This window comes from Cryobacterium sp. AP23 (assembly GCF_054075385.1).
In genome coordinates this window covers 2208611-2322057 of record NZ_CM133415.1, presented here as the reverse complement: position 1 = coordinate 2322057, position 113447 = coordinate 2208611, and the positions used below count along the sequence as shown (strand labels likewise).

Genomic DNA, 113447 nt, shown 5'->3' with positions numbered 1-113447 from the left:
GTATCCGACGCGCTGGCCTCCGAGATCATGGGCGGTGTCGAGAGCGCGGCGCGCTCGCGGGGCTACTCGGTCATGCTCGGACGCACCGGCCTCGGCTCCGAGCACGCCGCCGGCTACCTGCGCACCCTGCGCACCTATCGGGCAGCGGGCGTCATTCTCATCTCCGCGGCCATCACCGCCGACATGCGCCGCGCCCTCGGTTCCGGCATCCCCCTCGTCTCCGTCGCGATCCGCGACGGCCTGCGGTTTCCCAGCCTCGCCATCGACGACGAACGAGCGGCCTACGACGGCACCCGGTACCTGATCGGGCTGGGCCACCGGCACATCGGCCTCCTGGCCGGCGACCCCCAGTCGGTGCTGGTGAACACGGTTCGTGAGCGCGGCTACCTGCGCGCCATGGCCGAGGCCGGTTTGCCCGCGGTGCTCGAACAGGGCAACTCGCTTTACGACAGCGCCCCGCCCGCCCTCGGCCGCCTGCTTCGGCGGGACCCGCTCCTGACCGCGGTCTTCGCCCTGAGCGATGAAATGGCGGCGGCCGTGGTGAACGACCTGCAGCGTCTGGGCCGCCGCGTGCCCGAGGACGTGTCGGTGCTCGGCTTTGACAACACCCGCACCGCCAGGCACGTGCACCCGGCGCTGAGCACGATCGCGCAGCCGCTCGAGAAGATGGGCGAGCTTGCTGTCGAAAGACTGCTGGCGGGAACCGACCTCCGGCCACGCATCCTGCCCCACCGCTTGGTAGAACGCGGGTCGACCACCCAGGTGGCGCTCGGCTGAGCGCGGGCGGCCCTGCCGCCGCGCAGGCCAGACACCCGGCACACCCTGTCCTTCCTCCATGCCCATTTCCCCGGCGACACAGCCACCCCTGCAATGCACCCCCACTAGAAGGAGACATCATGAAGCAACGAAGCCATGATCGGCGCGGAGTCCTCAGCGCCGCACTGGTAACCGTCGGAGTCCTCGCGCTCACGTCTTGCGCCAGCGGAGCCGGCACCCCCGCAGCGTCGAGCGACGCGGCCGAGCTCACCGGCCGCGGCCCGATCACGTACGTCAGCAGCCCCGACGCCTCCGGCGCAGCCCAGCAGACCATCGACGCCTGGAACGCCGAGCATCCCGACGAACTCGTCGACTGGATCGAACTGCCGTTGGACGCCGACCAACAGCGCCAGCAGATGGTGCAGAACGCCCAGGTGAAGGGTGAGGCGTACACCGTGCTCAATCTCGACGTGGTGTGGACCTCGGAGTTCGCCGCCAACCGGTGGATCACAGCCCTGCCCGAAAACGCCCTGCCGCTCGACGCGGAGATCCCGGCCACGGTCGAGGCCGCGCGCTACCGCGACACCCTCTACGCGGCCCCGTACTACACGGATGCCGCGCTGTTGTACTCGCGCACCGACCTGATGCAGGCCGCCGGCGTCACGGAGCCGCCCGAGACCTGGGCCGAGATGCAGAAGGCCTGCGACGCAGTCCTGGCTCTGCCGGAGGCCGCCGAGATGTCCTGCTACGCCGGCCAGTTCGACAAGAACGAGGGCCTCACCGTCAACTTCAGCGAGGCGGTGAACTCCGCCGGCGGTTCCCTGTTCAACGCCGACGGCGAACCCACCGTCGACACCCCGGAGGCCCTGACCGCGCTGAATTTCCTCGTCGACGGTTTCGACAGCGGCATGATCCCCGAGGAGGCCATCACCTTCCAGGAGGAGCAGGGCCGGCAGTCCTTCCTCGACGGCAACCTCGTGTTCCTCCGCAACTGGCCCTACGTCTACGCCTCCTTCATCGCCACGGATGGTTCCAGCGCCGTGCAGGGCAAGTTCGGCACCAGCCCCATTCCCGGCGAGACGGGCCCCGGCGTCTCCACCCTCGGCGGCCGCAACATCGCGATCTCGAGCTACGCCGAGAACAAGGCCACGGCGCTGGACTTCATCGCCTTCTTCACCGGCCAGGAGCAGGAGGGTGAACGTCTCGCCGTGAGCTCACGGGCACCGGTGTTCTCGGAGTTCTTCGCCGATGACGCCGTCACCGCACGCCTGCCGTACCTGCCCGACCTCCTCACCTCCCTCGAGAAGGCCCAGCCGCGACCCAAGGTCGTGCAGTACGGCGCCACCACTGCAGCGATCCAGGACGCCATCTACCCGGCACTCACCGGCGACACGACCCCGAAGGCGGCCCTGGCCGACCTGCAGCAGGCCCTCGCCGACATCACCGCTGAGTAACCGGCATCCACCCGTTTCACCGGCGGTCGCCGGGCACGTCCTGGCGACCGCCCCCTTCCCACTGACCAGAAGGACCCCCATGTCGACATCCACGACACAGCGCCCCGGGCGGCGCACGACGCCCGCACGGAAAACCGGCCGCCTCGACCTGGGCGAGGGGCGCAGGGCCGCGCTGCTGCTCTCGCCGACCTTCCTCGTGCTCGCCCTGGTGGTGCTCTACCCGCTGCTCTCGGCCTTCCACCAGTCCCTGTTCGGCTCGCAGTCCGGGCTCGACGCCGACGGCTTCGTGGTCGAGGGCGACGTCTTCGTCGGCCTGGGTAACTACGTCCAGATCTTCGCCGGCGCCGACGCCGCGCGCTTCTACAACGCCCTCTGGAACACCACATTCTTCACCTTCACCACGGTCGCCCTCGAGGTCATCATCGGCATCGCCATGGCCGTGGCCATGAACCGGGCGTTCCGCGGCCGGGCCCTGCTGCGCGCCAGCATCCTGGTGCCGTGGGCGATCCCCACGGCGGTGTCCGGACTGCTCTGGCGCTGGATGTTCCAGGCCGACGGCATCGTGAACACCCTGACCAACCATCAGGTGCTCTGGACCGCGGAAGGGTTCGCCGCCCAGACTGCTGTCATTGTCGCCGAGGTCTGGAAGACCGCGCCGTTCATCGGCCTGCTCGTGCTGGCCGGCATGCAGATCATCCCCGAGGAGGTCTACGAGGCGGCCAAGCTCGACGGCGCGAACGCGTGGCGGCAGTTCGTCGCCATCACGCTGCCGCTCGTGCGGCCCGCGCTGCTCGTGGCCGTGCTGTTCCGGCTGCTCGACTCGCTGCGCATGTTCGACCTGCCCTTCGTGCTGATCGGCCCGCGAAAGAGCTCGGTGGAGACGCTGTCGATCCTGGCCTGGGACGAATCCAACCAGCTCCAGTACGGCACCGCATCCGCATTCTCGATCATCCTGCTGCTCTACGTTGCGGTGATCGCCTACGTCTTCATCACCATCCTCGGCGCCGACGTGGTGGGGGAGAAGAAGCCCAAGGGCGTGCGCGCTCGCCGGCGGGTCCAGGAACCGCCCACCGCAGACGCGACCCGATCCGAACCTACCCAGACGAAGGTGACCCGATGACGACAACGGCCACGCGCCCCCTCACCGGCCGGCCGGCCGTGACCCGGCCCGGCCCCCGTACCGCCCCCGGCCCAGGCTGGTTCCGCGGGATCGGCCCGCTCGGGCGCACCCTGGCGATCATTTTGATCGCGGTGTACTGCCTGGCCCCCTTCTACTGGATGGTCGTGTCGAGTTTTCGCCGCTCCACCGACATCTTCCAGAACACCCTGCTGCCCACGACGTGGTCCCTGGAGAGCTACCGGCAGGTCTTCGACGGGTCGACAATGTTCGGCCAAGCGATGCTCAACAGCCTCATCGTGGCGAGCACCACCACAGCGTTCGCCCTCGTACTCGGCATCTTCGCCGCCTACGCCATCGCCCGGCTCAACTTCCGGTTCAAGACCGTCGTGCTCGCCGTGATCATCGGCACGTCGATGTTCCCGGGCATCTCGGTGGTGGTCCCGCTCCTGCGGCTCTTCTCCGACATCGGCTGGATCAACACGTACCAGGCCATGATCGTGCCGAGCCTCTCGTTCGCCATCCCGCTGGCGGTCTGGAACCTCACCACCTTCATGAAGCAACTGCCCTACGAGCTGGAGCAGGCCGCCATGATCGACGGCTGCACCAAGTGGCAGGCGTTCCGGCTGGTGCTGCTGCCGCTGGCCGCTCCTGGCATCTTCACGACGGCCATCCTCACCTTCATCCACAGCTGGAACGAATTCATCATCGCCCTGTCGATGGTCAACGACCCCGCCATCCAGACCGCCACCGTGGCGATCTCCAAGTTCACCGGCGCCAGCGACTTCCAGGCTCCGTACGGAGCCCAGATGGCCGCGGGCGTGCTCGTGACCATCCCACTGGTGATCGTGGTGCTGGTCTTCCAGCGCCGGATCGTTGAAGGTCTCACCTCGGGGGCGAACAAGTGAGCGGCACCGACTGGTGGCAGACCGCCGTCATCTACGAGGTCTACCCGCGCTCGTTCGCGGATGCCGACGGCGATGGCGTCGGCGACCTCCGTGGGCTCCGCCAGCGCCTGGCCTACATCGCCTCCCTCGGGGTGCAGGGAATCTGGCTCACCCCGTTCCAAACCTCCCCTCAGGTCGACCAGGGGTACGACATCAGCGACTACTGCGACGTCGACCCCCTGTTCGGCACGCTGGCCGACTTCGACGCCCTGCTGGCGGATGCGCACGCCCTCGGCATCCGCCTGCTTGTCGACCTCGTGCCCAACCACACCAGCACCCGGAACGAGCTCTTCCAGGCCGCACTGCAGTCCGCGCCGGGCTCCGACGCCCGGGCGATGTTCCACTTCGCCGACAGCCCGCGTGCCGCGGGCGACACCCCGCCCAACAACTGGATCAGCGTCTTCGGCGGCAGCGTCTGGGACCGCGCGCACCCCGGCTCCGCCGAGGACACGCAGTGGTACCTGCACCTGTTCTCCTCCGCGCAACCGGACTGGAACTGGCAAAACCCGCGGGTCAGCGACTACTTCGACGGCGTGCTGAGGTTCTGGTTCGACCGCGGGGTGGACGGCATCCGGGTGGACGTGGCACACGGCCTGTTCAAGGCCGAGGGTCTGCCCGACGCGGTGACGGTGCCGACGGTGATCGACGGCCTGCGCTCCAACCCGCTGGCGATGGACCAGGAACCCGTCCACGACGTCTACCGTCGTTGGCGCGCCATCGCCGACGAGTACGACCCGCCCCGGCTGCTCGTGGGTGAGGTGAACCTCGAACCTGACCGCGCCGGTCGGTACACGCGCCCGGACGAGTTGCACCAGACTTTCGCCTTCGCGTTCGCGCGCCTCGGTTGGCAGCCGGCGGAGTGGGTGGCCGTGGGGCAGCAACTGGAGGCTGCGCGCCGCCGGTACGGCGCCGACCCCAGCTGGGCGTTGGAGAACCACGACCTGGTGCGCACCGTCACCCGGTTCGGCGGCGGGGAGCGCGGAGTCCGCCGCTCCCGAGCGGCGCTGCTGGCCCTGCTCGGCCTGCCCGGTGCGATGTACGTCTACCAGGGCCAGGAACTCGGTCTGCCCGAGGTGGACGTGCCGGTGGAGACCCGGGTAGACCCGATGTGGAGCCGGGGCGGGGTCAGCCGCGACGGTGCCCGCATCCCGCTGCCCTGGACGTCCCATGCGGCAGGTAGCCACGGTTTTTCGCCGGATGGGGCGTCACCGGCCTGGCTGCCGACCCCGGCCGGCTGGGGTGACTGGAGTATCGACACCCAACAGGGCGACGAGGAGTCAGCATATTCGGCGTTCATCCACGCCATCGGCATGCGCGGGTCACTGCTGGCGTCCGGGGCGTTCCGGCCCAGCGAATCGGCGGGCTGGCGTCTGGACGCGGACGGCCTCGTGCTCTGCGACCGTGAGGCCGGTGTCACCGTTGGGGTGGCGATGGGCGATGTGCCGGTGCGGCTCCCGGCCGGCCGGGTGCTGTGCAGCTCGGCGCCTCTGCTGCCGGACGGCAGGCTTCCCGCCGACGCGGCGGCATGGGTCCTGCGCGACGTCTGACGGGCCGCGCGGGTCAGGCGCCGTTTCGCGGGTGGCGCGCCGCCCGCGAAACGGCGCCCTGCCCGCGAATCGGAGCGTCAGCCGAATCCGCCGTCAGGGCACGATGTTGTGGTTATACGCGAGCACGTTCTCGGGGTCGTAGCGCCGCTTCGCCGCCCGCAACCGCTCCACCGTGGCCGGCGGGTACATCCGGGTGAGCACTTCCGGATCCGGGTGCGGACTGAAGTTGCCGTAGGCGCCCGTCACGTCCTCTTCCACGGCGGCCCAGCCCTCCTGGATGCGCTGTTCCGCCTCGTCCGGGGCATCCGGCGGCAGGAACGCCGCCGACACCACGAACGCCTCCGCGTCCCGATAGGCCACCGCCGTGGCATCCGCGGGCACCCGGTTGAACGCCCCGCGCAGGTACCGCACCATCAGCACGGCCGCACCGAAGGCGGCGTGTGCGGTGGTCAGCCGGGTGATCAGGCCGTCGTCCACATCGCGGGCGAAGCCGTTGTGGTCCACCATGCGCATCTCGGCGGGCAGCGGCGGGGGCTCCTCGAGCACATCCACATACGGTTTGGGCGCGACATCGTTTCCGGTCACCCCCGGCAGATCGAGCAGCGGTTTGATGGCGGCCATCGCCTCGTCGACGTCGTCGCCGCCGAAGCAGACCAGAACCTGCGTGGTCGCGGGCATCCCGGGCCCGAACGCGGGCATCGCGATCACGGTGGAGTTGAGTTCCTCCGGCGCGCTCCGCATCACGTCCCGCCAGCCGCGCAGGGTGTCGGCGAGCCGGGCCGGGTCCACGTCGATCTCGCCGGCGACCACCCCGGGCAGCGGATGCGCCTGGAAGGTGAACCTGGTCACCACCCCGAAGTTGCCCCCGCCACCGCGGAGCGCCCAGAACAGGTCCGGCTCCGCGGCCTCGCTGGCCGTGACGATCTCGCCGCTGGGCAGCACCACCTCGGCCTCGCGCAGGCTGTCGAAAGCCAGGCCGTGTTGCCGCACCATCCAGCCGATGCCGCCGCCCAGCGTGAGGCCGCCCACGCCCACGGAGTAGGTGTCGCCGCTGGAGAGCGCCAGCCCGTGCGGTTGCAACGCCCGGGCCACGTCGCCCCAGACCGCGCCTCCGCCCACCCGCACCAGGTCGTCGCCGAGCACCTCCACGTCGTGGATGGCGCGCAGGTCCAGCACCATCCCGCCGTCGTTGGTGCTGAACGGGGTGTGCCCGCCGCTCCGCACCGAGATCGGCAATCCCCGCGCCGTGGCGTAGCCGATCGCCGCCGCGACATCCGCCGCGTTGGTCGGCCTCGCCACCAGGGCTGGACTGCCGAGCACACCGTAGGCGGTGGCCGCCGTCACATAGTCTTCCGAGCCGGGCTCGAGAATGACGCCCGCAAATCCGTCGATCATCGTCGTTCCTCCCACGCCTGTAGCGCGCGGGGCGGCCGTCCCCCGAGTCGCATCCGCCGACCCGCACTGCCTGAATAACCGTCGTCGCCCAGCATGCCCCGCGAGCACCCGGCCCGCGACCCCGCCGGCCCCCGTGCCGTCAGCAACTGTTCCCCATGCGGACAAATGCACCCGGTGCGCCGGGTGCATTTGTCCGGTTCGGGAACAGTTACGGCGCCGCGGGCGGGCTCAGGGCACGATGTTGAGGTTGTGGGCCAGCACGTTCTCGGGGTCGTAGCGCCGCTTGGCCGCCTGCAGCCGGGCCGCGGTGGCCGGCGGGTACATCAGGCTGAGCACATCCGGGTACGTGCCCAGATTGAAATTGCCGTAGGTGCCGGTCAGGTCCTCGGCCACGACGGTCCAGTCGTCCAGGATGCGCCGCTCGGCCTCGTCGGGAGCATCCGGCGGCAGGAACGCCGCCCACGACACGAACGCCTCCGCGTCCCGGTGGGCGAACGCCGTCGCATCCGCCGGCACCCGGTTGAGCGCCCCGCGGACGTACCGCACCATGAGCACCGCCTCCCCGAATCCGGCCTGCACGCGGGTCACCCGATCGATCAGGGCGTCACTGAAATCGCGGGCGAAGCCGTTGCGATCCACGATCCGAATCGACCCCGGCGGCGCAGACGGTTCGTCGAAGACCTCCACGAAGAGTTTGAGTTCCACATCGTTGCCGGTCACGCCCGGCAGGTCGAGCAACGGTCGGATGGCCGCCATCGCCTCGTCGAGGTCGGCGCCGCCGTAGCACACCAGCACCTTGGTCTCGGCGAGCATCTCCGGCCCGAACTCGGGCGTCGCCAGCATCGTGGAGTTGAGCACCTCGGGCGAGTCACGCATCACGTCCCGCCAGGCACGCAACGTGCCGGCCAGGTCGGTGGGTGCAACGGTGATGGCGCCGGCGACGACACCGCGCAGCGGATGCGCCTGGAAGGTGAACCGGGTAACCACGCCGAAGTTCCCGCCCCCGCCGCGGAGCGCCCAGAACAGGTCCGGCTCGCTGGTCGCGCTGGCCGTCACGACGTCCCCGCCGGTCAGCACCACCTCGGCCTCGAGCAGGCTGTCGATCGCGAGCCCGTGTTGCCGCACCAACCAGCCGATACCGCCGCCCAGGGTGAGGCCGCCCACACCCACCGTGTAGGTGTCGCCGCTGGACAACGCCAGGTCGTACGGCTGCAGCTCCTGCGCCACAGCGCCCCAGACGGCGCCGCTGCCCAACCGAACCCGGTCGCCGTCCAGCACCTCGACGTCCCGGATGCGGGAGAGGTCGAGCACCATCCCGCCGTCGTTGGTGTTCAACGGGCTGTGCCCGCCGCTCCGCACCGACAGGGTCAGGCCCTGCGCCCGGGAGTAGGCGATCGCCGCCGCGACATCCGCCGTGCCGACCGGTCGGGCCACCAGCACGGGTGTGCCGACCTTGCCGTAGGCGGAGGCTGCCATCAGGTATTCTTCCGAACCGGGCACGAGAATGGTGCCCGCGAATCCGTCGATCATGGTTTCTCCCACGCCAGACATGCGTGGCGCCGATCGAGTCCGGCGAGTCCTCGATCGACCCGCATTGCCTGAGTTGCTCTCGACGACCAGCATGCCCCTCGGTCGCACCATCCGCGACCCCTGGCGGGCACCGAACGCGGGTCAGGCGGTGGGCGCCGTTGAGCGGAGCGCCCGCACCTGGGCGAGGACGGCCGCGTGGCCGGCGACCTTGACCCGCTCGACCTCGATGACCGGGCCGAGGGAGACGAGCAACGCCTCCAGCCCCCGCCAGAACGCGACGATCTGGCGGGCGACAATCGCGACGTCGTCGCCCCGCAGGCCCTCGTGCTCGAGGGTGATCGTGAGCTCGTCCATCAGGAACTGGTCAAAGCGCGCCCGGATGCCGTGCCATTCCGCACCGCTCTCGAACGCGGCAAGACCGAAGACGTGGAAGAAGAGCTTGGTGAAGGGCAGCGTCTCCTCCGAGCCGAGCTCGGCCCAGCCGCGGTCGAGCCGTTCGGCGAGCGGCCGGGAGGTGTCGACCAGCTCCACCCCCACCTGCGTCATGCCGGGGAACCGGGTGGCCGCGGCGCGGAGCGCAAGGCTGATGATCTCGGCCCGGGAGCCGAAGTAGTACAGCAGCATCCGGTTATTGGAGTCGGCCGCCCGCGCCAGTGCCCGCAGTGACACGTTGGCGACCCCGTTGGCGAGAATGTGGTCCGTGATGCGGGCCAGCAGCACATCACTTCGGGCCGACCCCTCACCCTCTGTGCCGCTCATCGTGCCCACTCCCGCTCTCGGCACCGACGGAACCCGGAGCACATTCCGACACCGTATCGGGTCGCGGGCACCGGTGTACGGCACGACGGCGAAGACACCGTCGCCGGACGTTTTCCGGGGGGTCTGAACGACATTATGAACCACATGGTTCATACCTGTCAAGCGGCGGTTTTTCCGCGTGATTCCGCGGCTGAATCGTGTAACTCAGACGTAACGCACGGGAAACCTCCGGCCGCAGAAGTGGCTGCTAGCGTCGGGTCACGGTCGGCGCACAACACCCCGAAAAGCGCCCGATCGAGCAGTGCCACCCACGCACTCCGCCAGGCGCCGATGCCGAATCCCGACGCCGGCAGCCGCCGACGTCTCGCCCTTCCCCGCCGAAAGTCGAGCAGCACGTGAGCACTCCCCAACCGTTCACCACGAGTGGCGCCCATTCCCGTTCCATCGACCTCACCGGGGTGGAGAAGACCTTCCCGATGTCGCGGGGACGCCAGGTCACCGCGCTGACCGACGTCGACCTGCACATCGAGAGCTCGGAGTTCGTCGCCCTGCTCGGTCCCTCCGGCTGCGGCAAGTCCACGGTGCTGCGCATCGTCGCCGGCCTCGACGACCCCACCGCGGGCACGGTCACGATCGGCGGCCAGGCGCCGCACGAGGTCTCCGCCCGGCACGACCTCGGCGTCGCCTTCCAGGACCACGCGTTGTTGCCGTGGCTCACGGTCGAGCAGAACATCGCGCTGCCGTTCCGCGCCACCGGGCGCACCCCCGACACCCAGCGGGTGCGTGACCTCATCGAGCTGGTCGGCCTCACCGGTTTCGCCGACGCGCGTCCCAAGCAGCTGTCCGGCGGGATGCGCCAGCGCGCCTCGATCGCCCGCTCGCTGGTGCTGGGCCCGTCGGTGCTGCTGCTCGACGAACCGTTCGGCGCGCTGGATGCCGTCACCCGCCGCCGGATGAACTCCGAGCTGGCCACGATCTGGGCGCGAACCCAGGTGACCACCCTGCTCGTCACCCACGATGTGGACGAGGCCGTGCTCCTGGCCGACCGGGTCATCGTCATGTCGGGCCGGCCCGGCACCATCCGCCATGTCGAACGGATCGATTTCCCGCGCCCCCGCCGGGCCGAGCTGATGCGCCAGGGCGAGTTCCACGAAGTGGTCGACCGGCTCACCGCCATGCTCGACGCCAGCGTGGAGGTCTGACGTGGCGCGCGGCCGGCTCGCGGTCCCCGTCTACGGCGTCGTCGGCGCAGCCCTGCTGCTACTCGTGCTGGAAATGGTGGGCCGCAGCGGCCTCGCCGGGCCGGCGTGGCCGCCGCTCGGCGACGTGGTCGCGTACCTTGTCGATCCGGCGCACCACCGGGTGCTCGGTGGGGCGCTCGGCGCCACGGTGAGCGCCGCGCTCACCGGCGGTGCGATCGGTGTGGTGGCCGGGGTCGTGTTCGCCGTCGCGGCGGTGCTGCTGCCCAAGACCGCGCCGGGCCTTGACCGGTTCGCCGCCCTCATCGACGCCATGCCCGCCATCGCGCTGGCCCCGTTCCTCTCGGTGATCCTCGGCCGCGACGCCACACCGGCGGTGATCCCGGCGCTGGCGGTCACCTTCATCGTCTACCTCTCCACCAGCACCGGGCTCGCCGCCACGTCGACGAGCCATCAGGACCTGTTCACCGTCGTCGGCGCCTCCCGGGTCAGCCGGCTCAGCCGGCTGCAACTGCCCGCCGCCCTGCCGAGCCTGTTCGACGGCCTGGCGCTCGCCGCCCCGGCGATGATCCTCGGCGCCACCATCGGCGAATGGTTCGGCGCCTCCCGTGGCCTCGGCGTGCTCCTGCTCAGCTCGATGCAGAACTTCCAGATCCCGCTGCTCTGGGCCGCCGCCACCCTCGCGGTGCTCTGCTCGCTGCTCGCATTCCTGCTCATGACGGCCGCGCAGCGCGTGGTCTCCCGGAGGTTCTCATGACCGCGCCCGCCCTCCTCGACCGCCCGGCCGCCCCGCCGGCCGCTCGGCCGCGCCGCACGATCGCATCCGTCGCCGGCACTGTCCTCTCCCGGTACTGGCCGGTGTTGATCATCCTCGCGGCCTGGCCGATCTGGCTGGCGGTGAACGGCTACACCCGCACCGTGGCGCCGGGCCCGTGGGACGTGCTCCTCGACCTGGTCGTCAACCCGCTTGTCTACCTCGGGCCGCTGCTCTGGACGCTGCTGTTCGCGGCCGTCGGACTGGCCGGCGGCATGCTCGTCGGCATCCTGCTGGGCATCGCGGTCTCCACCTCGCCGCTGGCGTTCGGCCTGGTGATGCCGTCGGCGCTGGTCATCCGGGTCGTCCCCATGACCGCGCTGATGCCCATCGTGGCCCGCGTGCTCGGCTACTCCGACACCACCATCCTGCTGATCGTGATGATGCTCGTCTTCTTCCCGGCGTTCTCGCTCACCGCGTCGGGGATGGCATCGGCGCCCGCGAGCGGCACCGACCTCTTCCGGGTGCTCGGTGCCGGCGGCGGGCAGTCGCTGCTGCGACTGCGGCTGCCCTACGCGGTGCCGAGCATCATGCTCGCCCTGCGGATCAGCGCCCCCAACGCCGTGCTCTCCGTGCTGCTGTCGGAGTACCTCCTGGCCGGCCGGGGGCTCGGCGACCTGATGCGCGAGGCGTCCAGCTTCCTGCTGATCGAACGCGAGTGGGGCGTGGCCATCCTCGCCACCGCGGTGGCCGTGGCCTGCTTCGGCGCCGCCAAGGCCGCCGAACGCCGCGTGGTGGACCGCATGACCTGACGCCCGCCGGCCCATCCCGCCGGCACCCGGCCGCCCCGCACCGATTCTCCAGACCGATCCCCGCCTACCCAGGCTCCTTCCCGCCTGCCTCCAACCATCCCGATCCCCCCTGTTGCACCCCGCACGACAACCTGAAAGGCACACCCCGTGACGAAAACCCTCAACCCCGGCTCCCTGCGTCGCCGAGCCGCCCCGACCCTGGCATCCGCCGCGATCCTGGCCCTGGCCCTCAGCAGCTGCAGCGCCGGTGGCGCCGGTGATGACAGCGCCGACCCGGATGCCACCACGCTCACCGTCGCACTCGGGTGGATCCCGAACGTGGAATACGGCGGATTCTGGCTCGCCGACGAGAAGGGCTATTTCGCCGACGAGGGACTCGACATCGAGTGGGTCGCCGGCGGCTCGGAGGCCCCGACGGTGGAATCGGCGGTGGCCGCCGGCACGGCCGACATCGGCATCGCCGCGAGCCTCCGCTCGGTGATGGAAGCATCCAACGACAACGACTTCTCCATCATCGGCTCGGTGTTCCAGGAAAACCCCGGCTGCATGCTCTCGCTCGCCGCCGACCCGATCGAGACCGCCGAAGACATCGTCGGCAAGAAGATCCTCGCCCAGGACGAGGCGACCATCGTCTCGATCCTCAATGTGAACGGGCTGCCGCTCGACTACGAGTTCGTGCCGACCTCGTTCGACCCGGGCCCCCTCGTCGCGGGCGACGGCGTGGGCTACACCGCGTACTACGTCAACCAGCCGGTGACCATGAACACCACCTACGGCCTCGAAGAGGGCAGCGACTTCATCTGCACGATGTACTCCGACCTCGGCCTGCCGCTCTACGCCTCCACGATCTTCGCCCAGGCGGCCGGTATCGACGCCGACCCCGACACCTACGAGGCCTTCCTCCGGGCGGCCGTGAAGGGCTGGACCGACTACCAGGACGACCCCGAGTCGGCCGCGACCCTCGCCGTGGACACCTACGGAGCCGACCTCGGCCTCGACATCGAGCAGCAGAGCATCCAGGCGGACCGCCAGACCTCGCTGTTGACTAGCGACATCACCGACGAGCACGGCCTGCTGTACATGGACGCCGACCTGCTCGGTGGCGCGATGTACGAGGCGCTGGCGGCATCCGGCATGGAGGACCTGCCCGCGGTCGACGACGTGCTTGACATGTCGCTGCTGGATGCGGCCGCAACCGACTGACCCACCGGGGCGGGGCGGCCATCCGGTCGCCCCGCCTCCCCGCCCGGTGCGAGCCGGGCACACCCAGACGACGCACGAGACGCATGACACGAAGGAGTCACCATGACCAAAAAACGCATTGTCCTCGGGGTATTCGAGGCCGGCAGCCCGCAGGTCGGCGGCACCATCAGTTGGTCGCACGAGCGCAGCCAGAACGGCGACTACCGCGACATCGACTACTGGATCGGCATGGCGAAGATGCTCGACGACGCCGACTTCGACTTCCTCTTCTTCGCCGGCGGATCGTTCGGCTACGCCTCCCGCAACGGCGAACTATCCGACGTGCTGGTGCGCGCCGGGATGAGCTTCGGCATCGACGGGGCCTACCTCATCCCCGCGCTGGCGGTGCACACCGAACGGCTCGGTTTCGTGGTCACCACCACGACGGGCGCCGACCACCCGCTGCACACCGTGCGCAAGTACTCCACCCTCGACCACGTCACCCGGGGGCGGATCGGCTGGAACATCGTCACCGGCGCCTCGCAGAACACCATGGCGGCGATGCTCGGGCACTCCGCGATGGTTCCCCACGACGAGCGCTACCGGGCCGCCGACGAGTACGTCGACGTGGCCTTCGCCTTCTGGGAGGGCGGCAACGACGACGACGTGATCGTGCAGGACCGTGCCACCGGCGTGTTCGCCGACCCGGCGAAGATCCACCCGGTCGCGCACGAGGGCACCTATTACCGTTCGCACGGTTACCACACGCTGCCGCCGTCGCCGCAGCGGAGCCCCCTGCTCTTCCAGGCCGGCACCTCACCGGCCGGTCGCGCCTGTGCCGCCCGCAATGCCGAGTGCGTGTTCGTGCAGGGCTCGACCGTGGAGAAGACGGCGGCCGACATCGCCGACATCCGGGCCAGGGCGGCCGAGCGCGGCCGCGACCCCGAGGGCATCAAGGTGCTCGCCGGGGTCACCATCGTGGTGGCGGAGACCTCCGCAGAGGCCGCGCAGCTGCGCCGCGAGTTCGACGACCTGCAGACCGACGAGCTGGCCGCCCACTACTACGCCGGCAACACCGGTGTCGACCTGCTGGAGTACGACCTGGACCGGCCGTTCGCCGACCAGTTCGTCGCCAACGGCCTCGCCGGCCAGATGGGCACCAGCAACATCGAACGCTTCCTGCGGCGCCCCGACGGCACGGCGCCCACGCCGCGCGAGATCCTCGACGACCTCAAGGGCAAGGGCACCCGCGGGTTCGCCATCACCGGCGACCCGATCGAGGTGGCCGACGCCATCGAGGCGCTGCTCGAGGCGACTGACCTGGACGGCATCATGCTCGAGGCGGTGTTCAACACCGCATCGATGGCCGACTTCATCCGGCTGGTGCAGCCGGAGCTGCGTCGCCGGGGCCGGCTCGACCCCGCGCCGGAGGGCGTGACCTTCCGTGAGCGGATGCTCGGCGCCGGCCCGTTCATCGACGACCGCCACCACGCGGCCGAGTTCCGCCGCGTCCCCGTCCCTGCCGCCGGCTGACCGTTCCCCGTGCGGACAATTGCACCCGGCACACCGGGTGCAGAAGTCCGCACGGGGAACAGTTGCGGCTACGAGGGGATGCCGGCGGCCGCGGCGATCGCGCGGGCGACGGGCAGCACGTCGCCGGGGAGGGCGCCCGCGGTCACCCGGATGAACGCCTCGGGCCGGTCGACCGCGAGGAACGGGCTCCCACCGGCCACCCGGATGCCCGAGGCCGCCAACCGCACGATGGCATCGCGCTCGTCGGCCACCGGAACCCAGGCGTTGATCCCGTCGGCGCGGGCCAGCGGCAGGCCGAACCCGGTCAGCGCATCCGCCAAGGCCTTCTGCCGGGCGAAGTAGACGTGCCGGGCCTCGAACACCAGCGCCATGCTGGCACTGTCGGTGAGCAGCTCGTGCAGGATGGTCTGCAGCATCCGGCTGGTCCAGCCGGGGCCGAGCATCCGCCGGGCCACGATGCGGTCCACCAGCGCGGCCGGCCCGCCGAGCGCGGCGATCCGCAGGTCGGGCCCGTGCGACTTCGAGTAGCTGCGCACGTGCAGCACCCGGTCCGGCAGCCAGCGGCCCAGTGACACGTCGGGCGCGGTGCTGATCGCGCCGGAGTGGTCGTCCTCGATCACCACCGTGTGCGCCGCGCGCTTGCTGGCGCCGAGCAGCCGGGCCAGCTCCTGGGCGCGATCGCTGGACATCGACCCCCCGGTGGGGTTGTGCGCGCGCGGCTGCAGGATGACCGCGGCCGGCGAGTGGGTCAGCGCAGCCTGGAACGCGGCCGGCTCGATCCCTTCCGCATCCACCGCGACCGGCAGCCGCTCGATGCCCATCTGCTCGAGCAGGTCGAAGAACGGCGGAAAACCGGGATCCTCGACGATGACCCGGTCGCCGAACCGGGCCACCTGCTCGAGGCTGCGGGAGATCGCGTCCAGGGCGCCGTCGACGACGGTGATCGACTCGGAGCGGTACGGCCAGGACTCGGCGAGCACGCTCAGCAGTTCCGGGATCACCGGAAGGGCCTGGTAGCTGGGCGTCATCGCGCGCTGGGAGACCCGGGAGAGTGCGGGCCCGAGCGCCGGCAACAGGGCCGGGTCCGGCGTGCCGCGGGACAGGTCGATGCGCAGGTCGCTGACGTGGCCGGCCAGCGATTGGGTGCGGGCGGGCAGCCAGTGGTTGGCCTGCTCCCGCACGAAGGTGCCGCTGCGCCCCCGCGACACGATCAGGCCCGCCGCCGAGAGCGCCTGCCAGGCGTGGCTCACCGTGGCCGGGCTCACGCCCAGCCCGCCGGCCAGTTCCCGCACGGTGGGCAGGCGCTCGCCGGGCGCCAGTCGGCCCGAGCTGATCAGCCGGCCGAGCGCAGCGGCGATCCCGGCAGGAGTACTGTGCTCAATCTCGTCGAAGTAAAGCTGCAATTACGGATCCTTCCGCACCGAATGCTTGCCAGCACCCCGTCTGGCCGACAGGATGATGATTTACGCACGCGTCATATGAAGAAACAGAACAGAAATGTTTACGTCGAATAATAACAAAACCGGACACCACAAAGTGGCTCGATCTCGACAGGCTCTCCCGTATGGCTCGCAGAGGTTTGCGACGTCTGTCACCTGCTGACGAGGTCCCACCGTGTACACCCAGCGGAGGCAAACAGTATGAGCGTTGACACACCCAACATCGTGCGAGCGGCGATCACCCAGACCACGTGGACGGGGGATATCGAATCGATGATCGCCAAGCACGAGCAGTTCGCGCGTGACGCGGCCGCCGACGGGGCGCAGATCATCTGCTTCCAGGAGCTCTTCTACGGCCCGTACTTCGGCATCACCGAGGACGCCAAGTACTACGACTACGCCGAACCGGCCGACGGCCCGATCGTGCAGCGCTTCGCCAAGCTGGCCAAGGAACTGAACCTGGTCATGGTGCTCCCCATCTACGAGGAGGAGCAGCCCGGCGTCTACTACAACACCGCGGTCGTGGTGGATGCCGACGGCACCATCCTCGGCAAGTACCGCAAGCACCACATCCCGCACCTCGACAAGTTCTGGGAGAAGTTCTACTTCCGCCCCGGCAACCTCGGCTACCCCGTCTTCAACACCGCCGTCGGACCGATCGGCGTGTACATCTGCTACGACCGGCACTTCCCGGAGGGCTGGCGCGAGCTCGGCCTCAACGGGGCGCAGATCGTCTTCAACCCCAACGCCACCAAGCCGGGGCTGTCGAACCGGCTCTGGGAGATCGAGCAGCCGGCCGCCGCCGCCGCGAACGGATACTTCGTGGCCGCGCCCAACCGGGTGGGCCGGGAAGACAACGAGTACGGCGAACTCGCCGTGTCGTTCTACGGCACCAGCCAGTTCGTCGACCCGCAGGGCAACTACGTGGGCGAGCTGGGCAGTAGCGAGAACGAGGAGGTCGTGATCCGCGACCTCGACCTCGGCATGATCCGCCAGGTGCGCAACAACTGGCAGTTTTACCGCGACCGCCGCCCCGAGTCCTATACCTCGATCCCGAAGCCTTAGGTCTCGACAAGCTCGACCAGCGCACCGTCCGCAACCCGCCTTCGAGACCCGACCACCCGCTGGTCGAGCCTGTCGAGACCCGGCGACCGAGCCTACGTTCAGAGGACGGCGCACGAGGTCTCGACAAGCTCGACCGGCGATACGCAACGAACAGGAGAACCCGATGAAGACCCTGATCAAGAACGGCACCGTGGTCAATTCCACGGGCACGGCCGCAGCGGATGTGCTGATCGACGGCGACACCATCGCCGCGGTGCTCGCCCCCGGTTCCACCCTGCTCGGCTTCGACATCGAGCGGAACGTCGACACGGTGATCGACGCCGCCGGCAAGTACGTCATCCCCGGCGGCATCGACGCGCACACCCATATGCAGATGCCGTTCGGCGGCACCGAGGCCAGCGACACCTTCGAGACCGGCACCCGGGCCGCGGCCTGGGGCGGCACCACCAGCATCGTCGACTTCGTGGTGCAGTACGCCGGCGAGAACGTGCTCGACCAGTACCACCTCTGGCACGAGAAAGCCCGCGGCGAGTGCGCCATCGACTACGGCTTCCACCAGATCCTCTCCGACGTGCAGGACTCCTCCCTCGTCGCGATGGACGAACTCGTCAACGAGGGCGTCTCCAGTTTCAAGCTGTTCATGGCCTACAAGGGCGTGTTCCTCTCCGACGACGGCCAGATCGTCAAGGCCATGCAGAAGGCGGCCGGCAACGGCAGCATGATCATGATGCACGCCGAGAACGGCAGCGTCATCGACCTGCTCGTGCAGCAGGCCGTCGCCGCCGGCAACACCACGCCCTACTATCACGGCCTCACCCGGCCGTGGCAGGCCGAGGAGGAGGCCACCCACCGCGCGATCATGCTCGCCAACCTCACCGGCGCCCCGCTCTACGTGGTGCACGTGAGCGCCAAGCAGGCCGTGGAGCAGATCGCCATCGCCCGCGACCGCGGCCAGAACGTGTTCGGCGAGACCTGCCCGCAGTACCTCTATCTCTCGCTGGAGGACCAGCTCGGCGCCGAGAGCGAGGAGTGGGGCAGCTTCGAGGGCGCCAAGTGGGTGTGCAGCACTCCGCTCCGCTCCAAGGCCGAGGGCCACCAGCACCACATGTGGCAGAGCCTGCGTACGAACGACATCCAGATGGTCTCCACCGACCACTGCCCGTTCTGCATGAAGGGCCAGAAGGATATGGGCCTGACCGACTTCTCCAAGATCCCCAACGGCATCGGCTCGGTCGAACACCGGATGGACCTGCTCTACCAGGGTGTGGTCGACAAGCAGATCTCCCTCGAACGCTGGGTGGAGGTCACCTCCACCACCCCGGCGCGCATGTTCGGGATGTACGGCAAGAAGGGCGTCATCCAGCCCGGCGCCGACGGCGACGTGGTGATCTACGACCCCAACGGGCACACCTCCATCGGCGTGGAAAAGACCCACCATATGAACATGGACTACTCCGCCTACGAGGGCTTCGAGATCGACGGTCACGTCGACACCGTGCTCTCCCGCGGCAAGGTCGTCATCGACAACAACCAGTACCTCGGCGCCAAGGGTGATGGCAAGTACATCAAACGCGGCCTCAGCCAGTACCTGATCTAGGCGGACACTATGGACTTCGGTGCAGTACTCCAGACCAATCCGCCGTCGGCGCGAACCGTGCAACTGGCCGTCCTGGCCGAGAACCACGGCTTCAGCCACGTGTGGACCTTCGACTCCCACCTGCTCTGGCAGGAACCGTATGTGATCTACAGCAAGATCCTTAGCCGAACCCGCAAGGTGATCGTCGGCCCCATGGTCACCAACCCGGCCACCAGGGACTGGACCGTCACGGCCTCCACCTACGCCACCCTCAACGAGATGTACGGCAACCGCACCATCTGCGGCATCGGCCGCGGCGACTCCGCGGTACGGGTCACCAACGGCCGGCCGAGCACGCTGAAGACCCTGCGCGAGTCGATCCACGTCATCCGCGAGCTCGCCAACTCCCGGCCGGTGGAGTACAACGGCGCCACCCTGCAGTTCCCCTGGAGCCAGGGCTCGACGCTTGATGTCTGGGTGGCCGCGTACGGCCCGCTCGCGCTCAAGCTCACCGGCGAGGTCGGCGACGGCTTCATCTTGCAGATGGCCGACCTCGACGTGGCCGAGTGGATGATCAAGACCGTGCGCATCGCCGCCAAGAACGTGGGCCGCGACCCCGACGCGATCAAATTCTGCGTCGCGGCGCCCATGCACATCGGCGACGACATCCAGCACATGCGCGACCAGAACCGCTGGTTCGGCGGCATGGTCGGCAACCACGTGGCCGACATCGTCGCCAAGTACGGCGAGGGCTCCGCCGTGCCCAAGGCCCTCACCGACTACATCAAGGGCCGGGAAGGCTACGACTACAACGAGCACGGCCGGGCGGGCAACACCCACGCCGACTTCGTGCCCGACGAGATCGTCGACCGGTTCTGCCTGCTCGGGCCCGCCGAGGCGCACATCGAGAAGCTCAAGGCGCTCAAGGAGCTCGGCGTCGACCAGTTCGCCGGCTACCTGCAGCACGACAATAAAGAGGAGACCCTCCGGGTCTACGGCGAGACCGTGATCCCCGCGCTCGCGAACCACATCACGGCCAAGGCATGACCCAGACCGGCACCGTTCGCCCCGGACCCGCGCGGTCCGGCGCTGCAGCGCGCGGCCGGTCCTGGCTGGGCCAGGGGACGCCGCGGCGCATCCTGGTGGGCGCGCTCGGCGTGCTGGCCCTCGCGCTCCTGTGGGAGCTTTACATCCTCATCGGCCCCGCCGACGGCGTGATCGTCGGCGGCGTCACCGTGCTGCCCCGCGCCAGTGAGATGGCGATGCCGCACCTCTGGGTGATGCTCGAACGGGCGCTGGAACCCGTCACCGGCAGCACCACTGCAGTGCCGATGTGGCAGGCGGTGCTCGAGGCGTCCCTGTTCACCCTGGGCATCTCCGCGGTCGGCTGGCTCGTCGGCGTCACGGTGGGCCTGGCCCTTGCGCTGCTGATGCAGCGGTTCAAACTGGCCGAATCGGCCATCCTGCCCTGGATCATCCTCAGTCAGACGGTGCCGCTGATCGCCCTGGCCCCGCTGGTGCGGCGCTGGGGCGCGCAACTCGAATTCGGCGCCTTCACCTGGGAGAACTGGATGTCGGTGGCGCTGATCGCGTCCTACCTGGCCTTCTTCCCGGTATCGATCGGCGCGCTCAAGGGCCTCGGCTCGCCCGACGCCAACCACATCGACCTCATGCGCTGCTACGCGGTGGGCTGGTGGAAGACCCTGTGGCGGCTGCGCCTGCCGGCCAGCGTCGGCTTCCTGCTGCCGGCGCTTCGCCTCGCGGCGGCCAGCGCCGTGATCGGCAGCGTCGTCGCCGAGGTGTCCATCGGACTCCGCGGCGGCATCGGCCGGCTGATCGTGGAGTACGCCGGCGCCGCCGGCAGCGACCCGGGCAAGCCCTGGGCCCCCATCTTCGGGTCGATCCTGGTGGGCCTCGTCGCCGCCGGGTTCGTCGGCCTGATCTCACTGTTCCTACGTCGATTCCGCAGGGGAGAGGTGGCCTCATGACCACGGCAGCAACACCCGTACAGCACGCCGTTTCGGTGAACACCGTCAGCCGGGTCTTCGCCGGCCGCAAGGGCGCATCCGTCACGGCACTGGATGCGGTGAGCCTCACCGTCGCCCCCGGCGAATTCGTCTCGCTGATCGGGCCCAGCGGCTGCGGCAAGAGCACCCTGCTGCGCCTGATCGCCGACCTCGACACCCCCACCAGCGGTGACATCGAGGTGTTCGGCAAGAGCGCGAAGCAGGCCCGGATCGACCAGGACTACGGCATCGCCTTCCAACAGGCCGGCCTGCTGCCCTGGCGCACGGTGGCCGGCAACATCGAACTGCCGCTCGAACTGCACGGCGCCGGCAAGGCCGCCCGCCGCGAGCGCGCCGCCGAACTGATCGAGCTCGTCGGCCTGACCGACTTCGCCGCGAACTACCCCGACCAGCTCTCCGGCGGCATGCAGCAGCGGGTAGCGATCGCCCGGTCGCTGGCCGAGAGCCCCAGCCTGCTGCTGATGGACGAACCGTTCGGCGCGCTGGACGAGATGACCCGCGAGCGGATGCAGAACGAGCTCGTGCGCATCTGCGCCGAGACCAGCGCCGCCGTGGTGTTCGTCACCCACTCCATCCCCGAGGCGGTGTTCCTCTCCAACCGGGTGGTGGTGATGTCGCCGCGGCCCGGCCGCATCCGCGATGTGCTCAGCGTGAACCTCGGCCGGATGATCGACCGCGGCGAGAACCTGCGCGAAGACGAGGAGTTCTTCCACTCCGTATCCCGGGTGCGGGAGCTCCTGCACGGCGCCACCCCCACCGGGGCCCGTGGGGTCGAGACGCGATGAGCACCGGCGCCGGCACGCCGGGGATCATATTCGGTCGGCGGAGAACCTCCGGCCTGGCCCGCGCCGTGCTGCCACCGGTGCTGCTGGGCATCGTCGCGATCCTGCTCTGGCAGGGCTTCGTCACCGTGCTGGCGATCAAGCCGTTCATCCTGCCCGGCCCGTTCGCGATCGGTGAGCAGTTCACCAGCAACCTGCAGAACGTCGTCGCCGGTTCCATCGTCACGGGCCGCAACGCCCTGATCGGGCTGGTGATCGGCGCGATCCTCGGCGTGCTGCTGGCCATCCTCTCCGCCCTGGTGCGCATCTTCGACGAGATGGCGGCCCCCATCGTCGCCGCGTTCGCCGTGGTGCCGATCGTGGCCCTGGCCCCCGTGCTCTACACGATGTTCGGAGCCAACGCCGAGACCGCGCGGCAGCTCGTGGCCGCGCTGGCCGTGTTCGTTCCCGTCTACTTCAACACCCTCAAGGGCCTGCGGATGGTGCGCCCGGTGCACCGCGACCTGATGCGCTCCTACGCCGCCTCGAGCTGGCAGGCCACCAGGACAGTGACCCTGCCCACCGCCGTGCCGTACGTGTTCACGGGCCTGCGCATAGCGTCATCCCTCGCCGTGATCTCCGCCCTCATCGCCGAGTACTTCGGCGGCCCGGTCGGCGGGCTCGGCAAGTCGATCACCTCGGCCGCCTCCAGCAGCAACTACGGCCTCGCCTGGGCCTACGTGCTCGGCTCCATCATTCTCGGACTCCTCTTCTACTGCGCAGCGCTCGGCCTCGAGAAGCTGGTCAGCCGCCGCGCCCCCACCACTTGAAACCACTCCCCGCAGCACCAACGCAGCACACAACCACAGCACCATCCCGCACCAGCACCCGCAGCAGTACCTAAAGGAGGAACCCATGAAACACAGCACTCGATGGCTGACGACGGCCGGCGCCGTTGTCGCGGCCAGCGCCCTCGTCCTCTCCGGATGCAGCGCATCCGATGACGCCGCCCCGTCCGAGGACACCGCCAGCGGCGACCTCACCCCGGTCACCCTGCAGTTGCAGTGGGTGGCGCAGGCCCAGTTCGCCGGGTACTACGCGGCCGTCGACCAGGGCTACTACGAAGACGAAGGCCTCGACGTGACCATCGCCGAGGGCGGCGCCGACATCGTGCCGCAGGACGTGCTCGCGTCCGGCGACGTCGACTACGCCATCTCCTGGGTGCCCAAGGTGCTCGGCTCGATCGAACAGGGCGCCAACATCACCGACGTGGCGCAGATCTTCGAACGCAGCGCCACCACCCAGATCTCGTTCAAGGACAAGAACATCACCACCCCCGCCGACCTGGCCGGCAAGAACGTGGGCAGCTGGGGATACGGCAACGAGTGGGAGCTCTTCGCCGGCATGCAGAAGGCCGGCGTGGAGGTGGGCGACATCAGCCTCGTGCAGCAGGCCTTCGACATGAACGCCTTCCTCGCCGGTGACATCGACGCGGCCCAGGCGATGACCTACAACGAGTACGCGCAGGTGCTCGAGACCATCAACCCCGACACCGGCGAGCTCTACCAGCCCGAGGACCTCAACGTCATCGACTGGAACGACGAGGGCACCGCGATGCTCCAGGACGCCATCTGGGCCAACACCGACAAGCTCGCCGACGACGAGGCCTACGCCGACCAGACCGTCGCGTTCATCAAGGCCTCCATCAAGGGCTGGATCTACGCCGCCCAGAACCCGGAAGACGCCGCGACCATCGTGGCCGACGCCGGATCCGCACTGCCCGCCGGCCACCAGCTCTGGATGACCAACGAGGTCAGCAAGCTGATCTTCCCGTCCACCAACGGTGTCGGTCTGATCGACGAGGACGCCTGGGCCAACACCGTCGACATCGCCATGAACACGGAAAACGAAACCGGTGGCACCATCATCACCACAGACCCGCCCGAAACGGCGTACTCCAACGAGTACGTGCAGAAGGCCCTGGATGAGCTCACCGCGGATGGAGTCGACGTCATGGGCGCCGACTGGACTCCCATCGACGTCACCCTGACGGAGGGCGGCGAGTAAGGACACCCCGGACCGGGCGGCGGCGCATCCCGCCGCCGCCCGGTCACCACCTCCCCGCCCGTGCGGGGCAGAACCGAAGGAACACGCATCGTGACCGACATCGACACCGGCACAACCACCGAGCTCGGCCTGAACGAGCTCACCGCCCAGCTCGACAGGGACCATGTCTTCCACTCCTGGTCGGCCCAGGGCACCCTCAAGCCCCTCGTGATCGCCGGCGGCCTCGGCTGCCGGGTGTGGGACCACGACGGCCGCACCTATCTCGACTTCTCCAGCCAGCTCGTCAACGTCAACATCGGCCACCAGCATCCGGCCGTGATCAAGGGCATCATCGAACAGGCCGAGCTGCTCACCACCATCGCGCCGGCCACCGCCAACCTCACCCGCGGCGAGGCCGCCAAACGCATCGTCGACCGGGCTCCCGACGGCTTCAACAAGGTCTTCTTCACCAACGGCGGTGCGGATGCCAACGAGAACGCCATCCGGATGGCCCGCCTGCACACCGGCCGCGACACCGTGCTCTCCACCTACCGCTCGTACCACGGCAACACCGGAGCGGCCATCGTCGCCACCGGCGACTGGCGCCGCATCCCCAACGAGTTCGCCCGCGGCCACGTGCACTTCTTCGGCCCCTACCTCTACCGCAGCGAGTTCTGGGCGACGACGCCCGAACAGGAAACCGAGCGGGCCCTGCGCCACCTCGAGCGGGTCATCCAGAGCGAGGGCGCCACCTCGATCGCGGCCGTGCTGCTCGAATCCATCCCCGGCACCGCCGGGGTGCTGATGCCGCCGCCCGGCTACCTCGCCGGCGTGCGCGAGCTCTGCGACCGCTACGGCATCATGCTGATCCTCGACGAGGTGATGGTGGGCTTCGGCCGCACCGGCCGCTGGTTCGCGTTCGAGGACAGCGGGGTCGTTCCCGACCTGATCACCTTCGCCAAGGGCGTCAACTCCGGTTACGTTCCCGTCGGCGGGGTCATCATCTCCGACGCCATCGCCGCCGACTTCGATACGACGGTGTTCCCCGGCGGGCTCACCTACAGCGGCCATCCACTGGCGATGGCGTCGATCGTGGCGGCGCTGGACGCGATGGAGGCCGAGGGCATCGTTCAGAACGCCGCCCGGATCGGGACCGAGGCGATCGGCCCCGGCCTGGACGCCCTCAAGGTGAAGCACCCGATCATCGGTGAGGTACGTGGCGAAGGCGTCTTCTGGGCGATCGAGCTCGTGGCCGACCGGGAGACCCGGGCGCCCGTGGCGCCGGCCGTGATGGCCCGGATCAAGACCGAGCTGCTGGCCCGCAACCTGCTGCCGTTCGTGCAGGACAACCGCATCCACGTGGTGCCGCCCTGCGTCGTCACCGACTCCGAGGTGGCCGAGGCCCTCGCCATCTACGACGAGGTCTTCGCCCTCGACCTCCTCTAGCCCCGTCCGCTGGTCGAGCTTGTCGAGACCCCGCGACCCGATCTCCAGAACTCGCCCCGTCCGCTGGTCGAGCTTGTCGAGACCCCGCGACCCGATCTCCAGAACTCGCCCCGTCCGCTGGTCGAGCTTGTCGAGACCCCGCGACCCGATCTCGAGAACGTAGACACGGTCGCCAGATCTCGACAAGCTCGATCAACGGCTCTCACCCCCAACAGAATCGACTGACATGACCGACCTTCCCGTCCTCACCCACTGGATCGACGGCGCTCCCGGAACCGGAAGCTCCGCCCGAACCGCCCCCGTCTACAACCCGGCCACCGGCGCAGTGCAGCGCCTGGTGTCCCTGGCCTCCGCCGCCGACGTCGACACCGTTGTCGCCTCGGCCCAGGCCGCCTACCCCGCCTGGCGCGACGCCTCCATCGCCAAACGCCAGGGCGTCATGTTCACCTTCCGCGAGCTGCTCAACGCCCGCAAGGGCGAGCTCGCCGACATCCTCACCAACGAACACGGCAAGGTCACCTCCGACGCCCTCGGCGAGATCGCCCGTGGCCTCGAGGTGGTCGAATTCGCGCTCGGCCTGCCGCACCTGTCCAAGGGCGAGTTCTCCGAGAACGTCTCCACCGGCGTCGACGTGTACACGCTGCGGCAGCCGCTCGGGGTGGTCGGCATCATCAGCCCGTTCAACTTCCCGGCGATGGTGCCGCTGTGGTTCTTCCCCATCGCGATCGCCGCCGGCAACACCGTCGTGCTGAAGCCCAGCGAGAAAGACCCCTCGGCCGCCAACTGGCTCGCCGCCCTGCTCACCGAGGCCGGCCTCCCCGACGGTGTGTTCAACGTCGTGCACGGCGACAAGGAGGCCGTCGACGCCCTGCTGGTCCACCCCGACGTGCAGGCCATCTCCTTCGTCGGCTCCACCCCGATCGCCCGGTACATCTACCAGACCGCCGCGGCGAACGGCAAGCGGGTGCAGGCCCTCGGCGGTGCGAAGAACCACATGCTGGTGTTGCCGGATGCCGACCTCGACCTGGCCGCGGACGCCGCGGTCAACGCCGGCTTCGGTTCGGCGGGGGAGCGGTGCATGGCCATCAGCGTGATCGTGGCCGTTGAGCCCGTCGCCGACGAGCTCGTGGCCAAGATCGCCGAACGGGTCAAGGGCCTCACCGTCGGTGACGGCATGCGCGGCTGCGACATGGGCCCGCTGATCACCGAGGCGCACCGCGACAAGGTCGCCGGGTACATCGACATCGCCCAGGCCGACGGCGCGGATGTCGTGATCGACGGCCGCGGCATCGAGGTGAACGGTGACGCATCCGGTTTCTGGCTCGGCCCGACCCTGTTCGACAAGGTCAGCCTGGACTCCGCCGTCTACCAGGACGAGATCTTCGGCCCGGTGCTCAGCGTGCTGCGGGTGGCCAGCTACACCGATGGCGTCGCCGTCATCAACGCCAGCCGGTACGGCAACGGCACCGCGATCTTCACCAATGACGGCGGGGCCGCCCGCCGCTTCCAGCACGAGGTGCAGGTGGGCATGGTCGGCATCAACGTGCCCATCCCGGTGCCGGTGGCGTACCACTCATTCGGCGGCTGGAAGGACTCCCTGTTCGGCGACGCCAAGGCCTATGGCCCGGCGGGAATCAACTTCTACACCCGGGAGAAGGCCGTCACCGCGCGCTGGCTCGACCCCAGCCACGGCGGCATCAACCTGGGCTTCCCGCAGAACACCTAGCCGGGTACCGACGGGCGTCGATGCGAGCAGGATCGAAGAAGCACGCGCCCCTGGGGCCTCCTACAGTGGGTGCCAGAGACGCAACCAGCGAAAGGAACGAATCATGAGCACATCCTTCAGCAAAGAGGAGAAGGCCGCCATGCGGGCGGCGGCGGCGGAGGCCAAGGCTGCGAAAGCCGGCGCCGACCTGGAGGCGGCATGCCTCGCTGCCATCGCCGAGATGAGCGGCACCGACCAGGAGTTGGCCGAAACTCTGCACCGGCTCGTCAAGGACAACACCGCTCTCGGTGCCAAGACCTGGTACGGCATGCCGGCCTACGCCAACGCCGACGGCAAGGTTGTGGTGTTCTTCCAGAGCGCTGCGAAGTTCAAGGTGCGGTACGCCACCATCGGTTTCCAGCCGGACGCGAACCTCGACGACGGTAATTTCTGGCCCACGTCGTTCGCGGTGAACACGCTCACCGACGCGGATCAGGCACAGCTGGTCGAGCTGCTGAAGAAAGCTGTCTCCTGACGGAAGACCGCAGCCGGCCCCGGTGACCGACCGAACGGCGGTCACCGGGGGAGCCGGCTAGTGCTGAACGCTGCGCCGGCCGCTGACGCGGATGTAGATCAGGAGCACGATGATCGCGCCGATGATGGATCCGATGATTCCGGCCGGCTGGAACAAACCATCCATCGGGTCGTGCTGGAAGATCAGGAAACCGAGGAATCCGCCGACGAAGGACCCGACGATGCCGAGCACGATGGTCATCGGGATGCTGATGTTCTGCCGACCGGGCACGACGAGGCGAGCGACGGCGCCGGCGATGATGCCGACGATGATGAGGCTGATGATGAGACCAAGCATTTTGGTCTCCTTCCTGTTGGGGCTGAGCATTCGAGGTGACCAGCGGTTGCTGGGCGATGAACAGCCAAACACCCTGACGGAGGCGGCGGTACACCCCTAGGGGTGTAACTGCTCGAGCGGTTGTGGCGGTAACGTCCTACTATGTCTCCGTCCCAGCCCGTGACCGTCGCCCTTGTCGATGACTACGACATCGTGCTGAAGGGCCTGGCGCACATGTTCGATCACTATCGGGATCGGGTGCTTGTCGCGGAGATCGATGCGAACATGGGTCTCTCCGACATGACCGACATCGTGCTGTACGACTCCTTCGCCCAGCCCGAATCCGACCTGTCTGAGCTCTCTGCTCTGGTTCGGAACCCCCGGGCCGGTCGCGTCGTCGTATACACCTGGAACTTCCAGCCGGCGCTCATCGATGATGCGCTGGAGCGGGGCGTCAGCGGCTACCTGTCAAAGACTTTGCCGGCGCGAGACCTGGTCGCGGCACTGGAAGCGGTGCACGCGGGCGACATCGTCGTGAGTGATCCACCGCAGCGGTCGGGGAGCGCTCCCGGGCTCGACTGGCCTGGGCGTCACGAGGGGATCACGGATCGCGAGTCCGAGATCCTCGCGCTGATCACGCAGGGCAAGAGCAACGCCGAAGTGGCGGCGCTCACCTACCTCAGTCCCAATACCGTGAAGTCGTACATCCGCAGCGTCTACGGCAAGATCGGCGTCGCCAGCCGAACCCAGGCGGTTCTCTGGGGCGTCGGCCACGGATTCACGCCCGACCACCACCGGATCGAAAGTTGGCTCGGCGGCCCCTGAACGGTAGTCACACCGCTGCGACCAGCTGAGCGAGCCCCGAACGGCCGATCGCTCGCGCTACAGCGGGCGCGGTCGGCCATACGGGGCGCGGTGACGACACCCGCACGCGCCCCTGATCAGCCCGCCTCAGCTCCGCCGTCGTGGGCGACGCGATTGGCGAGAACGTCGTCCATGTGCGTTTCGGCCCAGGATTTGAGGCCCCGGATCATCTGCTGCAGAGAGAGTCCAAGGTCGGTGAGCTCGTACGTGACCGTGACGGGCACCGTTGCCAGGGCCGTGCGGGTCACGAGGCCGTCACGCTCCAGGGCGCGCAGGGTCTGGGTGAGCATCTTCGGGCTGACGCCGGCCAGGGTGCGGGCCAGCTCCGAGTAACGCATCGACCCGGGCTCGCCGACGCAGTCGGGGCCGCTGCCCAGGGCGGTGAGCACCAGTGTCACCCACTTGTCGGAGATCCGGTCGAGCAGTTTCTGGCTGGGACAGACTGCCAGGTACGCGTTGTAGTTCGCCTTCCTTTCCGCTTTCGACTGGGCCGCCGTCATGGTCGCCATTGCTTGCTCCTCTTCCCTGCGGGTGACTAAGGCACTCGAAAGTGCCTACTTCCCAACGGGAAGCTACTTCCCCAGACTGGACCCCTGACGCCACTCGGCGCCACCCCCAAATCTGAGAGGCAACACCATGATGATGCACACTGCGACCCTTCCCGGCGGAACCTGGTCGCTCGGCGACCTCTCCGTCTCCCGTTTCGGTTATGGCGCAATGCAGCTCGCCGGCCCGTGGGTGGTGGGTCCGCCCGCCGATCGCGACGGGGCCCTCGTCGTGCTCCGCGAGGCCGTGGAGCTCGGAATCACCCACATCGACACGAGTGATGCCTACGGCCCGCGCTTCACCAACGAGCTGATCCGTGAAGCCCTGCACCCGTATCCGGAATCGCTGCACATCGTGACCAAGGTCGGAGCGACCCGTGACGCCCAGGGCGGCTGGCCCACGTCCCGGCAGCCAGACCAGCTGCGAGCGCAGGTCGAGGAGAACCTCGCAGTGCTCGGCCTGGACACACTCGATCTCGTCAACCTGCGACTCGGGAACACCGAGGGACCCGTGGCCGGCTCGATCGCCGAGTCGTTCCAAGCGCTTGTCGCGATGCAGGCAGAGGGTCTGATCCGGCACCTTGGCGTCAGCAACGCGACGGTGGATCAGGTCGTTGAGGCCATGGCGATCGCCCCGATCGTGTGCGTGCAGAATATGTACAACCTCGCCTTCCGCCAGGACGATGACCTGATCGACATGCTGCTGGGCAAGGATGTGGCCTACGTACCCTTCTTCCCACTGGGCGGCTTCAGCCCGCTGCAGTCCGAGGCGCTCGCGGCTGTTGCTTCCCGGTTGAACGCGACACCGATGGCGGTGGCCCTGGCCTGGCTGTTGCAGCGCTCGCCCAACATCCTGCTGATCCCCGGGACATCGTCGGTTGCGCACCTGCGCGAGAACCTGCTCGGCGCAGGACTCTCGCTCTCCGCCGACGACGTCGCCGAATTGGACACGATCGGCCGCTGACCCCCACGCCTCTCATCCGAACCGGGTGATGGCGGAGCCCGGCAATCACAGGCAACCTTCAGTACGCGTCTACTGAAGTCACCTGGAGGGCACCATGTCATCGCAAGCCGAGGTGCGGAGCGGGACCACCACGCTGTGGTCGTTGCTGCCCCTCGCGCTGGCGCAGTTCATCTGTTCCTTCGCCGGCTCGAACATGAACGTCATGCTCACTGACATGAGCCAGGACCTCAACACGTCGGTCCAGGGCATCCAGTTGTCGATCACGCTGTTCCTGCTCGTGATGGCGGCCCTGATGATCCCGTTCGGCAAGCTGACGGAGCAGCTGGGGCGGAAGACCTGCTTGGTCCTCGGTTTGGCCGTCTACGGTGTCGGGGCCGTCATCAGTGCCGCGTCGCCCGGCCTCGGCGTGCTTATCCTGGGCAACTCGATTTTGGAAGGGGCCGGCACCGCCCTGCTCATCCCGCCGGTCTACATCCTGGTCACCATGTACTGGACGGGCGTGGCCGAGCGGGCCCGCGCGTTCGGCCTGGTAAGCGCTGCCGGCGGCGTCGGTGCGGCAACGGGGCCCCTGATCGGCGGGTGGATCGCCGCGACCATCAGCTGGCGGGCGGCTTTCATCTTCCAGGCCCTCGTCATCGTGCTCATCCTGATCCTCGCCGTGCGGCTCAAGGACCCGCGCGCCCGGGAACCAGACAAGCCGTTCGACGTCATCGGGGCCCTGCTGTCGGCACTCGGGCTGATCGTGTTCGTGATCGGTATCCTCGCCACGGACAACAACCTGCCCGTGGCGCTCGCGCTGATGGCGGCGGGCATCGGTGTGATCGCGCTGTTCTTCTGGTGGGTGCGGCGGCTGGAGCGCAAGGGGCGTGATCCGCTGCTGTCGACCGCGCTGTTCAAGAACCGGGTCTCCAACCTGGGCCTGATCACCCAGAACTTCCAGTGGCTGCTGCTGATGGGCATTTCGATGCTCGTGGCGAGCTACCTCCAGGTCGTCCGCAATTACAACGCGATAGACACCGGGATCATTTTCAGCGCCGCCACCGCCGGCATCCTGGTGTCGTCTCTGTCCGCGGGCGCACTGGTGCGGCGATTCGCGCAAAGGTCGCTGATCGTGGTCGGCTTCCTGGTCACGGGCATCGGCCTGCTCCTCCTGCTGATCGTGGCGACAGTCCCGGGCGCATGGGCGTTCGCGCCAGGCCTTCTCACCATCGGGCTGGGGATCGGGCTGATGCTGACCCCAAGCGTCAACCTGGTGCAGTCGGCCTTCCCCGAAAAGCAGCAGGGGGAGATCAGCGGACTCTCCCGCAGTGTCTCGAATCTCGGATCGAGCTTCGGGACAGCCATCGTGAGCACCCTCCTCGTGCTGAACGCGGACGCGAATGCGGGCGGATACCTGGCGGCAACGGTGCCCCTGCTGGTCATCGCGGTCGTCGGAATCGTCATCGCGGTCCTCCTGCCGGGGCGCGCGAAGCCCACCACCACCCCGGCTGCTGCCACGACCCAACCATGATCATCACGCCTGCGGGAGCAGTCGTGGAGGAAGAGAGGATCGCACCATGACCGATTACCCCTCGATCGCCGACCACGGCCTGATCGGAGACTTGCAGACCACGGCGTTGGTGTCGACGGACGGCACGATCGACTGGTTCTGCAGCCCGCGGTTCGACTCGCCGAGCATCTTCGCCTCGCTGCTGGATCGCGCGAAGGGTGGGCATTTCAGCGCGCATCCGCAGGACGACGCGTTCGAGACGAAGCAGCTCTACTTCCCCGACACGGCGATCCTGATCACCCGCTTCCTCACTGAGAACGGAGTGGGCGAGGTGATCGACTTCATGCCGGTGACCTCCGACGTCCCCAGCGGCCACCATCGCCTCCTGCGGGCCATGCGCTGCGTGCGGGGAACGATCACGTTCGACGTCGAGATCGCCCCCCGGTTCGACTACGGCCGGCAACCCCACCAGATGACCGTCACCGACGACGGCGCCGCGTTCGTGGCGGGCGACACCACCCTGACGATCCACCTCATCCGTGACCAGGGCGAGGAGCGGCGCGGACGGGTACAGCCGTCGGACGAGGGCGACCTGCGGTTCACGCTGAGCCTGACTGAAGGGGAGATGCGCGGCGTCATCCTCGAAACGGGTGGGGATGCCTCTCCCCTGGCCATGCCCGTGGCCGAGGCCCAGCGACTGTTCGACGACACCTCCCGGTACTGGCAGAACTGGGTGGGTCAGTCGACCTATGTCGGGCGCTGGCGCGAGGAGCTGCAGCGGTCGGCCATCACCCTCAAACTGCTGACCTACGCCCCGACGGGTGGCCTCGTGGCCGCGCCGACCGCGGGTCTTCCGGAACAGATCGGCGGGGAACGCAACTGGGACTACCGCTTCACCTGGGTGCGGGATGCGTCCTTCTCCGTCAACACGCTGGTGCGGATGGGCTTCTCCACCGAGGCCGCCGCGTTCGGCCGGTGGCTTCGCGACCGGGTGGCCGAACCGCTGGGCAGCGACTCCGGCCCGCTGAACATCATGTACCGGATCGACGGCGACCCGAACCTGTCCGAGGAGATCCTCGCGGACTGGGAGGGATACCGCGGCTCGTATCCGGTGCGGGTCGGCAACGGTGCCGCCGAACAGCTCCAGCTCGACATCTACGGGGAGGCGATGGAGGCCGTCTACAACGCCGACCGCGCCGGAATCCAGATCGGCCAGGCCGGCTGGCTGGCCATCAGCCGGTTGCTCGACTGGCTTGCCGACCACTGGGACCAGCCGGAGGAGGGCATCTGGGAGACCCGCGGCGGGCGGAAGGACTTCACCTATGGGCGCCTGATGTGCTGGGTCGCGTTCGACCGCGCCATTCGGCTCGCCACCGCCTACGGCCGGCCGGCGCCGCTGACCCGGTGGATCGCGGAACGCGACGCGATCTACAACCAGATCATGGCGAAGGGGTGGAGCGAGGAGCGTCGCGCCTTCGTCCAGCAATACGGGGAGCCGGTGCTCGACGCCTCCTTGCTGAAGATGCCGCAGGTTGGCTTCATCGCGCCGCAGGATCCGATGTGGACGGACACCATGCGGGCGATCGAGGGGGAACTCGTGTCCGACAGCCTGGTCTACCGGTACGACCCGGAGGCGTCGCCCGACGGGCTGCGGGGGTCGGAGGGCACGTTCTCGCTCTGCAGCTTCCTGTACGTTGACGCGCTCGCGCGAGCCGACCGGCTCCCCGAGGCGCGGTTCACGTTCGAGAAGATGCTGACCTACGCCAACCATCTCGGGCTGTACGCGGAGGAGATCGCACCGACCGGCGAGCAGATCGGCAACTTCCCGCAAGCGTTCACCCACCTGGCGCTCATTGACGCGGCCATCACGTTGAACGAGCGCCTGGACGCTCGGGACGCCCGGGGCCGCCGACGTTGAGCGGCCGGACGCGGTGCCGGCGCACGTGCGAACGAATAACTCGGTAGCGTCACAGGGGTGACTCAGACCTTCGACGTGCCCGCGGATTGGCTTCCCGGCACCGCATCCCGGAAGCCGTTGGTGCTCGTCAACGCGTTTGCATTCGCGAAGTCTTCGACCCCGCCGCCGGATCAATGGTTGTATTTCGCCAAGCTCCGGCCGGTGCCGTGGCGGCTGGTGGCCACGTACGTCGTGATCACCGCGATCTGCCTGTGGGGATTGTTCGGCATGATCGGTGTGGCCGGGTCCGAAATCGGGTACGTCCTCTTCCCGCTCATCGTGCTGGGCGTCGGGGCACTGTTCTTCGGCTGGGCCGCCGTCATGTCCATCGTCTCGTACGGCACGCGCACAGGCTGGCCGCACCTGCATGGGGTGGGCATCGGAGCCTCCGGCATCGCCCTTCGCTTCACCGGTGGTGACGCCGACGTTTCGTGGGAGGCCGTGACGTCGATCGGGGCCGTGTTCACGAACGCGGCGAACCCCAGGAAGGCGCAGATCCCGGTTCTGCGGGTGATGTACGCCGAGACGCACGTCGACCTGAACGCCCAGATCCTGGGCGCCTCCCCGATCTTGATCCTGATTGCGCTCACCTACTTCTGGAAGCACCCCGAGAGCCGCAGCGAGCTCAGCACCAGCGCCGCCCAGAAACGCATGACCGGCTGGCTCGGTCAGGTCGCCCCTCACTAGGGGTGCGCGCGGCCGATGCCGCCCAGGTGCGGGCGTTCCACCACTGACCGGGCAACCGACATCCGCCGACAAGGACATGGTGAGTTTTCCAGGACGCACAGGCCGCAGGGGTCCTTGTAACCTCACTATTTCCTTGTTTGCGGCACGAGCATGGCCCCGGCACTATCGTGTGGGGTGTGAGCAGTCGCCGCAATCCCGGGTCGCAGTCGTCCCTGCGTGAGGCCAATCGCGCGCGCATCGTCGAGGCGATCACGCACCACGGCGCCCTGACCCAGGTGGAACTCGCCGGGGTCACGGGCCTGTCGCCGGCCACGGTGTCCAACATCGTCAAGGAGCAGGCCGCCGCCGGGGTGCTGCAGACCACGCCCACCTCTCGCAGCGGCCGCCGGGCGGTGCGGGTCACCCTCGCCCGCGAGATGGGGCTCGTGGTGGGCCTGCACGTGTCGAACCGGCAACTGCGGCTGGCACTGGCCGACGCCGGCCACCAGGTGCTGGCCGAGCGGATGCTGCCGCTGGCCCGCGACCACCGCGCCGACAGCGAACTCGACCGGGTGATGCTGCTCATCCAGGACATGGCCGAGTCCGTCGGCGCCGGCCTCGACGAAGTCCTCGCGGTGGGGGTGGGCCTGGCCGCGCCGGTGGACCCGCGCTCTGGCATCATCGCCACGCCGGGCCTGATGCGCGGCTGGGACGGGGTGCCGGTGGCCGAGGAACTCGCCGCGCGGCTGCACCGGCCGGTCTTCGTCGACAACGAGGCCAACCTCGGCGCGCTCGCCGAGTACCGCATGGGCGCCGCCCAGGGCATCAGCCAGGCGGCCTACCTGCGAGTGTCGCACGGGGTGGGCGCCGGGCTGATCGTGGACGGCCGGGTCTACCGGGGCGGCAGCGGCAAGGCCGGCGAGATCGGTCACCTCACCCTCGACGAACAGGGGCAGGTGTGCCGGTGCGGCAACCGAGGCTGCCTGGAGACCCTGGTGGGGTCGGCGGCGCTCGCCGCGAAGTTCCCCGGCAGCCACGCCGACGTCAAGCTGCGCGACATCCTGCTGCGCGCCGAGGCCGGGGAGGCCAGGGCGCTCCGGGTGATCGCCGACGCCGGCCGGCACCTGGGCATCGCCCTCGCCGGGCTGAGCAACCTGGTCGACCCGCACCGCATCGTGGTGGGCGGCGAGCTCGCCGAAGCCGGCGAGCTGCTGCTCAGCCCGCTCCGGCATGCCCTCGAGCGCTCCACCCTCGCCACGGCATCCGGGGTGCCCGACGTGGTCAAGGGCGAACTGGGCGAGCGGGCCGAGGTGCTCGGTGCGGTGCTCTTCGCCATCGACCGGGCCGAGATCGCCGGCGGCCGGCCGGATGTGGCCGCGCGCGCGCCGATGGCCGCCCCCGCCCCCGACATCCTGCCCGGAATCACCTCCTTCGCTCCTCAGGAAACCCTCGAAACCACAGCTGAACGGGGCGGCCTGGCCTCTTGAGTTCAAGCCTTGACGGCATTTGGGACCGGGGCCATGCTCATTACACCGCCAACGAGGGTGGTCACAGTAGGAGGCATACATCATGAGCAAACCCAGGAAGAGGTTCGCGCTCCTGGCAATTGCATTACTCGCGACAACGGGCACCCTTGCTGCCTGTTCCCCGTCCGGCTCCGACGCCGGCAGCACCGACGGAGGAGGCTCCGCAGACGCCATCAAGATCGGCCTGCTCCTCCCCGAATCCAAGACGGCCCGGTACGAGAAATTCGACCGCCCCCTGTTCGAAGACAAGCTGACCTCGCTCGGCGACTACGACATCATCTACGCCAACGCCGACCAGGATGCCGCCAAGCAGCAGCAGCAGGCCGAATCCGCGCTCACCGAGGGTGTTGAGGTGCTTGTGCTCGACCCCGTCGACGGGGCCGCAGCGGCCAGCATCGCCGAGGCCGCCGCCGCTCAGGATGTGCCGGTGATCTCCTACGACCGCTTGATCAAGAGCGACAAGGTGGACTACTACATCTCGTTCGACAACGAACAGGTCGGAGTCCTGCAGGGAACCGCACTCGTCGACAAGCTCAAGGCCGACAGCACGACCACGGGCCTGATCATGATCAACGGTTCGCCCACCGACGCCAACGCCGCCGACTTCAAGAAGGGTGCGCTCTCGGTGATCGAACCGAGCGGCATCCCGATTCTGGCCAGCTACGACACGCCTGACTGGAGCCCGGACAAGGCCCAGGAATGGGCGGCCGGCCAGGTCACCCAGTTCGGCGCCGACATCTCCGGCGTGTACGCGGCCAACGACGGCACCGCCGGTGGCGCCATCGCCGCCATGAAGGCGGCAGGCACCGACCCGTGGCCCCCGGTCACCGGGCAGGACGCGGAACTCGCGGCCATCCAGCGCATCGTCGCCGGTGACCAGTACATGACCGTCTACAAGGCCATCAAGCTGGAGGCTGAGAAGGCGGCGGAGGTCGCCGACCAGCTCGCCCAGGGCGAGACGCCGGAACCCGACACCACCTTCCAGGACGTCCCGTCGACCCTGCTCACCCCCGTGGTGGTCACCATCGACAACATCCAGGAAACCGTGATCGATGACGGCTTCTGGACGGTCGACGAGATCTGCACGGCCGACTACGCCGAGGCGTGCACCGCCGCCGGGCTGCAGTAGCCGCCACCGCCACAACAACTGAACAGCCACACAACGGCCGGCCGGGACACCGCTACCCACGATTGCGGGTCCCGGCCCGCTCTACCCAGCAGGAGGAATCACAATGACTGTGCTTTCCACCCCCGAGACCCGCACCGGCGAACTGGTGATGTCTCTTCGCGGGATCGACAAGAACTTCGGCGCCGTGCAGGCGCTCACCGACATCGACCTCGACATCTACAGCGGCGAAGTGGTTGCGCTGGTCGGCGACAACGGTGCCGGCAAGTCCACCCTGGTCAAGATCCTCGCCGGGGTGCACCCGCAGGACGGCGGCACGATCACGTCGGGCGACAAGCGGGTCGCGATCAACAACCCGGCCGACTCCAACAACCTCGGCATCGCCACCGTCTATCAGGACCTCGCGCTCTGCGACAACCTCGACGTGGTCGCCAACCTGTTCCTCGGCCACGAACTCGGCCGTGGCACCATCAACGAAGTCGAGATGGAGAAACGCTCCTGGAGCCTGCTCCGCCAGCTCTCCGCCCGCATCCCGTCGGTGCGCATCCCGGTCGCCTCGCTCTCCGGCGGGCAACGCCAGACCGTGGCGATCGCCCGCTCCCTGATCGGCGAGCCGCGCATCGTGATCCTCGACGAACCCACCGCCGCCCTCGGCGTCGCCCAGACCGCCGAGGTGTTGAACCTCATCGAGCGGCTGCGTGAGCGCGGTCTCGGCGTGGTGCTGATCAGCCACAACATGGCGGATGTGCAGGCCGTCGCCGACCGCATCGTGGTGCTGCGGCTCGGACGCAACAACGGTGAGTTCAAGGTGGCCGACGTCACCTACGAAGACATCATCGCGGCGATCACCGGGGCCAGCGACAACGCCGTCACCCGGCGCGCCCAGGCCCGGTCGGATGCGGCGGACGTCGCCGCTACCGCCGCCACCGGCACCAGCCCAACCGCATCCCCCGAGGAGGAACGGCCATGACGACCCCGACTTCGACCCCGCCGCAGCCCGCCGCCGAGGGTTCGCCGCCGCCCACCGAGACCGTGCGCCTCGCCGCCGTCGCCGCCGACCTGCAGGACGAACGGCTGATCCAGCCGCACGGCCTCGGCGGCACGGTGCGGGCGTTCGGCAAGCGGGTGCGCTCCGGCGACATCGGCTCCCTGCCCGTCGTGATCGGCCTGATCGTGATCTGGGTGGCGTTCTCCCTGCTCAACCCCAACTTCCTCTCCAGCACCAACCTCGTCAACCTCACCCTGCAGTGCGCGGCCGTCGGCACCATCTCGATCGGTATCGTGCTCGTGCTGCTGCTGGGCGAGATCGACCTGTCGGTCGGCTCGGTCAGCGGCCTGGCCGCCGCCATCCTCGCCGTCAGCTTCGTGAACCTGGGCTGGCCGCTGCCGGTGTCGCTGCTCGCGGCCCTGCTCGCCGGCGTGGCCGTGGGGCTGCTCTACGGCTTCCTCTATACCCGGTTCGGGGTTCCAAGCTTCGTGATCACCCTCGCCGGACTGCTCGGATTCCTCGGCCTGCAACTGTATGTGCTCGGCTCGACCGGGTCGATCAACATCCCGTTCGACTCCTGGATCGTGCAGTTCGCCCAGCAGTGGTTCCTACCCGACTGGCTGTCCTACCTGCTCGTGGTGCTCACGGTGCTCGCCTACGCGGCGCAGCTGTTCATCACCGCGAACCGTCGAAGTGCCGCCGGGCTGTCGGCCGTCTCGCCCACAGCGATCATCGTTCGCAGCGTCTTCCTGCTGCTGGTGCTGGGTGTGCCCGCCTGGTACCTCAACCTCACCCGCGGCGTCGGCGCCATGTTCCTCCTGTTCCTCATCCTCGTGGTGGTGATGAACTTCTTTCTCACCCGCACCCGGTGGGGCCGGTCGGTGTACGCGGTCGGCGGCAACGTCGAGGCGGCCCGGCGGTCGGGCATCAACGTCACCCGCATCTACGTCACCGTGTTCGTGCTCTGCTCCACCTTCGCGGCGCTCGGCGGCATCCTCGCCGCCGGCCGGCTGGCGGCGGCCAACCAGGGCTCGGGCGGTGGCGATACCAACCTCAACGCCATCGCCGCGGCGGTGATCGGCGGCGCCAGCCTCTTCGGCGGACGCGGCAGCGCCTTCTCCGCCCTGCTGGGCATCCTGGTGATCCAGTCGATCTCCAGCGGCCTCACCCTGCTCAACCTGGACTCGTCAATCCGGTACATGATCACCGGCGCGGTGCTGCTGCTGGCGGTCATCGTCGACTCCCTGTCGCGTCGCACCCGGGTATCGCACGGTAGAGCCTGACCGCCTCCCGCCCGGGGCCGGGCGGAGGCGGCCAGCGAGTTGCTGCACAGTTCCCCTTGGAGTGCCTCCAAGGGGACTTATGCCGGCGGTCGCGATCTCAGCATCCACCGACGTGCCGCAAAGCGCCCCCAAAGCGGCCGTGAAGGGGACTTTTGCCAGCAGTCGCGGTCACCTGCCACGGGCACTCGGTAGAGTCGGGCGTGCACGGGGGTCGTGCGGGCGCCGCACAGGCGCCGGATGTGGGGGAATCATGCGTCACTCGAAACCAGCCCTGGTCAGATCAGCCCTGGTCCGATCGGTGGCCTGCCTGCTCGGTGCGGCACTCGTGCTGACGGGGTGCACGGCGTCGCCGCCGGATGCCGGTGCCACCGAAAGCGCCGAGAGCGTGAACACAGCGGACTGGCCTGCTGTCGAGCTCAACACCGTCGGTCCGGTCGAGAAAATGATCGACGTGCCCGAGGGCGCAGCGTCATTCCGGGTGAGCTTCGCATGCGTGGGCGGCAATTTCAGCCTTACCGTCGGCGGGGCCATGCAGAATGACCGCCGCGGCGGCTGCCAGGGCACCCGTACCTACCTGCTCCCGGTGTCCAAGTCCACCCTGATGCAGCTGTACATCTTTGTGCCAGACGACTCGCACTTCGTCCTGACCGGCGAGTTCACCACCGACGTCTTCACCCCCGATCCGCAGATCACCGACCAGTGCGAGCAACTCTCCGACTTCACGTCCCGATACCTGAATGCCGAGCAGGGATTCAGTCGCGGCGACGTGACCGCCGCCGAGTGGCGCACCGAGATGGATGGGGCGGTGGAGGTGATCACCGAGTTGCAGAAGACGGCGACCGGCCTGATCGGCCTTGAGGTCCCCGCCCTCGTCGAGGGTATCTCCGCGCCCGTCGTCGTGCCCGGCTACTTCCTCGAGCAGCGAGAGGCGACCGCGATGGATGTCGCGGGCACCATCGTGTCCGACGTGTGCAGCGACAACGGCTCCGGCATGACGATCATGGCCAAGTACGGCGGCTGACCGGTGGGGTGCACAACTCCTGCAGAATTCCGTCGCGGCGGCTGACTTCCGCGGAATTCCGGCAGCTGCCCCACGTCGTTCGGACGTATTGCAGGAGTTATGCCATGGACGGGTGCGGAGGCCGGCTAACCGGCCATCTCGGCAGCCTCACGCAGGAGGCCAGCCGCTTCGGCGTCGCCGTGCGTGGCCAGGGCCACCACTGCGCCGATGACCACGACGGCGGGGGAGCGCACCCCGGCCGTGGTCGCGAGCGCGGCGATGGTGTCGAGCCGACCGAAGGTGGAGCGCTGGTCGTGCGCGAAGCCGCGCTCCACGATGGCGACGGGCATGTCGGCGCGCATGCCGAGCCGGCCGAGGCCGGCAATCATCTGCAGCATGGTGCCGATGCCCATCAGCACCACGATGGTCCCGTCCAGGCCGATGAGGTGGGTCAGTTCCAGGTCGGAGATCGGCGCATGGCCGGAGATCACCGTGAACGACCGGCTCACCTCGCGGTGGGTCACCGGGATGCCCGCGGCGCCGGGCACGGCGATCGCGCTCGTCACTCCCGAGATCACGGTCACCGGCACCCCGGCGGCCCGGCAGGCGATGACCTCTTCGCCGCCGCGGCCGAAGACGAACGGGTCGCCGCCCTTGAGGCGCACGACGGTGCGGCCGGCGAGGGCCGACGCCACCAGCATCCGCTCTGAGTCGCGCTGCGGGATCGCGTGGTGCCCCGGTGCCTTGCCCACGTCCACGAGCTCAGCGCCCGGGGCCCACTCGGCGAGCTTGTCGGTGGGCCCGAGCCGGTCGTAGTAGACGATATCGGCCTGGTTCAGGGCCGCGAGGGCGCCCACCGTGAGGAGTTTCTCCAGGCCGGGTCCGCCGCCGACGAGGGTGACCGAGCCGACCGGGGCCGTCGACGCGGCGGTCTCCCGGCTCAGCCAGGTGCGGTGCCGGTTGCACGCCGCGGCGATGACCGCGTCGGTGGCCGGGGAGGTCTGAACGACGGCAACCAGGTCGACCGCGGCGATGAGCGCGTCCCACGCACCGAGGGACCGGGGATACGCGGGGGTCAGCACCCCGGGCAGCGGATACAGGTCCGGCGCCATCGGGTCAGGACCGGTCACGTGATAGACGGTCGCCCCAGAGGCCCGGTAGCGCGCGAGAACGCGCCGGGCCGGCCGGGCGCCGCCCACGACGAGCACCCGTTTCCCCGCGTAGTCGAGGCCGAGGGACACGGGCTACTCCGCGCCCGTCGCCGAGGAGACCGGGATGTCGATGCCATCCCGGCGAACCGGGATGGTCAGCCCGGCCAGGCGCACCGGGCCGGCGGCGCTGGTGCCGTCGCGCTCTTCCGGGCGGGCCGGCCGCGGCTGGCCGCGTTCGATCACCTGGAGCAGCGACGGGTCGGGGGTGTCGGCGTTCACGAACGGCCGGAACCGGCGGAGGCGCTCAGGGTCGGCGAGGGTCGCCGCCCACTCGTCCTCGAAGACGTCCACGTGGCTGGCCATGGCCGCTTCGAGGTCGGCGGCGATGCCGAGCGAGTCGTTCACGACCACGTCGCGCACGTGGTCGATGCCGCCCTCGAGGTCTTCCTGCCAGCGGGCGGTGCGCTGCAGCCGGTCGGCGGTGCGGATGTAGTACATCAGGTAGCGGTCGATGTACTTCACCAGGGTGTCGGCGTCGAGGTCCTGGGCGAGCAGCACGGCGTGGGCCGGCTGGAAGCCGCCGTTGCCGCCGACGTAGAGGTTCCAGCCGAGTTCGGTGGCGATGACGCCGATGTCCTTCGACCGGGCCTCGGCGCACTCGCGGGCACAGCCGGAGACGCCGAGCTTGAACTTGTGCGGCGACCGCAGCCCGCGGTACCGGTTCTCCAACTCGATGGCCATGGCCGCGGAGTCCTGAACGCCGAACCGGCACCAGGCCGAGCCGACGCAGGACTTCGAGGTGCGCAGGCTCTTGCCATAGGCCTGGCCGGATTCGAAGCCGGCGTCCACGAGCACCCGCCAGATGGCGGGCAGCTGGTCGAGCCGGGCACCGAAGAGCGCGATCCGCTGGCCGCCGGTGATCTTGGTATAGAGGTTGAACTCCGCCGCGACCTGCCCGATCACGATGAGCTTCTCCGGGGTGATCTCCCCACCGGGGATACGCGGCACCACCGAGTAGCTGCCGTCCTTCTGCATGTTCGCCAGGGCCCGGTCGTTGGTGTCCTGCAGGCCGCCACGGCCGGCATCCAGGATGTAGCTGGAGGACAGTGACGCCAGGATCGACGCGATGGTCGGCTTGCAGACGTCGCAGCCGAGGCCGGTACCGAAGCGATCCATGATCTGGTCGAACGAGGTGAGCTGCAGGATGCGCACCGATTCGAACAGTTCGCTGCGGCTGATCGGGATGTGCTCGCACAGGGCGTGCGACACGGCGATGCCGGCCTTGGTGAGCTCGGTTTCGAGCACCTTCTTGAGCAGCGGCACGCAGGAACCGCACTGGGTGCCGGCCCGGGTGCAGGCCTTCAGCTCGCCGAGGTCGGTGACGGGGTCACCGTGGTCGCCGTGGATGGCGGCCCGGACGGTGCCGAACGAGACGTTGTTGCAGGAGCAGAGCTGGGCGTCGTCGGGCATGTCCGAGCTGGACGGCAGCTCGGCGCCGGAGGCGGACAGGTACGCGCCGGGCTCGGCGGGGAGTGAACGGCCGAGCAGCGGGCGGAGCGACAGGTACGGCGACGCGTCGCCGACGAAGATGCCGCCGAGGAGGGTCTTCGCGTCGCTGGAGACCACGACCTTTTGGTACAGGCCGCGGGCCGGGTCGGCGTAGACGACCTCGAGGGCGCTCTCGCTCGCGCCGAAGGCGTCACCGAAGCTGGCGACCTCCACGCCGGAGAGCTTGAGCTTGGTGGCGTCGTCGATGCCGGGGAACAGGGCCTGGCCGCCGTTCAGCCGGTCGGCGACGACCTCGGCCATGGCGTTGGCCGGGGCGACAAGTCCGATGCAGCGGCCGTCGACGCTGGCGACCTCGCCGATCGCCCAGATGCCGGGCACTGAGCTCGAACAGTCGTCGCCGATCACGATGCCGCCGCGCGGGCCGATCTCCAGGCCCGCGGCGCGGGCGAGTTCGTCGCGGGCACGGATGCCGATGGACCAGACGATGAGGTCGGCGTTCAGCTGGCGGCCGTCGTCGAGGGTCAGGCCGAGCACCTGGCCGGTCTCGGCGACGAGGATCTCGGTGGGGCGGTGGCCGAGTTCGAGGCGGATGCCCTGCTGGTCGATGAGGCGGCCGAGGGCCATGCCGGCGCCCTGGTCGAGCTGGGTGGGCATCAGCCAGGTGGCGCCGTCCACGATGGTGGTGTTCGCGCCGAGGCGCTGCACACCGCCGGCGGCTTCGAGGCCGAGCAGCCCGCCGCCGATCACGGTGACGTTCGCGGGCCGGCCGAACTTGGCCTTCAGCCGGGCCGTCTCGGCGACGAGGAAGTCGACGTCTTCGATGGTGCGGTACACGACACCCTTGTCGCCGCCGGGCACCGGCGGCACGAACGCCGAGGAGCCGGTGGCGAAGACCAGGTCGTCGTAGGACAGGACGTCACCGGTGTCCAGGGTGACCGTGCGGGTGGCGGGATCCACGGCGGTGACGCGGCTGCCGCCGCGGTAGTGCACGGTGTCCGACTGCCAGAACACCGGGTCGCCCAGGGTGAGGTCTTCCGGACCGGCCAGGCGGTGCGACAGGGAGACCCTGTCGTAGGGCAGGTGCACTTCCTCGCCGATGACGGTGATGTCCACCGGGCGGGCGGTGTCGCCGGCGGCCTCGGCGCGGGCGACCATGGCCTCGGCGAACCTGTGCGCGGCAGGCCCGCCCCCGATCACGATGACCCGGCGGGTGCCGTTCGTTTCGTTCGTTGTCGGCACGGAGGGGTTCAGTGTCATCGCGGCACCTTTCGAGAAGATCAAGCCGCGTAAATGCCGCCGGCGTAACCCGCCGTCGCGCTGCCACATGGCGTCTCTCAAGTACCTCACACCCGCGCGCGGCGAATGAGGGTCGAAGGTCCCACAGCCTCCTCCTCCCGCGTGGGTAATCTGAAGGGGCGCCGAACGCATTCACTGGCCCGGCGCCGGAATCGAGGACATCATGCTGGCCGCTGACGAGACAACCATCACACGACCCGTCGACGCCACAGCGGTGTGGGCGGATGTCTGCGAGCTTGCCCAGCTGGAACCGCTCTGGGCCGAAGCCGCCATCGTCGACGGCGAACAGCTCGCGATCGTCCTGATGCCCAGCGGCACCGTCTACGCGGTCTCCAACCGGGACCCGGCGACGGGATCCTTCGTGATGTGCCGCGGCATCGTCGGATCGCGCGGCGACCGCGACACGCTGGCCTCTCCGCTGCACAAGCAGGTGTACGATCTGGCCACCGGGGAATGCTTCAGCTCCGCCGACCTCACCCTGCCCACCTTCGAGACCCGGATCGAATCCGGCTCCGTGCAGGTGCGGCTCGCACCGGAGGCCACGCCCACCCACGCAGCGTGATGAGCGCCGCCCCGGCACGCCGCCAACCGCTGCTTCTCCTCGCCTCCCACGGCTCCCGCGACCCGGTTGCCCAGCGGGCCGTGCTCGCACTCGTCGACGCCGTGACCCGGGCGCTGGCCGGCATCAGCCCGACCACTCCCGTCGTGGCCGGTTTCGTCGACGTGCAGCAGCCGGATGTGCCGGCCTGCCTCGCCCCGGCCGAACCCGGCCGCGCCGCCGTGATCGTGCCGCTGCTGGTCTCGGCCGGGTATCACGTGCGCTTCGACCTTGCGAACGCCGTGGCGGATGCCCGGCCGCGACCGGTCACGGTCACCGCCGCGCTCGGCCCCGACACGCGGCTGACCGGGATCCTCGCCGACCGCCTGGCCGCGCTCGGCCTCGTCGGCACGGACCGGGTGATCCTCGCCGCTGCCGGGTCGAGCGACGCGAACGCCGTGGCCGACTGCCGCACCGCGGGCGAACAGCTCGCCGCCGTGCTGGGCGTGCCCGTCACCGTCGCCTTCATCGCCGCCGCGACCCCGAGCCTGACGGATGCCGTGTCCGCCGCCCGGGCCGAATCCCCGGCGGCACGCGTCGTCGTCGCCAGCTACCTCCTCGCGCCCGGCACCTTCGCCCGCTGGTCGCAGGACGCGGGCGCCGACATCCTCAGCCCGACCCTCCTGGTCGATGGTGACGAGCCTCCCGCCGCCCTCGTGGACGTGGTGCTGGACCGCTATCTGAGCGCCGTGCGGGACGACGCCGGGGCCTAGACCTCGAGGCCGTCGCGGATGATCGTCTGCCCGGCCGGCCAGTCGGCGAACGACGCGGTCACCGGCAGCACCAGCGCCGGCCCGGTGTACGTCTCCGGCCGCAGCTCGGTGTTGATCATGCGGGTGACCTGGCCCTCCGCCTGCCGCCAGCCGCCGGTGGAGTAGAACCCCACCACCGCCGGGGCGCAAGTGAGGAACCCGAAGGGCAGGTTCAGCAGCCGCAGCGACGCGGTGGCCTCCGCCAACAGCCGGCCGCCGAGCCCGCTGCCCTGGTAGTCCGGATCGACGCCGACCAGGCCGACATCGCCGACCAGCACCGACCCGCCGGACTCGACACGCAGCATCCGCCGGATGAAGCCGAGATGGGCCACCGGACGACCCTGGTGGGAGCCGATCACCCGCGCCTCCGGCCGGGCACCCATCCAACTGCGCGCACCCGTGAAGGTGACCGCGTCGCGCGGGTAGTACCGCGCGAACAGGGCGGCCAGGGCGGTGTGGTCCTGCTCCGACAGGTCGGCTTCCCAGCGCAGCGTCCACTCGATCTCAGGCATCCGGCCAGCCTAACGGCGGCCAGGGCGTGCATAGCAGCAGGTGGTGACGCTAGGGTGGCTGGTTGAAAGCTGGCGCGGCAACATTGGGTGAACTTCACTCGGCTCCAACACGCCAGACGAGCACCAACGATGAAGCTCCACCTCGCACAGGCCCTCCTCGACGTCGACGCTGACGTCGACGTCACCCGTGCCCTGGAGCTCCGCGTCGCCGACCGGCGGGTCGCGACGCTCAGTCCCGATCCGGCCCGTGAGCCGAGCCCCGGCCAGGACAACCCCGGCGCCACCGCGCCCGTGCGGTACCGGCTGCCGCCGGCCTTCGGCGCCACCCTGGCCGGCACCGGGGAACTGACGCTGCACTACTCGGACACCGGCGTCCTGATCGATCGCACCCCGGTGGCCGCCGACGTGGAACCGGATAAGGGGGAGCTGCGCTTCGTGGACGGCTACGGCAACCCGGTGGTGCTCAACAAGTGGGGACACCGTTCCATCACCTTCGCGGACGCCTCGCCGGCGATGGTCACGGGCCTCCTCCGGCACACCCGCCAGGTGATCGCGCAGATCACCGAGTTCGGCCTCAAGCCCTGGCTGATGGGCGGGACCCTGCTCGGCGCGGTGCGCACCGGCGAGCTGCTTCCGCACGACGACGACGCCGACCTCGGCTACGTCAGCGAGCACACCAACCCGGTGGATGCCGCGCTCGAGAGCTTCGCGCTGCAACGCTTCCTGGAGTCCATCGGCCACACGGTCATCCGGTACAGCGGCACCCAGCTGCAGATCCTGTTCGAGGCCGGCGACGGCGCCGGCTTCCACGTCGACATCTTCGGCGGGTTCTACCGTGACGACATGTTCATGCAACCGTTCCACGTGCGTGCAGCGCTGCCGCCCGCGATCTTCGCCGAACTGCGGCCGATCACGCTCGCCGGGTGGGAGTTCCCGGCACCGAACCCGCCGGAGCCCTGGCTCGAGGCGAACTACGGCCCGGGCTGGCGCGTGCCCGACACCGGACACCGGTTCATCACCCCGGCCTCCGCCGCGGACCGGTTCATCAACTGGTTCGGCAACCTCAACCAGCGCCTGGACTTCTGGGACGAGTACTACGCCGCGCAAGACGACCGGCCCGGCCGGCCATCCGCGCTCGCTACCGCGCTCCTCGCGGGCGCCCCGGACGACGCCACCATCTTCGAGCTCGGCCACGGCGGCGGCGAGGATCTCGCGCACCTGGCCGGACGCGGTCACCGGGTGGTCGGCATCGACTTCTCGCGTTCGGCCGCGGTCGCCGCGCGCGACCGGCTGGGCTCCGCCCATCCCGCCGTCGAACTCCTCCGCCTCGACCTCGGCGACCGCCGCCAGACGCTCGCGCTGGCCCGGCGGGAGGTGCACGCGGCGTCACCGGTGCGCATCCTGGCAGCGAACCTGCTGCACGTCCTCACCATCGAGGCCCGACCGGGCGTGCTCACCCTGGTGCGCCACCTCCTCGGCGCCGACGGCGAGTGGCACGTGAGCTTCCCCACCGAGCTGGCCGACCGGTTCAGCGTCGACGACCCCACCACCTGGCACCTCACCGTGGACCAGTTCCGCGACCTGGTCGCCACCGAACCCGACCTGCGGATCGCGTCGATCCAGGTTGACCCGTTTGCGGACCGGCACCCCGCCTCCGCCATCGTCGTAAGAACAGGATCCCCGCTGTGAATGTGAAGACCCTCGCCGCCACTCTCCTCCGGCGGCTGGCCCCGGAGACCATGCGCTCCCTGGAAGACCTGGCCACCCTCCGCAGGGAGGGCGAGACCCTGCCCGGCCTGGTAGCCAGGGCTGACCGGCTCGAGGCCCGCGTCGTCGAACTGGCCGAGGCGGTACACACCATGCAGTACGCGGTCAACGAACTGCGTCAGGATTCCCTGCGCATCGCCGAGCTGGCCGACCTCGTGGTGACCGGTGTCACTGAACCCGCAGCCCAAGCCGAAGCCCAAGCCCAGCCCCGCTAACCCGCAGCGGCCGCGTGCTCGGCCTGCACCTGGGTGGCCCGGGTGCGCAGGGCCTCCACCACGGTGCGCACCGCCAGGCGTTCGGCTCGGTCGGGGCGCATCAGCGCCACGATCTGCCGCTCGGAGTCCAGCCCGCGCAGGGGCTTCAGCACCATCCGGCCCGGCTGGTCGCCGCTGGAGGTATACCGGGGGACCAGGGCGATGCCCAGCCCGGCCATCACGAACGACTCGATCAGCCGCATGTCTGCGAAGTGCTGCGTCACCCGGGCGCGGCCGCCGGTCTGCAGCTCGATGTCATGCAGGATGCGTTCGAACGGGTAGCCGACCGGCACGCCGATCCAGGTTTCCCCGATCACGTCGCCGGCGCCCAGCGACGCCCGGCCGGCCAGCCGGTGGTCGGCGGGCAGCCCCACATCGAGCGGCTCCGTCATCAGCGGCACCGAGGTGAGGCCGCGCCCACCCCAGGTGTGCTGGCCGCGCATGCTGTGGGCGAGCACGATGTCGTACTCGGAGGTGAGCGCCGGAAAGTCGCTGAGCTCCGGGTCCATATCGGTGCAGTGCACCGCGAGGCCGGCGTGGTCGGCGAGATCCTGCAGCGCCCCCGGCAGCAACATCTGCCCGGCGGTGGGGAAGGTCACCAGGCTGACGTCGCCGGTGGCCCGGTTGCGGAAGGTGTCCCAGACCGCGGTGGCGCGCTCCAGGGCGACCGCGAGATCGGTGGCGCTGGCGGCCAGGGCGCGGCCGGCATCCGTGAGCACGAGCCCGCGGCCGCTGCGTTCGGTGAGCGGCAGGCCGGCCTCGCGCTCGAGTACTTTGAGCTGCTGCGAGACCGCCGACGGAGTGCGGTGGGTTGCGCGGGCGACGGCCGTCACGCTGCCGCGTTCGGCCAGTTCGCGGAGCAATTCGAGGCGCTGCACATCCATGAAGCCAGCCTACATAGTCCTTGCTAAACAATGTGATTGTGCTGAAAGGTTGTTGGTGGTCTGATGAAGAGGTCGGTTACCGGGCGCTCGCCCGACGTGACACGGCCATCCACTTCCTTCGAAAGGCACGACCGTGTTCGTTTTCATGCTCCTCATCTCCCTTGTCGCCGCTGGCTCCATCGCCGGCACCGTTATCGCCGTGGGCAAGGACGGCTACGGCCGCGTGCCCGAGCGCAAGTTCGTTCGCAGCTTCTAATCCGCCCCGTCCCGCCTGCCCGGCACCGGGCGCGGGACTCCCGGCGGGCAAGTGGCCTAAAGTGGGTTTGTGACGGATACACGCAAGCAGCTCATCGACCACATCTCGGCCGAGGCCGTCTTCCACGGTGACTTCACCCTCACCAGTGGGAAGAAGGCCACGTACTACGTGGACCTCCGCAAGGTCAGCCTCGACCACCGGGTCGCCCCGCTGATCGGCCAGGTCATGATCGACCTCATCAAGGACATCCCGGATGTCGTGGCCGTCGGCGGCATGACCATGGGCGCCGACCCCGTCGCCACCGCGATCCTGCACCAGGGCGCCGCTCGCGGCCTGGCCTACGACGCCTTCGTCGTACGCAAGGAGCCCAAGGATCACGGTCGCGGCCGTCAGGTGGAGGGCCCCGACCTCGCCGGCAAGCGGGTCATCGTGCTCGAAGACACCTCCACCACCGGTGGATCGCCGCTGGCGGCCATCGAGGCCCTGCTCAAGGTCGGCGCCATCATCGCCGGCGTCGCCGTGGTCGTGGACCGCAGCACGGGCGCGCGCGAGGTCATCGAGGCCGCCGGGTACCCGTACTACGCCGCCATCGGACTCGAGGACCTGGGACTGAGCTGATGCCCGACCAGCGCGACGGACACGACGAGGACGAACTCGGCATCGACTGGCTGGCCGCTCAGCTCGACGAGGCCGACGACGAGGCCGATGACGCCGCTGAGACAACCGATTCGGACGCGGCCACGCCCGCGGCTGACGCGGATGCCGAGCCTGAGCCGGACCCGACTGTCGCCCTGCCGGTCATCCCACCGGGTGCGCCCGCGGCGTCCGCCCGCGAATTGCGCTTCTCGAGCACGCCGCCGGCCGAGCCGGTCGATGCCGCTCCCGAGCCGGCACCGGCCGAGACGTTCCCCACTCGCGCCGAACGAGTCGAAGCCGAACGGGCCGAAGCCGACCGGATCGAGGCCGAGCGGGTCGACGCCGAACGCGTGATCGCCATCCGCGCGGCTGCCGAGCGTGCCGCCGCCGAGCGGGTCGCCGACGAGCGAGCCGCCGTGCAGCGAGCCGAATCCGGGCGGGCCGAGGTAGCGCGCGTCGAAGCCGAGCGCGTCGCCGCCGAACGGGCCGAAGCCGACCGCATCGCCGCAGAACAGGCCGCCGTCGAGCGGGCCGAAGCCGACCGCGTCGCTGCCCAGCACGCCGAAGCCCGGCGTGCTGCGGCCGAGCGCGTTGACGCCGAACGCGCCGCAACCGAGCAGGCCGAATCCGAGCGGGTTGCTGCGCCCACCGACGAGGCGCCGGAGCGCACCCCGTCAGCGGATGAACCCGAACCCAGCGGTTTCCGCTGGGGCCTGACGCCGACCACCGAGCCCGATCCGGTCGTCGAGGCGCGCCAGGCGAAGGACAAGGCGGCCCGAGCGTCCACCGTGTCCGCCGCTGCGGCTGCGACTGCGGCTGCGGCCACCGAGCCTGCGGCGCCCAAGCCCGCCGCAGAGCCAGACTCGTCGCCGGTCGCAGCGCCCACATCGTCCTCCGAGCCCACCCCGGCTCGGTCAGCAGAGCCCTCCGTTACGCCCGCGGCCGCCGGGGCAGCGGTGCCGCCGCCCGTCTCGGCCACGACGGTTCCACCCGAACCCACCGAGCCCCTCACCAAGGCGCCCTTCTCGGCCCGGCGTCCCCAGGCCGACCCGGATGCGGCCCCCTGGTGGACCACCCCGGCCCAGGCCAGGCTCGTGCGCACCGAAGACGAAGAATCCGCCGCCGTAGGCCGTGCCACCGCACCCAACCCCCTGGGCAGCACCCCGCGCCCGGCCGGTTCGGCGGGGTCGGCCACGGACGAACTCGGCGCCACCGCTCCGATGTCCGGTCCCCGGGGCCGGACCGCGTCCGTCTCCGCCCCGGCTGCTGCTGCCGCTGCTGCTGCCGTTCCCGTCTCGGCCGCCGCTCCCGCCGACACCCCTCCCGCCGACGCTACGTCCGCCGACGCTACGCCAGCTGACGCGTCGCCCGCGGACGCTTCGGCCTCCGCGACCCCGGTTTCCGCGGCTGCCACGGCGGCGGTGACACCCCTGGCCGGGGTCGGCGCCGTATCCGGGTCGAGCCCGTCCACGTCGCGTACGCCACCGCCCGAACCCGCCGGCTCCGATTCCGGCCGCGCCGGCTCCACCGCGGGCACAGCTGCCGGAGGCCCGCCCCGTCGCCCGAGCACGCGCACCCTGATCTGGGCCGGCGCGGCTGTGCTCGCCGTGCTCGTGATCATCGGGCTCTTCTTCCTCGGCCAGCGCCTGAACGCCCCGCCGGCGGCCGCGCCCGTCGCCACCGAGTCGGAGTCGGCGGCGGCAACGCCCACCGCCACGGCCGAGCCGACGCCACCGCCCACCGCGCCGCAGCCGGCCGGCGTGCACGCCTGGGACACCATGTTCGGCTCCGAATGCCTCGAGCCGTACGCCTCACCGTGGGACGAGGAGTTCACCGTCGTCGACTGTGCAGCCCCGCACACCGCCCAGCTGGTCTACCGCGGCATCCTCGAGGGCGAGAGCGGTTCACCGTTCCCCGGCGAGGAGGCCTTCGCCGAGCAGATCAACGTGCTGTGCAGCGCGCCCGGCGTGATCGACTTCGCCGCGGCCGGCGCCTACGACGACCTGCAACTGCAGGGCAGCTACCCGGTCACGGCCGAGCAGTGGGACGCCGGCGACCGGTACTTCTACTGCTTCGCCAGCCGCTCGTCCGGCGAACCGCTCACCACCAGCCTGGCCCCGGCCGCCTGACCGCGCCCGGGCACATCCGCCCCAGGTACACCGAAAGCCGGGCCCCAGGGCCCGGCTTTCGGTGCATAGGCTGCGGGTCAGATCTCGTCGGACTCGATCGGTTCTGCGGAGAGCAACTGGTGCACGCCGTCGAGGATCTCGTCGGGGCGGAACGGGTAACGGGCGATCTCGGCCTTGTCGCTGATCCCGGTGAGCACCAGCACGGTGTGCAGGCCCGCCTCGATGCCGGCGACGATGTCGGTGTCCATCCGATCACCGATCATGCCGGTGTTCTCCGAGTGCGCGCCGATGCGGTTCATCGCCGAGCGGAACATCATCGGGTTCGGCTTGCCCACCACGTACGGTTCCATCCCGGTGGCCTTGGTGATGAGGGCGGCGATCGCACCGGTAGCCGGCATGGGGCCCTCGGCGCTCGGGCCGGTGGCATCCGGGTTGGTCACGATGAACCGCGCGCCCTTGAGCAGCAGGCGGATGGCCTTGGTGATGGCCTCGAACGAGTAGTTGCGGGTCTCGCCCACCACCACGTAGTCGGGGTTGGTCTCGGTCATGATGAAGCCGGCCTCGTGTAGCGCCGTGGTCAGGCCGACCTCGCCGATCACGAACGCCGTGCCGCCGGGGCTCTGCTGCTTGAGGAAGTCGGCCGTCGCCAGCGCGGACGTCCAGATCCGCTCCTCCGGAACGTTCAGCCCCGAGGAACGCAACCGGGCGGACAGGTCGCGCGGCGTGAAGATGGAGTTGTTGGTCAGCACCAGGAAGGGTGTGCCCGCATCGGTCCACTGTTGCAGCAGTTCGGCGGCGCCGGGCAGCGCCTGGTTCTCGTGCACCAGCACGCCGTCCATGTCGGTGAGCCAGCATTCAATCTCGTCACGGGTTCTCATGCCCCCCACACTATCGAAGGGGGATTTACGGCCGACACTGGCCGGGCGCACTGATGTACCGGCAGTGGGCAGGGTCAGCTGGTGAGCCAGACCGACGCCGCGACTTCGGGCGTGAACGGATGCGGTGCGCCGGCGGGCAGTCGCACGGTGCCGGCGTCGATGACGGTGAGGCTGCTGCCCGGCCCGATCCCCGCCTCGGCGAGGCTGCGGAGGATGGCCGGGTCCCGGTCGCTCACCCGCAACACGGTTCCGGTGTGACCGGTGGCGGCATCCGCCAGCAGCACGGCCGGCACCCGGGCGGTGGAGCCGTCGGCGGCGGGGATGAGGTCGCCGTGCGGATCGCTGGTCGGGCGGCCCAGGTGCGTGTCGATGGCCTCGAGTAGCCGGTCGGAAATGGAGTGTTCGAGCACCTCGGCCTCGTCGTGCACTTCGTCCCAGGTGTACCCGAGCTCGCGGACCAGCCAAGTCTCGATCAAACGGTGCCGGCGCACCACCGCGGTGGCGCGCAGCCGTCCCGCGGCGGTGAGGGTGAGCGGGCCGTACGGCACGTGGGCGATGAACCCGCCCGCGGCGAGCTTCTTCACCATCTCGGTCACCGACGACGGGGCGATGCCCAGGCGGTCGGCGAGCACCTTGGGCGTGATCGGTTCCGGCTGCCACTCGGTGTGCGCATAGATCGTCTTGAGGTAGTCCTCGGCGGCGGGAGTGGTCGGTTTCATGGCGTCTTCAGGCTACCCGTCCGGATCACGGTGCGGAGAAAACGAGCACCAGGAGCACGGCGTTCAAGGTCACCAGCAGCACTGCGGCGATGCCGCCGGCGACGGTGGTGAACCAGCGGTTGGCGAACTCGCCGAGCAGGCCCTTCTGAGCGGTGAGCCAGACCAGCGGGATCAGGGCGAAGGGGATGCCGAACGACAGCACGACCTGGCTGAGCACGAGGGCTTGGGTGGGGTCGAAGCCCGTTCCCAGGATCAGCAGCGCCGGGATCAGCGTGACCAGGCGGCGCAGCAACAGCGGCACCCGCAGCTTGAGCAGCCCGTGCATGATCTCGGCGCCGGCGTACGCGCCGACCGAGGTGGAGGCCAGGCCGGAGGCGAGCAGGCCCACCGCGAACACCGTGGCGACCACCGGTCCCAGCGTCGACTGCAGGGCCGCATAGGCACCCTCGAGGGAGTCGGTGCCCGGCACGCCCTGCAGCGCGGAGGCCGCGAGCAAGAGGATGGCGAGGTTGACGGTGCCGGCGATGGCCATGGCGATCGTGACATCCCACTTGGTCGCCCAGAGCAGCCGCTTCGTCGCGGCGGGGCCCTCCTGCATCGGGAACCTGTCCCGGGTGAGCGCCGAGTGGGCGTAGATGGCGTGCGGCATGATCGTGGCACCGAGGATGGAGGCGGCCAGTAGCACGGAGTCGGTGCCCTGGAAACGCGGCACGAGGCCGTCGACGACGGAACCCGCATCCGGCGGTGCGAAGAAGACCCCGGCGGCGAAGCCCACCGTGATGATGAGCAGCAGCGCCACGATGACCCGCTCGAAGACCCGCGGGCCGCGTCGGGTCTGCACCGTGAGCACGAGCATCGAGATGACGCCGGTGATGACCCCGCCGGCCAGCAGCGGCAGCCCGAAAAGCAGGTTGAGGGCCACGGCGCCGCCGATGATTTCGGCGAGGTCGGTGGCCATGGCCACGAGTTCGGCCTGGATCCAGTACAGCCGGCGTGAGGTCGGGCGGCGTAACCGTACCCCGAGCACCTCCGGCAGGCTCGTGCCGGTGACGATGCCGAGCTTGGCCGAGAGGTACTGGATCAGCCAGGCCATCAGGTTGCCGGCCACGACCACCCATACCAACAGGTAGCCGTAGCGGGCGCCGGCGGTCATGTTGCTGGCCACGTTGCCCGGGTCGAGGTACGCCACCCCGGCCACCAGGGCGGGGCCGAGCAACCACAGCAGGCGGGTGGAGGCCACCCCGCCGAGCGCCGGCGGGGGAGTCGGCTCGGAGATGGTCGCGGCATCCGTCGGTTTGGATTGAGGCATGCCGAAATCCTACTGATTATTTAGGGATACCGAAACCCCGTTACCGAGCGTCGGCGGTTCAGCCGTCGACCTGGAGCACGAGGCCGCCGGGACTGTTCGCCTCGGCGAACAGGTCGTTGATCCGGTCCCTGTCCAGGACCGGCACGCGAGCGGTGCGGTAGCGGAACTGCAGCGAGATGCCCGGTGTCACCCAGATGGTGCTGCGGCTACCACCGGCATGGGCCGGGTCGCCCCAGCTGAGGTAGAAGGACTGCTGTAGCCGGAGCTTGGCCCCGATCACGGCCTGCAGGTGCGCGAGGGTGTCATCGTCCACGAGCACGGTCAGCGAGGAGTCATAGATGAACCGCCCCATCGCTACGTCCCCCCGGTCGTGTGATGGTGTGACTCTACCGAGCTTGGTGCTGCGGTATTAGCCCCAGTGTGGGGCGAACCTACTCGCGCACGTCCTCGGGCAGTTCCACCGCGACAACGGGGCCGTTGCCCCGGTTACGCAGGGTTTCGCGCCCGGCTTTGTAGAGCTCGGACAGGATCGGGATGCCGGAGAGCAGCACGATGCCGATGATGAAGTACTCGGAGTAGCGCGCGACGAAGTCGATCTGGCCGAGCAGGAAGCCCACCAGGGTGAGGCCGACGCCCCAGCCGAACGCGCCGATCAGGTTGAACATGACGAAGGTGCGGTAGCTCATCTTGCCGACACCGGCGGCCAGGGGCACGAACGCGCGGAACACGGGCAGGAACCGGGCGATGATCACGGCCTTGCCGCCGTGCTTCGCGAAGAACGCGTTGGTGCGTTCGACGTTCTTCGGGTTGAAGAACCGGTTCTGCTCCCTGGCGAACACTGCCGGTCCGGCCTTCCGGCCGATGCCGTAGGCCAGCTGGTCGCCGGCGAACGCGGCGACGAAGATGATCGCGCAGGTGACGAAGATGGGGAACGGAACGTCGCCGGTGGCCGTGAGCAGGCCCACCGTGAAGAGCAGCGAGTCGCCCGGCAGGAAGGACAGCACGATGAAGCCGGTCTCGACGAAGACCACGGCGGCGACGCCCAGCAGCACGAACGAGCCGAACCAGCCGATCAGCCACTCGGAGTCGAGGAAGTCGATTCCAAAGAGTGTGGGTTGCATGGCGGTTACCTTCCGGTCGGGGTCATGAATACGGTCTCGATCGGATGGTGCCGGCGGGATGGCAGCGCGAACTGCCCAGGCGCCGGCTGATGCGCACCCTGCGCACAAGGGTAGCGAACCGGATATGAACGGAAGCTGGGTGCGGGCCGGGATACGGTTGTTCAGTGCCAGAACCGCTGAACCCCACGCCAGAACTGTCCACCAACGGGGTCGGCCCGTGGGTGGGCGAGTGGCCGGACGAGCCGTACTACGACCGTGAGCTGCTCGAACGCGGCGACACCCGCAACGTGATCGACCGGTACCGGTACTGGAGCATGGCGGCGATCGTCGCCGACCTCGACGAGAAGCGCAACCCGTTCCACGTGGCCATCGAGAACTGGCAGCACGACATGAACATCGGGTCCATCGTGCGCAGTGCCAACGCCTTCGGCGCCGACACCGTGCACATCATCGGCCGGAAGCGCTGGAACAAGCGCGGCGCGATGGTGACCGACCGGTACCAGCACGTGCTGCACCATCCGGATGTGGCCACGTTCGTGGAGTGGGCCCGCACCGAGAACCTGCCCATCATCGCCATCGACAACCTGCCCGGCAGCGTGATCATGGAGACCTTCGCCTTCCCCGAACGGTGCGTGCTGCTCTTCGGCCAGGAGGGCCCAGGCCTCTCCCCGGAGGCCGTGTCCGCCGGCGATGCCCTCGTGGAGATCAGCCAGTTCGGCTCGACCCGATCGATGAACGCCTCCGCGGCGGCCGCGGTCACGATGCACGCCTGGATCCTGCAGCACCGATTCTGACCGCTTCGGCCCGGCGAGGTCTAGCGTGGAGTCATGACTGTGATCACCGACGATCTCCCTGCCAGACTCCTGCACGAAGCCCACGAGGGCTGGCGTGCCATCCTCGCCGGCAAGGGCGGTGACTACTACCAACGCACCATGACCGGGGATGCCCTGCTCATCCTGCCGGGCAAGGTCCTCGGACGTGACCAGGTGCGCGCCGCGTTCAAGGCCGCCGCGCCGCTCGACCGCTACGAGCTGCACGAACCGGCCGTCATCCGCCTCGGCGAGCATGCCGGTGTGCTGGTCTACCGGTCGCTGGCCTGGCACGGCGACACGGCCACCGAGCTGCAGATGTCCACCACCTACCTGTTCGACGAGAGCAACGGCGGCTGGTGCATCGCCGCACACCAGGAGTCCGCGGTCTAGCCGTGCGTGCCCGTCTCGGCCTCCCGCTCGCCGGTGAGCGCAGAGACGGGCACGGTGCAGGCGTCACCCTTCCAGGCTTCGAGGCCTTCCTTCACGGCGAAGGCCGCGATCACGAGGGCCGCGATCGAGTCCGCCCACGCCCAGCCCAGCAGCGAGTTGAGCAGCAGCCCGGCCAGCAGGGCCGCGGACAGGTAGCTGCAGAGCAGGGTCTGCTTCGAATCGGCGACGGCGGATGCCGACCCCAGTTCCCGGCCGGTGCGCCGCTCGGCCCAGCTGAGTACCGGCATGACAACCAGGCTGACCGCGGCCAGGATGATGCCGACCGGGCTGTGCTCGGCCGCGCGCACGCCGGACAGCGACAGCGCGGCATCCACACTCACGTACGCGGCCAGCGCGAAGAACGACACCGCGATCACCCGCAGCGCGACCCGCTCGCGGTCCTCGGGGTCCGGCGCCGCGAATTGCCACGCGATCGCCGCCGCCGACAGGACCTCAACGATGGAATCGAGGCCGAATCCCACCAGCGCGGCGGACGACGCGACGCTGCCCGCCGCCAGCGCGATGACCGCCTCGATCACGTTGTAGCCGATCGTTCCGGCGACGATCAGCCGGATGCGGCGCTGCAGCACCAGGCGACGGGCCGGCTCGAGCGTGGCGGTCGTCATCGCCGTCACGCTCCCGTGCCGCAGCAGAGCGGTACGTCGCAGCTCGGGTCGGTGCACGGCGCTCCGTCGTCGACCGCCAGCACCACCTCGACGAGGGATGCGAGCGCCCGGGCCAGATGCGGGTCGGCGATCTCGTAACGGGTCTGCCGGCCTTCCGGCACTGCGGCCACGAGGCCGCACCCACGCAGGCAGCTCAGGTGGTTTGACACGTTGGACCGGGTGAGGTCCAGTGAGCGCGCGAGCTGGGCGGGGTAGCCGGGTGCCTCGAGCAGGCTCAGCAGAATGCGGGACCGGTTCGGGTCGGCCATCGCGCGGCCGAGGCGGTTGACGACGTCGAGGGAGGAGGCAATAGTCAGCACTCACTGACCATACAGCCAAGGCTGACCATTCGACCAGTGCTGGATGGGACGGGCGGGGCTGGCCGGCACCCCGCTTATCCGGCCAGGAGCTGCGAAAGGGTGTTGACGGCGAACGCCATCACCACCACGCCGACCAGGAGGTCGGTCCACGTCGCGAGCGCCTCCTTGGCGTTCTTGTTCCGCTTGGGAACGTGCAAAATGCCCGCGATCAGAAGGAAGGTGCCTCCGGCGATACCCGCGGGAAGCGCCCACCCGGGAACGAGCGCGAGGAGGCCGGCGAGTCCCATGCCGATGTTGGCCATACCGAGTTCGCGTCCGAGTTGCTGTGCCTGAACGCTGGGAGCCGTCGCGCCGAGAATTGCCGCGGTCGGCCCCGCGCCGGAGGCCTGCGCGATGCCGGCGACAAGAAGTCGGGTGCCGACGCCCCAGAACACCCACCACATGCCGAACACCGGAACCGGGTCGCCGCCGAGCACGACCAGCTCAAGGCAGCCGGCGACGATGGGCAGCACGATTGTCTGGGCGATAACCACGGTGAAGTAGCCCACCTGCCCGCCTTCCATTCGGTCTGGCCCGACAGCAGCACAGTAGCGAGAGTCACGCTCTGCGGCGACGGTGGATCAACACTTGCACTTGGAGTTAAATAGTGCAAAACTGCACTCTATGTCCGAAAGTGCAACTATCACACGCGTTGAGCGACGGATGCGCAAGACGGCGTCCAGCCTCACCTCGGTGTCGCGCCGTCTCACCGCCGAGCGCGGCCTCGCCGGATTCACGATCGAAGAGGTCTGCGCCGAGGTGGACGTCTCCCGGCGCACCTTCTTCAACTACTTCGCCAGCAAGGAAGATGCCGTCATCGGGGAGAACTCCGACAACGAGTTCGAGGTCCTCGCCGACGCCTTCATGGCGGGAACCCCCGGCGACTGGTCCCGCGTGTTGCAGGACCTGATCGAATTCGCCATCACCCACATCGAATCCGGCGACATGGACCCCGCCGCGCACACCGATTTCATGGCGGCCCTTGAACGGGAGCCCCGCCTGATGACTCGGTTCATCGGCGTGACCAGGGACCGTGAACGCCAGATTCGCGGCCTCATCGCTCAACGCGAGGGTGTGAGCGATGACGACCCCCGCGCCGCGGCCGTCGTCAGCGTCCTGGCCACGCTCATGCAGTCATCCGTCCAGCGTTTCGTCGACCCGGCGAACACCCAAAACTTCTCCACAATTCTGCTGACCTCACTCGCGGCGTTCCGCACAGTGCTGGCCGTACCCACCTCCTGAAAGGCAACCCACCGTGACCATCACCACCGAGGCGCCGCTCCTCCTCACCAAACGGCGAATCTGGATCATCTTCGGCGCTCTGATCGCCGGCATGCTTCTGTCCAGCCTCGACCAGACCATCGTGTCGACCGCGATGCCCACCATCGTGGGCCAGCTCGGCGGCGTCGAGCACCAGGTCTGGCTCACCACCGCGTACCTGCTCGCGACCACGATCGTGATGCCCGTCTACGGCAAGTTCGGTGACGTCCTCGGCCGGCGCAACCTGTTCCTCATCGCGATCGCGCTGTTCACCATCGCCTCGGTCGGCTGTGCCTTTGCCGGCGACTTCACCCAGCTCATCGCCTGGCGCGCCGTGCAGGGCCTCGGTGGTGGTGGACTGATGATCCTCTCCCAGGCGATCATCGCCGACATCGTGCCCGCCTCGGAGCGCGGCAAGTACCTCGGCCCGCTCGGCGCCGTGTTCGGCCTCTCCGCCGTCGGCGGCCCCCTTCTCGGCGGCTACTTCGTCGACCACCTCACCTGGCAGTGGGCGTTCTACATCAACATCCCCGTCGGCATCATCGCCTTCGCCATCGCCTGGTTCACCCTCAAGCTGCCCAGCAAGAAGGCCACCCAGCCCATCGACATCCTCGGTGTGGTGCTCCTCTCGGCGTTCACGACCTGCCTGATCTTCTTCACCGACTTCGGCGGCGACAACGCCCACGGCTGGGACGCCATGGAAACCTGGCTCTTCGGCGCCGGGATGCTCCTCGCCGCGATCCTCTTCGTGATCGTCGAGGCCCGGGCGAAGGACCCGATCATCCCGCTGCAGCTTTTCAAGAACCCGACCTTCGTCAACGCGACCCTGATCGGGCTCACCCTGGGCCTGGGCATGTTCTCGGCGATCGGCTTCGTGCCCACCTTCCTGCAGATGTCCTCCGGCACCTCGGCCGCCGCATCCGGCCTGCTCATGCTGCCGATGATGGCCGGCCTGATCGGCACCTCGATCATCTCGGGTATCGCCATCACCAAGACCGGCAAGTACAAGATGTTCCCGATCCTCGGCACCATCCTCACCGCCCTGGCCATGGTCGCGATGACCACGCTCAGCGCCGAGACGCCGATCTGGCTCATCTGCGTGTTCCTGTTCGTCTTCGGCGCCGGCCTCGGCCTGATCATGCAGGTCGTCGTCCTGGTGGCCCAGAACTCGGTCAACCCGTCGATGATCGGCACCGCGACCAGCACGAACAACTACTTCCGCGAGGTCGGCGCATCACTGGGCGTCGCGGTGTTCGGCACCATCTTCACCACGCGGCTCACCGAGAACCTCACCGAGGTCTTCGCCGGCGCCGGCGCCAGCGCCTCTGAGGCTGCCAGCGCCACGGCAAGCATCGACCCGCAGACCCTGAACGCGCTGCCCGACGCCGTGCGCGACGGCATTGTCGTCGCCTACGCGGATGCGCTGGCGCCGGTGTTCTGGTTCCTGCTGCCGTTCATCGGCATCGCGTTCCTGCTCTCGCTGTTCCTCAAGCAGATCCCGCTCTCGGATGTGGCCGGCATGGTCGCCCGCGGCGAGGCCGTCGGCGGAGCGGAGGCCGAGGCCCTCGAAGCCGCGCACCACGGGCACCCCACCGCCCAGCCGGCGCCCGGTGACCCGGCGCACAACACGACGCCCGCGGAAGAACCCCTCCCGCGCTAGCGCCCCGTCCCCACATCCCGCGAGCCGTGAGAAAAGCACCCAAATTTCGCGATTTGGGGTGCTGTCCTCACGGCTCGCGGACGTGTCGGGTGGGTCTATGGTCCCGTTCGTTCGGCTCGAGGTGGCCGTAGCCTGAGTCCAGGCCGGTCTCGGGTTCCCGGGAAGATGTGCGGCTTCCGTTGTCTCGACCGCGAAGGCTCGTTCCATGCCGCTGCCCACTGCCGCCCTGCCCACCGTCGCCCCCACGATCGCCCCCGCCGACGTCGCCACCGATGTCGGCAGCGTCGTGACCACCGACGAGATCTTCGCCGCCCACGCGGGCGGCAAGTTGCGCATCGACCTGGCCCGGCCCATCGAGACCCGGCGTGACCTGGCGATCGTCTACACCCCCGGCGTGGCCGAGGTCAGCCGGGCCATCCACAACGATGCCGCCGTCGCCGCCACGCACACCTGGGCAAGTCGCCTGGTCGCCGTGGTCAGCGACGGCACCGCCGTCCTCGGCCTCGGCGACATCGGCCCGGCTGCAGCCCTGCCGGTGATGGAGGGCAAGTCGGCCCTGTTCCAGCGCTTCGGCGGGTTGAACTCCATCCCGCTGGTGCTCGACACCACGGATGTCGACGAGATCGTCGAGACCCTGGTGCGTCTGCAGCACAGCTTCGGCGCCGTCAACCTCGAAGACGTGTCGGCGCCGCGCTGCTTCGAGCTCGAGGCCAAGCTCATCGAGGCCCTCGACATGCCCGTCATGCACGACGACCAGCACGGCACCGCCGTGGTGGTGCTGGCCGCGATCACCAACGGCGCCAAGGTGCTCGGCCGCGAACTGGCAAGCCTCCGCGTGGTCGTCTCCGGCGCCGGAGCGGCGGGCATCGCGATCGCCGCGCTGCTGCTGGAGGTGGGCATCGCGGATGTCGTGCTGCTGGACTCCCGAGGCATCCTCAGCGGCCACCGGATCGACCTCACCGGGGTGAAGGCCGCGTTCGCCGCGACCAGCAACCCGCGCCAGGTCGACGGCGGCCCGGCCCAGGCGCTGGCGGGAGCGGATGTCTTCATCGGCGTCTCCTCCAGCACGGTGGACGAGGACCTGCTCGCCACGATGTCGGCCGACGCGATGATCTTCGCGCTGTCCAACCCCGACCCGGAGGTGGCCCCCGACGTGGCCGCCCAGTACGCCAGGATCGTCGCCACCGGGCGGAGCGACTACCCCAACCAGATCAACAACGTGCTCGCGTTCCCCGGCATCTTCCGCGGCGCGCTGGATGCCGGCGCCCGCCGCATCACCACCGCCATGAAGATCGCCGCGGCACTGGCCATCGCCGATCTCGTCGGCGACGACCTCGCGGCCGACCACATCATCCCGAGCCCCTTCGATGAACGCGTGGCCTCCGCCGTGGCCGCCGCGGTGATAGCCGCCGTATAGCCCGGTGCGGCCTGCCGAACGGGTCAGAACAGGGTGTGCTGAACCCGGTCGAGGGGGAGCAGGCCCGTGAGGGTGACCCGGAGGCCGGCCAGTCTGGGTACGGTCTCGTCGGCGAGCAGGTCGCCGGCGATGGCGAGCCAGGTGTCCCGTTCGGCGGTCGCCGCCACCAGGGTGCGCTTGTGCACGACGGCCTTGCCGCCGGCCTCAGGTCGCAGGGTGAGCGTGATGCCGGTGCCCGCCAGCCCGGCTCGCTCGGCACGGTGGCAGAGCCGCTCCACGCACGCCTGGGCCAGCTCGGTGGGCGACCGGTCGGGCCGCGCGTATCCAGCGGTGGACCCCTCGGCGGCCAGGGAGGAGCGTTGTTCGACGGTGCGCACGACCGCATCGTCGGTGCCTTCCCGAATCCGCCATAACCGCCGGGCCATCGCCGTTCCGCACACGTACTGCAACTCGTTGCGTGGCACCCCGTCGATGTGCGCGAGCTTCGTCACACCGAGCCGGGCGAGCCGTTGCAGCGTCGTCGCGCCGATTCCCCACACTTGGTCGATCGGCAGGTTGTCGCGCAGGTGCGCCTCTTCGCCGGCCTCGATCACGTAGAGACCGTCCGGCTTGGCCCGGCGGGAAGCGAGTTTGGCCATCAGCTTTGTCCTTCCCACGCCGACGCTGACGGTGATGCCGAGCTCCCGCGCCACCCAGCCGCGCAGCGCGTGCCCGGCCGCAATCGCGCCGGCCCAGTCGGATGCGCCGACGTCCAGGAACGCCTCCTCGACCGACCCGGGCTCGACAGCCCGGGCGGCCGAATGGAAGATGTCGAAGAGGGCGTCGCCCACCTCTTCCACCTCCGCACGCGGCAGGTCGATCAGGACGAGGTCCGGGCACTGCCGCAGCGCATCCTGCGCCAGTGTGCCGGAGCGCACGCCGAGCGCCCGCGCCGGATAGTTCGCGCTGGCGATGAATACGTGGGCCACGACGGCGACGGGCGTGTCAACGAGCTCGGGCCGGGACCGCAGTGCGACGGCCGCGAAAAACGCGTCAGCGTCGACGTGCAGCACGGGGCTTCCGTGCGGCATGGGGCGTGCATTCGGGCTCGGTTCAGACACATTGAAAATAGTACACGCGTTCGAATGTCTCAAATAAGGAAAGAGTGAGTTTTCAAGGATGCTTGTGGCAATTGCGTCCTCGAAAACTCACTATCTCCTTATAAACAGGCGGCCACGAGCGGCTACCCGATCAGGCTGGGCTTGAGGTCGCGCAGGGTGCGGAAGTGCGTCATCCGCACCACCCCGATCGCGGCCAGGGCGAGCGCCCCGGTCAGCCAGAGCAGCAGCACGCCGGCATCGTTGAGCGCGGTGGCCGGGTTGCCGCCGTACATCAGCTGGCGGATGCCGTCGACGGCGTAGCTCATCGGCACCACATGGTGCAGGAACGCCAGCGGCGCCGGTAGGGTCTGCCAGGGGAAGGTGCCGCCGGCGGTGACCAGCTGCAGCACCATCAGCACCAGGCCGACGAACTGGCCCACGCTGCCCAGCCACACGTTCAGCGCCAGGATGATCGCGGCGAACGTCATCGCGGCCAGGCCCATCATGGCGTAGGTGCCGACCGGGTTGTGCACCTCGAAGTGCAGCACGCCGGTGAGGATGCCGAACAGGGCGGCCATCTGCAACAGGCCCAGGATGCCCGGGGTGAGCCAGCCGGCCAGGGTGATCTTCAGCGGCGAGTGCAGCGCGGTGATGGCGCGGCGGGAGACCGGCTTGACGATCAGGAACAGGGCGTAGATGCCGATCCAGCCGGCCAGGCTGGCGAAGAACGGGGCGAGGCCCGCTCCGTAGGTGCCGGCGGAGGTGACGGCCGCGGTCTTGAGGTCGACCGGGTCGGCGATGGTGGAGCCCTGCAGGTCGATGGTGGCGGCATCCGTGTCGGGGATGCTGTCGACGCCGTCGGTCAGGCCGTCGCGGAGCGTGCCCGCGCCGTCCTGCAGGCCGACCAGGCCGTCGCTGAGCGACGACGCGCCCGTGGCGAGGGCCTCGGCGCCGGTCAGGGCGGAGGTCGCGCCCGTGCTCAGGGCGGCGGCCCCGTCGGCCGCGGAGGCGGCGCCCGTGCTCAGGGTGGCGGCGCCGGCGGCGGTCTGGCTGGCGCCGTCGGCCAGGGTGCCGGCCCCGGTGTTGGCGTCGTTGGCTCCCGCGGCGAGGGCGGATGCCCCGGTGGCGGTCTGGCTGGCGCCGTCGGCGACCTGGGCGGCCCCGGTCGCGGCGCTGCTCGCGCCCTCCGCGAGGGTCTGGGTGCCCTCGGCGGCCGTGGCCAGCGAATCGGCCAGGGTGGTGGCTCCGGCCGCGGTCTGGCCGGCGCCCTCGGCGAGGGTGGCGGCGCCGGTGGACGCGGTGGCAGCGCCATCGGCCGCGGCGGCGGCCCCGGCGGCGAGGCTTTCGGCGCCGGCGGCGGCCGAGCTGGCGCCGTCGGCGACCCCGGTCGCTCCCGTGGCCAGGGCGGCACTGCCCTCGGCGAGCACGCCGATGCCGCTCGAAGCGGTGGTGAACGCCGTGGTGGCGTTCTGCACGGCGGTGTCGAGCGGGTCGAGTGCGGCCACGGCGGCCGTGATCTCGTCGTCGGTCAGTCCGGCAGCGCTGAGCTGGTCGGTCAGGTTGGTCCTGGCGGTGTCCAGCGCGGCGGACGCCCCGGAGAGCACCGTGCCGGCGCCGTCGGCCGCGGTGGCCAGGCCGGCGTTGCCGTCCGCCACCTGCTGCGCGGCCGCGGCCACCTGGGCGGCTCCGGCCGAGAGGGTCGTGGTGCCGGCGGAGAGGTCGGCGGCCCCGGTGGAGACCTGCGCGGTTCCGTCGGCGAGCTGGGCGGTGCCGTCGGAGAGGGCCGTGGCTCCGGCGGAGACCTGCCCGGCGCCGGTGGCCAGGGCGGCTGCCCCGTCGGAGAGCTTGCTGGTGCCGTCCGCGACGGCGGTGGCTCCGTCGGCGACCTGGCTGGTTCCGTCGGCGACCTGCCCCGCCCCGGTGGCGAGGGTTCCGGTGCCGTCGGAGAGCGCGTCGGCCCCGGTGGCGAGCGAGCCGGTGCCCGCGGCGAGGGCGGCGGCGCCGTCGGAGACCTGGCTGGTGCCGTCGGCCAGCTGGCTGGCGCCGGTGGCGAGCTGCCCGGTGCCGTCCGCGAGGGTGCCGGCTCCGTCGGCGAGTTGCCCGCTGCCGTCGGCGAGCTGGTTCGCGCCGTCGGCGAGGCTGCTGCCGCCGTCCGCGGCGGTGGTGGCGCCATCCGTGAGCTGGCCGGCCCCGTCGGCGGCGTCGACCAGGCTCGAGCGGATGTCGGACAGGCCGATCAGCAGGGTGTCCGCGGCCTGCTCGTTCACCCGGGCGACGATGGCCTCACGGATGCTCTGCGCGGCCTGGCTGCCGATGGTGGAGGCGAGGTAGCTGTTGGTGTCGTTCGTGGTGAGGGTGATGGTGGCCTGGTGCGGGTCGTCCGACGAGGACGAGGCGATCGAGCTGGAAAAGTCGGTGGGGATCGTCACGCTGAAGTCATAGGTGGCGTCGGCGACGCCGGACGCGGCAGTGGCGGCCGTGACGGTGTGCCAGTCGAAGGTGCCGTCGTCGATGAGCTGCTCGGCGACATCCGCCCCGTAGTTGGTGGCCTCACCGTCGTACTCGGCGCCGGTGTCGGCCACGACGAGGGCCACGGGCACCCGGTCCAGCCCGGCGTACGGGTCCTGGTTGGCCCAGAGGTAGAGGCCGCCGTAGAGCACGGGCACAAGCATGAGCGCCACGAGGGCGACCCTGGACATGGTGGTGGCGGTCAGGCGCGCGAGCTCCGCGCGGATCATGGCGAAGATCTTCACAGGTCGGCTCCGGAGCGGTCGAGGTTGTTGATGGCGTGGGCGGATGCGTCGCCGGCGATGACGAGCACGGCGTAGCCGCGCACGGCGAGGTCGCCGGCGATCTGCCACCAGCCCAGCGGGTCGCCGCCGTGCCGGTCGGGGGAGGTGAGCACGATGCCGCGCACGTCGTCGCGCAGCACGGCCAGCTCGGTGAGCAGGCGGATGCGCGAATCGGGGGCGAGGTCGGCCATGTTGGCGCGGGACTGGTCGGTCAGGCCGAGCTCGTCAAGCACCACCGCGACGGCGCGGCGGTGGCCGAGCCGCCCGGCGAACATGAGTTCCTCCGAGACGACCTCCGCGACGGTGACGTCGGCCGCGGGTTCGGAGACGCCGAGGGCGTCGACGAGGGCGAGGTAGCGGCGGAGGCCGGCGTAGTCGGTGTGGCCGTCGAGCGTGACGGTGCCGGAATCCGGCCGCATCCGGCCGGACGCGATGAGGCCGAGCACGGTGGGGCGCCGTTCGGTCTCGGCCCGGGCCAGGGTGACGGCGCCGGACTCGAATTCGAGCGAGGTGAGGGGGAGGGCCGAATCCTTCGGGCCCTTGGTGACGTTGCTGAGCGTGATGCGCATGCGGCTGCCTTCGGTGAGGTGGGGCGGCTCCCGGGAGCCGGACGGTGCGTCCGGGCGGCGTGCTCCATTGCAGCGGGTGCCGAAGCACAACTATACTGACTAGTCAGTACAGAATCAAGGAGTCGGCATGACACGGGTGACCGGAACGAAGCGGCTGATTTTCGACGCCGCCCTGCAACTGGCCGGTGAGCGCGGCATCACCGGCACGACCATGGACGACGTGGCCGAACGGGCCGGGGTGGCCAAGGGCAGCCTGTATTACAACTTCGCCTCCAAGGACAAGCTGTTCGAGGGGCTGCTCCAGGAGGGCATGAGCGCCCTGACCGAGGCACTGCAGGAGGCCCGCCGGGGCAAGACGGGCACTGCGGCCCTCGAGGCGCTGGTCACCACCCTGCTCGGTCGGATCGCCTCGAACACCGCCCTGGCCAAGGTCATCGCCGGTGACATCTTCCGCACCGACCGGGCCTGGCGGGAGACCTCGTTCGCCTTCCGGCACGAAGCCCTCGCCGAGTTCGCCGCGGCCATCGACGAGGCCGTGCCGGAGGCATCCGCGAACGGCGCCACCGCCCTGATGGCCAGCAGCGTCTTCGGTGCAGCCCTCGTCGCCGGCCTGGAGTGGCTGCTCTTCGATCCCGACCGCCCCCAGCAGGAGGTGGTCGGCGCCATCCTGTTCACCTTTTCCGGCCGGCTGGCGCCTGCCAACCACTAGGCTCCGAGACATGAGCGCACTCGAACCGTCCGGACCGAACGACGCCGTCCTGCCCAGTGGATGGGCGCCCGCCGGCCAGGAGCCCGTGCTCGTGCAGTTCGGCGACATCAACATCTCCGAACACTGGCTGATCACCCCGGCCGGCACCGCGCCGCTCCGCGGCACCCAGATCTTCGTCACCGACATGACCCGGGAGGAACGCGTCATCCCGGCCTGGGCGATCGTGTTCGCCGTCATCGGCTTTTTCTTCTTCTTCCTCGGCCTGCTCTTCCTCCTGGTGAAGGAGACCCGCACCAGCGGGTTCATGCAGGTCTCCGTGACGAACGGCGCCTTCACCTACCAGTCCGCCGAGCTGACCCGCGGCGACCGCACCCACCAGCTCTACGAACTGCAGAACCGGGCCAACTACGCCCGCGGGGTCATCGCCAGGGCCTGACCCCCGCTAGCCGAGACCGGGGCCCCGAAAAAGTGCCCGGATGCGGGCTCAACTCACGGCTCGGACGGCTAGGCGGGAGTCTCGGAGACGGGTCGCGGTAGGATCGAGTGTGACCGGCGCCAATTTGCTTGACCAGCCCGAGACCCTCCTACCCGCGGAACCGGAGGTGACCGAGGCGCTCAACCGAACCGCGACGCAGGATATTGCCACCGTTGTGGCGGCGCATCCGACCTCGTCCCTTGCCTGGGCGACGCTCGCCGATGCCACCCACGCCCAGGGTCGTCTGCTGGAGGCCTACGCCTATGCCCGGGTGGGCTACCACCGCGGCCTGGACGCACTGCGCAAGGCCGGCTGGCGCGGGCAGGGCCCGATCCCGTGGTCGCACGAACCCAACCGGGGCGTGCTGCGCGCGCTCTTCGCCCTCCGCCGCGCCGCGGCCGAGATCGGCGAGACCGACGAGTACGAGCGCCTGACCGCGTTCCTCGACGGCGCCGACTCCACTGTCATCACCCGGCTGCGTTCGAGCCAGGCAGAGACCCAGATCTTCCCGGCGGTTCCGCCCGTCTCACCCGGCGTCGACCCGGCCCCGCCGACCGCCGCCTTCTTTATCCAAGGAGAAAACTAAGCCATGCCAGCCATCGTTCTGATCGGCGCCCAGTGGGGCGACGAAGGTAAGGGCAAGGCCACCGACCTCCTCGGCAGCCGCGTCGACTACGTCGTCAAGTTCAACGGCGGCAACAACGCCGGCCACACCGTGGTCGTCGGCAACGAGAAGTACGCGTTGCACCTGCTGCCCTCCGGCATCCTCACCCCCGGCGTCACCCCGGTGATCGCCAACGGCGTCGTCGTCGACATCGAGGTGCTCTTCGAGGAACTCGACGCGCTCACCTCACGCGGCGTCGACGTGTCCAAGCTCCGTGTCAGCGCCAACGCGCACGTGATCACCCAGTACCACCGCACCATGGACAAGGTCACGGAGCGGTTCCTGGGCAAGCGCCAGATCGGCACCACCGGTCGCGGCATCGGCCCGACCTACGCCGACAAGATCAACCGCGTCGGCATCCGCATCCAGGACCTGTTCGACGAGAACATCCTCCGCCAGAAGGTGGAAGGCGCGCTCGGCCAGAAGAACCACATGCTGGTCAAGGTCTACAACCGCCGCGCCATCACAGTCGACGAGATCGTCGACGACCTGCTCAGCTACGCCGAACGCCTGCGCCCGATGGTCGCCGACACCGCGCTGCTGCTGCATCAGGCGCTCACGGCCGGCAAGACCGTCCTGTTCGAGGGCGGCCAGGCCACGATGCTGGATGTCGACCACGGCACCTACCCGTTCGTCACGTCCTCGAACGCCACGTCCGGCGGCGCGGTGACCGGTTCCGGCATCGGCCCGAACCGGATCGACCGCATCATCGCCGTCGTCAAGGCGTACACCACCCGTGTCGGCGCCGGCCCGTTCCCCACCGAACTGTTCGACGACTCCGGCGAGTTCCTGCGCGCCAAGGGCTTCGAGTTCGGCACCACCACCGGCCGCCCGCGCCGCTGTGGCTGGTACGACGCCCCGATCGCCCGCTACACGGCCCGCATCAACGGTGTCACCGACTTCGTGCTGACCAAGCTCGACGTGCTCACGGGCCTGGACACCATCCCGGTCTGCGTCGCGTACGAGGTCGACGGGGTGCGCTTCGACGAGGTGCCCGTCTCGCAGTCCGACTTCCACCACGCCAAGCCCGTCTACGAGGAATTCCCCGGCTGGACCGAGGACATCACCCACGTGCGCACCTTCGAAGACCTGCCCAAGAACGCGCAGGACTACGTCCTCGCGCTCGAGGACATGAGCGGTGCCCGCATCTCCGCGATCGGGGTCGGCCCGGACCGTGAAGCGATCTTGACGCGTCACGACCTCATCGACTAACTTCGCAGCACTAAGAACCGTGAGCTGGGCCCCGAAAACGTCGAGTTTTCGGGGCCTACGTCACGGTTCGGCAGAGAGGACCGACCACGTGAGTGCGCACCTTCCCGACGCGAAGCTGATGACCGGGCGTTTCGTGAGCCTTGAGCGGCTCAGCCGTGCCCACCTGCCGGAGCTGCACCGGGCGATCGCGCATCCGGCAGTGTTCGCCGGCGGCTACGGCGGCGGCCCGCACGGGTTGCCGGCCGACCTCGACACCTTCATCGCCTTCGCCGAGAAGTACTACCAGTGGGATGCGCTGCCCTACGCCGTGCGGGTGGTCTCCGGCCCGCACGCCGGCGACCTGGTCGGCACCTCCACCCTGGGCGACATCGACCTGCCCAACGAGGCGCTGCACCTGGGCTGGACCGCGTACGCCCCGCAGGTGTGGGGCACCGCGGTGAACCCGGAGACCAAGCTGCTGATGCTCGGCGCTGCCTTCGACCACGGCTTCGGCCGGGTCAAGATCCAGTCCGACGTGCTCAACTCCCGCTCCCGTGCGGCGATCCTCGGCATCGGCGCGCAATTCGAGGGCATCAACCGTCGGGTGCAACGCCGGGCCGACGGCTCCTGGCGCGACACCGCGGTGTACTCGGTGCTCGCCGACGAGTGGCCCGTCGTGGAGGCCGGCCTGCACAAGCGCCTCGACGGCTACCTCGGCAAACCGCTCACCTACAGCGACCCGCGCACCGCGCGCACCCGGGTTACCCCCGGCTGATTCCGGTCATCCGTCCGCGATTTTCAGACATCGCGGTCGCGGTGGCCCCGGCCGCCCGCAGTGCCCGCCGCCGGTGGGCTAGGGTCGGCTGGTGAGTGAGATTTCCAGCCCCAGAAGCCCCCGAGTCGTCCTGCAATTCCTCGGGATGGGCGTGGTCTGGGGTGCCAGCTTCCTCTTCATGAAAATCGCCCTCGACGGCGTCAGCTTCGGCCAGGTCGCCTGGTCCCGCCTGGTGCTCGGCGGGCTCACCCTCGGCCTGATCGTGCTGGCCACCCGGCCGCGGGTGAACAACGGTCCGGTGCTGCCACGGGAGGGCATCGTCTGGGTGCACTTCCTGGTGATCGCGCTCACCGGATGCGCCATCCCGCACCTGCTGTTCGCCTGGGCGGAGCAGTACGTGTCGTCGAGCCTGGCCAGCATCTACAACGCCGTCACGCCGATCATGACGGCGCTGATGGTCACCGCCGTGTTCCGGGTCGAAAAGCTCGCCCGCGACCAGGTGATCGGCGTGCTGATCGGCATCATGGGCGTGGTCGTGATCATCGCGCCGTGGCAGTACTCCGAACTGACCGGTGACCTCTGGGGGCAGCTCGCCTGCCTGGGCGCGGCGCTCTGCTACGGCTTCACCTTCGGGTACACCCGCAAGTACCTCAGCGGCCGGCCCATCGCCGGCACCACGTTCGCGTTCCTCAACATCGGCCTGGCCGGCGTCGTGATGCTGGTGCTCACGCCGGTGCTGGCCTGGCAGCCGGTGGCCCTGAGCGTGCCGATCGTGCTCAGCCTGCTCACCCTCGGGGTGCTCGGGACCGGGTTCGCCTACATCTGGCACATCAACGTGCTGCGCGCCTGGGGGCCGACGACGACGTCGACGGTCACCTACGTCACCCCGGTGGTCGGTGTGGTGCTCGGGGTGCTCGTGCTCGCCGAGACCTTCTCCTGGCACGAGCCCGTCGGCGCACTGCTGGTGCTGCTGGGCATCCTGCTCACCCAGAAGCGCCTGCGCCTGCCCGTGGCGCTGCCCCGCACCGCCTGAGCACAACTCCTGCAATTTTCTGCCGAGCGGATGCCGTGCCCCGGAATTCCGGGGTCGGGCATCCGCGGTCGGGACGAATTGCAGGAGTTATGCCGGGGAACTGGCCCGAGGGCGCCGGCGCCGGCGCGGGTATCCGGGCGGGTGCAATATCGTAAAGGCATGGCTGTAAACGAGGAATTGCCCGCGGGTGCGGGGCAGGATGCGATCAACGAATTGCAGAGCATTCGGCAGAGCATCGACAACATCGATGCCGCGCTCATCCACCTGCTCGCCGAGCGGTTCAAGTTCACCCAGGGGGTGGGCCGGCTGAAGGCCGAGCACGGCCTGCCGCCGGCCGATCCGGCCCGCGAGTTCCTGCAGATCCAGCGCCTGCGCGGCCTGGCCGAGGAGGCCCGGCTCGACCCCGCGTTCGCCGAGAAGTTCCTCAACTTCATCATCGCCGAGGTCATCCACCACCACGAGAAGATCGCCGGCGACTCCTCCGGCGCTGCCCGGGCGGCCGGCCCGGCCCCGACGACCGGCACGGCCCCGACGACCGGCACGGCCCCGACGACCGACACGACCGGCGCGGCGGCCACCGACGCCGACCCGGCCCACCCCGACGCCTCCGCGTGAGCTGGAACCCGCGGGCCCTGCCCGACCAGTCCGGCCGCACCTTCCTCGTCACCGGCGCCAACGCGGGCCTGGGCTACCACACCAGCGAACAGCTGGCCCGAGCCGGCGGCCACGTGGTCCTGGCCTGCCGCAACCCGGCCAAGGCGGCCGCGGCAGTCGCGGCCATCCGCCGGCGCGTTCCCGGCGCCTCGGTGTCGACCCTCGACCTCGACGTGGCCGACCTCACGTCGGTGCGCACCGCCGCGGAACGTATGCTCGAACTCCCGCGGCTGGACGGCCTGATCCTCAACGCCGGCATCGTGCATCCGCCCGTGGACCGCGCGGTGAGCCTGGACGGCACCGAACTCGTGCTGGCCACGAACTTCACCGGTCACTTCCTGCTCACCAGCCTCGTGCTGCCGGTGCTGCAGCGCACCCCGGGCAGCCGGGTGGTGTCACTCGGCTCGATCATCTCCCGGCTGCTCGACTCCGCCCTCGACGACCTGCAGCTCGAGGTCAGCTACAACAACTGGAAGGCCTACGCGCAGTCCAAGATCGCGATGCAGGTGTTCGGCTTCGAACTCGACCGCCGGCTCCGCGAGGCGGGCCTGGGCGGCCCGGCCGGCGTGCAGAGCCTGGTGGCGCACCCCGGCTACTCGATCTCCGGGCTCACCCCCGGCATCCGCGGGGTCAACGAGGTCAGCCGGGCCAAGCGGTTCGTCGACACCCTGCAGGGCTTCGTCGGGGCGCAGGGCAAGGATGCCGGCGCCTGGAGCATCGTGCGTGCCGCAATCGACCCGGCCGCGGCCGGCGGCCAGTACTACGGCCCGCGCTTCCTCACCCGCGGAGCGCCCGCCCGGGAGCGTCCCACTCGCACCTCGCGTGACCGCGGCGTCGCCGCCCGCCTCTTCACCCGCACCGAGGCCCTCGTCGACGCCCCCTTCCCCCTCCCGGCCTGACCCGCAGCCCCGAACCCGGGCCGGGAGCATAACTCCTGCAGAATTCCGTCGTCGAGGCGCGCGGCCCCGTGATTGCGGCAGCCGATGCCCGCGGCCGGGGAAATAGCAGGAGTTGTGCCCATTGCCCGGGCAATGGTGCGGGGGCAGGATGCCAACGTGCGGGGTTCGCCGAACCGGTGTTCCGCCACGGGCGGATCAGAACGGACGGTTATGGGCCAGCGCATCGCGATCATCGGCGGCGGCATCGTGGGGATCGCCATTGCGCGTGCCCTGGCGCTGCGGGACCTGGGCGAGGTGACGGTGTTCGAGAAGGAGGACCGCCTCGCCGCGCACCAGACCGGGCGCAACTCCGGGGTGGTGCACGCCGGACTCTACTACCAACCCGGCACGCTCAAGGCGCAATTGTGTGCCGCGGGGCGGCTCAGCCTCCGCGACTACTGCGCCGAGAAGAACCTGCCCTACCGGGAGGTGGGCAAACTCGTCGTCGCGGTCGACGCCTCCGAGCTGCCTGCCCTGGCCGAGATCGAACGACGTGCCCTCGCCAACGGGGTGCCCGACCTGGCCCGCATCGACGGCCACGCCGGCATCCGCGCGATCGAACCGCACGTGGCGGGCATCGCCGCGGTGCACTCGCCGCACACCGCGGCCGTGGACTACACCGCGATCACCGAGGCGATGGCCGAGGATGTCCGCGGCAACGGCGGCGGCATCCGCACCGGCCAGGAGGTCGTGGCGCTGCAGATCGACCGGGGCACCGTGCGGGTGCGCACCTCCGCCGGCGAGCAGGTCTTCGACCGCGTGATCGCCTGCGCCGGGCTGCAATCCGACGTGGTGGCGCGCCTCGTCGGCGCCGACCCGTCGCCGAAGATCCTCCCCTTCCGGGGCGAGTACTGGGCGTTGGATCCCGCCCGCACCGACCTCGTGCGCGGCATGATTTACCCGGTGCCCGACCCGCGCTTCCCGTTCCTCGGCGTGCACTTCACCCGCGGCGTCTACGATGACGTGCACGTGGGCCCGAACGCGGTACCGGCGCTGGCCCGGGAGGGCTACACCTGGCTGACCCTGTCGCCCCGGGACACCTGGGACTCGCTGCGTTGGCCGGGTGCGGCCGCGTTGGCCAGGCACCACTGGCGGATGGGCATCGAGGAGGTCAGCGGGTCGCTGGTGAAGCCGCTCTACTTCCGCAAGGCCCGCCGGTTCATCCCGGAACTGCGGATGACGGACCTCACCAGCAAGTCCGCCGCCGGGGTGCGCGCCCAGGCCTGGGGCCGGGACGGCACCCTCCTGGACGACTTCGCGGTCGACCAGGTCGGGCCGGTCACGCTCCTGCGCAACGCCCCGTCCCCGGCGGCGACATCCTCGATGGCCATCGCCGAGCACGTGATCGAGCAGTACGTTCTCGCCCGAGCCTAGGACCCGAGCCAGCCGTGCAGCGCAGGGTAGAGCTCGTGCAGCTGCTCGGCCCGGTGGGTCGGGGCGGCGTCCACCGGCAGGTGCCCGCCGACCAGGGCCGTGCTCGCACCGCGGCGGTGGGCGGGTTCGAGGTCGTTCGCCCAGATGTCGCCGATGCTGAGCAGTCCGCCGGCGGGATCCGCGGAGCCGGGCAGCCGGTCGATGAGGTCGTCGAGCACCGCGCCGAACCCGGCCGGCTTGCCGACAGAGGTGTGCACGGCGTCGAAGGCGTCGGTGAGGCCCAGGGCGGCCAGTGCCTCCTCGATGCGGATGTCGGGGGCATTCGTCGCGAGCACCCGGTAGGCGGTGGTGCCGGCCTCGGCCAGGAACCCGGCCAGTCCGGCCGGTGCGATCACCGGTGCGGCGGACGTGGCGAGGTCGAGCCGGCTGGTCAGGTAGGCGCTGCTGCGCGCTCCCGCGGGCACGTCGTAGGATTCCGCGAGCATCCGCACCAGGTCGTAGCCGTCGATCGGGGCGGCGTCAGCAGTGGCGCCGGGCGCGTCCAGGCGGGTTTCGAAGCTGCCCAGGAAGGCGCTCGCCTGCCCTGCGGGCAGCGTGGCGGCGACGGCGCGCGCATAGGAGCGGACCGGTCCGTGCCCGAGGGCGACGGTCCCGTCGAAGTCGAACACCAGCACCCGTTCGCGAGAGAGCACGTTCACCATTCCTTGTTCCAGCGCCCCGGTGGCCGCGTGCTTCATCCTATGAAGGCGATATGTACAGCGTGTAACACGGCAACCCGGGCCGGTTTGGCAGGGGTGCCTACGATGGGCACATGATGTTCAACCAGATCGCCCGCGATGCCGCCGCCGGCCGTTTCGACGACTGGGGTCTGTCTACGGTGATCGACGAGAACACCCGGTCGCCGGTCATCACGCCGGCCCAGTTCGCCCAGCTGCACGCCGCGGCCGGCCTGAGCATGGCGGCCTGGCCGATCGGCAACGCCGGGCTGCTGCACGTCTACGGCTATTTGCTGTCGACGGTGGTCACGCCGTACGGGCTCAAGGGCGACCGGTGGCGGCACGGCGAGCTGGCGCAGATCCTCGGCCTCACACCGGACGCGTTCCTGCTTGACGCCGCTGAGGCCGCCGGCGACACGGTGCTGCAGCGGGTGACGGCTGCGACGCTGCCGCACCTGGCGCATCTGTCGGCCAGGCGCGGAGACGTGTTGGTCATCGACGACGAGGTTCCGGGCACCGACGGTTCCGCGGTGGGCGCCGCCGCGACCTGTTTTCGCACCATCGTGGTGAGCGCCCCCGGCCACTCCAGCGCGGCCCTGATTTACGGTGTCCGTGAGGGCGGGCGGATGCGCCTGGTCACGGCGTTCCCGCTGGCCAACCCGTCTCCGGCGTTCCTCGACGGCCTCGCCGCCGAGCCGCCGCGGATGCGCTACAACGCCGCCCTGGCCGCGCTCCCGCCGCGTTCCGCGCTCCGCCGCCGCCACTGACGTTCCGCCGCCGCCAGCGCCCCGTCTGGCGCGCCGAACACACGAATGCCCCTTCCCGCGCGGGAAAGGGGCATTTCGAGGTAACTGGCCAGGGTGGTTACGCGAACGCGTTCGGCAGCGTGCTGCGGTGACGCGACTGCAGCTCCGTGAGCGGCACGGTGAAGTAGTCCTGGATCTCCAGGACCGGAGCGGTCGCATCCGTCACGCCGATGCGCAGCACCGGGTAGTCGCGGCCTTCGCAGAGGCCGAGGAACTTGACGTCGTCCTCACGGGGCACCGACACCAGGACCCGGCCGGTCGACTCCGAGAACAGGGCGACGGATGCGTCGATGCCGTCACGCTCGAGAATGTCGCCGAGCCAGACCCGGGCGCCCACACCGAACCGGAGCACGGCCTCGGCGAGGGCCTGCGCCAGGCCACCCGTCGAGAGGTCGTGCGCGCTGTCGATGAGCGCCTCGATCGACGCGGCGTGCAGCAGGCCGGCGAGGTCGGCCTCACGGCCGAGGTCCACCACGGGCGGCACGCCGCCGAGGTGGTCGTGCACCACGGCGCTCCACGCGGAGCCGTCGAGCTCCTCGCGGGTGATGCCGAGCAGGTAGATGTTGTGTCCGTCGTCCTGCCAGCCGCTGGGCACCCGGCGGGCGACGTCGTCGATCACGCCGAGCACGGCCACGACCGGGGTCGGGTGGATCGGCTGGTCGCCGGTCTGGTTGTAGAAGGACACGTTGCCGCCGGTGACCGGGATCTCCAGCTCGAGACAGCCATCCGCCAGGCCCTCAACGGCCTGGGAGAACTGCCACATGACCTCGGGGTTCTCCGGCGAGCCGAAGTTGAGGCAGTCGCTGATGCCCACCGGCACGGCGCCGGTGACGGCCACGTTGCGGTACGCCTCGGCGAGGGCCAGCTGCGCGCCGCGATACGGGTCGAGCTGGCAGTAACGACCGTTCGCGTCGGTGGCGATGACGAAGCCGAGGCCGGACTCCTCATCGATGCGGACCATGCCGGCGTCGTCCGGGAAAGACAGGGCGGTGTTGCCCATCACGTAACGGTCGTACTGGTCGGTGATCCAGCTCGGGTCGGCCAGGTTCGGCGAGCCGAGCAGGGCGAGGAACTGCTCCTGCAGGGTCGCGGCATCCGTCAAGCGGGGCAGGGCGGAGGCGGTGTCGGCCTGCAGGGCGTCGATCCAGGTGGGGTAGGCCACCGGGCGGTCGTAGACCGGGCCGTCGACGGCGACGGTGCGCGGGTCGACGTTGACGATCTCTTCACCGTGGAAGTCGATGATCAGGCGGCCCGAGTCGGTGACCTCGCCGAGCACGCTGGTCTCCACGTCCCACTTCTCCACCACGGCGAGGAAGCCGGCGAGCTTCTCCGGCGTGACGACGGCCATCATGCGTTCCTGGCTCTCGCTCATCAGGATCTCTTCGGCGGTCAACGACGGGTCGCGCAGCAGCACCTTCTCCAGCTGGATGTACATGCCGCCGTCGCCGTTGGAGGCCAGCTCGCTGGTGGCGCAGGAGATGCCCGCGGCGCCCAGGTCCTGGATGCCCTCGACGAGCTTCTCGCGGTACAGCTCGAGGCAGCACTCGATGAGCACCTTCTCGGCGAAGGGGTCGCCCACCTGCACGGCGGGGCGCTTGGTCGGGCCGCCCTCGCTGAAGGTGTCCGAGGCCAGAATGGATGCGCCGCCGATGCCGTCGCCGCCGGTGCGTGCTCCGAAGAGCACCACCTTGTTGCCGGCGCCGGAGGCGTTGGCCAGGTGCAGGTCCTCGTGCCGCAGCACGCCAACGGAGAGCGCGTTGACCAGCGGGTTGCCCTGGTAGACGGAGTCGAACCAGGTCTCGCCGCCGATGTTGGGCAGGCCGAGGCAGTTGCCGTAGAAGCTGATGCCGGAGACCACGCCGTGCACGACCCGGGCGGTGTCGGGGTCGTTGATGTCGCCGAAGCGGAGGGCGTCCATCACGGCGACCGGGCGGGCGCCCATCGAGATGATGTCGCGCACGATGCCGCCGACGCCGGTCGCGGCACCCTGGAACGGCTCGATGTAGGAGGGGTGGTTGTGCGACTCGATCTTGAAGGTGACGGCCCAGCCCTCGCCCACGTCGAGCACGCCGGCGTTCTCGCCCATGCCCACCATCAGGTTCTTCTTCATGGCGGGGGAGACCTTGTCGCCAAACTGGCGCAGGTACTTCTTCGAGCTCTTGTAGGAGCAGTGCTCGCTCCACATCACGGAGTACATCGCGAGCTCACCCGAGGTGGGGCGGCGGCCCAGGATCTCGCGGATCGACGCGTACTCGCCATCCGTCAACCCAAGGGCGCCGTACGGCTGCTCCTTCTCGGGCGTCGCGAGGGCATTGGTCACGGTGTCAGCGACGCCGCGGGAGGAAGTGTTGGAAACAGCGGTCACGAGTGGCGTTCTCCCAGAGATAGCGGATGCTTGACCGGGCAAGTCTACCCGGCGCCCCCGCCCTCCGGCGGCGATCCCGCCGCCTCCACAAAGCCCCCGCCCACCATGACTGGCCCATTTTTGCTAGTCGCGGGGCCTGTTGCACTAGCAAAAGTGGGCCAGTCTCGGGCTGCTCTCCGGGTCAACCTTCATGACTGGCCCACTTTCGCTAGTCGACTGGCCTGTTGCACTAGCAAAAGTGGGCCAGTCAGGGGAGTTCGAGTCAGGGAGCCGGGGGCGGTGGGTCAGGCGCCGCCGCCGGGCGTGCCCATCACCAGCAGGGTTGTGAAGACGGCGGCCAGGCCCACCACGAGAACGGATGCCAGCAACGCCGGGCGAGCGAGGCCGAAGCGCAGCAGCCGGCTCACCAGGGTGTGGTCGCGGGGGTCGTCCGTGGCCTCACGGCGCCAGCCGCCGTCGAGCAGGTCGCGGCGCTCGAGCCAGCGGTCGAACGGGATCGTGGCGTAGGGCACCACGGCGGTGGCGACGGCGACGAGCATCAGCCGGGGCCGCCAGTGCTGGTTCACGCCCACGAGCACGGCGGCGATGCCATAGGCCAGGAACACCAGGCCGTGCACGAAACCGGCCACCCGCACGGCGCCGTCGCCGAACTCGCCGGGGGCGAACACGTACTTGAGCAGCATCCCCACGATCAGGAGGGTCCAGGTGACGGACTCGGCGATGGCAAGGGTGCGATAGAGCAGGCGGGGAGACACGGGGACAACTCCTGGACGTGGTCGGCGGGCAGGTCAGACTCCAGCCTGTCAGGTCCGGCCGGTCGGAGCATCCGTCGAAGGTTGGAACCCGCGGGCACAATCGCCGAGCTGCCCCTTAACGGACGAATTGCCCCGGCGCACCGGGGCAATTCGTCCGTACCAGGGCAACTCGGCGCAGGGAAAGCTACGCGTTGACCAGCGAGCGCTCGATCACCGAGGTGAAGAACGCCAGGCCGTCCACGCCGCTGCGCATCGCCAGGGCGGTGTCGGGGCCGAAGCCGGGCTCCACGGCGTGTTCGGGGTGCGGCATCAGGCCCACGACGTTGCCGCGGGCGTTGGTGACGCCGGCGATGTCGTTCAGCGACCCGTTGGGGTTCACGTCGAGGTAGCGGGCGATGACGCGGCCCTCGCCCTCGAGGCGGGCCAGGGTCTCGGTCGACGCGATGAAGCCGCCCTCACCGTTCTTCAGCGGGATGGTGATCTCCTGCTTGTCGGTGAAGCCGCCGGTCCAGTCCGTAGAGCTGTTCTCGATGCGCAGGCGCTGGTCGCGGCAGACGAACGCGCCGGCCTCGTTGCGGATGAGCCCGCCCTCGAGCAGGTGCGCCTCGGTGAGCATCTGGAACCCGTTGCAGATGCCGAGCACGGGCATCCCCTTGTTGGCGGCGTCGATGACCTCGGCCATGATCGGCGAGAGGCTGGCGATCGCGCCGGCGCGCAGGTAATCGCCGTAACTGAAGCCGCCGGGCAGAACGAGGGCGTCCACGCCGTGCAGGTCGTGCTCGCCGTGCCACAGGGCGACCGGCTCGGCGCCGGCCAGGCGGATGGCGCGCTGGGCGTCGCGGTCGTCGAGCGAGCCCGGGAAGGTGACGACGCCGATGCGCATCAGTGCGTTTCCCCGGCGGCGGCCTCGAGCACGAAGATGCCGGTGACATCCTCGATCACGGTGTTGCAGAGCACGGTGTCGGCGAGTTCCTGCACCTCGGCGAGCAGCGCGGCATCCGCGGCCCCGTCAAAGGTGAGTTCGAACCGCTTGCCGACGCGCACGCCGGTGAAGTCGGTCTTGCCCAGGCGGCGGAGGGCGCCGGCGACGGCCTTGCCCTGGGGATCGAGCAGTTCTGCCTTGGGCATAACTTCTACGACGATGGTTGGCATGGCTCACTCCGTAAGACGTCGGGGGCGGATGCGTCGATTCTACAGGCCCGCGACGGGCCCGAGCCCGGCCTGGCCGAGCAGGATGCCGCGGAGCACGTCGCGGATCGCCGCGACGCCGTCGTAGGTCTCCACGAAGCTGGTGCTCAACGGCGACAGTCCGATCCGCAGGCCCTCCGGCGCCCGGAAGTCGGGGATCACGTCGTGCTCCCACAGGATCCGGGTGACCTGCCGCATCGCGGGGTGGTTCACGGTGAGGTGGCCGCCGCGGTGGGTGTGCTCGCGCGGCGACGCGACCGTGACGCCGAGCGGCACCAGCCAGGCATCCACCAGTTCGAGGGCGTATTCGGTGAGCGCGACCGACTTGGCGCGGATCTGGTCGATGCCCACCTCGTCGATCATCTGGATGGTGTCCTGCATCGCGAGCATGCCCACGATCGCGGGCGTTCCGCTTAGGAACCGGCGGATGCCCGCGGCGGGCACGTACGCCGGCCCCATCGCGAACACATCCGCGGCGCCCATCCAGCCCTGGATCGGCTGTGTCAGGTCGGGCTGCAGTTCGGTGCGCACGTACCCGAACGCCGGGGCGCCCGGCCCGCCGTTGAGGTACTTGTAGCTGCAGCCCACGGCCAGGTCGACGTCGTCGAGGTCGAGGTTCACCGGCACCGAGCCGACCGAGTGGCAGAGGTCCCAGAGCACCAGGGCGCCGGCCTCGTGCACGGCGGCGGTGATCGCGGGCACATCGGCGAGGTAGCCGGAGCGGTAGGCGACGTGGCTGAGCACCACGAGCGCGGTCTGCGGGCCCACGGCGGCGCGCACCTGGTCAACGGTGACCCCGGCGGTGGTGCCGGAGTCGATCCAGCGCAGGGTGAGGCCGCGCTCGGCGGCGATGCCGGCGAGCACGTACCGGTCGGTGGGGAAATTGTCGGTGTCGAGCACGATCTCGCTCCGGGCCGGCAGTGAGTCCACCGCGGCGCGGGCGAGCTTGTAGAGCGTGACGGTGGTGGAGTCGCCGATGAACACCTGGCCGGGACCGGCGCCGAGGGCGGCCTTGCCCAGCGCGTCGCCGATGGTCAGCGGCAGCTGCATCCACTCGTCGTCCCAGCCGCGGATCAGCCGGTTGCCCCAGGCGGTGCCGAGGAACTCGGTGATGCGTTGCACGCTGGCGATGGTGGGGCGGCCGAGGGAGTTGCCGTCCAGGTACACGACCGACTGCGCCGGTTCACCGGCGGTGGCGCCGGCGGCGAGCGTGGCGTCGTCGAGGCCGACGAACCGGCGGCGGTAGTGCGCCAGGCCGTCGATCCGGTCCATCCGGCGGGCGAAAGCGAGGTGGGCGTCCAGGCCGGTGCCCTCTGGTGCCGCGGTATCGTGCTGGGTCATGATCGGAGGTCCTCGAGTTCGGTCCGGGTGAGCGAGCGGGCGGTCAGTGAGCGGGCGCCGAGCAGCCAGTCCGTGAAACCGGCCAGGTCGCGCGGGTCAATGGGGCGGTCGCCGGCTATAACGGTAACCCGGTCGGGCCCGGCCGGGCGGGTGTCCACGCGGGCGGATGTGCCGGGCCGGGTTGACCGGGCCGGGTCGGCGGGCGCGCCGGGCCCGGCGGGGAAGCCCGGAAAGTCGGCGGTGAGCGCGGCGAGCACGTCGTCGGGGGAGAGGCCGCAGGCCAGCAACGCCGCGATCTCACGCCGGTTGAGGCCGACCGGCAGCGGTCCGTTGCCAAGGTCGGTGCCGTAGAGCGCCCGGCCGCCGGCGCGATGGAAACGGGCCAGGTTGTCGCTCGCGAGAGGGAACGCGGCGGTCGGCGTGCCCCAGCCGTGGATGTCCAGGGTGCTGATCCAGGTCATCCGGCCGGCCATGGCGATGATCAGGTGATCCGGCAGGCGCTCGGTGAACGGGGTGTGGGCGAGCAGGTCGACCCCGGCGGTGAACGCGGCCGCGGCCTGGCCGGGCCCCTCGGTGTGGGCGGCGACGGGCAGCATCCGCTCGTGTGCGGCGGCCACGATGGCCGCGAGGGTGTCGGCGGAGAGTACCGGGCCGGCCGCGGAATTGAGGGTGACCTTGATCACCGACGCGCCGGCCGCGACCTGCCGCGCCACGGCCCCGGCCGCCTCCGCCGGCGACGGCACCGGGCAGCTGCTGCCCGCGGGCGCCCAGGCCTGCCGGCTGGGGTACCCGCCCGGTGCGCCGAGGAACTGGCCGGCGAAGCGCGCCTCGGGCAGCGCCGCCTCCGTCGCCGTCGGTACGGTCGCAGGGCCGGCCGCATCCGCTGCCGCCGCACCGGGCGTCCAGCCGCCGAGGTCGAGCACCCGGCCGATACCGCCGGCGGCGAGCCGGGCCGGGTCGATCAGCGCGAGGTGGACGTGCGCGTCCAGGAAACCGGGGTACACCGGCGTCATCGGCCCACCTCGGTGCGCACCGCGAACAGTTCGGGGAAGAAGGTGAGCTCGAGCGCCTTCTGCAGGAACCCGGCGCCGCTGGATCCGCCGGTTCCCGGCTTCATGCCGATGATGCGTTGCACGGTCTTCAGGTGCCGGAAGCGCCAGAGTTGGAAGTTGTCCTCGAGGTCGACGAGCTCCTCGCACGCCTCATACACGGTCCAGTTCTCGGTCTCGTTCTCATATATGCCACGGAAGGTATGCACCAGTTCGGGGTGCAGCACCCAGGCCTCGGTCACGTCACGGTCGAGCACCGCCTTGGGGATGTCGTGGCCCTGCCGGTGCAGGTAGCGCAGGAACTCGTCGTAGATGCTCGGCGCCTGGTACACCTCGGTCAGGAGCGCGAGGGCCTCGGCGTCGTTCGCGAAGACCTCGAGCATGCGCGGATGCTTGTTGCCGAGCACGAACTCCACCGCCCGGTACTGGTACGACTGGAACCCCGAGGAGCTGCCGAGGAAGTCCCGGAACTGGGCGTATTCGGTGGGGGTCAGGGTGGCGAGCACCGACCACTGCTCGGTGAGGGTGCGCTGGATGTGCTTGACCCTGGCGATGCCCTTGAGCGCCGGCGGCAGGCGGTCGTGCCGCAGGTGCTCGGCGGCCGCGCGCAGCTCGTGCAGCACGAGCTTGAGCCAGAGCTCGGTGGTCTGGTGCTGGATGATGAACAAGAGCTCGTCGTGGTGCTCCGGCGTGCTCACCGGTTTCTGCGCCGAGAGCAGCGTGTCCAGGTCGAGGTAGCCGCCGTAACTCATCCGTTCGCGAAAATCGGTGACGATCTCGGGCTCCAGGGCACGGGTGTTGTTCTCGACTGGCATGGGTTCCTCTCCTCAGGGGCGAGCGCCCCGCGCCTCGACCGGTTCCTGAATTGTGCGGGCTGGCCGGCCGGGGCGCAACACCGGTCGCCGTTCGGCGGGCGACACGCCAGGGGCCGGAGGGCCGCCCGCCCGGCCTGACCGGGCGAGGAGGGTTCCCTCCGCGTGCTCGGAGGTATGGGATCTAGAATCAACCCCATGACTACCTCTGCACGGCCTCCGCAGGACGCGTCCCAACCGCGCCGCCGTGATGCTCGGCAGAACCGTGAACGTCTCATCGACGAGGCCCGCAGCCTGATCGCCGAGCACGGCGTGGATGCGTCGCTCGAGGAGATCGCGCGCCGCGCCGACGTGGGCGTCGCCACCCTGTACCGCAACTTCCCCACCCGCGACGACCTCGTTCGGGCGCTCTACGACATCGCGCTGGCCGAGCTGTTCGCCGTGCGCGGCGAGATCGAGGCGGCGCCCAGCGCGTGGGCCGGCGTCGTGCTGTACACGGAGCGACTGGCCGAATGGCTCGTCGCCGACCCGTCGTTGCCGCCCATCCTCAAGCGGATGGCCACCATCGATCCCACGGCCCGTCCCTCCGTCGAGCTGGAGAGCTTCATCGCGTCGCTGGTCGCCCAGGCCAAGCGCGACGGCGACCTGCGCCCCGACGTCGACGCGTTGGACCTGGCCGTTCTCGTCACCATGGTCGGATCGCTCGGCACCCTCGGCGGCGGCTACACCGGCCAGTGGCGCCGACAGCTCTCGCTCGTGCTCGACGGCCTGCGGATGCCGGAGAAGCCCCGGCCCAAACTGCCCGGCCGTCCCCTGAACGTCAAGGAATTCCAGGCCACCGTGCACGGCCTCACCCGCCGTGCCAAGCGCGCCGCCCGCGGCTCCCGCGCCGCCGGCTGACCGCCAGCTCGCGAGTTGCCCTCGTGCGGACGAGTTGCCCTGCTCTAGCGGGGCAACTCGTCCGCAACGGGGCAACTCGGCGCCCGGGTGCGCCGGCTACGCCGTGCGCACCCGGATTTGGTTCGCCCAAGGGTCGTCGAAGCCGAGCACCTGGCCGTCGTGGCGGGTCTCTACGCCGTAGTGGGCCATCCGCTCACCGAGCTGGCCGAGGTCGTCGCTGGTGGGCAGCACGATCTCCACCTGGCCGAGGCCGAGCGCCAGGCGGCGCCGGCCCGAGCCCGCGCTGTTCCAGGTGTTCATCGCCATGTGGTGGTGGTAGCCGCCGGCCGACACGAACAGGGCCGAGTCGCCCACCGTCGCGGTGGACTCGAAGCCGAGCCGGTGCACGTAGAACTCGCGGGCACTGGCGACGTCGCCCACCGACAGGTGCACGTGCCCGACCACGGCGTTACCCGCCGACGGGTCGTTGAGGCCCTGCTCGGTGAGGTGCTCGCCGATGAAGGCGTTCGGGTCCACGTACAGGGTGGCCATCTCGATCTGGCCGTGCTTCCAGCTCCACTCCGAGCGGTCACGGTCCCAGTACAGCTCGATCCCGTTGCCCTCCGGGTCGGTGAAGTAGAACGCCTGGCTCACCAGGTGGTCGGCGCTGCCGGTGAACGTGCCCGGATGCTTGGACGCGACCGAGTACACCGCCGCGGCCAGTTGGGCCTGGGTGTCGAAGAGGATCGCCGTGTGGAACAGTCCGGCGGCACGCGGTTCGGCGGCGGCGAGTTCGGGGGCGTGCTGCAGGATCACGATCGGTGTGGTGCCGCGACCGAGCACCGCGACCGGGCCGTCGTGGCTGAGCAGGGTGAGGGTCACCGCGTCGCGGTAGTACGCGATCATGCCGTCGAGGTTGCCCACCCGCAGGGTCACCGCGCCCATCCCGGTGTCGGCGGCCAGCAATTCAGAAGGGGATCGAGTCACACCGTGTCCAACGGATGCGACACTCCGGCTATTCCGCGGCCCACGCCCCGATCAGGCCGATTGCCCGTGCGAATGCCGGGTCGTGCGGCCGGTTGAGGAAGGCGTGCACGGTGCCGGGCAGCACGTGATACTCCACCGGCACGGCGGCATCCGTCAGTTCGCGGGCGAACTGCCCGCCGGAGGCGCGCATGGAGTCGCTCTCGGCGTCCAGCATCAGCACCGGCGGGAAGTCGTGCAGCGGATGCCCGCCCGCGAACGCGAACGGTTCGTCCAGCGCGGCCGCGGTGCCGGCATAGTTCAGGTTGGTCAGGTTCAGCAGCGCCGGAAGGTGGGTGTACTTGCGGCGGCCGCGCAGGCGCCCGAGCACCTCGCGGGAGCGCGGGGGCAGGGCGGCGTGGAAGAAGCCGTAGGCGAGGAACACCCCGCGGAGCGCCGGCGCACCGTCGGCGGCCAGCCGCAGCACCGCCCCGGCCGCCAGGCAGGCGCCCGCACTGGCGCCGCCGAGGATCACCCCGTCCGGGTGCTCCGCCTGCACGTCCCGTAGCACCGCCACCACATCGTCGACCGGCACCGGGTAGCGGATGCTCGATGCGCGCGCGTGCCGCGGCCCGACGGTGGCGAGCCGGTAGTCCACCGTGACGACCGGGAAGCCGGCCGCGGCCAGGGCGCGGGCCACCTCGTGGGTTTCGGGCAGGTCGAGGTCGCCTTTGAAGAATCCGCCGCCGTGCACCCAGACGATCGGCGGCCGGGCCGTGGCCCCCGCCGGCGCGTACCGCCGCACCGGGACGGGGCCGTGCGGTCCGGTGACGGTGGCGTCGATCGAGTCTGCGGCGGCGTCCGGGGTCATCCCGCCAGACTAGGGGTCGTTCGCCGACATGCCCTCGAACGGACGAGTTGCCCCGGTGTAGCGGGGCAACTCGTCCGCAGCGGGGCAACTCGGCACCTGCTGACGCCGCTACGCGGCTGTCAGCAGGGTCAGCAGCTCGCGGTAGCGGGCCGCGGTCTGCTCCACGATCTCCGCGGGCAGCTCCGGCGGGGTGCCGGTCTGGTCCCAGTGGGCGCTCAGCCAGTCGCGCACGATCTGCTTGTCGAAGCTCGCCATCCGCTCGCTCGGGGTCGTTCCGGCGAGCCAGAGCGCGGCATCCCAGTACCGGCTGGAGTCGCTGGTGAGGACCTCGTCTCCTAGGGTGAGCACCCCGGTGGTGCGGTCTGCGCCGAACTCGAACTTGGTGTCGGCCAGGATTACCCCGGCGGTTTCCGCGATCACGGATGCCCGCCCGAAGATCTCCAGGGACGCATCCCGCAGCGCCGCGGCCACGTCGGCGCCGACGAGCTCCACGGTGCGCTCGAACGAGATGTTCTCGTCGTGCGAGCCCATCGGGGCCTTCCACGCCGGAGTGTAGATGGGTTCGGGCAGCCGGTCGCCGTTCTGGAGTCCCTCGGGCAGCGGGATGCCGCACACGGTCTGGCTGGCCACGTATTCGAGCCAGCCGGAGCCGGTGAGGTAGCCGCGCACGACGCACTCGATCGGGTACATGTCCAGGGTCTTGCAGAGCATCGCCCGGCCGGCGACGGCGTCGGGGATCAGGCTTTTCGTGTCTACCCCGTGGTCGGGCACGAGGTGGTTGGGCACACCGGTGAGCTGGTCGAACCACCACAGGCTCAGCGTGGTGAGCAGTTCGCCCTTGCCGGGGATGCCCGGTTCGAGCACGTGGTCGAACGCGCTCACCCGGTCGCTGGCCACGACGAGCACCCGGTCGGCGGTCGCCAGGTCGGCGGCTCCGGTCGGCACGTAGAGATCGCGCACCTTGCCGGAATAGACGTGCTGCCAGCCGTCGAGTTGCACGGCGGGCATCAGTTCGCGACCTTGGCGGCGATGTCGCCGCGGTGCTGGGAACCCGCCAGGCCGATCAGGTCGACGGCCTCGTACGCGCGGGCGCGCGCCTGGGTGAAGTCGGCGCCGACGGCGACGACGCTGAGCACCCGGCCGCCGGTGGCGACGAGTGCCGAGCCCTCCAGGGCCGTGGCGGCATGCGCGATGGTCACCCCGGTCACGGCGGCGGCCTCGGCCAGGCCGGTGATCGGGCGTCCGGTGACGGGGGTTTCCGGGTAGTTCTCGCTGGCGATCACCACGGTGACCGCGGCGTCGGCCGAGAACTCCGGGCGGGGCAGGCCGGCCAGCTCGCCGGTCGAAGCGGCCAGCAGCAGGCCGGAGAGGGGCGTCACCAGCCGCGGCAGCACCACCTGGGTCTCCGGGTCGCCGAAACGGGCGTTGAATTCGATCACGCGGATGCCGGCATCCGTGAGAATGAGCCCGCAGTAGAGCAGCCCGATGAACGGGGTGTCCTCGTCGGCGAGCTGACGCACGGTGGGCAGGGCGATGGTTTCGATGACCTCGTCTACGAACGCGGCCTCGCTGCCGAAGCCGGCGTCGAGCCAAGGCAGCGGCGAGTAGGCGCCCATGCCGCCGGTGTTGGGGCCTTCGTCGTTGTCGGCGAGGCGCTTGTAGTCCTGGGCGGGGGAGAGCGGCAGCACGCTGTGGCCGTCGCTGAGCAGGAAGAGGGAGACCTCCTGGCCGTCGAGGAATTCCTCGATCAGGACGGCGCCGTGCTGCAGCCAACGCACCGCGTGCGCGAGGGCGTCGTCACGGTCGGTGGTGACGAGCACGCCCTTGCCGGCGGCGAGGCCGTCGGCCTTGACCACGTAGGGGGCGCCGTATTCGTCCAGGGCGCCCTGCGCCTCGGCGAGGTTGCCGGCGCGCACGGCCCGGCCCGTGGGAACGCCCGCCTCGTCCATGATGCGCTTGGCGAAAGTCTTGCTGCCCTCGAGGGCGGCGGCGGCCTGTCCGGGGCCGAACACCGGGATGCCGCGGCTGCGCAGGGCGTCGGCGACGCCGGCCACCAGGGGAGCCTCGGGGCCCACCACGACGAGGTCGATGTTGTGCTCCTGGGCGAAGTTGGTGACCACGTCGGAATCGGTGGGGTCGAGCTCCACCACCGGCACATCCGCGGCGATGCCGGCGTTGCCGGGCGCCGCGATCACGTAGGGTCGCGGCTCCTCACGCAGGAGGGCAGTGACGATGGCGTGCTCGCGGGCGCCGGAACCGAGGACCAGTATTCTCACCGGAACAGGCTACCCGGCGAACGCGGTCGGGCGCACCTGCACGCCCCTTGGCGTCACAGAAGCGCCCGCGGGACGGCAGACTGGAGGCATGGCGCGCGCGAGAATCGATGACGGACTGGGCAGGACCGCGGTGAAGGCGTACCTCGCCGACGAGGCGGGCGCGAGCCGGGACACCCGGGCGCTCGCCGTGCGGTACACCCTGCAGGTGCTGGCCGAGAAGGCCGAGGGCAACACCGTCGAGGTGCGCGTGCCGCCGTTCGGCGCCACCCAGTGCATCGCCGGCCCCCGGCACACCCGCGGCACCCCGCCCAACGTCGTCGAAACGGATGTCGCCACCTGGCTCAGCCTCGCCACCGGCACCCTGGCCTGGGCCGACGGCATCGCTTCCGGCCGCATCCACGCCTCCGGCCAGCGCGCCGACCTCGCCGCCGAACTCCCCCTGTTCCCCTAGCCCCCACCCCGAGCCGCACCCGTTCCCGCAACTGTTCCCCGTGCGGACAAATGCACCCGGCACACCGGGTGCAATTGTCCGGAGCGGGAACAGTTGCGGCGGCCGTGGCGGCGGCGGGTCAGGCCAGGACGGCGGCGACCTCGGCCAGGCCGGGCATCGAGCTCGTGGCACCGGGCCGGGTCACCGAGATCGAGGAGGCCACGGTCGCCCAGCGCACGGCATCGATCATCCGCTCTTCGGTGATGTCGGAGCCGCTCAGGTGCTCCGGAAGGGCGAAGGAGGCCAGCCGGGCCACCAGGGCGCCCACGAAGGTGTCGCCGGCGGCGGTGGTGTCCACGGCGGTCACCGGCCGGGCGGGCGCCAGGCCCAGCACCGCACCGTCGAACGCGACAACGCAACCCTCGGAGCCGAGCGTCACGATCGCCCAGGTGTGACCGGCGCTGAGCAGCTCGGCGGCGTGCACCGGGTCGGCCTCGCCGGTGAGCTCAGCGGCCTCGATCTGGTTGGGCACCACGAGGTCCACCGAGGCCAGGAAGCCGTCGGGCAGCGGCACCACCGGGGCCGGGGTGAGCACCGTGAAGACGCCGTTCGCCCGGGCGACGGCGATGCCGGCAGCCAGGGCCGGCACCGGCAGCTCGCACTGCATCACCAGGAACGACGCCTGCGCGATCGTGGTTTCCTGCGCCGGGGTGAGCCGGGTCACGGCAGCGTTCGCGCCGGACACCACGACGATCGAGTTCTCGCCGGAGTCCACGACCGAGATGTGCGCGGTGCCCGTCGGCGCCGCCACGTCGGCCAGGCCCGTCGCCCCGATCCCCTCGGTGCCCAGGAGGCCCCGGAGGTCGCGGCCGTAGGTGTCGTCGCCGACCGCCCCGAGGAAGTCGACCGCGCCGCCCTGCCGGGCCGCTGCGACGGCCTGGTTGAGCCCCTTGCCGCCGGGAACCATGCTGAAGTCGGTGCCGAACATCGTTTCGCCCGGCTTCGGCAGCCGGGGCTGACGCACCACGAGGTCCATGTTGGCGCTGCCGAGGACGGCGATCCGGTTGCCGGTGAAATCGTTCATCGGGCCAGTCTGGCGGATGCCGCGGCCGAGCGCCCCGTGAATCGGCCGGCATCGCGAAACACCGGATTCGCCGTGCGACAATAGAGGGGTGAGCTCCGCAGATCAGAACGGTGACGCCGAGACGCGCCCGTCCGGCAGTGCTCCGGTGTCGGCACAGCCGCCCGGCGCCCTGGCCCCGGTTCCCGAGGAGCCCACCGAAACGGTGATCTCCGAAGACACCCTCGTCGTGCGCCGCTCGCCCAAGTACATCAACTTCATGATCGTCGGCGCCGTCATCGGCGCCGTGCTGGCGCTGGTGCTCACGCTGGTGTTCCCGCAGAACACGGAGTTCGACCCGGCCCAGGTGTTCGGGTTCCTGCTGCTCGGCGGCGTGACGGTCGGTGTCGCGGTCAGCTGCGTCATCGCCATCGTGCTCGATCGAGTCGTCGGGCGCTCCACGACCACCGTCGTCGTCGATAGACTTGATGCGAACATCACACGCGCCTTCGAGGCTCCGGATCCTGGATCCGACCCCCAACCTTCCAACGAGAACTTTTAGTAAAGGGGCTGCGGCTTGCCCGGTGGCGACGGACGACTGAATCACGATCTTCTTCCTGGCGAGAAGGGTCCGCAGGATGCCTGCGGAGTCTTCGGAGTCTGGGCGCCGGGCGAAGAGGTAGCGAAACTCAGCTACTTCGGGCTCTACGCCCTGCAGCACCGCGGCCAGGAATCGGCGGGCATCGCCACGAGCGACGGCTCGAAGATCCTCATCTACAAGGACATGGGCCTGGTCTCCCAGGTCTTCAACGAGGCCTCTCTGAGCACTCTGCTCGGCCACCTCGCGGTGGGGCACACCCGCTACTCCACGACCGGGTCGTCGAGCTGGCAGAACGCGCAGCCCACCCTCGGCCGCACCTCCGGCGGCACCGTCGCGCTCGGCCACAACGGCAACCTCACCAACACCGCCGAGCTGCTCGAACTGGTGCGTGAGCGTTACCCCAAGGTCGACGGCGAACTGGCCCGCGGCAACACCACCGACACGGCCGTGATCACCGCCCTGCTCACCGGCGACCTCGACCACACCCTCGAAGCCACCGCGATGGAGGTGCTTCCGCGCCTGCGCGGCGCCTTCTGCCTGGTCTTCATGGACGAGACCACCCTGTACGCCGCCCGCGACCCGCAGGGCGTGCGCCCGCTGGTGCTCGGCCGGCTCGAGCGCGGCTGGGTCGTCGCCTCCGAAACCGCCGCCCTCGACATCGTCGGCGCCAGCTTCGTCCGCGAGGTCGAGCCCGGCGAACTGATCGCCATCGACGAGAACGGCCTGCGCACCCAGCGGTTCGCCGAGGTCAAGCGCGCCGGATGCGTGTTCGAGTACGTCTACCTCGCCCGGCCGGACACGACCATCAACGGCCGTGGCGTGCACGAGGCCCGCGTCGAGATGGGCCGGCAGCTCGCCGCCGAGTACCCCGTCGAAGCGGACCTCGTCATCCCCACCCCTGAGTCCGGCACCCCCGCGGCGATCGGCTACGCGCAGGCGTCCGGCATCCCGTTCGGCCAGGGCCTGGTGAAGAACACCTACGTGGGCCGCACCTTCATCCAGCCCTCCGAGACCATCCGCCAGCGCGGTATCAAGCTCAAGCTGAACCCGCTCAAAGAGGTCATCAAGGGCAAGCGGCTGATCGTCGTGGACGACTCGATCGTGCGCGGCAACACCCAGCGCGCCCTGGTCAGCATGCTCCGGGAGGCCGGCGCCGCCGAGGTGCACGTGCGCATCTCCAGCCCGCCCATCACCTGGCCGTGCTTCTACGGCATCGACTTCGCCTCCCGCGCGGAACTGATCGCCACCGGCCTCGGCGTCGACGAGGTGCGCCAGGCCATCGGCGCCGACTCGCTCGGCTACCTCTCGGAAGACGGCATGATCGCCTCCACCGAGCAGCCGCGCGAGAGCCTCTGCACCGCCTGCTTCACCGGCGTCTACCCGATCAAGCTGCCCGAGACCCAGCACCTGGGCAAGAACCTCCTCGAGCGCGACTTCTCCACCTCCGACGGCTGCGACCCCGGTCCCGACGCGGAGTTCGAAAGCGTGCTCACCCCTGAACCGACGCGCTCGACCACTCTCGCGCAGCACGGTCAGGTCCCGTTCGGCGATCCCGGAAGACCAGAATGAGCAACGCAACGTACGCCGCCGCCGGAGTCGACACCAACGCGGGCGACCTCGCCGTGTCGCTGATGAAGACCGCGGTCTCCGCCACCCACGGCCCCGAGGTGCTCGGCGGATTCGGCGGTTTCGCCGGCCTCTACGACGTCTCCTTCCTCACCAGCTTCACCCGCCCGCTGCTGGCCACCTCCACGGATGGCGTGGGCACCAAGGTCGCCATCGCCCAGGCGCTCGACAAGCACGACACCATCGGGCAGGACCTGGTGGGCATGGTCGTCGACGACATCATCGTCGTCGGCGCGCGCCCGCTGTTCATGACCGACTACATCGCCTGCGGCAAGGTCGTCCCTGAGCGGATCGCCTCGATCGTCGAGGGCATCGCGAAGGCCTGCGCCGCCACCGGCACCGCCCTCGTCGGCGGGGAGACCGCCGAGCACCCCGGCCTGCTGGGCCCGGACGACTACGACGTGGCCGGCGCGGCCACCGGCGTGGTCGAGGCCGACCAGGTCCTCGGCGCCGAGCGGGTGCAGTCCGGCGACGTCGTCATCGCGATGGCCTCCTCCGGCCTGCACTCCAACGGCTTCTCGCTGGTGCGGCACATTCTGGCCCAGAAGGGCATCGGCTACACCGACACCTCCGCCGAACTCGGCGGTGTCATCGGCGAGGCCCTGCTGGAGCCCACCCGCCTGTACACCGGCCCGCTGCTCAGCGTGCTGTCCGACCCTGAGCTGGCCGGCGTGGTGCACTCGCTCAGCCACGTCACCGGCGGCGGCATCGCCGCCAACCTCGCCCGCGTGCTGCCCGTCGGCAGCTGGGTCGAGGTGGACCGCTCCACCTGGTCGCCCGCACCGGTCTTCCGGGTGCTCGGCGACATGGCCGGCACCACGCTGGAAAGCGCGGAAGGCACCTGGAACCTCGGCGTGGGCATGTTCGCCGTCGTCGCGGCCAACGCCGCATCATCCGTCATCGCCCGCCTCAAGTCCGAGGGCGTCCCATCCTGGGTCGCCGGCCGGGTCTCGATGGCCGCGCACGACCTCACCGGTTTCGAGCAGGGCGCCAAGGGCGTCAACGGCGGGGCCGTGCGCCTCGTCGGCGCCTACGCGTCCTGACCAACCGAGCCCGAACGTCAGACTGGCCCATTTTCGCTAGTTGCGGGAGTCCCGCAACTAGCGAAAATGGGCCAGTCATGTTTTCGGCCACGAACGGTCAGCGGATCCGGGCGGACCCGCGCGCTGGGAGTTGGCCGAGGGGGTGCTGATCGGCGCGCCGGGCACGCTGAAGCACCCCGAAGGGCAGCCAGTCAGGAAGAGTCAGCTACGCGCGCTTCTTCTCGTCCTCGGTGTCGTAGTGGTCGACATAATCGTCCGGCTCGTCAGCCGCAACCTTGCTCGCCTCGTACTCCGGCCACTTGGCCAGGTCCTCGTCGAGTTGCGGGTCGGTCGCCGGATGCCCGGTGAGCTCGCGTTCGAGCGCGTTGTAGTTGGTGTCCGGGCTGAAATACTTCAGCTCGCGGGCAACCTTGGTGTGCTTTGCTTTTTGACGGCCGCGCCCCATGCGTGACCCCCTAACGATGCCAGGCCGGGTGAGCCATGAGTCACCCGGGAGTTGCCGAACGGAATAGTGAAATCTAACCGCTAGTTTAGCATGGTGGGCCTGACGCCCCGATGACGCGGTTCACGGCCTGGACCGGGGGATGAGGTCGCGTGCTGAACACCGTGACCGTGCCGGTGGTCATCATCGGCTCCGGGCAGGCCGGATTGAGCGTGGCGTACCACTTGCGCCGCTCCGGGCTGGTCTCCGGCCGGGACTTCGTGATCGTCGATCGGGGCGCGGATGCCGGCGGCGCGTGGCAGCACCGCTGGGAATCCCTGCGCCTGGGCGAGGCCCACCGGGTGAATGACCTGCCCGGGCTCACCGACCTGGGCCTGAGTTTCGAGACCGCGGACCGGAGCCGGCCCGCCCGCGACGTCGTCTCCGAGTACTACCGACGCTTCGAACAGCACTTCGACCTCAACGTGATCCGCCCGGTCACCGTCGACTCGGTGTTCAACCGGCACGCGGACCTCGTCGTGCGCACCCGGTCCGCCGTGCACGGCGACCAGGAGACCGTCGCCCGGCTGCTGGTCAATGCCACCGGCACCTGGGGAGCGCCGTTCGTGCCGCACTACCCCGGCGCCCAGGACTTCGCCGGGCGCCAGCTGCACACCAGCGGGTACCGGGATGCCGCCGAGTTCGCCGGCCAGCGGGTGGTCGTGGTCGGCGGCGGCACCTCCGCCATCGGCTTCATGCTCGAGCTGGAGGGGGTGGCGGCTCAGCTCACCTGGGTCGCCCGCCGGCCGATCGAGTGGGTGCACACCGAGCACCTCGACCCGGAGGGGGCCCTGGCCGCGGTGGCCAGGCAGGACGAGGCCGCCCGCAACGGCCGGGTGCTGCCGAGCATCGTCAGCGGCACGGGTGTTCCGGTGAGCCGGCGCATCCAGGCCGGCATCGACCGCGGCCTGTTGGAGGCGCGGGAGATGTTCACCGGCCTGGAGGCGAACGGCGTGCGGTGGGCCGACGGGTCGACCACCGCGGCCGACACGATCATCTGGGCCACCGGTTTCCGGCCCGAGATCCGCCACCTCGCGCCGCTCAAGCTGCGGGACAAGGCGGGCGGGCTCGTCGTGGGCGCCGGGGCGTCCTGGACCGACCCGCGCATCTTCCTGGCCGGGTACGGCCCGCAGGCGAGCACCATCGGTGCCCGCCGGGCCGGCCGGGTGATCGCCCGGCAGGTGATGGCCCTGCTCTGACGTGGCGCTACTTGCGCTTCCGCCGGTTGGGGTTGACCGGGCGGGCGCGCGGCCTCGGCGGCGGGCTGGCCGGGCTCGACTTGGGGCCGGCATCCGCTGCGGGCACCGTGACGCTGGTGGTGTCCACCGTCACCGGCGCGAGGGGCTTGCGCGGGATCGGGTGCGACCGTACGGGCTCGCCGCGGCGCTCCTGGCCGGGGATCGGCCGGGACCGCCGCCCGTAGATGAGCTCGGAGGAATCCAACAGCCACGGCACGAGGGCGATGGTGACGCCGTGCACGAGCATCAGCTTCTGGCGCAGGCGCCGGGCCTTGTGGTTGTGCAGCAACGACTCCCACCAGTGCCCGACGATGTAGATCGGCGTGTACACGGTGACGACCTCAGACCCGTAGATCTCGCGGCGGTCCTTGATGTAGCAGATCAGCGGCCAGCTGATGTCGCGGTACGGCGAGGCCACGATGTTCAGCGGCACCTGGATGTTCTGCTTGGCCCAGTCGATGATGAGGTTCTCGGTCTCCTCCTCGTCGATCGACACGTGCACGGCCTCGAGGCTCACGTGCCGGGCGGCGATGGCGTAGTCGAGCGCCTTGAGCACCGGCTTCTGCATCTTGCCCACGAGCACGATGGCGTGGTCGCCCTGCGAGCCGAAGGTCGTGATCGGGTCGACCTCGACCTCCTTGGCCACGTCGCGGTAGTACCGGTTCACGCCGAGCATCAGCATGAACAGGATCGGCATCATCAGGAAGACCAGCCAGGCGCCGTGGGTGAACTTCGTGATCGTCACCACGATCAGCACCACCCCGGTGAGCAGGGCGCCGAAACCGTTGATCGACAGGCTCCGGATGATCGACCCGCGGTTGGGCGGATCGGTCTTCAGCAGGGTGAGCCAGTGCTTCACCATGCCGGTCTGCCCGATCGTGAACGACACGAACACACCGATGATGTAGAGCTGGATCAGCACGGTCAGGTTCGCTTGGTAGACCACGATGATCAGGATGGCGGCCAGCGCGAGCAGCACCACACCGTTCGAGTAGATCAGGCGGTCGCCGCGGGTGCTCAACGACTTCGGGGCGTAGGAGTCGCGGGCCAGCACGCTGCCGAGCAGCGGGAAGCCGTTGAACGCGGTGTTGGCGGCCAGCAACAGCACCATCGCGGTGGCGCCCTGGAGGATGAAGAACATCAGCGAGTTGTTGCCGAAGGTGGCCGCGGCGATCTGGGCGATCAGGCTGCGCTGGGGCTGGGTTTCACACTCCGCCCAGCCGATCAGGTCACAGGGATTCTCGGCGTAGTGCACCTTCGAGAACAGGGCCAGTGCGACCAGTCCCACGAACAGTACGATCGCGATGGCGCCCATGAGGGTCAGGGTGATCTGGGCGTTTTTGATCTTGGGGCGTTTGAAGGCGGGCACGCCGTTGGCGATGGCCTCCACGCCGGTCAGGGCGCTGCAGCCGCTGGCGAAGGAGCGCAGCAGCAGCAGGATGAACGCGGTCTGGGCGAGGTTGTGGGCTTGCACCTCGAACCCGGCCGATTCGGCCACGGGTGCGTCGCCGAGGAGCACGCGGCCGAGGCCGACGACGATCATCAGCAGCACGCTGCCGATGAAGAGGTAGGTGGGCAGGGCGAACGCCTTGCTCGACTCGGCCACACCGCGCAGGTTCACGGCGGCCAGGGCGATCACGAACACGACCGCCATCTCCACCCGCAGCGGCGCCAGGCCGGGCAGGGCGGAGATGATGTTGTCCACCCCGCTGGATACCGAGACCACCACGGTCATCACGTAGTCGACGAGCAGGGCGGATGCGACGACGAGGCCGGCCTTCTCGCCCAGATTCTTCGACGCGACCTCGTAGTCGCCACCACCGTTGGGGTACGCCTTGATGAGCTGGCGGTAGGAGGCCACCACCACCACGAGGAGCAACACGACGACGGCTGCTACCCAGGGCGCGAAGCTCAGGAAGGCGAGCCCGCCGAGGGTCAGGATCATGAGCAGCTCCTGCGGGGCGTAGGCCACGCTGGAGAGTGGGTCGCTGGCGAAAATCGGGAGCGCAAGGTGCTTTGGAAGCAGCTGCCCGTCCAGGTGTTCGCTGGCAAGCGGTTCGCCGATTATCCACCGTTTTGGTGATCGACCTTCAGGTGCTGGGGGGTTCCCCTCTGATGTCACGAGGGATGACACTACTCCGATGGCTTCCACTGTCAAGTTGTCGGGGGATTCCCAGTCTTTCTGGGAATACTCTCAGCCGCGGGGTTGCCGGCTGCCTCGGGCGTTCGTGCTGATGACCGGGTGTTTCGGCGCTCTGGGGGAGCCGCGCAGCACGAAGCCGCCCCCGAAGAGGCGGCTCGTTCCCAGCTTCGCCGGGACTAGTGCGTCAGCGACGCGAGGATGCTGGCGCGCACCGCATCCAGTTGGCGGCGCAACTCCGGCACGGTCTCGTCGGGCAGCTGCGCGCGGTAGGCCTGCTTGCGCAGGTCGGCCCGCAGCTGCTGCCGGAACTCGTTGAGAACCATGTCCGCCTCCCGGAGCGACCGGTTGGAGTCGCCGGCGGGCTTGGGTTCCTGGTGCGACTTGCCCATGTCGGGCACCGCCTGCCTGGCGGCGGAAGCGAGGTCGGCCCGCAGGCTCTTCATCGCCGCGGTGACCCCGGTGCGCACCTCGTCCGCCAGGCGGCGCACCGAGTCGGTGACCTCGGACTCGATGTCCCGCAGGTCATCAGCCCGAGCGGCCAGTTCGGCGCGGCCGGCGTCGGTGATCTCGTAGACCGTCTTGCGTTCACCGGCGGTCTTGGTGACCAGGCCTTCTTCTTCGAGCTTGGCCAGGCGGGGGTAGATCGTGCCGGCGCTGGGGCTGTAGGTACCGCCGAAGCGCTCGCTGAGTGCCTGGATCAGCTCGTAGCCGTGCCGGGGCCGCTCCGCGAGGAGGCTGAGCAGGTAGAGGCGCAGGCTGCCGTGGGAGAAGATCGGAGTCATGAGTCGGCCTCGCCGCCCGGGTAGCCGTCGGCGGTGTGGGCGCCGGCGCTGGTTGCATCGCTCACGGTGTCGGGCGCCCGGCGCACCACCGAGATGTTGCCGGAGACCGACTTCGCCCGCAGGTCGAGCCAGGCGCCGCTGAGTTCACCGGTGGTGCCCTCGTAACCCTTGCCGAGCGTTCCTCGGATCGTCTGGTGGTCCAGCTGCAGCGTGCCGGAGACGGTGTTCAGCCGGTACCGGGTGGCCACATCGGAGCCCAACCGAACGGTCAGCGCGCCGCTGACCAGGTTCGTCGAGATCTCGTCCGGGGTGCCGTCGATGTCCAGGAAGACCGCGCTCGTCACGCCGTCGGCGTTGAACTTCCCGATCGCCCCGCTCGCGGTGAGCTCGCCGGACACCGTGTGCGCCGAGATGTTGCCGGTGTGGTTGCGCACCGAGATCTCACCGTTCACGGCGTTGAGATCGAGGTCGCCGATGATGTCGTCGATCACGAGGTCGCCCGAGACGGTGCTGAGCTTGGCGTCGCTGCGGAGGCCCGTGACCAGGGCATCCGCGGTGATCACGCCGAACTTCAGCAGCACGTCCCGCGGAACCGTCACGCTGACCTCCGCCTTCGCGGAGCCGCGGAAGGACGCGAACACGTCGATGAAATTGTCCCAGCGCAACTGGGGGTGGTCGATCTCGAGCGCGTCGTCCACGATCGAGACCTTCAGGTCGAGGCCGGAGACGCTGTGCACCTCGATGCGGGCGCCCGGCTCGTCGCTGCCGATGATGTCGACTTTTCCGCCGATCAGGCTCACCTTGAGTGAGCGCACCAGCTCAACGTCGATGATTTTGGACTGGCCTGGGGCGACCAGCCATTTTTCCTGCGTCATAGTTTTCTCCTTCGCGATATATCGCGTCACGTGAAATTCAAGCTATATCGCGTTTGGGCAGGGCGCAAGGCCCTCACGGCAAACCCGAAGGAACCCCTGACGCCCCAATGAACCTCTTAATAGAGGAAGATCGCCAGCCAGCCCCGGTTGTGCGCGTGCACCAGCACCAGGAAGACCACGAGGTCGAAGAGCAGGTGCACGCAGACGACGTAGGTGAGGGACTTGGTGATCGAAAAGGTGTAGCCCTGCAGCAGTGCGAACGGGACCGTCAGCAGCGGCCCCCAGCTGCGATAGCCCAGCTCCCAGAGGAACGAGACAAAGATCACCATCTGCAGCAGGTTCGCCGTCCAAAAAGAGAAATGCCTCCGGAGCAGGGCAAAGACCGTGCAGATGAAGAACAGCTCATCCCAGATTCCCACGAACCCCACGCCGACGAAGAGCCGGCCGAGCTCGTCCGGGGCGCTGATGGCCGGCCAGTTGAGGTACGCCCCCGAGCGGATGAAGTAGCTCGGCAGGATGAGGTAGCCCAGCAGCAGCACCCCCACCAGGTACCAGCGCTCCAGGGGCGTCCAGCGCTGCCCGGTCTTGATCGGGAACCAGACCTGCCGGTCGCCGAAGAGCCGCCGCGACAGCAGGTAGGGCACGGCGACGGCCGCGCTCAGCACCGCCCCCATCAGGGCCATATTGGGGTAGCTGATGTTCGCCTCGACCGAGATGGTGCTGATGATCACGAGGCCGACCGCGATCAGGAGCAGGTCCCGGAACAGGGCGCGGTCCACCAGCACGGCTACGACGAGCGCGGCCGCGAGCGCGGCATATCCTGGCACCGGCAGGCGGAGTGCGAACAGGAGCACGGCCGAGGCCGATACCAGCACCGCCGCCACCGGGCGCAGGATCGACCGGGAGCGCCGCGCGGGCGTCGCCCTGGCAGCCTCGCCGGCCTCTGGTCCCATTGGCCAATTCTGGCCGAAATCGACGCCGGGGTACACCCTCCCGGCACCCGGCTCGACGGGATGGGGACTGCCGGGCCCGGGCATCCGGCGCTAGGTTCGGGTGATGGCGATCCGCAAAGCGCATCCTCCCGCCCCGGCCGGCCCACGCCTCGACCCCGCCGGTGACGGCCACCTCGACCCCGTGGCGCTGGCCGCCCGCCTGGTCACCATCGATTCCGTCAACCCCGACCTCTCGCCCGGCGGCGCCGGCGAGGCGGAGATCGCCGCCTGGTGTGCCGAATGGCTGGTCGGCCGAGGGTTCGAGGTGCACCGCCTCGAGGAGCGCGCCGGCCGGCCGTCCGTCGTCGGCATCAAGCGCGGCGTCGGCGGCGGACGTTCGCTGATGCTCAACGCCCACCTCGACACCGTCGGCATCGACGGCTACCAGGGCGACCCGTTCTCGGGCGAGCGGCACTCCGGCCGCCTGCACGGGCGCGGCGCCTTCGACACCAAGGCCGGCCTGGCCGCGGTGCTCGTCGCCGCGCACCGGGCGACGCTCAGCCCCTTGGCCGGTGACCTGCTGGTGACCCTCGTCGCCGACGAGGAGTTCGGCAGCCTCGGCACCGAGGAGGTGCTGCGGCGTTTCACCGCGGACGCCGCGATCGTCGTCGAGCCCAGCGAGCTCAGCCTCACCGTGGCCCACCGGGGTTTCGCCTGGTTCGAACTCACCCTGCACGGCCGCGCCGCGCACGGTTCGATGCCCCAGCTCGGCGTCGACGCCATCCGGCACGCCGGCCTGGTGTTGCAGGCCGTCGAGGACCTCCGCACCGGGCTCGAGCAGCGGCCGGCGCATCCGCTGCTCGGCCGGGGCTCGGTGCGGGTGTCCCGCATCAACGGCGGCACGGATGCGGCCACCGTCGCGCCGAGCTGCACCCTCACCATCGAGCGGCGCACCCTGCCCGGCGAGACCCCGGCCGCGGTCGAAGAGGAGCTGCGCCGGATGCTCGATGAGCTGAGCCGGGACACGGACCGTTTCGACTACGAGCTCAGCCCGCTCGTCGCCCGCGGCGCCTTCGAGGCGGACCCGGCCTGGCCCGTCGTGCGGCTGCTCGCCGAGCAGGCCGAGCGGGTGCTCGGCCGCCCGGTCGAGCGGCGGGGCGAGCCGTTCTGGACCGACGCCGGGCTCGTGCTCGAGGCCGGCGTCCCGTGCCTGCTGTTCGGCGTCGACGGCGGTGGCGCGCACGCCGCGGCGGAGTGGGCCACGGAGGAATCGATCCACCAGGTGACCGACATCCTCGAGGACACCATCGTCGCCGTCTGCGGCTGATCCCGATCGGGCTCGACTGACCGTGCCCATGCATTGACCTTGACCTTGACGCTGCGTCAAGAATTACGCTGAATCCATGGACCACTCCATCCAGGACATCGCCCGGCTCGCCGGAACGACGAGCCGCACCCTCCGCCACTACGGCGCGGAAGGGTTGCTGCCGCCGAGCCGGATCGCGCCGAACGGCTACCGCTACTACGACGACCGGGCCCTCGTGCGGCTGCAGCGCATCCTGCTGCTGCGCGAACTCGGCCTCGGCATCCCCGCCATCCGCCTGGTGCTCGACCGCGAGGTCGACGAAGCCGTGGCCCTCCGCGCCCACCTGGGCTGGCTGGAACAGGAACAACAGCGACTCAACCGGCAGATCGCGTCGGTGCAGACCACCATCACCACGTTAGAAGGGACGGGCCCACTCATGGCCGAGAAGATGTTCGACGGCTTCGACCACACGCACTATAAAGAGGAGGTCGAGCAGCGCTGGGGCGCCGACGCCTACCAACGCGGCGACAGCTGGTGGCGCGGCAAGACCGCAACCGAGCAGGCCGAGTGGCAGGCGGCCTCCCGCGCGCTCCAGGCCGACTGGGCGGATGCCGGGACCCGCCAGGTCGACCCGGCCGGCGAGGAAGCGCAGCAGCTGGCCCGCCGCCACGTCGACTGGCTTGACGGGGTGCCCGGCATTCCCCGCGACGACGGCCATCCGGCCGCGGACTACGTGCGCGGCCTCGGCGAGATGTACGTGGCCGACGACAGATTCGCGGTCAACTACGGCGGCAAGGCCGGCGCCGCCTTCGTGCGCGACACCCTGGCGGTCTACGCCGCCAACCACCTCTGATGAACCGGCGACAGCGGGCTGCCGGTCAGGTCACGCGGCTGAGCTGACCACAGCGCGGCTCTCGGGCGTCCGCCGGGCGAACAACGGCAACGTCCACTGGCAGAGCGGACCCACCAGCAGGGCGAAGAGCACGGTGCCCACGCCCACGTTGCCGCCGAGCAGCCAGCCGATGGCCAGGACCGAACCCTCGATCCCGGTGCGCACCGCCCAGATCGGCCAGCCGGTGCGGCCGTGCAGGCCGGTCATCAGGCCGTCGCGCGGGCCGGGGCCAAGGTCCGCGCCGATGTAGATGCCGGAGGCGACCGCCAGCAGCACCAGCCCCGCCGCGAACAACAGCACCCGCACCCAGAGGTCCAGGTCGGCGGGAATCAGCCAGAGGCCCACATCCGCCGACGGTCCCACCAGCAGTGCATTCGCGACGGTGCCGACGCCCAGCTTCTGCCGCAGCGGAATCCAGAGCAGCAGCACGATGCCGCTGATGATCGTGGTGACGAGCCCGAAGCCCAGGTGGGCGTGGCTGTCGATGCCCTGCGTCAGAACGTCCCACGGCGCCACGCCGATGCCACCGCGCACGATCAAAGCGATGCCGATTCCATAGAGGAAGAGGCCAATAAGAAGTTGGACGAGGCGGCGGGTCATAATCACCAATCCAATTGCATCGAAGGGGTGTTCTCAAGTAGCCAATCTGCCTAAAGTGGCTTTATGTCGTCGAATCAGTTGACCGCCCGGGCCCTCGAGACGCTGCTGGGCGAGTGGCGCACCACCGGCCCGGCCTACCGGGCGCTGGCGGACCGCATCCGCCTGCTCACCCTCGACGGCCGCATCCCCGGCGACAGCAGGCTGCCCGCCGAACGCGACCTCGGCGCCCGGCTGGGGCTTAGCCGCACCACGGTCACGGCCGCGTACCGCGAGCTGAGGGCCGCCGGTTTCCTGCTCAGCGTTCAGGGCTCCGGCAGCCTGACCCGGCTGCCCGGTGCACCCGCCGGTGCGGATGCGGCGGGCGCCGCCGCCGTGCTCGACCTCGGCCAGGCGGTCCTGCCGGCCTGGCCGGGCCTCGCGGAGCTGGCCGTGCAGGCCGCGGCCGACCTGCCCCGGCACCTCGGCAGTTCGGGCTTCGACCCGCTCGGCCTACCCGAGCTGCGCCGGGCGATCGCCGACCGGTACCGGGCCAGGGGGCTGCCCACCGAGCCCGAGCAGATCATGGTCACCGTCGGCGCCCAGCACGCCATCGCCCTGCTCGCCCGGGTGCTCGTCAATCGCGGTGACCGGGTGCTCATCGAGACGCCCACCTACCCGCACGCCTACGAGGCGTTGCGTGCCGCCGGCGGTCGGCTGATGCCCGTGTCGGTGACCGCGGCGCTGCCCGGCGCCGAGGCCGGTTGGGACGAATCCGCCCTGCTGCAGACGCTGGAACGCAGCAATCCGGTGTTCGGCTACCTGATGCCCGATTTCCAGAACCCCACCGGGCAGACCATGCCGGTCGCCCAGCGTGAGCGGGTGCTCGCCGCCGCCGCCCGCCAGGGCACCGTCCTGATCAGCGACGAGACCATCGGTGAACTCGACATCGACCGGGAGGGCGACTTCACGCCGTTCGCGGCCTCGGCCGATCCGTCCCGTCCCGACCTGGCCGTCACCGTCGGCTCGGTGGGCAAAACGGTCTGGGGCGGCCTCCGGGTCGGCTGGATCCGGGCCGACCCCGGACTGATCCGCAAGCTCGCCGCCGCCCGTCTCGCCAACGACCTGGGCACGCCGGTGCTGGAGCAGCTCATCGTCACCCGGCTGCTGGCCGTGCTGCCCGAGATCCTCGAATCCCGCCGCGACCTGTTGCGGGCCGGCCGGGACCGGCTCGAGGCCGGCCTGGCCGAGCGATTCCCCGACTGGCGGGTGCCGCGGGTCGACGGCGGCATCACGCTCTGGGTCAACCTCGGCCGCCCGGTCAGCTCCCAACTGTCCCTGGCCGCCCGCGCCCAGGGGCTGTTGTTGCCGGCCGGGCCGCGGTTCGGCATCGACGGTGCCTTCGAGAGATTCCTGCGCATCCCGTTCTGTTACGGCCCCGACGAAATGCCCCGCGCCCTGGATGCCCTCGGCCTGGCCTGGGAGTCGCTGCTGCGGCATCCGCTGCCCGACACCGGCTACCTCGCCGACGTCGTGTAACCGTAACGAGACCGTCACCTCCACGCCGCATCCCCGAACAGCCTGCAGAGCGTGCAATGAGATACTGATCGGGTGTATTTCCTCTCGGTCCTGAGCATGAAGAACCGGGCGCTCATCGCGCTCATCACCATCGTCGCGGCCATTTTCGGCAGCCTGGCGTTGACCAGTCTCAAGCAGGAGCTGATCCCGTCCCTGCAGCTGCCGACGCTGCTGATCTCCACCAGCTACCCCGGTGCGTCTCCGGAGGTTGTCAACGACGACGTCTCCACCCCGATCGAGACCGCGATCCAGGGCATCGAGGGGTTGGAGACCACCTCGACGACGAGCAGCACGAACTCGTCACTGGTCAACGCCACGTTCACCTACGGCACCGACCTGGTCAAGGCCGAGTCCAAGGTCAGCCAGGCCGTCAACCGCATCAAGACCACGCTGCCGGCCGACCTCGACCCGCAGGTGATCAGCGGCAGCATCGATGACTTCCCGGTGCTCTCCCTGGCCGTCTCCGGCGGCGACGCCGACACCGTCGCCGACCAGCTCACCCGCAGTGTGCTCGGCGACATCCGCGACATCGAGGGAGTGCGCGACGCCGCCCTCGTCGGCGACATCGGCCAGCGCGTCACCATCACGCCGGATGCCACGGAGCTCGCCGCCCGCGGGCTCAGCACGGCCGCCATCCGGGACGCCCTGCAGCAGAACGGATCGCTGATCCCCGGCGGTGCGCTCACCGAGAACGACCAGACCCTGTCCGTGCAGGCCGGCACCAAGCTCGGCTCCGCCGAGGACATCGCGGGCCTGCCGCTGATCGCTGCCCCGGCCGCCGCCGCGGCGCCCGCCGCGCCCGCGACGATCGGCGACGTCGCCGAGGTCGCCGTCGTGGACAACCCCGTCACCAGCATCTCCCGGGTCGACGGCGAGCCCGCCCTCACCATCTCCGTCACCAAGGTTCCGGCCGCCAACACCGTCGATGTGTCCACCGCCGTGCGGGCGATCCTCCCTCAGCTCGAGGATGCCGTGCCCGGAACGACCATGACCGTGGTCTTCGACCAGGCCCCGTTCATCCAGGAGTCCATCGACGCGCTCACCCAGGAGGGCATCCTCGGCCTCGTCTTCGCGGTCCTCGTGATCCTGGTCTTCCTGCTCTCGGTGCGCGCGACCCTCGTCACCGCCATCTCCATCCCCACTTCGGTGCTGATCACGTTCATCGGCCTGCAGTCGGTGGGCTACTCGCTCAACATCCTCACCCTCGGTGCGCTCACCATCGCCATCGGCCGGGTCGTCGACGACTCGATCGTGGTGATCGAGAACATCAAACGGCACCTGGTCTGGGGCGCCGACCGGGCCGAGACCATCGTGCGCGCGGTGCGCGAGGTGGCCGGAGCCATCACGGCCTCCACCATCACCACCGTCACGGTGTTCCTGCCGATCTCCTTCGTGGGCGGCTCCACCGGTGAGCTGTTCCGCCCGTTCGCGCTCACCGTCACCATCGCGCTGCTGGCGTCGCTGCTCGTCTCGCTCACCATCGTCCCCGTGCTGGCCTACTGGTTCCTGCGGGCACCGAAGCCGGCCGCACTGGCGACCCCGGCCACCGGCGGCACGATCGTGCTCGAGGAGTCTCCGGAGACCGCGCCGGCGACGCCCGTGACGTCGACCGCCGCGCCCTCGACCGCCGCGCCCACGACTGCCGCGCCCACGACTGCCTTGGCCACCACGATCGTGGCGCCGACCCGCAACCGGCACGCCGCACCGGATGCCGACGGCTTCGACGAACGCGATGCCCGCGAGCAGCCCAGCCGGCTGCAGAAGGGCTACCTGCCCATCATCCGCTGGACGCTCAAGCACTACGTCGCCACCCTGCTGCTGGCCGCCCTGGTCCTGGTCGGCACGGTCGCGCTGCTGCCGTTCATGAAGGTCAACTTCCTCGGCTCCACCGGGCAGTCCACCTTCCAGGTCAGCCAGGAACTTCCGGTGGGTGCCAGCCTCGCCGCCCAGGACGCCGCATCCACCGCGGTCGAAGACACGATCCGCGGCGTGGACGGCGTCAGCATCGTGCAGGTCTCCATCGGCGGCGGCAGCGCCTTCGCCGCATTCGCCGGCGGCGGCTCGTCCTCGAGCACCGTCACCTATTCGGTCACCACCGACGACTCCGCCGACGCCGATGCCGTTCAGGCCGAGGTGCGCGACCAGCTCGACGGCGTCGACGACGCCGGCGAGATCACGGTCTCCTCCGGTGGCGGCGGCTTCGGTGGCTCGTCCGACATCGAGATCGACATCACGGCGGCCTCCGGCGACGACCTGCAGGCCGCGTCCGACGACATCCTCGCCGCCGTCGGCGACCTCGATGCGGTCACCCAGGTCAGCAGCAACCTGGCCGCCTCGCGACCGTACGTTGCCGTCACCATCGACCGCACCAAGGCGGCCGCGGCCGGACTGAGCGAACTCGCCCTCGGCACCCTGGTCTCGCAGGCGATGCAGCCCAGCAGCATCGGCTCGATCACCATCGATGAGGCCTCGCTCTCCGTCTACCTGCAGTCGGGTTCGTCTCCGGAGACCACCGCCGAGCTCGCCGACCTGCAGATCCCCACCGTCACCGGACCGGTGGCGCTGGACACCCTGGCCGTGGTCGCGCAGGTCGACGGGCCCTCCACCCTCACCACCACCAAGGGGTTGCGCACGGCCACCGTCTCGGCGACACCCAACAGCGACGACCTCGGCACCGCGACCGCTCAGGTGTCCACTGCGCTGGCCGACACCGACCTGCCCACCGGAGCCACCGCGTCCCTCGGCGGCGTGTCGGCCGACCAGACGGATGCGTTCCAGCAGCTCGGCATCGCGATGCTCGTGGCCATCCTGATCGTCTACATCGTCATGGTGGCCACGTTCCGGTCATTGTTGCAGCCGTTGTTGCTGCTGGTTTCGGTGCCGTTCGCGGCCACCGGCGCCATCGCGTTGCAGGTGATCACCGGGATTCCGCTCGGGGTGGCCTCGCTCATCGGTGTGTTGATGCTCATCGGCATCGTCGTGACCAACGCCATCGTGCTCGTCGACCTGGTCAACCAATACCGGCGCCGGGGGCAGACCGTCTACGACGCGCTGGTGCACGGGGCGTCGCGCCGGCTGCGCCCGATCCTCATGACGGCGTTGGCGACGATCTTTGCGCTGCTGCCCATGGCGGTCGGTCTCACCGGCCACGGCGGGTTCATCTCCCAGCCGCTGGCCCTGGTGGTCATCGGCGGCCTGGTCTCCTCGACGGTGCTCACCCTGGTGGTGCTGCCGGTGCTGTACCTGGTGGTCGAGGGCGGTCGGGAGCGTCGCCGGATTCGCCGCAGCACCCGCTGAGTCACCCGGCGCCGAGCTCGATGCCGTGCTGGGCGAAGAACGACTGCGGGTTCACCGCGGTGCCGTCGATCCGCACCTCGATGTGCAGGTGACAGCCGGTTGACGCTCCAGTGCTTCCCACCCCGGCGATGACCTGGCCGGCCGTGACGGCGTCGCCCGCGTTCACCAGGGTGGCCCCGTCGCGGATGTGGGCGTAGCCGGTGTTGACGCCGTCGCCGTGCCCGATCAGGATCCAGTTGCCGTAGGTGCCCAACTGCCCGGTCTGGATCACCACACCGGAACTGGCGGCATAGATGGGGGAACCGCAGGCGGCGCCGACATCGGTGCCGGAGTGGAACGCCTGGACGCCGGCGATGGGCCGGTCGGGGCGCGGCCCGAACCCGTCGTTGACGATGCCGACCGCGGGGGTGGCCCAGCCCTGGTTACTCAGCCGTGCGCCGAGGAGCCCGGCGAGCTGGCTGGCGGCCTCCTCGGTGCGGGCAGCGGATGACTCGGCCGATTCGGCCAGGGCCAGGCTGGCGTTCTCGCTCGCGACGGCGAGGGCCTCGGTGGCCTCGCTGAGCGTTATCTCGGCGTCGGCGAGCGCATCCTGCTTCTCGGTCACGGGGAAGACCGCCGCGGCGTCCTGGGCCGCGGCGAGGTCGGCCTGCAGCGCGGCCGCGCGGTCGGTGTCCTCGGCGACCTGCTCGCGGATCTCGCTGATGTTGCCGGTGAGCGAGGAGAGCCGGTCCACGGTTCCGAGCCGCGCGAGCAGGTCGGCTTCGCCCTGGGTGCCGAGGAGTGCGTCGAAGGTCGAAGTGTCGGAGCCCTGCTGCACCATCGCCCGAACGAGAGCCGCCAGGGCCTGGGTGGACGCGTCGGCCGTGAGGGTGGCCTTCTCGGCCAGTGCGCCCACCTCGTCGAGCCGGGTCACCGCGGCGTCGTGGTCGGCCAGTGTTGCGGCCAGGTCGAGCCGGGCGTCGTCGTAGGTGCTCTGGGCGTCGTCGTGTTCCGCCTCAGCATCGGCGAGGGCGGCCGCTGCCTCGACGGCGGCCCGCGCCGGCCCGTCGTCTTCGGGCACGTCGGGCACGTCTGGAACGAACGGGTCGACCGGAACGATGGGCTCGCCCGGCTGCCCGAACGGTGAGGTCGGGTCCGGCGTCGGGGGAACGGCACCCTCATCCAGCTCGTCACCGGGACCCGTCGTCTCGGTCGGTGTGGGTGTCGGTGTGGGTGTCGGTGTCTCGGTCGGGGTCGGGGTCGGCTTGTCCGTCGGCGTGGGCGTCTCCGACGGTTCTCCGGTCGGTGTCGGCTTCTGGGTCGGTGTGGGTGTGCCGGTGGGTTCGTCCGTCGGCGTGGGCGTGGTGGGTGTTGTTGTTGGCGTCGGCGTCGGCGTTGGCGTGGGTATCGGTGTGCCGTGAGTCTCGGCGGGCTTTTCGGCGGGCTTTTCGGTGGGCTTCTCGGTGGGCGGAGCAGACGGTGCCGGCGTCGGGGTTCCCTCCGGCGCTCGTGGCTCTGGTGACGATGCGGCCGGTTCTGGAGCGGCAGGGTCCGGAGTGGGCGGAGCTGTCGGTGCCGGCTTCGGCTCCTGCGCTGTCGGTGTTGTGGTCGCCGTCGCCGTCGCCGTCGGTGTCGGTGTCGGTGTCGGTGTCGGTGTCGGTGTGGGCGTCGGCGTCGGCGTATCCGAGGGGGTGGGTGTGCTCACGCTTGTGAGCGGGGCCCCGTGGGCGTAAACGGGTGCGGCCGCGGTGAGTACGACCGAGGCGAAAACGATAAGGCTTCCGATGGCGATCGGCCGAAGCCGGCGTGCGCGCTCAGCTCTGTGCGGGGTGCGGCCCTTCGACGTCGAAATCATGCCGTTTCGCACTCCGGTTCGGTGGGTGAGATGGCCGGTAACCGGCAGGTGGCGCCAGTATCGCACCGGCCGCCGCGGTCCGCTACGACATGTTCTGCCCCCCAGTCGGGGCCCCCACGTCCGGGGTCAGGTGCCGAGGTGGAGGTGCAGGAAGTCCGCGACCTGCGCGCGCATCGCAGCGTCGAGGATTCCGATCGAGTGCAGGCTGCCCGGCACGGTCACGAGCTGGTTGGTGATCCCCAACCGGTCCAGGTCCGCGGCGAAGTTCGTCGACTGGCTGAGCGGGATGAATTCCTCGGCCGAAGTGCCGATGAACACGGGCGGGTCGGTGCTGTCCAGCGAGGAGACGGCGGAGGCCTTCTCGGCCGCCGGGCACTCCAGGAGGGAGGAGCAGTCGAGGTAGTCCAGTGCGATCTGCTCGAGGCCGGAGGACCCACCCGACACGACCAGTCCCTCGTAGCTGAGGTCGACCGGGCCGGAGAGCTCGGCGACGGCCGCGACCCGGCTGCCCTCGGTGAGGGAGCCGCGCCCGCGGGTGCCGAGCAGGGTCGCGAGGTTGCCGCCCGCCGAGCCGCCGAACGCACCGATGCGGTCGGGGTCGATGCCGTAGCTGCCGGCGTTGGCGCGCATCCACTCGACGGCGCGGCCGACGTCGTCGATCGCCGCCGGGAAGCTCACCAGCGGAACCAAGCGGTAGTTCACCGAGTAGGCGACGAACCCCTCGGAGGCCAGCCATTCGCAGACATTGCGCCAGTCGCTGTTGGCCTTGTCGCCGCGGGCCCAGCTGCCGCCGTGCACGGAGAGCACGGCGGGATAGAGGGCCGGTGCCTCGGTTGGTTCGACGTCGGCGCCGCCCCCGGCGATGGCCTCCGATGCCAGAACGTCGCTCGAGTCCGTACCGGCCGCGGCGGTTGCGCTCGCCTGCGCGGTGGGAGTCGCCGTGGCGCCATCCGCCACGGCTGCGGCCTCGGTCGCCGGCGTCACGGCGTCGGCCGGCGAACACACGTCCAGCGTCAGCTGGGTGCCGTCCGGCTCGGTGGCATAGACGACATCCTCGCCGACGACCACGTCACCGGGCGCCTCGAAGGTGCGGATGCCGACGACGGCCGTGGTGTCGACCTCGCTCGCGGTGCCGCCGGCCTGGGCGGGCGCCACGGGGCGCAGGTTCCAGTGGAACCCGGACAGCAGGGCCGTGATCGTCAGGGCCATCCCGAGGACATAGCTGACAAAGAGAAGGCGGAAACGTCGGGAGCCTAGTCCGATGGTGCGGCGACCGGTGCTCACGGGTGCTCCTGAATGCGCTGGGTGCGGGTACACCCGAGAATAGATCGCCCGGCCCTGGCCTGCTAATCGGCGGGCGTCACGGCGCCGGCCGGGCGCGTCGCACTGAATTCCGCGGATGCACGCCAGACGCTGCGGAGCGCGATGTCAGGATGTGACGGGCGCGTCGCGCTGGATACCGGGCCGGAGGGCGGCCAGCAATCGGGTGAGGTCGAGCGTGGCGGCGCTGGCCGCGACGATGGCCTCAGCACCCAACTCCCGGTGGTCGTGGATGGCCTGGGTCACGGCGGCGACGGCGGCCTCCGCCTTCTCCAGCGAGGCGATGCTCGTCTCACCGGTGTCCCACTCGTGCACCACCGCTCCCGTCGCCCGGGCGGCGGTTGCCAGCGGCGGCCGGAGAGCTGCGGGGAGCTCGACCGGCACCGGAGTGCCCCAGGCCGCCCCGGCCAGGACGTCGGTGAAGTCGCGTACATAGAAGGTCGCGTTCTCCAGGGCCGCCAGGTCGTCGTAGTCGCTGCTGAGATCGTGCGGCCGGATGCGCGCACGCGGGTTGATCCTCCGGCTCTCGTCCGCTTCGGCCAGCGCGCGCCGCACCGCCGTGCTCGTCCCAGCCAGCGTCGCGCCCTGCTTGGACCACTCGCCCTCCTCCGGCGGCCAGCGCGCGTCGAGCGCATCCGCCACCGTGCCGAGGTGCTCCCCGAGCGCGGTCCGCAGCCGGGACAGCTCCTTCACCGCGGCGGTCACCCGCAGGGGCGGCGCCACCAGCAGATTCACCGCCAGCCCCACGACGATGCCCAGGCTCATCTGCGAGACATACCCGATGGAGTAGCCGTCGGCGTTCGGGCCGCCCACGATCAGCACGAACAATCCGGCGATCGGCACGTAGTCCCGCCCGGCGCCGAGCTGGCGGATGCCGCCGAAGAGTATCCCGACGCCCACGACGAGGGAGACGGTGAGCACGCTGGGCTCGCTGAAGATGATCACCGCGGCGGCCAGGCCGATGCCGATCACCAGCCCGGCCAGGGTCTGCGCGGCGTTCTTGATCGACCCCATCAGGGTGGGGAAGCTCGCCACGATCACCCCGAGCGGCGCGTAATAGGGGTAGTCCTCGGCCACACCGGGCATAAGCGGTGCCAGCTTCCAGGCGATCGCCACGGCGACGGCCGTCTTGGCCGCCTGAAGGAGCCGGGGATGCGCGACCGCGGCTTTCACCAGGTCGCCGGTCGCACGGGGGGAGAGATCGGGTGTGCGCATCGACTGATTCTGCACGAACCTCGGCCCGCCGCCTAAACCGGATCGGCCCATCACACCCTGCTGGACGGACGGTTTCGGGGGCATCGGAATAGAATCGCGGCATCATCCGAACCCGGCGGCAGCAGTGCGGCTGGGCCCGCGAAGGAGGCACCGTGAAGATCGCAGTGGCCGGGGGCACCGGCACCGTCGGACGACACGTTGCCGACCTGGTCAGGCATTACGGCCACGAGCTCGTCGTCATCGGCCGGTCGGCCGGGATCGACCTCCTCACCGGGAAGGGGCTGTCCGCGGCGCTCGACGGCGTCGACTCCGTCATCGACGTGGTCAACACCCCCACCCTCTCCGCACAGGCGTCGAAAAAATTCTTCGGCACCACCACATCCACCCTTCTCGGTGCCGAGGCGGATGCCGGGGTCCGGCACCACGTGACCCTGTCTATCGTGAACGCGGCCACCATCGCGGCGGGGTATTACGCCGGCAAGGCCCTGCAGGAAGAACGGGTGAAAAGGGGCGCGGTGCCCTGGACCATCCTGCGGGCCACCCAGTTCCATGAGTTCGCGGCCCAAACCCTCGGCCGTGCTCCCCGGGGGATCGTCGCGCTGGTGCCCGTGATGAGAACCCAGCCGGTCGCCGCCCGAGAGGTGGCGGAGCGACTCGTCCAACTCGGTACCGGTTCCCCCGCCGGCAACGTGCCCGACCTCGCCGGACCGAACGAGGAACTCCTCATCGACATGGTGCGCGCCTACGCCAGGGCGACGCGTGCTCGTACCGGTGTCATCCAGATCCGGGTCCCCGGCCCGATGGGAGCGGCGATGCGCGAAGGCGCCCTGCTGCCCGGGCGTGACGCCGAACGCGCCAGGCTGTCGTTCCGGGACTGGCTCGATAGGGACGTGCGGGGACGAAGCCATCCGTGACTTTTGGGCCTCGATCAGGTAACGTAGACAAGTCGGCTCTTGACACCGCGTGTTTTATTGTGTGCGCGGATGGGTTTGTAAGTCAGGATGGGCCGGTTTCCCAGTAATCCGCTGGTGAAAAATCACTGTATGTGAACGGCCCCGGCCATAGACTGCCCGGGTTCTCAGGCTGCGTCGCTGTGCGACGTTTTACTGCCATGTACTCAACACAACCCAGAAATACTTCTATGCCTTCTAGCAAGAAGCCGGCCGTCGGCCGCGCAGCCAAGAACTACGACCCGAGCTACTCCAAGGGCGGCCCCAAGGGCGCACCGAAGGGTGGCAGCAAGAGCCCCGGACACCGCGGATA

General features: G+C 69.8%; 109 protein-coding genes (2 of these 109 running past the window's edge). 66 read left to right on the top strand and 43 right to left on the bottom strand.

All coding sequences use genetic code 11. The features are described from left to right. From ACU5E9_RS10970 to ACU5E9_RS10950, 5 genes are all read left to right on the top strand, one after another. Positions 1-777: the 3' portion of a LacI family DNA-binding transcriptional regulator gene (locus ACU5E9_RS10970; protein WP_456809947.1), read on the top strand. The gene continues 204 nt to the left of window position 1, outside the view; the window shows 777 of its 981 coding nt (coding positions 205-981); its start codon lies off the left edge, out of view; it ends in the stop codon at positions 775-777. Between the two features lie 119 nt (positions 778-896). Then, positions 897-2210 (top strand): ABC transporter substrate-binding protein, encoded by a 1314-nt coding sequence (locus ACU5E9_RS10965; protein WP_456809946.1) that lies wholly within the window; start codon positions 897-899, stop codon positions 2208-2210. Positions 2211-2289: 79 nt separating this feature from the next. Further along, complete coding sequence (locus ACU5E9_RS10960) at positions 2290-3330, top strand: carbohydrate ABC transporter permease (RefSeq protein WP_456809945.1); 1041 nt, start codon at positions 2290-2292, stop codon at positions 3328-3330. Continuing rightward, the gene (locus ACU5E9_RS10955) at positions 3327-4235 is read left to right on the top strand and encodes a carbohydrate ABC transporter permease (RefSeq protein ID WP_456809944.1); all 909 of its coding nucleotides are present in this window, start codon (positions 3327-3329) and stop codon (positions 4233-4235) included. The genes ACU5E9_RS10960 and ACU5E9_RS10955 overlap by 4 nt, the downstream gene beginning before the upstream one ends. Further along, positions 4232-5821, top strand: a complete 1590-nt coding sequence (locus ACU5E9_RS10950) for an alpha-amylase family glycosyl hydrolase (RefSeq protein ID WP_456809943.1) — start codon at positions 4232-4234, stop codon at positions 5819-5821. The genes ACU5E9_RS10955 and ACU5E9_RS10950 overlap by 4 nt, the downstream gene beginning before the upstream one ends. A 93-nt stretch (positions 5822-5914) precedes the next feature. Here ACU5E9_RS10950 and ACU5E9_RS10945 read toward each other — a convergent pair whose 3' ends face one another. The 3 genes from ACU5E9_RS10945 to ACU5E9_RS10935 form a co-directional block, all read right to left on the bottom strand. Beyond that, a complete protein-coding gene (locus ACU5E9_RS10945; RefSeq protein WP_456809942.1) occupies positions 5915-7216 on the bottom strand; it encodes an FAD-binding oxidoreductase in 1302 nt (433 codons plus the stop codon). A gap of 228 nt (positions 7217-7444) precedes the next feature. Beyond that, positions 7445-8746, bottom strand: coding sequence for an FAD-binding oxidoreductase (locus ACU5E9_RS10940; RefSeq protein WP_456809941.1), 1302 nt, complete (start codon positions 8744-8746; stop codon positions 7445-7447). 141 nt (positions 8747-8887) lie between these two features. Beyond that, complete coding sequence (locus ACU5E9_RS10935; RefSeq protein WP_456809940.1) at positions 8888-9505, bottom strand: TetR/AcrR family transcriptional regulator; 618 nt, start codon at positions 9503-9505, stop codon at positions 8888-8890. A 395-nt stretch (positions 9506-9900) separates the two neighbouring features. Between ACU5E9_RS10935 and ACU5E9_RS10930 the strand changes: the two genes are divergently transcribed. From ACU5E9_RS10930 to ACU5E9_RS10910, 5 genes are all read left to right on the top strand, one after another. Beyond that, complete coding sequence (locus tag ACU5E9_RS10930; RefSeq protein ID WP_456809939.1) at positions 9901-10707, top strand: ABC transporter ATP-binding protein; 807 nt, start codon at positions 9901-9903, stop codon at positions 10705-10707. A 1-nt stretch (position 10708) separates the two neighbouring features. Continuing rightward, positions 10709-11461 (top strand): ABC transporter permease, encoded by a 753-nt coding sequence (locus ACU5E9_RS10925; protein WP_456809938.1) that lies wholly within the window; start codon positions 10709-10711, stop codon positions 11459-11461. Continuing rightward, the gene (locus ACU5E9_RS10920; RefSeq protein WP_456809937.1) at positions 11458-12270 is read left to right on the top strand and encodes an ABC transporter permease; all 813 of its coding nucleotides are present in this window, start codon (positions 11458-11460) and stop codon (positions 12268-12270) included. Before ACU5E9_RS10925 ends, ACU5E9_RS10920 begins: the two co-directional genes overlap by 4 nt. 147 nt (positions 12271-12417) lie before the next feature. After that, positions 12418-13473 carry an ABC transporter substrate-binding protein gene (locus ACU5E9_RS10915; RefSeq protein ID WP_456809936.1) on the top strand — a complete coding sequence of 352 codons (1056 nt, stop codon included), beginning with the start codon at positions 12418-12420 and terminating at the stop codon, positions 13471-13473. A 102-nt stretch (positions 13474-13575) separates the two neighbouring features. Continuing rightward, positions 13576-14985 (top strand): NtaA/DmoA family FMN-dependent monooxygenase, encoded by a 1410-nt coding sequence (locus ACU5E9_RS10910; RefSeq protein ID WP_456809935.1) that lies wholly within the window; start codon positions 13576-13578, stop codon positions 14983-14985. A 68-nt stretch (positions 14986-15053) separates the two neighbouring features. On the opposite strand, the gene ACU5E9_RS10905 is transcribed toward ACU5E9_RS10910, so the two are convergent. Next, entirely contained in the window at positions 15054-16388 is a 1335-nt protein-coding gene (locus ACU5E9_RS10905) for an aminotransferase-like domain-containing protein (protein ID WP_456809934.1), read from the bottom strand. Positions 16389-16625: 237 nt separating this feature from the next. Here ACU5E9_RS10905 and ACU5E9_RS10900 point away from each other — a divergent pair, with 237 nt between their 5' ends. The 10 genes from ACU5E9_RS10900 to ACU5E9_RS10855 all read left to right on the top strand — a co-directional run bounded on the left by ACU5E9_RS10900 (position 16626) and on the right by ACU5E9_RS10855 (position 27585). Further along, the gene (locus tag ACU5E9_RS10900) at positions 16626-17489 is read left to right on the top strand and encodes a nitrilase-related carbon-nitrogen hydrolase (RefSeq protein WP_456809933.1); all 864 of its coding nucleotides are present in this window, start codon (positions 16626-16628) and stop codon (positions 17487-17489) included. Between the two features lie 163 nt (positions 17490-17652). Then, complete coding sequence (gene hydA / locus ACU5E9_RS10895; protein ID WP_456809932.1) at positions 17653-19086, top strand: dihydropyrimidinase; 1434 nt, start codon at positions 17653-17655, stop codon at positions 19084-19086. A gap of 9 nt (positions 19087-19095) precedes the next feature. Beyond that, the gene (locus ACU5E9_RS10890; protein WP_456809931.1) at positions 19096-20112 is read left to right on the top strand and encodes a TIGR03842 family LLM class F420-dependent oxidoreductase; all 1017 of its coding nucleotides are present in this window, start codon (positions 19096-19098) and stop codon (positions 20110-20112) included. Next, a complete protein-coding gene (locus ACU5E9_RS10885) occupies positions 20109-21053 on the top strand; it encodes an ABC transporter permease (RefSeq protein WP_456809930.1) in 945 nt (314 codons plus the stop codon). Before ACU5E9_RS10890 ends, ACU5E9_RS10885 begins: the two co-directional genes overlap by 4 nt. Further along, a complete protein-coding gene (locus ACU5E9_RS10880; RefSeq protein WP_456809929.1) occupies positions 21050-21877 on the top strand; it encodes an ABC transporter ATP-binding protein in 828 nt (275 codons plus the stop codon). The genes ACU5E9_RS10885 and ACU5E9_RS10880 overlap by 4 nt, the downstream gene beginning before the upstream one ends. Further along, a complete protein-coding gene (locus ACU5E9_RS10875) occupies positions 21874-22683 on the top strand; it encodes an ABC transporter permease (protein WP_456809928.1) in 810 nt (269 codons plus the stop codon). The genes ACU5E9_RS10880 and ACU5E9_RS10875 overlap by 4 nt, the downstream gene beginning before the upstream one ends. 85 nt (positions 22684-22768) lie before the next feature. Further along, entirely contained in the window at positions 22769-23920 is a 1152-nt protein-coding gene (locus tag ACU5E9_RS10870) for an ABC transporter substrate-binding protein (protein ID WP_456809927.1), read from the top strand. A 99-nt stretch (positions 23921-24019) separates the two neighbouring features. After that, positions 24020-25345, top strand: coding sequence for an aminotransferase class III-fold pyridoxal phosphate-dependent enzyme (locus tag ACU5E9_RS10865; protein ID WP_456813531.1), 1326 nt, complete (start codon positions 24020-24022; stop codon positions 25343-25345). Positions 25346-25571: 226 nt separating this feature from the next. Then, a complete protein-coding gene (locus ACU5E9_RS10860) occupies positions 25572-27071 on the top strand; it encodes a CoA-acylating methylmalonate-semialdehyde dehydrogenase (protein WP_456809926.1) in 1500 nt (499 codons plus the stop codon). 103 nt (positions 27072-27174) lie between these two features. After that, positions 27175-27585, top strand: coding sequence for a hypothetical protein (locus ACU5E9_RS10855; RefSeq protein WP_456809925.1), 411 nt, complete (start codon positions 27175-27177; stop codon positions 27583-27585). Positions 27586-27642: 57 nt separating this feature from the next. Here ACU5E9_RS10855 and ACU5E9_RS10850 read toward each other — a convergent pair whose 3' ends face one another. After that, complete coding sequence (locus ACU5E9_RS10850) at positions 27643-27921, bottom strand: GlsB/YeaQ/YmgE family stress response membrane protein (protein ID WP_456809924.1); 279 nt, start codon at positions 27919-27921, stop codon at positions 27643-27645. Positions 27922-28062: 141 nt separating this feature from the next. On the opposite strand from ACU5E9_RS10850, the gene ACU5E9_RS10845 reads away from it, so the two are divergent. Then, positions 28063-28725: a response regulator transcription factor gene (locus tag ACU5E9_RS10845; RefSeq protein ID WP_456809923.1), complete on the top strand. Its 663-nt coding sequence runs from the start codon at positions 28063-28065 to the stop codon at positions 28723-28725. A gap of 116 nt (positions 28726-28841) precedes the next feature. Here ACU5E9_RS10845 and ACU5E9_RS10840 read toward each other — a convergent pair whose 3' ends face one another. Beyond that, positions 28842-29273, bottom strand: coding sequence for a winged helix-turn-helix transcriptional regulator (locus ACU5E9_RS10840; protein WP_456809922.1), 432 nt, complete (start codon positions 29271-29273; stop codon positions 28842-28844). A gap of 133 nt (positions 29274-29406) precedes the next feature. Between ACU5E9_RS10840 and ACU5E9_RS10835 the strand changes: the two genes are divergently transcribed. From ACU5E9_RS10835 to ACU5E9_RS10795, 9 genes are all read left to right on the top strand, one after another. Then, positions 29407-30273, top strand: coding sequence for an oxidoreductase (locus ACU5E9_RS10835; RefSeq protein WP_456813530.1), 867 nt, complete (start codon positions 29407-29409; stop codon positions 30271-30273). A 94-nt stretch (positions 30274-30367) separates the two neighbouring features. After that, positions 30368-31783 (top strand): MFS transporter, encoded by a 1416-nt coding sequence (locus ACU5E9_RS10830; protein WP_456809921.1) that lies wholly within the window; start codon positions 30368-30370, stop codon positions 31781-31783. A gap of 46 nt (positions 31784-31829) precedes the next feature. Next, positions 31830-33680 (top strand): glycoside hydrolase family 15 protein, encoded by a 1851-nt coding sequence (locus ACU5E9_RS10825; RefSeq protein ID WP_456809920.1) that lies wholly within the window; start codon positions 31830-31832, stop codon positions 33678-33680. A gap of 57 nt (positions 33681-33737) precedes the next feature. Beyond that, positions 33738-34406 carry a hypothetical protein gene (locus ACU5E9_RS10820; RefSeq protein WP_456809919.1) on the top strand — a complete coding sequence of 223 codons (669 nt, stop codon included), beginning with the start codon at positions 33738-33740 and terminating at the stop codon, positions 34404-34406. Between the two features lie 176 nt (positions 34407-34582). Beyond that, positions 34583-35872 (top strand): ROK family protein, encoded by a 1290-nt coding sequence (locus ACU5E9_RS10815; RefSeq protein ID WP_456809918.1) that lies wholly within the window; start codon positions 34583-34585, stop codon positions 35870-35872. 82 nt (positions 35873-35954) lie between these two features. Then, positions 35955-37040, top strand: coding sequence for a sugar ABC transporter substrate-binding protein (locus ACU5E9_RS10810; protein WP_456809917.1), 1086 nt, complete (start codon positions 35955-35957; stop codon positions 37038-37040). 103 nt (positions 37041-37143) lie between these two features. Then, positions 37144-38007: an ATP-binding cassette domain-containing protein gene (locus ACU5E9_RS10805; protein WP_456809916.1), complete on the top strand. Its 864-nt coding sequence runs from the start codon at positions 37144-37146 to the stop codon at positions 38005-38007. Next, complete coding sequence (locus ACU5E9_RS10800; protein WP_456809915.1) at positions 38004-39308, top strand: sugar ABC transporter permease; 1305 nt, start codon at positions 38004-38006, stop codon at positions 39306-39308. Before ACU5E9_RS10805 ends, ACU5E9_RS10800 begins: the two co-directional genes overlap by 4 nt. Positions 39309-39558: 250 nt before the next feature. Further along, a complete protein-coding gene (locus ACU5E9_RS10795) occupies positions 39559-40329 on the top strand; it encodes a hypothetical protein (RefSeq protein ID WP_456809914.1) in 771 nt (256 codons plus the stop codon). A gap of 125 nt (positions 40330-40454) precedes the next feature. On the opposite strand, the gene cobA is transcribed toward ACU5E9_RS10795, so the two are convergent. Together cobA and nirB are read right to left on the bottom strand one after the other, a co-directional pair. Further along, the gene (cobA, locus tag ACU5E9_RS10790; protein WP_456809913.1) at positions 40455-41549 is read right to left on the bottom strand and encodes a uroporphyrinogen-III C-methyltransferase; all 1095 of its coding nucleotides are present in this window, start codon (positions 41547-41549) and stop codon (positions 40455-40457) included. A gap of 3 nt (positions 41550-41552) precedes the next feature. After that, positions 41553-44225 (bottom strand): nitrite reductase large subunit NirB, encoded by a 2673-nt coding sequence (gene nirB, locus ACU5E9_RS10785; protein WP_456809912.1) that lies wholly within the window; start codon positions 44223-44225, stop codon positions 41553-41555. Positions 44226-44427: 202 nt separating this feature from the next. Between nirB and nirD the strand changes: the two genes are divergently transcribed. Next, entirely contained in the window at positions 44428-44826 is a 399-nt protein-coding gene (gene nirD / locus ACU5E9_RS10780) for a nitrite reductase small subunit NirD (RefSeq protein ID WP_456809911.1), read from the top strand. Next, a complete protein-coding gene (locus ACU5E9_RS10775) occupies positions 44826-45575 on the top strand; it encodes a sirohydrochlorin chelatase (protein ID WP_456813529.1) in 750 nt (249 codons plus the stop codon). Before nirD ends, ACU5E9_RS10775 begins: the two co-directional genes overlap by 1 nt. Here the strand turns inward: ACU5E9_RS10775 and ACU5E9_RS10770 are convergent. Beyond that, complete coding sequence (locus tag ACU5E9_RS10770; RefSeq protein ID WP_456809910.1) at positions 45572-46126, bottom strand: GNAT family N-acetyltransferase; 555 nt, start codon at positions 46124-46126, stop codon at positions 45572-45574. The two genes, ACU5E9_RS10775 and ACU5E9_RS10770, sit on opposite strands and share 4 nt — an antisense overlap. Before the next feature lie 129 nt (positions 46127-46255). Between ACU5E9_RS10770 and ACU5E9_RS10765 the strand changes: the two genes are divergently transcribed. Both ACU5E9_RS10765 and ACU5E9_RS10760 read left to right on the top strand, forming a co-directional pair. Next, the gene (locus tag ACU5E9_RS10765) at positions 46256-47815 is read left to right on the top strand and encodes a LicD family protein (RefSeq protein WP_456809909.1); all 1560 of its coding nucleotides are present in this window, start codon (positions 46256-46258) and stop codon (positions 47813-47815) included. Further along, positions 47812-48108, top strand: a complete 297-nt coding sequence (locus ACU5E9_RS10760; RefSeq protein WP_456809908.1) for a hypothetical protein — start codon at positions 47812-47814, stop codon at positions 48106-48108. The genes ACU5E9_RS10765 and ACU5E9_RS10760 overlap by 4 nt, the downstream gene beginning before the upstream one ends. Here ACU5E9_RS10760 and ACU5E9_RS10755 read toward each other — a convergent pair. Then, positions 48105-49031, bottom strand: a complete 927-nt coding sequence (locus ACU5E9_RS10755; protein ID WP_456809907.1) for a LysR family transcriptional regulator — start codon at positions 49029-49031, stop codon at positions 48105-48107. The two genes, ACU5E9_RS10760 and ACU5E9_RS10755, sit on opposite strands and share 4 nt — an antisense overlap. A 133-nt stretch (positions 49032-49164) precedes the next feature. Between ACU5E9_RS10755 and ACU5E9_RS10750 the strand changes: the two genes are divergently transcribed. The 3 genes from ACU5E9_RS10750 (at position 49165) to ACU5E9_RS10740 (ending at position 52052) form a co-directional block, all read left to right on the top strand. After that, positions 49165-49287: a hypothetical protein gene (locus tag ACU5E9_RS10750; protein WP_456809906.1), complete on the top strand. Its 123-nt coding sequence runs from the start codon at positions 49165-49167 to the stop codon at positions 49285-49287. Positions 49288-49356: 69 nt separating this feature from the next. Continuing rightward, positions 49357-49905 (top strand): orotate phosphoribosyltransferase, encoded by a 549-nt coding sequence (pyrE, locus tag ACU5E9_RS10745; RefSeq protein WP_456809905.1) that lies wholly within the window; start codon positions 49357-49359, stop codon positions 49903-49905. Further along, positions 49905-52052 carry a hypothetical protein gene (locus tag ACU5E9_RS10740; protein WP_456809904.1) on the top strand — a complete coding sequence of 716 codons (2148 nt, stop codon included), beginning with the start codon at positions 49905-49907 and terminating at the stop codon, positions 52050-52052. The genes pyrE and ACU5E9_RS10740 overlap by 1 nt, the downstream gene beginning before the upstream one ends. 77 nt (positions 52053-52129) lie before the next feature. Here ACU5E9_RS10740 and ACU5E9_RS10735 read toward each other — a convergent pair whose 3' ends face one another. The 5 genes from ACU5E9_RS10735 to ACU5E9_RS10715 form a co-directional block, all read right to left on the bottom strand. After that, complete coding sequence (locus tag ACU5E9_RS10735) at positions 52130-52930, bottom strand: HAD-IIA family hydrolase (protein ID WP_456809903.1); 801 nt, start codon at positions 52928-52930, stop codon at positions 52130-52132. 74 nt (positions 52931-53004) lie between these two features. After that, entirely contained in the window at positions 53005-53649 is a 645-nt protein-coding gene (locus tag ACU5E9_RS10730) for a metal-dependent transcriptional regulator (RefSeq protein WP_456809902.1), read from the bottom strand. A 25-nt stretch (positions 53650-53674) separates the two neighbouring features. After that, entirely contained in the window at positions 53675-54958 is a 1284-nt protein-coding gene (locus tag ACU5E9_RS10725) for an Nramp family divalent metal transporter (protein WP_456809901.1), read from the bottom strand. Positions 54959-55016: 58 nt separating this feature from the next. Next, positions 55017-55310 carry a DUF7882 family protein gene (locus ACU5E9_RS10720; RefSeq protein WP_456809900.1) on the bottom strand — a complete coding sequence of 98 codons (294 nt, stop codon included), beginning with the start codon at positions 55308-55310 and terminating at the stop codon, positions 55017-55019. Between the two features lie 79 nt (positions 55311-55389). After that, positions 55390-56079, bottom strand: coding sequence for a DedA family protein (locus ACU5E9_RS10715; protein WP_456809899.1), 690 nt, complete (start codon positions 56077-56079; stop codon positions 55390-55392). Between the two features lie 164 nt (positions 56080-56243). Here ACU5E9_RS10715 and ACU5E9_RS10710 point away from each other — a divergent pair, with 164 nt between their 5' ends. Beyond that, on the top strand, positions 56244-56873 hold the full coding sequence (locus ACU5E9_RS10710) for a TrmH family RNA methyltransferase (RefSeq protein WP_456809898.1): 630 nt from the start codon (positions 56244-56246) through the stop codon (positions 56871-56873). 33 nt (positions 56874-56906) lie between these two features. Further along, positions 56907-57281 carry a DUF4440 domain-containing protein gene (locus ACU5E9_RS10705; RefSeq protein ID WP_456809897.1) on the top strand — a complete coding sequence of 125 codons (375 nt, stop codon included), beginning with the start codon at positions 56907-56909 and terminating at the stop codon, positions 57279-57281. On the opposite strand, the gene ACU5E9_RS10700 is transcribed toward ACU5E9_RS10705, so the two are convergent. From ACU5E9_RS10700 to ACU5E9_RS10690, 3 genes are all read right to left on the bottom strand, one after another. Further along, on the bottom strand, positions 57278-57946 hold the full coding sequence (locus ACU5E9_RS10700) for a cation transporter (protein WP_456809896.1): 669 nt from the start codon (positions 57944-57946) through the stop codon (positions 57278-57280). The two genes, ACU5E9_RS10705 and ACU5E9_RS10700, sit on opposite strands and share 4 nt — an antisense overlap. 5 nt (positions 57947-57951) lie before the next feature. After that, complete coding sequence (gene cmtR / locus ACU5E9_RS10695; protein WP_456809895.1) at positions 57952-58305, bottom strand: Cd(II)/Pb(II)-sensing metalloregulatory transcriptional regulator CmtR; 354 nt, start codon at positions 58303-58305, stop codon at positions 57952-57954. Between the two features lie 74 nt (positions 58306-58379). Beyond that, positions 58380-58853: a hypothetical protein gene (locus ACU5E9_RS10690; RefSeq protein ID WP_456809894.1), complete on the bottom strand. Its 474-nt coding sequence runs from the start codon at positions 58851-58853 to the stop codon at positions 58380-58382. 154 nt (positions 58854-59007) lie between these two features. On the opposite strand from ACU5E9_RS10690, the gene ACU5E9_RS10685 reads away from it, so the two are divergent. From ACU5E9_RS10685 to ACU5E9_RS10675, 3 genes are all read left to right on the top strand, one after another. Next, on the top strand, positions 59008-59586 hold the full coding sequence (locus tag ACU5E9_RS10685) for a TetR/AcrR family transcriptional regulator (protein ID WP_456809893.1): 579 nt from the start codon (positions 59008-59010) through the stop codon (positions 59584-59586). Between the two features lie 13 nt (positions 59587-59599). After that, positions 59600-61264, top strand: coding sequence for an MDR family MFS transporter (locus tag ACU5E9_RS10680; RefSeq protein ID WP_456809892.1), 1665 nt, complete (start codon positions 59600-59602; stop codon positions 61262-61264). Positions 61265-61469: 205 nt separating this feature from the next. Next, positions 61470-62681, top strand: coding sequence for an NAD(P)-dependent malic enzyme (locus ACU5E9_RS10675; protein ID WP_456809891.1), 1212 nt, complete (start codon positions 61470-61472; stop codon positions 62679-62681). 23 nt (positions 62682-62704) lie between these two features. Here ACU5E9_RS10675 and ACU5E9_RS10670 read toward each other — a convergent pair whose 3' ends face one another. The 3 genes from ACU5E9_RS10670 to ACU5E9_RS10660 form a co-directional block, all read right to left on the bottom strand. Beyond that, positions 62705-63751 carry a Y-family DNA polymerase gene (locus tag ACU5E9_RS10670; protein WP_456809890.1) on the bottom strand — a complete coding sequence of 349 codons (1047 nt, stop codon included), beginning with the start codon at positions 63749-63751 and terminating at the stop codon, positions 62705-62707. A gap of 152 nt (positions 63752-63903) precedes the next feature. Beyond that, entirely contained in the window at positions 63904-66498 is a 2595-nt protein-coding gene (locus ACU5E9_RS10665; RefSeq protein WP_456809889.1) for a YhgE/Pip family protein, read from the bottom strand. An 11-nt stretch (positions 66499-66509) separates the two neighbouring features. After that, positions 66510-67121, bottom strand: a complete 612-nt coding sequence (locus ACU5E9_RS10660; protein WP_456809888.1) for a hypothetical protein — start codon at positions 67119-67121, stop codon at positions 66510-66512. 127 nt (positions 67122-67248) lie between these two features. Here ACU5E9_RS10660 and ACU5E9_RS10655 point away from each other — a divergent pair, with 127 nt between their 5' ends. The 9 genes from ACU5E9_RS10655 (at position 67249) to lhgO (ending at position 74934) form a co-directional block, all read left to right on the top strand. Beyond that, positions 67249-67830, top strand: coding sequence for a TetR/AcrR family transcriptional regulator (locus ACU5E9_RS10655; RefSeq protein WP_456809887.1), 582 nt, complete (start codon positions 67249-67251; stop codon positions 67828-67830). 10 nt (positions 67831-67840) lie between these two features. Beyond that, positions 67841-68266 (top strand): hypothetical protein, encoded by a 426-nt coding sequence (locus ACU5E9_RS10650; protein ID WP_456809886.1) that lies wholly within the window; start codon positions 67841-67843, stop codon positions 68264-68266. Between the two features lie 109 nt (positions 68267-68375). Continuing rightward, positions 68376-68891 (top strand): DUF3151 domain-containing protein, encoded by a 516-nt coding sequence (locus tag ACU5E9_RS10645; RefSeq protein WP_456809885.1) that lies wholly within the window; start codon positions 68376-68378, stop codon positions 68889-68891. Positions 68892-68894: 3 nt separating this feature from the next. Next, complete coding sequence (locus ACU5E9_RS10640; RefSeq protein ID WP_456809884.1) at positions 68895-70181, top strand: adenylosuccinate synthase; 1287 nt, start codon at positions 68895-68897, stop codon at positions 70179-70181. 88 nt (positions 70182-70269) lie between these two features. Further along, positions 70270-70935, top strand: coding sequence for a GNAT family N-acetyltransferase (locus tag ACU5E9_RS10635; RefSeq protein ID WP_456809883.1), 666 nt, complete (start codon positions 70270-70272; stop codon positions 70933-70935). 91 nt (positions 70936-71026) lie between these two features. Beyond that, a complete protein-coding gene (locus ACU5E9_RS10630; RefSeq protein ID WP_456809882.1) occupies positions 71027-71968 on the top strand; it encodes a DMT family transporter in 942 nt (313 codons plus the stop codon). Between the two features lie 159 nt (positions 71969-72127). Further along, complete coding sequence (locus ACU5E9_RS10625; RefSeq protein WP_456809881.1) at positions 72128-72583, top strand: chorismate mutase; 456 nt, start codon at positions 72128-72130, stop codon at positions 72581-72583. Continuing rightward, complete coding sequence (locus ACU5E9_RS10620; protein ID WP_456809880.1) at positions 72580-73521, top strand: SDR family NAD(P)-dependent oxidoreductase; 942 nt, start codon at positions 72580-72582, stop codon at positions 73519-73521. The genes ACU5E9_RS10625 and ACU5E9_RS10620 overlap by 4 nt, the downstream gene beginning before the upstream one ends. A gap of 210 nt (positions 73522-73731) precedes the next feature. Further along, on the top strand, positions 73732-74934 hold the full coding sequence (gene lhgO, locus ACU5E9_RS10615) for an L-2-hydroxyglutarate oxidase (RefSeq protein ID WP_456809879.1): 1203 nt from the start codon (positions 73732-73734) through the stop codon (positions 74932-74934). On the opposite strand, the gene ACU5E9_RS10610 is transcribed toward lhgO, so the two are convergent. Further along, a complete protein-coding gene (locus ACU5E9_RS10610) occupies positions 74931-75671 on the bottom strand; it encodes an HAD family hydrolase (protein ID WP_456809878.1) in 741 nt (246 codons plus the stop codon). The two genes, lhgO and ACU5E9_RS10610, sit on opposite strands and share 4 nt — an antisense overlap. Positions 75672-75745: 74 nt before the next feature. On the opposite strand from ACU5E9_RS10610, the gene ACU5E9_RS10605 reads away from it, so the two are divergent. Beyond that, positions 75746-76417, top strand: coding sequence for an amino acid deaminase (locus ACU5E9_RS10605; RefSeq protein WP_456809877.1), 672 nt, complete (start codon positions 75746-75748; stop codon positions 76415-76417). 97 nt (positions 76418-76514) lie between these two features. Here the strand turns inward: ACU5E9_RS10605 and purL are convergent, their stop codons facing one another. The 7 genes from purL to kynA form a co-directional block, all read right to left on the bottom strand. Beyond that, positions 76515-78821, bottom strand: coding sequence for a phosphoribosylformylglycinamidine synthase subunit PurL (gene purL / locus ACU5E9_RS10600; RefSeq protein WP_456809876.1), 2307 nt, complete (start codon positions 78819-78821; stop codon positions 76515-76517). A gap of 284 nt (positions 78822-79105) precedes the next feature. After that, on the bottom strand, positions 79106-79576 hold the full coding sequence (locus tag ACU5E9_RS10595; protein ID WP_456809875.1) for a DUF3817 domain-containing protein: 471 nt from the start codon (positions 79574-79576) through the stop codon (positions 79106-79108). 184 nt (positions 79577-79760) lie between these two features. Next, the gene (gene purQ, locus ACU5E9_RS10590; protein WP_456809874.1) at positions 79761-80459 is read right to left on the bottom strand and encodes a phosphoribosylformylglycinamidine synthase subunit PurQ; all 699 of its coding nucleotides are present in this window, start codon (positions 80457-80459) and stop codon (positions 79761-79763) included. Then, positions 80459-80728, bottom strand: a complete 270-nt coding sequence (purS, locus tag ACU5E9_RS10585; protein ID WP_456809873.1) for a phosphoribosylformylglycinamidine synthase subunit PurS — start codon at positions 80726-80728, stop codon at positions 80459-80461. Before purS ends, purQ begins: the two co-directional genes overlap by 1 nt. Positions 80729-80767: 39 nt before the next feature. Next, on the bottom strand, positions 80768-82105 hold the full coding sequence (locus ACU5E9_RS10580) for a kynureninase (RefSeq protein ID WP_456809872.1): 1338 nt from the start codon (positions 82103-82105) through the stop codon (positions 80768-80770). Next, positions 82102-83118, bottom strand: coding sequence for an amidohydrolase family protein (locus ACU5E9_RS10575; RefSeq protein ID WP_456809871.1), 1017 nt, complete (start codon positions 83116-83118; stop codon positions 82102-82104). Before ACU5E9_RS10575 ends, ACU5E9_RS10580 begins: the two co-directional genes overlap by 4 nt. Beyond that, the gene (gene kynA, locus ACU5E9_RS10570; RefSeq protein WP_456809870.1) at positions 83115-83969 is read right to left on the bottom strand and encodes a tryptophan 2,3-dioxygenase; all 855 of its coding nucleotides are present in this window, start codon (positions 83967-83969) and stop codon (positions 83115-83117) included. Before kynA ends, ACU5E9_RS10575 begins: the two co-directional genes overlap by 4 nt. A gap of 195 nt (positions 83970-84164) precedes the next feature. Between kynA and ACU5E9_RS10565 the strand changes: the two genes are divergently transcribed. Further along, complete coding sequence (locus ACU5E9_RS10565; RefSeq protein ID WP_456809869.1) at positions 84165-84866, top strand: TetR/AcrR family transcriptional regulator; 702 nt, start codon at positions 84165-84167, stop codon at positions 84864-84866. Between the two features lie 96 nt (positions 84867-84962). Here the strand turns inward: ACU5E9_RS10565 and ACU5E9_RS10560 are convergent, their stop codons facing one another. The 4 genes from ACU5E9_RS10560 to purD all read right to left on the bottom strand — a co-directional run bounded on the left by ACU5E9_RS10560 (position 84963) and on the right by purD (position 88955). Beyond that, positions 84963-85790 (bottom strand): VOC family protein, encoded by an 828-nt coding sequence (locus ACU5E9_RS10560; protein WP_456813528.1) that lies wholly within the window; start codon positions 85788-85790, stop codon positions 84963-84965. Positions 85791-85860: 70 nt separating this feature from the next. Then, positions 85861-86679 (bottom strand): alpha/beta hydrolase, encoded by an 819-nt coding sequence (locus ACU5E9_RS10555; RefSeq protein WP_456809868.1) that lies wholly within the window; start codon positions 86677-86679, stop codon positions 85861-85863. 108 nt (positions 86680-86787) lie between these two features. Beyond that, positions 86788-87687: a phosphoribosylaminoimidazolesuccinocarboxamide synthase gene (locus tag ACU5E9_RS10550; protein ID WP_456809867.1), complete on the bottom strand. Its 900-nt coding sequence runs from the start codon at positions 87685-87687 to the stop codon at positions 86788-86790. Next, positions 87687-88955, bottom strand: coding sequence for a phosphoribosylamine--glycine ligase (gene purD, locus ACU5E9_RS10545; RefSeq protein WP_456809866.1), 1269 nt, complete (start codon positions 88953-88955; stop codon positions 87687-87689). The genes ACU5E9_RS10550 and purD overlap by 1 nt, the downstream gene beginning before the upstream one ends. 88 nt (positions 88956-89043) lie before the next feature. Between purD and ACU5E9_RS10540 the strand changes: the two genes are divergently transcribed. Then, entirely contained in the window at positions 89044-89406 is a 363-nt protein-coding gene (locus tag ACU5E9_RS10540; RefSeq protein WP_456809865.1) for a sterol carrier family protein, read from the top strand. Between the two features lie 118 nt (positions 89407-89524). On the opposite strand, the gene ACU5E9_RS10535 is transcribed toward ACU5E9_RS10540, so the two are convergent. Next, positions 89525-90469: a ribokinase gene (locus ACU5E9_RS10535; RefSeq protein ID WP_456809864.1), complete on the bottom strand. Its 945-nt coding sequence runs from the start codon at positions 90467-90469 to the stop codon at positions 89525-89527. 88 nt (positions 90470-90557) lie between these two features. On the opposite strand from ACU5E9_RS10535, the gene ACU5E9_RS10530 reads away from it, so the two are divergent. From ACU5E9_RS10530 to purM, 3 genes are read left to right on the top strand one after another with little or no spacing between them, the layout of a single operon-like run. After that, positions 90558-91007 carry a hypothetical protein gene (locus ACU5E9_RS10530; RefSeq protein ID WP_456809863.1) on the top strand — a complete coding sequence of 150 codons (450 nt, stop codon included), beginning with the start codon at positions 90558-90560 and terminating at the stop codon, positions 91005-91007. A 15-nt stretch (positions 91008-91022) separates the two neighbouring features. Next, positions 91023-92615 carry an amidophosphoribosyltransferase gene (gene purF, locus ACU5E9_RS10525; protein WP_456809862.1) on the top strand — a complete coding sequence of 531 codons (1593 nt, stop codon included), beginning with the start codon at positions 91023-91025 and terminating at the stop codon, positions 92613-92615. After that, positions 92612-93715 (top strand): phosphoribosylformylglycinamidine cyclo-ligase, encoded by a 1104-nt coding sequence (gene purM / locus ACU5E9_RS10520; RefSeq protein ID WP_456809861.1) that lies wholly within the window; start codon positions 92612-92614, stop codon positions 93713-93715. Before purF ends, purM begins: the two co-directional genes overlap by 4 nt. Before the next feature lie 205 nt (positions 93716-93920). Here the strand turns inward: purM and ACU5E9_RS10515 are convergent, their stop codons facing one another. Continuing rightward, complete coding sequence (locus ACU5E9_RS10515; RefSeq protein WP_456809860.1) at positions 93921-94160, bottom strand: DUF3073 domain-containing protein; 240 nt, start codon at positions 94158-94160, stop codon at positions 93921-93923. Positions 94161-94309: 149 nt separating this feature from the next. Here ACU5E9_RS10515 and ACU5E9_RS10510 point away from each other — a divergent pair, with 149 nt between their 5' ends. Further along, positions 94310-95395, top strand: coding sequence for an NAD(P)-binding domain-containing protein (locus ACU5E9_RS10510; RefSeq protein WP_456809859.1), 1086 nt, complete (start codon positions 94310-94312; stop codon positions 95393-95395). A 7-nt stretch (positions 95396-95402) separates the two neighbouring features. Here ACU5E9_RS10510 and ACU5E9_RS10505 read toward each other — a convergent pair whose 3' ends face one another. The 4 genes from ACU5E9_RS10505 to ACU5E9_RS10490 form a co-directional block, all read right to left on the bottom strand. Then, complete coding sequence (locus tag ACU5E9_RS10505) at positions 95403-97568, bottom strand: APC family permease (RefSeq protein ID WP_456809858.1); 2166 nt, start codon at positions 97566-97568, stop codon at positions 95403-95405. 185 nt (positions 97569-97753) lie between these two features. Then, positions 97754-98359 carry a PadR family transcriptional regulator gene (locus tag ACU5E9_RS10500; protein WP_456809857.1) on the bottom strand — a complete coding sequence of 202 codons (606 nt, stop codon included), beginning with the start codon at positions 98357-98359 and terminating at the stop codon, positions 97754-97756. Continuing rightward, positions 98356-99234 (bottom strand): DUF4097 family beta strand repeat-containing protein, encoded by an 879-nt coding sequence (locus ACU5E9_RS10495; protein WP_456809856.1) that lies wholly within the window; start codon positions 99232-99234, stop codon positions 98356-98358. The genes ACU5E9_RS10500 and ACU5E9_RS10495 overlap by 4 nt, the downstream gene beginning before the upstream one ends. 116 nt (positions 99235-99350) lie before the next feature. Then, entirely contained in the window at positions 99351-100187 is an 837-nt protein-coding gene (locus ACU5E9_RS10490; RefSeq protein WP_456809855.1) for a CPBP family intramembrane glutamic endopeptidase, read from the bottom strand. Positions 100188-100290: 103 nt separating this feature from the next. Between ACU5E9_RS10490 and ACU5E9_RS10485 the strand changes: the two genes are divergently transcribed. Both ACU5E9_RS10485 and ACU5E9_RS10480 read left to right on the top strand, forming a co-directional pair. Then, positions 100291-101493, top strand: coding sequence for a M20/M25/M40 family metallo-hydrolase (locus ACU5E9_RS10485; protein WP_456809854.1), 1203 nt, complete (start codon positions 100291-100293; stop codon positions 101491-101493). A gap of 76 nt (positions 101494-101569) precedes the next feature. Next, a complete protein-coding gene (locus tag ACU5E9_RS10480) occupies positions 101570-102325 on the top strand; it encodes a MerR family transcriptional regulator (protein ID WP_456809853.1) in 756 nt (251 codons plus the stop codon). Positions 102326-102355: 30 nt separating this feature from the next. Here the strand turns inward: ACU5E9_RS10480 and yczE are convergent, their stop codons facing one another. After that, positions 102356-102964, bottom strand: a complete 609-nt coding sequence (gene yczE / locus ACU5E9_RS10475) for a membrane protein YczE (protein WP_456809852.1) — start codon at positions 102962-102964, stop codon at positions 102356-102358. A 63-nt stretch (positions 102965-103027) separates the two neighbouring features. Here yczE and yczR point away from each other — a divergent pair, with 63 nt between their 5' ends. Beyond that, entirely contained in the window at positions 103028-104479 is a 1452-nt protein-coding gene (gene yczR / locus ACU5E9_RS10470) for a MocR-like transcription factor YczR (protein ID WP_456809851.1), read from the top strand. A gap of 72 nt (positions 104480-104551) precedes the next feature. Further along, on the top strand, positions 104552-107815 hold the full coding sequence (locus tag ACU5E9_RS10465) for an efflux RND transporter permease subunit (RefSeq protein WP_456809850.1): 3264 nt from the start codon (positions 104552-104554) through the stop codon (positions 107813-107815). Position 107816: 1 nt separating this feature from the next. Here ACU5E9_RS10465 and ACU5E9_RS10460 read toward each other — a convergent pair whose 3' ends face one another. After that, on the bottom strand, positions 107817-108884 hold the full coding sequence (locus ACU5E9_RS10460; protein ID WP_456809849.1) for a M23 family metallopeptidase: 1068 nt from the start codon (positions 108882-108884) through the stop codon (positions 107817-107819). 28 nt (positions 108885-108912) lie between these two features. Here ACU5E9_RS10460 and ACU5E9_RS10455 point away from each other — a divergent pair, with 28 nt between their 5' ends. Together ACU5E9_RS10455 and ACU5E9_RS10450 are read left to right on the top strand one after the other, a co-directional pair. Further along, positions 108913-109215, top strand: coding sequence for a hypothetical protein (locus tag ACU5E9_RS10455; protein WP_456809848.1), 303 nt, complete (start codon positions 108913-108915; stop codon positions 109213-109215). A 135-nt stretch (positions 109216-109350) separates the two neighbouring features. Continuing rightward, positions 109351-109527: a hypothetical protein gene (locus tag ACU5E9_RS10450; RefSeq protein ID WP_456809847.1), complete on the top strand. Its 177-nt coding sequence runs from the start codon at positions 109351-109353 to the stop codon at positions 109525-109527. A gap of 248 nt (positions 109528-109775) precedes the next feature. Here ACU5E9_RS10450 and ACU5E9_RS10445 read toward each other — a convergent pair whose 3' ends face one another. Next, positions 109776-110858, bottom strand: a complete 1083-nt coding sequence (locus ACU5E9_RS10445; protein WP_456809846.1) for an alpha/beta hydrolase — start codon at positions 110856-110858, stop codon at positions 109776-109778. Between the two features lie 219 nt (positions 110859-111077). Further along, complete coding sequence (locus tag ACU5E9_RS10440; protein WP_456809845.1) at positions 111078-112184, bottom strand: FUSC family protein; 1107 nt, start codon at positions 112182-112184, stop codon at positions 111078-111080. A 152-nt stretch (positions 112185-112336) separates the two neighbouring features. Between ACU5E9_RS10440 and ACU5E9_RS10435 the strand changes: the two genes are divergently transcribed. Together ACU5E9_RS10435 and ACU5E9_RS10430 are read left to right on the top strand one after the other, a co-directional pair. Continuing rightward, on the top strand, positions 112337-113098 hold the full coding sequence (locus tag ACU5E9_RS10435) for an SDR family oxidoreductase (protein ID WP_456809844.1): 762 nt from the start codon (positions 112337-112339) through the stop codon (positions 113096-113098). Between the two features lie 227 nt (positions 113099-113325). Next, positions 113326-113447 carry the 5' portion of a DEAD/DEAH box helicase gene (locus ACU5E9_RS10430; RefSeq protein WP_456809843.1) on the top strand. It continues 2077 nt past the right edge of the window, so the window shows 122 of its 2199 coding nt (coding positions 1-122); its start codon is at positions 113326-113328; its stop codon lies off the right edge, out of view.

Bases quoted from the DNA above. Each gene is read 5' to 3' on its own strand.
- ACU5E9_RS10965 (WP_456809946.1), top strand. From the start codon at position 897: ATGAAGCAACGAAGCCATGATCGGCGCGGAGTCCTCAGCGCCGCACTG.
- ACU5E9_RS10960 (WP_456809945.1), top strand. From the start codon at position 2,290: ATGTCGACATCCACGACACAGCGCCCCGGGCGGCGCACGACGCCCGCA.
- ACU5E9_RS10955 (WP_456809944.1), top strand. From the start codon at position 3,327: ATGACGACAACGGCCACGCGCCCCCTCACCGGCCGGCCGGCCGTGACC.
- ACU5E9_RS10945 (WP_456809942.1), bottom strand. From the start codon at position 7,216: ATGATCGACGGATTTGCGGGCGTCATTCTCGAGCCCGGCTCGGAAGAC.
- ACU5E9_RS10940 (WP_456809941.1), bottom strand. From the start codon at position 8,746: ATGATCGACGGATTCGCGGGCACCATTCTCGTGCCCGGTTCGGAAGAA.
- ACU5E9_RS10935 (WP_456809940.1), bottom strand. From the start codon at position 9,505: ATGAGCGGCACAGAGGGTGAGGGGTCGGCCCGAAGTGATGTGCTGCTG.
- ACU5E9_RS10920 (WP_456809937.1), top strand. From the start codon at position 11,458: ATGACCGCGCCCGCCCTCCTCGACCGCCCGGCCGCCCCGCCGGCCGCT.
- ACU5E9_RS10910 (WP_456809935.1), top strand. From the start codon at position 13,576: ATGACCAAAAAACGCATTGTCCTCGGGGTATTCGAGGCCGGCAGCCCG.
- ACU5E9_RS10900 (WP_456809933.1), top strand. From the start codon at position 16,626: ATGAGCGTTGACACACCCAACATCGTGCGAGCGGCGATCACCCAGACC.
- hydA (WP_456809932.1), top strand. From the start codon at position 17,653: ATGAAGACCCTGATCAAGAACGGCACCGTGGTCAATTCCACGGGCACG.
- ACU5E9_RS10890 (WP_456809931.1), top strand. From the start codon at position 19,096: ATGGACTTCGGTGCAGTACTCCAGACCAATCCGCCGTCGGCGCGAACC.
- ACU5E9_RS10885 (WP_456809930.1), top strand. From the start codon at position 20,109: ATGACCCAGACCGGCACCGTTCGCCCCGGACCCGCGCGGTCCGGCGCT.
- ACU5E9_RS10880 (WP_456809929.1), top strand. From the start codon at position 21,050: ATGACCACGGCAGCAACACCCGTACAGCACGCCGTTTCGGTGAACACC.
- ACU5E9_RS10875 (WP_456809928.1), top strand. From the start codon at position 21,874: ATGAGCACCGGCGCCGGCACGCCGGGGATCATATTCGGTCGGCGGAGA.
- ACU5E9_RS10870 (WP_456809927.1), top strand. From the start codon at position 22,769: ATGAAACACAGCACTCGATGGCTGACGACGGCCGGCGCCGTTGTCGCG.
- ACU5E9_RS10860 (WP_456809926.1), top strand. From the start codon at position 25,572: ATGACCGACCTTCCCGTCCTCACCCACTGGATCGACGGCGCTCCCGGA.
- ACU5E9_RS10855 (WP_456809925.1), top strand. From the start codon at position 27,175: ATGAGCACATCCTTCAGCAAAGAGGAGAAGGCCGCCATGCGGGCGGCG.
- ACU5E9_RS10850 (WP_456809924.1), bottom strand. From the start codon at position 27,921: ATGCTTGGTCTCATCATCAGCCTCATCATCGTCGGCATCATCGCCGGC.
- ACU5E9_RS10845 (WP_456809923.1), top strand. From the start codon at position 28,063: ATGTCTCCGTCCCAGCCCGTGACCGTCGCCCTTGTCGATGACTACGAC.
- ACU5E9_RS10840 (WP_456809922.1), bottom strand. From the start codon at position 29,273: ATGGCGACCATGACGGCGGCCCAGTCGAAAGCGGAAAGGAAGGCGAAC.
- ACU5E9_RS10835 (WP_456813530.1), top strand. From the start codon at position 29,407: ATGCACACTGCGACCCTTCCCGGCGGAACCTGGTCGCTCGGCGACCTC.
- ACU5E9_RS10830 (WP_456809921.1), top strand. From the start codon at position 30,368: ATGTCATCGCAAGCCGAGGTGCGGAGCGGGACCACCACGCTGTGGTCG.
- ACU5E9_RS10825 (WP_456809920.1), top strand. From the start codon at position 31,830: ATGACCGATTACCCCTCGATCGCCGACCACGGCCTGATCGGAGACTTG.
- ACU5E9_RS10810 (WP_456809917.1), top strand. From the start codon at position 35,955: ATGAGCAAACCCAGGAAGAGGTTCGCGCTCCTGGCAATTGCATTACTC.
- ACU5E9_RS10805 (WP_456809916.1), top strand. From the start codon at position 37,144: ATGACTGTGCTTTCCACCCCCGAGACCCGCACCGGCGAACTGGTGATG.
- ACU5E9_RS10800 (WP_456809915.1), top strand. From the start codon at position 38,004: ATGACGACCCCGACTTCGACCCCGCCGCAGCCCGCCGCCGAGGGTTCG.
- ACU5E9_RS10795 (WP_456809914.1), top strand. From the start codon at position 39,559: ATGCGTCACTCGAAACCAGCCCTGGTCAGATCAGCCCTGGTCCGATCG.
- nirB (WP_456809912.1), bottom strand. From the start codon at position 44,225: ATGACACTGAACCCCTCCGTGCCGACAACGAACGAAACGAACGGCACC.
- nirD (WP_456809911.1), top strand. From the start codon at position 44,428: ATGCTGGCCGCTGACGAGACAACCATCACACGACCCGTCGACGCCACA.
- ACU5E9_RS10775 (WP_456813529.1), top strand. From the start codon at position 44,826: ATGAGCGCCGCCCCGGCACGCCGCCAACCGCTGCTTCTCCTCGCCTCC.
- ACU5E9_RS10770 (WP_456809910.1), bottom strand. From the start codon at position 46,126: ATGCCTGAGATCGAGTGGACGCTGCGCTGGGAAGCCGACCTGTCGGAG.
- ACU5E9_RS10765 (WP_456809909.1), top strand. From the start codon at position 46,256: ATGAAGCTCCACCTCGCACAGGCCCTCCTCGACGTCGACGCTGACGTC.
- ACU5E9_RS10755 (WP_456809907.1), bottom strand. From the start codon at position 49,031: ATGGATGTGCAGCGCCTCGAATTGCTCCGCGAACTGGCCGAACGCGGC.
- ACU5E9_RS10740 (WP_456809904.1), top strand. From the start codon at position 49,905: ATGCCCGACCAGCGCGACGGACACGACGAGGACGAACTCGGCATCGAC.
- ACU5E9_RS10735 (WP_456809903.1), bottom strand. From the start codon at position 52,930: ATGAGAACCCGTGACGAGATTGAATGCTGGCTCACCGACATGGACGGC.
- ACU5E9_RS10730 (WP_456809902.1), bottom strand. From the start codon at position 53,649: ATGAAACCGACCACTCCCGCCGCCGAGGACTACCTCAAGACGATCTAT.
- ACU5E9_RS10725 (WP_456809901.1), bottom strand. From the start codon at position 54,958: ATGCCTCAATCCAAACCGACGGATGCCGCGACCATCTCCGAGCCGACT.
- ACU5E9_RS10720 (WP_456809900.1), bottom strand. From the start codon at position 55,310: ATGGGGCGGTTCATCTATGACTCCTCGCTGACCGTGCTCGTGGACGAT.
- ACU5E9_RS10715 (WP_456809899.1), bottom strand. From the start codon at position 56,079: ATGCAACCCACACTCTTTGGAATCGACTTCCTCGACTCCGAGTGGCTG.
- ACU5E9_RS10705 (WP_456809897.1), top strand. From the start codon at position 56,907: ATGACTGTGATCACCGACGATCTCCCTGCCAGACTCCTGCACGAAGCC.
- ACU5E9_RS10700 (WP_456809896.1), bottom strand. From the start codon at position 57,946: ATGACGACCGCCACGCTCGAGCCGGCCCGTCGCCTGGTGCTGCAGCGC.
- ACU5E9_RS10685 (WP_456809893.1), top strand. From the start codon at position 59,008: ATGCGCAAGACGGCGTCCAGCCTCACCTCGGTGTCGCGCCGTCTCACC.
- ACU5E9_RS10675 (WP_456809891.1), top strand. From the start codon at position 61,470: ATGCCGCTGCCCACTGCCGCCCTGCCCACCGTCGCCCCCACGATCGCC.
- ACU5E9_RS10670 (WP_456809890.1), bottom strand. From the start codon at position 63,751: ATGCCGCACGGAAGCCCCGTGCTGCACGTCGACGCTGACGCGTTTTTC.
- ACU5E9_RS10665 (WP_456809889.1), bottom strand. From the start codon at position 66,498: ATGATCCGCGCGGAGCTCGCGCGCCTGACCGCCACCACCATGTCCAGG.
- ACU5E9_RS10660 (WP_456809888.1), bottom strand. From the start codon at position 67,121: ATGCGCATCACGCTCAGCAACGTCACCAAGGGCCCGAAGGATTCGGCC.
- ACU5E9_RS10655 (WP_456809887.1), top strand. From the start codon at position 67,249: ATGACACGGGTGACCGGAACGAAGCGGCTGATTTTCGACGCCGCCCTG.
- ACU5E9_RS10650 (WP_456809886.1), top strand. From the start codon at position 67,841: ATGAGCGCACTCGAACCGTCCGGACCGAACGACGCCGTCCTGCCCAGT.
- ACU5E9_RS10640 (WP_456809884.1), top strand. From the start codon at position 68,895: ATGCCAGCCATCGTTCTGATCGGCGCCCAGTGGGGCGACGAAGGTAAG.
- ACU5E9_RS10625 (WP_456809881.1), top strand. From the start codon at position 72,128: ATGGCTGTAAACGAGGAATTGCCCGCGGGTGCGGGGCAGGATGCGATC.
- lhgO (WP_456809879.1), top strand. From the start codon at position 73,732: ATGGGCCAGCGCATCGCGATCATCGGCGGCGGCATCGTGGGGATCGCC.
- ACU5E9_RS10610 (WP_456809878.1), bottom strand. From the start codon at position 75,671: ATGAAGCACGCGGCCACCGGGGCGCTGGAACAAGGAATGGTGAACGTG.
- ACU5E9_RS10605 (WP_456809877.1), top strand. From the start codon at position 75,746: ATGATGTTCAACCAGATCGCCCGCGATGCCGCCGCCGGCCGTTTCGAC.
- purQ (WP_456809874.1), bottom strand. From the start codon at position 80,459: ATGCGCATCGGCGTCGTCACCTTCCCGGGCTCGCTCGACGACCGCGAC.
- purS (WP_456809873.1), bottom strand. From the start codon at position 80,728: ATGCCAACCATCGTCGTAGAAGTTATGCCCAAGGCAGAACTGCTCGAT.
- ACU5E9_RS10580 (WP_456809872.1), bottom strand. From the start codon at position 82,105: ATGACCCAGCACGATACCGCGGCACCAGAGGGCACCGGCCTGGACGCC.
- ACU5E9_RS10575 (WP_456809871.1), bottom strand. From the start codon at position 83,118: ATGACGCCGGTGTACCCCGGTTTCCTGGACGCGCACGTCCACCTCGCG.
- kynA (WP_456809870.1), bottom strand. From the start codon at position 83,969: ATGCCAGTCGAGAACAACACCCGTGCCCTGGAGCCCGAGATCGTCACC.
- ACU5E9_RS10565 (WP_456809869.1), top strand. From the start codon at position 84,165: ATGACTACCTCTGCACGGCCTCCGCAGGACGCGTCCCAACCGCGCCGC.
- ACU5E9_RS10560 (WP_456813528.1), bottom strand. From the start codon at position 85,790: ATGGGCGCGGTGACCCTGCGGGTGGGCAACCTCGACGGCATGATCGCG.
- ACU5E9_RS10555 (WP_456809868.1), bottom strand. From the start codon at position 86,679: ATGACCCCGGACGCCGCCGCAGACTCGATCGACGCCACCGTCACCGGA.
- ACU5E9_RS10550 (WP_456809867.1), bottom strand. From the start codon at position 87,687: ATGCCCGCCGTGCAACTCGACGGCTGGCAGCACGTCTATTCCGGCAAG.
- ACU5E9_RS10540 (WP_456809865.1), top strand. From the start codon at position 89,044: ATGGCGCGCGCGAGAATCGATGACGGACTGGGCAGGACCGCGGTGAAG.
- ACU5E9_RS10535 (WP_456809864.1), bottom strand. From the start codon at position 90,469: ATGAACGATTTCACCGGCAACCGGATCGCCGTCCTCGGCAGCGCCAAC.
- purM (WP_456809861.1), top strand. From the start codon at position 92,612: ATGAGCAACGCAACGTACGCCGCCGCCGGAGTCGACACCAACGCGGGC.
- ACU5E9_RS10515 (WP_456809860.1), bottom strand. From the start codon at position 94,160: ATGGGGCGCGGCCGTCAAAAAGCAAAGCACACCAAGGTTGCCCGCGAG.
- ACU5E9_RS10500 (WP_456809857.1), bottom strand. From the start codon at position 98,359: ATGACTCCGATCTTCTCCCACGGCAGCCTGCGCCTCTACCTGCTCAGC.
- ACU5E9_RS10495 (WP_456809856.1), bottom strand. From the start codon at position 99,234: ATGACGCAGGAAAAATGGCTGGTCGCCCCAGGCCAGTCCAAAATCATC.
- ACU5E9_RS10490 (WP_456809855.1), bottom strand. From the start codon at position 100,187: ATGGGACCAGAGGCCGGCGAGGCTGCCAGGGCGACGCCCGCGCGGCGC.
- ACU5E9_RS10485 (WP_456809854.1), top strand. From the start codon at position 100,291: ATGGCGATCCGCAAAGCGCATCCTCCCGCCCCGGCCGGCCCACGCCTC.
- ACU5E9_RS10480 (WP_456809853.1), top strand. From the start codon at position 101,570: ATGGACCACTCCATCCAGGACATCGCCCGGCTCGCCGGAACGACGAGC.
- yczE (WP_456809852.1), bottom strand. From the start codon at position 102,964: ATGACCCGCCGCCTCGTCCAACTTCTTATTGGCCTCTTCCTCTATGGA.
- yczR (WP_456809851.1), top strand. From the start codon at position 103,028: ATGTCGTCGAATCAGTTGACCGCCCGGGCCCTCGAGACGCTGCTGGGC.
- ACU5E9_RS10455 (WP_456809848.1), top strand. From the start codon at position 108,913: ATGGGCTCGCCCGGCTGCCCGAACGGTGAGGTCGGGTCCGGCGTCGGG.
- ACU5E9_RS10445 (WP_456809846.1), bottom strand. From the start codon at position 110,858: ATGGCCCTGACGATCACGGCCCTGCTGTCCGGGTTCCACTGGAACCTG.
- ACU5E9_RS10440 (WP_456809845.1), bottom strand. From the start codon at position 112,184: ATGCGCACACCCGATCTCTCCCCCCGTGCGACCGGCGACCTGGTGAAA.